The organism is Gemmiger formicilis (genome assembly GCF_900167555.1).
GTDB classification, from domain to species: Bacteria; Bacillota; Clostridia; order Oscillospirales; family Ruminococcaceae; genus Gemmiger; species Gemmiger formicilis.
This window is the reverse complement of the sequence record NZ_FUYF01000011.1, coordinates 16483-107832: the sequence shown is the minus strand read 5'-3', so window position 1 is coordinate 107832 and position 91350 is coordinate 16483. Positions and strand designations below refer to the sequence as shown.

At 62.6% G+C, this 91350-nt stretch carries 73 protein-coding genes and 1 tRNA gene; 20 read left to right on the top strand and 54 right to left on the bottom strand.

Features of this window, described 5'->3' with window-relative positions:
- The 4 genes from B5D32_RS15440 to B5D32_RS10005 all read left to right on the top strand — a co-directional run.
- On the top strand, window positions 1-331 hold a 331-nt coding region (locus B5D32_RS15440; RefSeq protein ID WP_207651131.1), incomplete at its 5' end, for a hypothetical protein.
- A gap of 388 nt (window positions 332-719) precedes the next feature.
- The gene (locus B5D32_RS10015) at window positions 720-1661 is read left to right on the top strand and encodes a magnesium transporter CorA family protein (RefSeq protein ID WP_078784913.1); all 942 of its coding nucleotides are present in this window, start codon (window positions 720-722) and stop codon (window positions 1659-1661) included.
- A 113-nt stretch (window positions 1662-1774) separates the two neighbouring features.
- A complete protein-coding gene (locus tag B5D32_RS10010; RefSeq protein WP_078784912.1) occupies window positions 1775-2335 on the top strand; it encodes an RNA polymerase sigma factor in 561 nt (186 codons plus the stop codon).
- Window positions 2332-2925, top strand: a complete 594-nt coding sequence (locus B5D32_RS10005; protein ID WP_078784911.1) for a hypothetical protein — start codon at window positions 2332-2334, stop codon at window positions 2923-2925. Before B5D32_RS10010 ends, B5D32_RS10005 begins: the two co-directional genes overlap by 4 nt.
- 210 nt (window positions 2926-3135) lie before the next feature.
- Here B5D32_RS10005 and B5D32_RS10000 read toward each other — a convergent pair whose 3' ends face one another.
- On the bottom strand, window positions 3136-4374 hold the full coding sequence (locus tag B5D32_RS10000; protein ID WP_078784910.1) for a DNA polymerase Y family protein: 1239 nt from the start codon (window positions 4372-4374) through the stop codon (window positions 3136-3138).
- Between the two features lie 342 nt (window positions 4375-4716).
- Here B5D32_RS10000 and argF (B5D32_RS09995) point away from each other — a divergent pair, with 342 nt between their 5' ends.
- Complete coding sequence (gene argF / locus B5D32_RS09995; protein WP_078784909.1) at window positions 4717-5703, top strand: ornithine carbamoyltransferase; 987 nt, start codon at window positions 4717-4719, stop codon at window positions 5701-5703.
- Between the two features lie 85 nt (window positions 5704-5788).
- Here the strand turns inward: argF (B5D32_RS09995) and B5D32_RS09990 are convergent, their stop codons facing one another.
- The 6 genes from B5D32_RS09990 to B5D32_RS09965 form a co-directional block, all read right to left on the bottom strand.
- Window positions 5789-7510 carry a peptide ABC transporter substrate-binding protein gene (locus B5D32_RS09990; RefSeq protein ID WP_078784908.1) on the bottom strand — a complete coding sequence of 574 codons (1722 nt, stop codon included), beginning with the start codon at window positions 7508-7510 and terminating at the stop codon, window positions 5789-5791.
- A 326-nt stretch (window positions 7511-7836) separates the two neighbouring features.
- Window positions 7837-9570: a peptide ABC transporter substrate-binding protein gene (locus B5D32_RS09985; RefSeq protein ID WP_078784907.1), complete on the bottom strand. Its 1734-nt coding sequence runs from the start codon at window positions 9568-9570 to the stop codon at window positions 7837-7839.
- Between the two features lie 327 nt (window positions 9571-9897).
- Entirely contained in the window at window positions 9898-10887 is a 990-nt protein-coding gene (locus tag B5D32_RS09980; RefSeq protein WP_078784906.1) for an ABC transporter ATP-binding protein, read from the bottom strand.
- Entirely contained in the window at window positions 10887-11885 is a 999-nt protein-coding gene (locus B5D32_RS09975; RefSeq protein WP_078784905.1) for an ABC transporter ATP-binding protein, read from the bottom strand. Before B5D32_RS09975 ends, B5D32_RS09980 begins: the two co-directional genes overlap by 1 nt.
- A gap of 19 nt (window positions 11886-11904) precedes the next feature.
- Window positions 11905-12954 (bottom strand): ABC transporter permease, encoded by a 1050-nt coding sequence (locus B5D32_RS09970; protein ID WP_078784904.1) that lies wholly within the window; start codon window positions 12952-12954, stop codon window positions 11905-11907.
- 14 nt (window positions 12955-12968) lie between these two features.
- On the bottom strand, window positions 12969-13886 hold the full coding sequence (locus B5D32_RS09965) for an ABC transporter permease (RefSeq protein ID WP_078784903.1): 918 nt from the start codon (window positions 13884-13886) through the stop codon (window positions 12969-12971).
- Between the two features lie 388 nt (window positions 13887-14274).
- Between B5D32_RS09965 and B5D32_RS09960 the strand changes: the two genes are divergently transcribed.
- Window positions 14275-14351 (top strand) — tRNA-Arg (locus B5D32_RS09960).
- 148 nt (window positions 14352-14499) lie between these two features.
- Here B5D32_RS09960 and B5D32_RS09955 read toward each other — a convergent pair.
- The 14 genes from B5D32_RS09955 to B5D32_RS09890 all read right to left on the bottom strand — a co-directional run bounded on the left by B5D32_RS09955 (window position 14500) and on the right by B5D32_RS09890 (window position 32627).
- Complete coding sequence (locus B5D32_RS09955; RefSeq protein ID WP_078784902.1) at window positions 14500-15609, bottom strand: aldo/keto reductase; 1110 nt, start codon at window positions 15607-15609, stop codon at window positions 14500-14502.
- A 260-nt stretch (window positions 15610-15869) separates the two neighbouring features.
- Entirely contained in the window at window positions 15870-17726 is a 1857-nt protein-coding gene (locus B5D32_RS09950; RefSeq protein ID WP_078784901.1) for an ABC transporter ATP-binding protein, read from the bottom strand.
- Window positions 17704-19455 (bottom strand): ABC transporter ATP-binding protein, encoded by a 1752-nt coding sequence (locus B5D32_RS09945; protein ID WP_078784900.1) that lies wholly within the window; start codon window positions 19453-19455, stop codon window positions 17704-17706. The genes B5D32_RS09950 and B5D32_RS09945 overlap by 23 nt, the downstream gene beginning before the upstream one ends.
- Before the next feature lie 544 nt (window positions 19456-19999).
- Window positions 20000-20905, bottom strand: coding sequence for a DMT family transporter (locus B5D32_RS09940; RefSeq protein ID WP_078784899.1), 906 nt, complete (start codon window positions 20903-20905; stop codon window positions 20000-20002).
- A gap of 91 nt (window positions 20906-20996) precedes the next feature.
- A complete protein-coding gene (locus B5D32_RS09935) occupies window positions 20997-21620 on the bottom strand; it encodes a hypothetical protein (protein WP_078784898.1) in 624 nt (207 codons plus the stop codon).
- Window positions 21621-21706: 86 nt separating this feature from the next.
- The gene (locus B5D32_RS09930) at window positions 21707-22348 is read right to left on the bottom strand and encodes a YitT family protein (protein WP_078784897.1); all 642 of its coding nucleotides are present in this window, start codon (window positions 22346-22348) and stop codon (window positions 21707-21709) included.
- Window positions 22349-22834: 486 nt separating this feature from the next.
- Window positions 22835-23746 carry an ornithine carbamoyltransferase gene (argF, locus tag B5D32_RS09925; RefSeq protein ID WP_078784896.1) on the bottom strand — a complete coding sequence of 304 codons (912 nt, stop codon included), beginning with the start codon at window positions 23744-23746 and terminating at the stop codon, window positions 22835-22837.
- Entirely contained in the window at window positions 23743-24924 is a 1182-nt protein-coding gene (locus tag B5D32_RS09920; RefSeq protein ID WP_078784895.1) for an aspartate aminotransferase family protein, read from the bottom strand. The genes argF (B5D32_RS09925) and B5D32_RS09920 overlap by 4 nt, the downstream gene beginning before the upstream one ends.
- Window positions 24925-25153: 229 nt before the next feature.
- A complete protein-coding gene (gene argB / locus B5D32_RS09915) occupies window positions 25154-26008 on the bottom strand; it encodes an acetylglutamate kinase (protein ID WP_078784894.1) in 855 nt (284 codons plus the stop codon).
- Window positions 26009-26066: 58 nt separating this feature from the next.
- Window positions 26067-27293, bottom strand: coding sequence for a bifunctional glutamate N-acetyltransferase/amino-acid acetyltransferase ArgJ (argJ, locus tag B5D32_RS09910; protein ID WP_078784893.1), 1227 nt, complete (start codon window positions 27291-27293; stop codon window positions 26067-26069).
- Window positions 27294-27478: 185 nt separating this feature from the next.
- Window positions 27479-28420 (bottom strand): N-acetyl-gamma-glutamyl-phosphate reductase, encoded by a 942-nt coding sequence (gene argC / locus B5D32_RS09905; RefSeq protein ID WP_078784892.1) that lies wholly within the window; start codon window positions 28418-28420, stop codon window positions 27479-27481.
- Window positions 28421-28680: 260 nt separating this feature from the next.
- Window positions 28681-30057: an argininosuccinate lyase gene (gene argH, locus B5D32_RS09900; protein ID WP_078784891.1), complete on the bottom strand. Its 1377-nt coding sequence runs from the start codon at window positions 30055-30057 to the stop codon at window positions 28681-28683.
- A 243-nt stretch (window positions 30058-30300) separates the two neighbouring features.
- Window positions 30301-31539, bottom strand: coding sequence for an argininosuccinate synthase (locus B5D32_RS09895; protein WP_078784890.1), 1239 nt, complete (start codon window positions 31537-31539; stop codon window positions 30301-30303).
- A gap of 521 nt (window positions 31540-32060) precedes the next feature.
- A complete protein-coding gene (locus B5D32_RS09890; RefSeq protein ID WP_078784889.1) occupies window positions 32061-32627 on the bottom strand; it encodes an NUDIX hydrolase in 567 nt (188 codons plus the stop codon).
- Between the two features lie 265 nt (window positions 32628-32892).
- Between B5D32_RS09890 and B5D32_RS09885 the strand changes: the two genes are divergently transcribed.
- Window positions 32893-33453, top strand: coding sequence for a TetR/AcrR family transcriptional regulator (locus tag B5D32_RS09885; protein WP_078784888.1), 561 nt, complete (start codon window positions 32893-32895; stop codon window positions 33451-33453).
- A gap of 383 nt (window positions 33454-33836) precedes the next feature.
- Window positions 33837-35612, top strand: a complete 1776-nt coding sequence (locus B5D32_RS09880; RefSeq protein WP_078784887.1) for an oleate hydratase — start codon at window positions 33837-33839, stop codon at window positions 35610-35612.
- A 237-nt stretch (window positions 35613-35849) separates the two neighbouring features.
- Here the strand turns inward: B5D32_RS09880 and B5D32_RS09875 are convergent, their stop codons facing one another.
- From B5D32_RS09875 to B5D32_RS09805, 15 genes are all read right to left on the bottom strand, one after another.
- The gene (locus B5D32_RS09875) at window positions 35850-36917 is read right to left on the bottom strand and encodes a type IV pilus twitching motility protein PilT (protein ID WP_078784886.1); all 1068 of its coding nucleotides are present in this window, start codon (window positions 36915-36917) and stop codon (window positions 35850-35852) included.
- Window positions 36918-37132: 215 nt separating this feature from the next.
- Window positions 37133-37528 (bottom strand): hypothetical protein, encoded by a 396-nt coding sequence (locus tag B5D32_RS09870; protein ID WP_143402732.1) that lies wholly within the window; start codon window positions 37526-37528, stop codon window positions 37133-37135.
- Window positions 37525-37950: a hypothetical protein gene (locus tag B5D32_RS09865; RefSeq protein WP_078784884.1), complete on the bottom strand. Its 426-nt coding sequence runs from the start codon at window positions 37948-37950 to the stop codon at window positions 37525-37527. The genes B5D32_RS09870 and B5D32_RS09865 overlap by 4 nt, the downstream gene beginning before the upstream one ends.
- Complete coding sequence (locus B5D32_RS09860; protein WP_078784883.1) at window positions 37947-38408, bottom strand: DUF4860 domain-containing protein; 462 nt, start codon at window positions 38406-38408, stop codon at window positions 37947-37949. Before B5D32_RS09860 ends, B5D32_RS09865 begins: the two co-directional genes overlap by 4 nt.
- A gap of 21 nt (window positions 38409-38429) precedes the next feature.
- Window positions 38430-38741, bottom strand: coding sequence for a hypothetical protein (locus B5D32_RS09855; RefSeq protein ID WP_143402731.1), 312 nt, complete (start codon window positions 38739-38741; stop codon window positions 38430-38432).
- A 189-nt stretch (window positions 38742-38930) separates the two neighbouring features.
- The gene (locus B5D32_RS09850; RefSeq protein ID WP_078784882.1) at window positions 38931-39974 is read right to left on the bottom strand and encodes a type II secretion system F family protein; all 1044 of its coding nucleotides are present in this window, start codon (window positions 39972-39974) and stop codon (window positions 38931-38933) included.
- 10 nt (window positions 39975-39984) lie between these two features.
- A complete protein-coding gene (locus B5D32_RS09845) occupies window positions 39985-40935 on the bottom strand; it encodes a transglutaminase-like domain-containing protein (RefSeq protein WP_078784881.1) in 951 nt (316 codons plus the stop codon).
- A gap of 492 nt (window positions 40936-41427) precedes the next feature.
- Entirely contained in the window at window positions 41428-42057 is a 630-nt protein-coding gene (locus B5D32_RS09840) for a Spy0128 family protein (RefSeq protein WP_078784880.1), read from the bottom strand.
- Window positions 42054-42815 carry a class B sortase gene (srtB, locus tag B5D32_RS09835; protein ID WP_078784879.1) on the bottom strand — a complete coding sequence of 254 codons (762 nt, stop codon included), beginning with the start codon at window positions 42813-42815 and terminating at the stop codon, window positions 42054-42056. The genes B5D32_RS09840 and srtB overlap by 4 nt, the downstream gene beginning before the upstream one ends.
- Entirely contained in the window at window positions 42815-43888 is a 1074-nt protein-coding gene (locus tag B5D32_RS09830; RefSeq protein WP_078784878.1) for a DUF7601 domain-containing protein, read from the bottom strand. Before B5D32_RS09830 ends, srtB begins: the two co-directional genes overlap by 1 nt.
- Window positions 43889-44088: 200 nt before the next feature.
- The gene (gene lepB, locus B5D32_RS09825; protein WP_242943435.1) at window positions 44089-44601 is read right to left on the bottom strand and encodes a signal peptidase I; all 513 of its coding nucleotides are present in this window, start codon (window positions 44599-44601) and stop codon (window positions 44089-44091) included.
- The gene (locus B5D32_RS09820; RefSeq protein WP_078784876.1) at window positions 44598-47174 is read right to left on the bottom strand and encodes a DUF7601 domain-containing protein; all 2577 of its coding nucleotides are present in this window, start codon (window positions 47172-47174) and stop codon (window positions 44598-44600) included. The genes lepB and B5D32_RS09820 overlap by 4 nt, the downstream gene beginning before the upstream one ends.
- 366 nt (window positions 47175-47540) lie before the next feature.
- On the bottom strand, window positions 47541-48446 hold the full coding sequence (locus B5D32_RS09815; RefSeq protein ID WP_078784875.1) for a type I phosphomannose isomerase catalytic subunit: 906 nt from the start codon (window positions 48444-48446) through the stop codon (window positions 47541-47543).
- 5 nt (window positions 48447-48451) lie between these two features.
- Window positions 48452-50137, bottom strand: a complete 1686-nt coding sequence (locus B5D32_RS09810; RefSeq protein ID WP_078784874.1) for a phospho-sugar mutase — start codon at window positions 50135-50137, stop codon at window positions 48452-48454.
- A gap of 306 nt (window positions 50138-50443) precedes the next feature.
- Window positions 50444-51646: a glycoside hydrolase family 10-like protein gene (locus B5D32_RS09805; RefSeq protein ID WP_078784873.1), complete on the bottom strand. Its 1203-nt coding sequence runs from the start codon at window positions 51644-51646 to the stop codon at window positions 50444-50446.
- A 195-nt stretch (window positions 51647-51841) separates the two neighbouring features.
- Here B5D32_RS09805 and B5D32_RS09800 point away from each other — a divergent pair, with 195 nt between their 5' ends.
- On the top strand, window positions 51842-53770 hold the full coding sequence (locus tag B5D32_RS09800) for a diguanylate cyclase (RefSeq protein WP_078784872.1): 1929 nt from the start codon (window positions 51842-51844) through the stop codon (window positions 53768-53770).
- Window positions 53771-54042: 272 nt separating this feature from the next.
- Window positions 54043-55494, top strand: coding sequence for a sugar transferase (locus B5D32_RS09795; RefSeq protein WP_078784871.1), 1452 nt, complete (start codon window positions 54043-54045; stop codon window positions 55492-55494).
- A 257-nt stretch (window positions 55495-55751) separates the two neighbouring features.
- Here B5D32_RS09795 and phoU read toward each other — a convergent pair whose 3' ends face one another.
- From phoU to B5D32_RS09770, 5 genes are all read right to left on the bottom strand, one after another.
- Window positions 55752-56426 (bottom strand): phosphate signaling complex protein PhoU, encoded by a 675-nt coding sequence (gene phoU / locus B5D32_RS09790; RefSeq protein ID WP_078784870.1) that lies wholly within the window; start codon window positions 56424-56426, stop codon window positions 55752-55754.
- A 13-nt stretch (window positions 56427-56439) separates the two neighbouring features.
- On the bottom strand, window positions 56440-57192 hold the full coding sequence (pstB, locus tag B5D32_RS09785; protein WP_078784869.1) for a phosphate ABC transporter ATP-binding protein PstB: 753 nt from the start codon (window positions 57190-57192) through the stop codon (window positions 56440-56442).
- Between the two features lie 655 nt (window positions 57193-57847).
- A complete protein-coding gene (pstA, locus tag B5D32_RS09780; RefSeq protein WP_143402733.1) occupies window positions 57848-58657 on the bottom strand; it encodes a phosphate ABC transporter permease PstA in 810 nt (269 codons plus the stop codon).
- 91 nt (window positions 58658-58748) lie between these two features.
- Window positions 58749-59642, bottom strand: coding sequence for a phosphate ABC transporter permease subunit PstC (pstC, locus tag B5D32_RS09775; RefSeq protein WP_078784868.1), 894 nt, complete (start codon window positions 59640-59642; stop codon window positions 58749-58751).
- 129 nt (window positions 59643-59771) lie between these two features.
- Window positions 59772-60707 (bottom strand): substrate-binding domain-containing protein, encoded by a 936-nt coding sequence (locus B5D32_RS09770; RefSeq protein WP_078784867.1) that lies wholly within the window; start codon window positions 60705-60707, stop codon window positions 59772-59774.
- Between the two features lie 870 nt (window positions 60708-61577).
- Here B5D32_RS09770 and B5D32_RS09760 point away from each other — a divergent pair.
- The 3 genes from B5D32_RS09760 to B5D32_RS09750 all read left to right on the top strand — a co-directional run bounded on the left by B5D32_RS09760 (window position 61578) and on the right by B5D32_RS09750 (window position 65671).
- A complete protein-coding gene (locus B5D32_RS09760) occupies window positions 61578-63371 on the top strand; it encodes a Na/Pi cotransporter family protein (protein ID WP_078784865.1) in 1794 nt (597 codons plus the stop codon).
- Between the two features lie 169 nt (window positions 63372-63540).
- Window positions 63541-64233, top strand: coding sequence for a response regulator transcription factor (locus B5D32_RS09755; RefSeq protein WP_078784864.1), 693 nt, complete (start codon window positions 63541-63543; stop codon window positions 64231-64233).
- Window positions 64226-65671 carry a sensor histidine kinase gene (locus B5D32_RS09750; RefSeq protein ID WP_078784863.1) on the top strand — a complete coding sequence of 482 codons (1446 nt, stop codon included), beginning with the start codon at window positions 64226-64228 and terminating at the stop codon, window positions 65669-65671. Before B5D32_RS09755 ends, B5D32_RS09750 begins: the two co-directional genes overlap by 8 nt.
- Before the next feature lie 361 nt (window positions 65672-66032).
- On the opposite strand, the gene B5D32_RS09745 is transcribed toward B5D32_RS09750, so the two are convergent.
- On the bottom strand, window positions 66033-66893 hold the full coding sequence (locus tag B5D32_RS09745; RefSeq protein ID WP_078784862.1) for an undecaprenyl-diphosphate phosphatase: 861 nt from the start codon (window positions 66891-66893) through the stop codon (window positions 66033-66035).
- 169 nt (window positions 66894-67062) lie between these two features.
- Here B5D32_RS09745 and B5D32_RS09740 point away from each other — a divergent pair, with 169 nt between their 5' ends.
- From B5D32_RS09740 to B5D32_RS09730, 3 genes are all read left to right on the top strand, one after another.
- Window positions 67063-67719, top strand: coding sequence for an HAD family hydrolase (locus tag B5D32_RS09740; RefSeq protein ID WP_078784861.1), 657 nt, complete (start codon window positions 67063-67065; stop codon window positions 67717-67719).
- A 707-nt stretch (window positions 67720-68426) separates the two neighbouring features.
- The gene (locus B5D32_RS09735) at window positions 68427-69626 is read left to right on the top strand and encodes a pyridoxal phosphate-dependent aminotransferase (protein WP_078784860.1); all 1200 of its coding nucleotides are present in this window, start codon (window positions 68427-68429) and stop codon (window positions 69624-69626) included.
- Window positions 69627-69635: 9 nt separating this feature from the next.
- Entirely contained in the window at window positions 69636-70610 is a 975-nt protein-coding gene (locus tag B5D32_RS09730) for a L,D-transpeptidase (RefSeq protein WP_078784859.1), read from the top strand.
- Between the two features lie 232 nt (window positions 70611-70842).
- Here the strand turns inward: B5D32_RS09730 and B5D32_RS09725 are convergent, their stop codons facing one another.
- Window positions 70843-71820 carry a TIGR03943 family putative permease subunit gene (locus tag B5D32_RS09725; RefSeq protein WP_078784858.1) on the bottom strand — a complete coding sequence of 326 codons (978 nt, stop codon included), beginning with the start codon at window positions 71818-71820 and terminating at the stop codon, window positions 70843-70845.
- A gap of 205 nt (window positions 71821-72025) precedes the next feature.
- Window positions 72026-73228, bottom strand: a complete 1203-nt coding sequence (locus B5D32_RS09720; protein WP_078784857.1) for a CobW family GTP-binding protein — start codon at window positions 73226-73228, stop codon at window positions 72026-72028.
- Between the two features lie 459 nt (window positions 73229-73687).
- Between B5D32_RS09720 and B5D32_RS09715 the strand changes: the two genes are divergently transcribed.
- Window positions 73688-75475: an aminopeptidase P family protein gene (locus tag B5D32_RS09715; RefSeq protein WP_242943434.1), complete on the top strand. Its 1788-nt coding sequence runs from the start codon at window positions 73688-73690 to the stop codon at window positions 75473-75475.
- 83 nt (window positions 75476-75558) lie between these two features.
- Here the strand turns inward: B5D32_RS09715 and scfB are convergent, their stop codons facing one another.
- From scfB to B5D32_RS09675, 8 genes are all read right to left on the bottom strand, one after another.
- Window positions 75559-77019, bottom strand: coding sequence for a thioether cross-link-forming SCIFF peptide maturase (scfB, locus tag B5D32_RS09710; protein WP_078784855.1), 1461 nt, complete (start codon window positions 77017-77019; stop codon window positions 75559-75561).
- A gap of 210 nt (window positions 77020-77229) precedes the next feature.
- Entirely contained in the window at window positions 77230-77376 is a 147-nt protein-coding gene (gene scfA / locus B5D32_RS09705; RefSeq protein ID WP_078784854.1) for a six-cysteine ranthipeptide SCIFF, read from the bottom strand.
- Between the two features lie 261 nt (window positions 77377-77637).
- Entirely contained in the window at window positions 77638-79047 is a 1410-nt protein-coding gene (locus B5D32_RS09700) for an aminotransferase class I/II-fold pyridoxal phosphate-dependent enzyme (RefSeq protein WP_078784853.1), read from the bottom strand.
- A 159-nt stretch (window positions 79048-79206) separates the two neighbouring features.
- Window positions 79207-81702 carry an AAA family ATPase gene (locus B5D32_RS09695; protein ID WP_078784852.1) on the bottom strand — a complete coding sequence of 832 codons (2496 nt, stop codon included), beginning with the start codon at window positions 81700-81702 and terminating at the stop codon, window positions 79207-79209.
- Window positions 81699-82832, bottom strand: a complete 1134-nt coding sequence (locus B5D32_RS09690; protein WP_078784851.1) for an exonuclease SbcCD subunit D — start codon at window positions 82830-82832, stop codon at window positions 81699-81701. The genes B5D32_RS09695 and B5D32_RS09690 overlap by 4 nt, the downstream gene beginning before the upstream one ends.
- Before the next feature lie 91 nt (window positions 82833-82923).
- Window positions 82924-83424, bottom strand: a complete 501-nt coding sequence (locus B5D32_RS09685; protein WP_078784850.1) for a GNAT family N-acetyltransferase — start codon at window positions 83422-83424, stop codon at window positions 82924-82926.
- A 181-nt stretch (window positions 83425-83605) separates the two neighbouring features.
- A complete protein-coding gene (locus tag B5D32_RS09680) occupies window positions 83606-83938 on the bottom strand; it encodes a NusG domain II-containing protein (protein ID WP_078784849.1) in 333 nt (110 codons plus the stop codon).
- Window positions 83935-84828 (bottom strand): ribonuclease Z, encoded by an 894-nt coding sequence (locus B5D32_RS09675; protein ID WP_078784848.1) that lies wholly within the window; start codon window positions 84826-84828, stop codon window positions 83935-83937. The genes B5D32_RS09680 and B5D32_RS09675 overlap by 4 nt, the downstream gene beginning before the upstream one ends.
- Window positions 84829-84996: 168 nt before the next feature.
- Here B5D32_RS09675 and B5D32_RS09670 point away from each other — a divergent pair, with 168 nt between their 5' ends.
- Window positions 84997-85485, top strand: coding sequence for an RNA polymerase sigma factor (locus tag B5D32_RS09670; RefSeq protein WP_078784847.1), 489 nt, complete (start codon window positions 84997-84999; stop codon window positions 85483-85485).
- Between the two features lie 3 nt (window positions 85486-85488).
- Window positions 85489-86547 carry a hypothetical protein gene (locus tag B5D32_RS09665; protein ID WP_078784846.1) on the top strand — a complete coding sequence of 353 codons (1059 nt, stop codon included), beginning with the start codon at window positions 85489-85491 and terminating at the stop codon, window positions 86545-86547.
- Between the two features lie 151 nt (window positions 86548-86698).
- Here B5D32_RS09665 and B5D32_RS09660 read toward each other — a convergent pair whose 3' ends face one another.
- Both B5D32_RS09660 and B5D32_RS09655 read right to left on the bottom strand, forming a co-directional pair.
- The gene (locus tag B5D32_RS09660) at window positions 86699-87889 is read right to left on the bottom strand and encodes a sodium ion-translocating decarboxylase subunit beta (protein WP_078784845.1); all 1191 of its coding nucleotides are present in this window, start codon (window positions 87887-87889) and stop codon (window positions 86699-86701) included.
- A 12-nt stretch (window positions 87890-87901) separates the two neighbouring features.
- A complete protein-coding gene (locus tag B5D32_RS09655; protein ID WP_078784844.1) occupies window positions 87902-88312 on the bottom strand; it encodes an OadG family transporter subunit in 411 nt (136 codons plus the stop codon).
- 777 nt (window positions 88313-89089) lie between these two features.
- On the opposite strand from B5D32_RS09655, the gene B5D32_RS09650 reads away from it, so the two are divergent.
- The gene (locus B5D32_RS09650) at window positions 89090-90805 is read left to right on the top strand and encodes an ammonium transporter (RefSeq protein ID WP_078784843.1); all 1716 of its coding nucleotides are present in this window, start codon (window positions 89090-89092) and stop codon (window positions 90803-90805) included.
- Window positions 90806-91350 lie beyond the last annotated feature (545 nt).

The following is a 91350-nucleotide window of genomic DNA, read 5'->3' as shown; positions in this document are numbered from 1 at the left end:
ACCCACGATCAAGGTTCCACAAGTTTCAGTTTTGTTCAATTTTCAAGGTCCTGCTGCGCTGTCGCGTTTCCGTGACAGCTTGTATATTATATATCAGATTCTCTCGTTTGTCAAGAGGTTTTCTGAAAGTTTTTTGAAGAAGTTTTCTTCAAAAAACGGCGTACAAGCTGTAGGTAAAGGCTCCAGCGGCTGCCGCCGCGGGCTGGGCTCGCGAGACAGCTTGATTATTATAGCAAGTAGTATGACCTTTGTCAACAGGTTTTTGCAAGTTTTTTTGATTTTTTCGACAAAGTTTGAGGGTGAAGTTTGGGCAAGGTGTATATTGGGGTGATGGCGGTTGGTGGGCACAAATTATGGGGGGGGTGGTGGGTGGTGGAAGATTGACGGCAGGCGATGGGAAGGTTGCGGGCCGGGCATGCCCGGCCCCTACGGGGTGGCGGAAGGGTGAGCGGGTGCCGGCCGGGAACGGGCAGGCGGAGAGGTCAAGACCCCTCCCTACGATGCGGAAGATTAGAGGGTGGTTATGGAAAAGCGCGCGGGCCGGGCATGCCCGGCCCCTACGGAGTGGTGGAGGGGTGAGCGGGTGCTGGTGGAGTGGGCAGTCGGAGAGGTGACGGGACATTGCTGCGTTTATTGCCGCATACGCAGTAAAATCTCCTTGCGTATCCTCTGCAAAAGCCGTATACTACTATTATAATAGTATATTAGGTGGAATAGCCATGATGAAGATTTACCGCACACAGGATAAGCATCTGACGCGCGTTGACGATATGAACGAGGGGGCCTGGATCTGCCTGACCAACCCCACCGACGATGAGGTCCGCCGGGTAGCGGCAACGCTGGACATCGAGCCCGCGGACATCGTGGCCGCGACGGACCCCGAGGAATCGGCGCGTATCAGCCTGGAGGACGGCTATACGGTCATCATCGTGGACATCCCCGTCAAGGTAGACGGTGCCGGCGAGGGCATCTATACGACTATCCCCCTGGGCATTCTGCTGACGCAGGAGCTGATCGTCACGGTCTGCTCCACCGATACCGCCGTTATCGGGGATTTTGCCGCCTGCCGGGTCAAAGGGTTCTCGACCCGCAAGAAAATGCGGTTCGTCTACCAGCTGCTCTACCGCGCGGCCACGATGTACCAGCAGGAGCTGCGCCTGATCGACCGCCGCCGCCAGGCCATTGAGAAAAATCTGGCCGGCGAGCTGAAGGACAGCGACCTGATGGAGCTGCACGGCCTGGAATCGACGCTGGTCTACTTTGCCACGAGTCTGCGCGCCAACGCTACGGTGCTGGACCGCCTGACCCGCTATAAGCGGCTGGAGCAGTACCCCGATGACCGCGAGCTGCTCGACGACGTCATCGTTGAGATCCGTCAGGCCATCGAGATGACCAGCATCTACCGCGACGATATAAAGGGCACGCGGGAGCTGTTCAGCTCGATTCTGGACAACCGCCTGAACAACGCCATGAAGTACCTGACCAGCATCACCCTGCTGATGGCCGTGCCCACCGTCATCAGCGGTCTGTACGGCATGAACGTGCAGTCCGACGGCATGCCCTTTGCCAACACCACCGCCGGGTTCGCCATTGTGCTGGGCCTGACGCTGGCGCTCTGTGTGTTTGCGGCGTGGGTGCTGCACAAGAAGCACATGTTGTGAGCTATACCGGGCGAGCAATGTTCACCCCTGCATGAAGTCTGCCCCGTCGGCAGACTTTTTCTGTAACATCCGCAAAAAAATCCCTACCTTATATAATAAAGGAGGCTGAAACCATGGAGGACGCCGCAATCGTGGCCCTGTACTGGGCGCGGGACGAGCAGGCGCTGGCCGAGACGGCGGCGAAATTCGGCGCGTACTGCCGCAAGATCGCTGACAACATTCTGCACAGCGCCCACGACGCCGAGGAATGCGAGAACGACACCTGGCTGGCCGCTTGGAACAGCATGCCCACCAACCGGCCTGCGCGGCTGGCTCCGTATCTGGGGCGCATCACGCGGAATCTCGCGCTGGACCGCTTTGACCGGGCGGCGGCGCAGAAGCGCGGCAGCGGGCAGACCTGTGCGCCGCTGGACGAGCTGGCCGAATGCGTCGCCGCGCCGGGCAGCGTGGAGGACAGCTTTGACGCTGCCGAGACCGGGCGGCTCATCAGCGCGTTTCTGCGCACGCTGCCGGAGGAAACGCGCAGCATATTTTTGCGTCGGTACTGGTACTGCGACGCGACGGCGGACATTGCCGCGCGGTACGGCCTGACCGAGAGCAAGGTGCGGGTGACGCTGCACCGCACGCGCGGCAAGCTGGCCGCCTACTTACAGGAAAGGGGTGCTGCACTGTGACAGAACGCGAATTATTTGAGGCCATCGGCCATGTGGACGACGACCTGATCCTGGCCGCCGACGCCCCGGTGAAAAAACGCCGCCGGGTGGTGCATCTGCACTGGCGGCAGGTCGTGTCTGTGGCCGCGTGCGCCTGTATAGTTTTGGGCGGCGCAGCCGTGTGGCGGAGCGGCGCACTGCGCAAGAGCAGCATAGCCAGTGAAGCCGCCATGGCCGCCGACGTCCCGGAGGCCGCTGCCGAGACCGCCCCCGCGCCGGACATGCCGATGTTGGATGCCGCCGCGCCCCAGGCCGCGGACGCCGACGAGGGAGCTGCTGTCGAAAAGGACAGCGCCGCTTCCGGCATCGCTCTGGGCTTGGCGCAGTGTGTACAGATCGACGGCGTGCTGTATTTTGATACGGGCAGCGCAGTGGACTGCCCCCCGGACCGCGGGGCTGACGGGGTCATTGAGACAAGCGTTGACCGGGACGCCTTCCCGGAGACGGACGGGTGCTCGAACTTTGGTACCGGGTATTCCTACTGGGTGACCGAGGACGGCGTTGCCATCGTGGAGATGGACGGGGCGTATTGGGAGTTTATGGCGAATTGAGGGTTCTACTCGCCTTCCCCTTTGGGGGAAGGTGGCCCCGCAGGGCCGGATGAGGGGCGTGTGTACCGTGGCGCCCCGATAGCGGACGGCAACGGCAAGGCAGCCCCTCATCAGTCAGCGGTCGGGGCCGCTGACAGCTTCCCCCTCGGGGGAAGCCATGCTCATACAAAGTACAAATGACCCATGAGAGGCAGCCACCGTCTCCATGGGTCATTTTTTATCCCGCTCTTTGGCGGTGCTCAACGCCTCGGGCTTGCGGGTATCGGGGCTTAGCAGCGTCGCCCGTGTCACCGCCGCGCCGCCGAATTTACGGCGCAGGGCATCGGCGGCGCGGTCCAGCTTCTCCTGCTTGTCGATGCGGGCGGCATCGGTGAAAAGGTCCATCTGCTCAAAGTTGTCCTCGCCGGTCTTTTCGGCGCTGACACCCACCAGCCGCACGGGGCGCTGCGGCCACATCTGGCGCATCAGCTCGATTGCCACATGGTAGAGGCGGTCCGTGGAGTTCGTCGGGTTGGGCAGCGTCGTCTGGTGGCTCGTGCGGCGGAAGGCGTTGTCCACCAGCTGTACCGTGACGACACGGGCCGTCTTGCCGTCGGCGCGCAGACGCCGCCCGACGGAATCGCAGAGTGCCAGCATCGTGGCGTCGGCGTCCGCGGGGCGGGCCAGGTCCCTGGGCATCGTTACGCTGTTGCCGTAGCTGTTGTCGCGGGTGCGCTGCTTGGTCACGGGGTCGGCCTCGCGGCCATTGGCGTAGTTCCACAGCGTATCGCCGCGGCTGCCGAACAGCTTGACCGCCGTGTCCCGCTCAAGCCGGGCCAAATCCCCTATGGTGTAGATGCCGCAGCTGTTCAGGCGCTTGGCCGCGCTGGGGCCGACGCCGAACAGGTCGCCCACCGGCAGCGGCCACATCTTGGTCTCGACCTCGTATTTATATAAGGTATGCACCCTGTCGGGCTTTTCAAAGTCGGAGGCCATCTTGGCCAGCAGGCGGTTGGGCGCAATGCCGACGTTGACCGTGAAGCCCAGCTCCCGGCGCACGCGGCGGCGGATCGTGTGCGCGGCGGTCAGCGGCGGGCCGAACAGTGCCTCGGTGCCGGTCATGTCGAGAAACGCCTCGTCGATGCTGTATTGTTCAACATCCGGGGTGTAATCGTTCAAAATTTGAATCAATGCCTTGCTGTTTTTTACATAAAAATCAAAGTCCGGCGGCACGACGGTCAGCCCCGGGCACTTGACGCGGGCGGCAAAGAGGCTCTCCCCCGTCTGGATGCCGAATTTTTTCGCCGGGGTGCTTTTTGCCAGCACAACGCCGTGGCGCTTGGCCTCATCCCCGCCGACGACGGCAGGGATCGTACGCAGATCGACAGTGCTGCCGCCTTGCAGCGCCTTGAGCGCCGACCAGGACAAAAACGCCGAGTTGACGTCCACATGGAAGTAGATTTTTGGCATGGGGACCTCCTTTCCGCCCTTGCCTTCCCCGTCGGGGGAAGGTGGCCCCGCAGGGCCGGATGAGGGCAAAGCCCGCCATAGATGCCCGGCCGGGGATTTCCGGCCTGTAGGGGCCGGACATGTCCGGCCCGCGGCTTTTCCATGGACTACCGCCCGCCCTGCACCTCCGGGCCGGGCATGCCCGGCCCCTACAAAGCCGTTCAACGGCAAATGGACACTCGCGGCAAGCCCCTGTTTTTTTAATTATACCACAAAAACCCGCACTTGCATATCATCCCCAAACGTGCTATAATGTATGTATATTTATACAAATAAACCGTATATTTAAAAAGGAGCTTTACTATGGACCTCATAGGGCATGATTTTTTGACGCTGTTGGACTTTACCCCCGCGGAAATCGGTTATCTGCTGGATCTGGCAGCCGAGCTGAAGGCCAAGAAAAGGGCGGGCATTCCGCACGACACGCTGCGCGGCAAGAATGTGGCGCTGATCTTTGAGAAAACATCCACCCGCACCCGCTGCTCGTTCGAGGTCGCCGCGCACGACCTTGGCATGGGCACGACCTACCTGGACCCCACAAGCAGCCAGATCGGCAAGAAAGAGTCCATCGCCGACACCGCGCAGGTGCTGTCCGGCATGTTTGAGGGCATCGAGTACCGCGGCTACGGCCAGGCCATCGTTGAGGAGCTGGCCAAATACGCCAGCGTGCCCGTCTGGAACGGCCTGACGAACGAGTACCATCCCACCCAGATCCTGGCCGATTTTTTGACGCTGCGTGAGCATTTCGGCAAGCTGCAGGGGCTGAAATTCGCCTACATGGGCGACGCCCGCTACAACATGGGCAACAGCCTGATGATCGGCTGCGCCAAGATGGGCCTGCATTTTGTGGCCTGTGCCCCCAAAGCCTACTGGCCGGACCCCGCGCTGGTGGAAAAGTGCAAAGAGTTCGCCCGCGTCAGCGGCGGCAGCATCACGCTGAGCGAGGACACCGACGCCGTGGCCGGTGCGGATGTCGTCTACACCGACGTCTGGGTCAGCATGGGTGAGCCTGTCGAGGTCTGGGAGGAGCGCATCAACGCCCTGTCCCCCTATCAGGTCAACGCCGAGCTGATGGCGAAGGCCAAGGGCACTGCCGTGTTCATGCACTGCCTGCCCGCCTACCACGACCACAAGACCGCCGTCGGCAGGGAGATGGGCGAAAAGTTTGACCGCGACGCCATGGAAGTGACCGACGAGGTCTTTAACGGCCCGCAGTCCATCGTGTTCCAGGAGGCCGAGAACCGCATGCACACGATCAAGGCGGTCATGGCGGCAACGCTGGGGGCGTGAGTCCCAAGCCTTCCCCCAAGGGGGAAGCCAGACACAGAAAAAGGCACGTCCAACGTAGGACGTGCCTTTTCATTTATAAAGGAAATTACTCCTCAATATAACCGTACTGCAGGTACCAGTAGCCGTAGGGGCTGTGCCAGGTGCCCTTCAGAGAGGGGCTCTGCAGCCAGAAGTCGTTGTAATACGCAACGGGGATGCAGGCGGCGTCGGCCATCAGCATGTCCTCGGCCTCGTGCAGCTTCTCAAAGTGGGTAGCCTTGTCGGCAACGCGGGACTCCTCGATGAGCTTGTCAAACGCGGGGTTGGCGTACTTGCCGTCGTTGTTGCCGTTGTTGGTGGTGAACAGCTCCAGCATGTTGGAGGGGTCGTTGTAGTCCATGGACCAGCCGTTGCGGCTGATGTCATAGTCACCGGCGCGGCGCATCGGCAGGAAGCTGGCCCACTCGACCTTGTTGATGTTGACGGTGATGCCCAGCTCGCCCCAGGCCTGCTGGACGTACTCAGCAACGGGGATGTGGTAGCCGGCGTCGTTGGCGCTGTACTCAACAACCGGGAAGCCCTCGCCGTCCGGGTAGCCGGCCTCGGTCATCAGCTGCTTGGCCTCCTCGAGGTTGGCCTCGTAGTCGTCGCTGATGTAGGGCTTGCCGCCGTTGGCATTGTCCTTGAAGTAGCCCTCGTTGTCCACGATGCCGGGGCCAACCAGCGCAGTGGCGGGGGTGTAGATGCCCTGCATGATGGTGTTGGCAACGTAGTCGCGGTCAATGGCCAGAGACAGAGCCTTGCGGACATTGGGGTCGGTGAACGGCTCCTTCTGATCGTTCAGGGAGATGTAGTAGGTGCCCATGATCTCATCGAGATAGAAGTCGCCGCCGTCCTCGGCCCTGGTCAGGCTGGGGATCTCATCGGTGGGGACGTCCTTGACGAGCTGTGCCTCACCGCTGTTGTAGGCGGCGTAGGCAGCGCTGGAATCCTCGAGCAGAAGCAGGGTGATGGTGTCGGAAACGATCTTGGAGGAATCCCAGCCGCCGACGTAGTTCGGGTTCTTGGACAGAACAATACGCTCGGAGGGGATCCAATCGGTGATCATGTAGGGGCCGTTGCAGACGTAGGTGTCGGGCTCGGTGCACCAGGCGTCGCCGTTGGCCTCCACAGTGGCCTGCTGCACGGGTGAAGTGGCGACAAAAGCGGCCAGCTTGTCAAAGTAGGAGCAGGGATAGCTCAGGGTGATGGTCAGGTCCTTACCGTCCTCGCTGGCAACGACGTTCAGAGCGTCCCAGTCGGGATCGGTGGTGGTGTTGCCGTCCGCATCGGGGTTGCCGATGGCATCCTGATAGCCGTCGATCATGCCGACAACCGTCTCGGCGTAGGGGGCGGCGGTGTCGGGGCAGGCCAGACGCTTGAAGGAGTACTCAAAGTCCTTCGCAGTCAGGTCGGAACCGTCGCTCCACTTCAGGCCGTCGCGCAGATGGAAGGTCCAGACCAAGCCGTCATCGCTGACTTCGTAGCTCTCGGCCTGACCGGGCTGGATTTCGTTGTTCTCGTCGATGATGAGCAGGGGCTCCTCGATGGTGATGAGGGTGTTGCCGCCGTCGACGGCAGCGTTCAGGGCCGGGTCCAGGGTCTCGGGGTTGGGGCCGAGCTGGACGGTGAAGCCGGTGCCCTCGCCGGTGGCGGCGTCAGCAGCCTCGGTGGTGGCAGCATCGGCAGTACCGGTGGTGTCGGTCGTGCTTGCGGAACCGCCGCAGGCAGCCAGAGAAACTGCCATACCGGTAGCCATCGCCGCGGCGATGATTCTCTTGTTCTTCATGTTGCTTGTATCCTCCTGATGGATCTTTCTTACACTCGTTTCCTGTCCGCGACAGGCGAACATCGAATATTATAGTACGCGCAACACAGGATTGCAAGTTCGGCAACGATATGTTACCGTTTTGTAACAAATTGGCCTTCCCCCGCGGGGCCGGATGAGGGCCGAGTCTGCCGCCGCTGCCCGCTTACGCGCAGCGGCGGCAAGGTTTCCCCTCATCAGTCAGCGGGCGGGGCCGCTGACAGCTTCCCCCAAGGGGGAAGCCGCACAACCAAAAAAGGCACGGCCTTTTTACAGGTCGTGCCTTGCGCTTATTCAGTTATAAGGGATTACTCCTCAACATAACCGTACTGCAGGTACCAGTAGCCGTAGGGGCTGTGCCAGGTGCCCTTCAGAGAGGGGCTCTGCAGCCAGAAGTCGTTGTAATACGCAACGGGGATGCAGGCGGCGTCGGCCATCAGGATGTCCTCGGCCTCGTGCAGCTTCTGGAAGTGGACGCTCTTATCGGCGACCTTGGAGGCTTCGACGGCGGCATCGAACTCGGGGTTGCTGTACTTACCATCGTTGTTGCCGTTGGTGGTGGTGAACAGCTCGATCATGTTGGAAGGATCGTTGTAGTCCATGACCCAGCCGTTACGGCTGACGTCGTAGTCGCCGGCGCGGCGCATCGGGGTGAAGCTGGCCCACTCGACCTTGTTGATGTTGACGGTGATGCCCAGCTCGCCCCAGGCCTGCTGGACGTACTCAGCAACGGGGGTGTGGTAACCGGCGTCGTTGGTGCTGTACTCGATGGTGGGGAAGCCCTCGCCGTTCGGGTAACCGGCATCGGCCAGCAGCTGCTTGGCCTCCTCGAGGTTGGCGTCGTAGTCGTCGCTGATGTAGGTCTTGCCGCCGTTGGCGTTGTCGTAGAACATGCCGCTCTCATCGACGATGCCGGGGCCGACCAGGTTGTAAGCGGGGGTGTAGGTGCCCTGCATGATGGTGTTGGCAACGTAGTCACGGTCAATGGCCAGAGACAGAGCCTTGCGGACATTGGGGTCGGTGAACGGCTCCTTCTGGTCGTTCAGGGAGATGTAGTAGGTGCCCAGGATGGTGTCAACGTAGAAGTCGCCGCCGTCCTCAGCCTTGGTCAGGCTGGGGATCTCATCGGTGGGGACATCCTTGATGAGCTGTGCCTCACCGCTGTTGTAGGCGGCGTAAGAAGCGCTGGAGTCCTCGAGCAGGAGCAGGGTGATGGTGTCGGAAACGATCTTGGAGGTATCCCAGCCGCCGACGTAGTTCGGGTTCTTGGACAGAACAATACGCTCGGAGGGGACCCAATTGGTGATCATGTAGGGGCCGTTGCAGACGAAGGTGTCAGGCTGCGTGCACCAGGCATCGCCGTTGGCCTCAACAGTGGCCTGCTGCACGGGGCTCATAGCCGCGAAGGCGCAGAGCTTATCGAAGTAGGAGCAGGGATAGGCCAGCTGGATGGTCAGGGTCTTGCCGTCCTCGCTGGCGTGGACGTTCAGGGCATCCCAGTCGGGATCGGTGGTGGTGTTGCCGTCTGCATCGGGGTTGCCGATGGCATCCTTGTAGCCGTCGATCATGCCGACAACGGTCTCGCCGTAGGGGGCTGCGGTGTCGGGGCAGGCCAGACGCTTGAAGGAGTACTCAAAGTCCTTCGCAGTCAGGTCGGAGCCGTCGCTCCACTTCAGGCCGTCCTTCATGGTGAAGGTCCAGGTCAGGCCGTCCTCAGAGACCTCGGGCAGATCTGCCTGGCCGGGGATGACCTCGTTGTTCTCATCGATGAGCAGCAGCGGCTCAAAGACAGTGATCAACGTGTTGGAAGCGTCGATTGCGCTGTTCAGCGCGGGGTCCAGGGTCTCGGGGTTGGAACCGAGCTGGACGGTGAAACCGTTGGCGGAAGTGCCGGTAGCCTCGGTGGCTTCGCTGGTCGCAGCCTCAGTGGATGCAGCGCTGCTGGCATCGGTGGCAGCGGAGCTTGCAGAGCCGCCGCACGCAGCCAGAGAAGCAGCCATGCAGCCGGCCATAGCCACGGCAGCAATGTTCTTCATCTTCATGAATGTACCCTCCAAATATAATGTACTTTATACCCAATCCCCCCGGGAGACAAGCCCCCAACGGAATGAATATTTATACTTTACCACTCTGAATCCGCAATTTCAAGTGGTCTGTAACTTTTGTAACTGTTTTGATAGAAAGTCCCTTTGTATTTCTACCGCGTACAGTTCTATGCCCCGCGGATGGATGTTCGCCCTACGCGCACATTTTAGGGTCAAGCACAAGGCGGCTGCGGTGAGCCGCCCTGTATAAGTATGAGTTTTTATGTCGGGTGGAGTCGAGGGGCGGACAAACGGCGTCCGCCACGCCCGGCAGCGCCCCCTACATTACTTTACTTTGTCCAGATGGTGGCACGCTGCCCAGTGGCCGCTGCTCACTTCCTTGAACTCCGGCACCTCGGCGGCGCAGCGCTCGTCGGCGTAGGGGCAGCGGGTGCGGAAGCGGCAGCCGCTCGGCGGATTCAGCGGGCTGGGCACATCGCCCTGCAGCACGATACGGTGGCTCTGGCGGGCCGTGACGGGGTCCGCCACGGGAATGGCCGAGATCAGGCTGCGGGTGTAGGGGTGGACACTGTGGGCGATCAGCTCAAAGCTGTCGGCCAGCTCCACCATCTTGCCCAGATACATAACGCCGATGCGGTTGGAAATGTGCTTGACAACGCTCAGGTCGTGGGCGATGAACAGGTAGGTCAGCCCCATCTCCTGCTGCAGGTCCTCAAACATGTTGACGACCTGCGCCTGGATCGAAACGTCCAGCGCGGAGACCGGCTCGTCGCAGACGATGAACTCGGGGTCCACAGCCAGGGCGCGGGCGATGCCGACGCGCTGGCGCTGACCGCCGGAGAACTCGTGCGGGTAGCGGTTGGCGTGCTCACTGTTCAGGCCGACGCGCTCGAGCAGGGAGATGATCTTGTCATGGCGCTCCTTGGCGTTGGCGCACAGGTGGTGGATGTCGATGCCCTCGCCGACGATGTCGCCGATGGTCATGCGGGGGTCCAGGCTCGCGTAGGGGTCCTGGAACACGATCTGCATACGGCGGCGGTAGGGCAGCATATCAACGGCGATCTTTTCCTTTTTGTCAAACAGGACCTTGCCGTCGTAGATGATGGTGCCGTCGGTAGGCTCATACAGGCGCAGCAGGGTGCGGCCCGTCGTGGTCTTGCCGCAGCCGGACTCACCGACCAGGCCCAGCGTCTCGCCCTTGCGGATGGCAAAGCTCACGTCGTCCACGGCCTGAACGTACTGCTTGTTCTTGCCCATGCCGCCGGCGGGGAAATACTGCTGCAGATGCTTTACTTCAACGAGATTCTCGCTCATCAGGCTTTGCCCCCCTTCTCAAATTCTTCCTTCTGGCGCAGCCAGCAATAGGTGTAGTGGGTGTCGCTCAATTCGGTTCTGGGCGGCATCTTGTTCAGGCAGACCTTCATGCAGCTCTTGCAGCGCGGCGCAAACGGGCAGCCTGCGGGCGGGTTCAGCAGGTCAACGGGCTGACCCTCGATGGGCACCAGACGCTCCTTCTCCTCGGCGTTCAGCTTCGGGATGGAGTTGATCAGGCCCTTCGTGTACTCATGCTGGGGGTTGTAGAAAATTTCGTCCGTCGTGCCGTACTCGACGATGTGACCGGCGTACATGACGGCGATCTTCTCGCACATCTGGGCCACAACGCCCAGGTCATGGGTGATCATAATGATGGACATGCCCAGCTTGTGGCGCAGGTCGTTCATCAGCTCCAGGATCTGTGCCTGGATCGTCACGTCCAGCGCGGTGGTCGGCTCGTCGGCGATCAGCAGCTTCGGCTCACAGGCCAGCGCAATGGCGATCATGACGCGCTGGCGCATACCACCGGACAGCTCATGCGGGTACTGCTTCAGGCGGCGGTCCGGCTCGTTGATGCCGACCAGCTCCAGCAGCTCCCTAGCGCGGGCCCAGGCTTCCTGCTTGGTCTTTTTGGTGTGCAGCAGGATGACCTCGACGATCTGGTTGCCGATGGTGTACACCGGGTTCAGGCTCGTCATGGGGTCCTGGAAGATGATGGAGACCTCGTTGCCGCGAATTTTGCGGAACTCCTTCTCGGTCATTTTGTCGATCTGGTGGCCGTTGAACCACACCGTGCCGCCGACCAGACGTCCGGGGTAGGCAGTCAGGCCCATGATGGAGTAGGCCGTGACAGACTTGCCGGAGCCGGACTCGCCGACGATGCCCAGCACGTCGCCCTGGTTCATGCTGAAGGACACGCCGTTCAGCGCCTTGACCTCGCCCGCGGGGGTGAAGAAGGACAGGCGTTCGTCCTTGATTTCAAGAATTTTTTCGCTCATGTTGCTCCTCCTTCCCTCTTTAGCTCTTGAGCTTCGGGTCAAACGCATCGCGCAGACCGTCGCCGAACAGGTTGAAAACCAAGATCATGATGCTGATCATCAGCGCGGGGGCGATCAGCAGCACCGGGTAGGTGTTCATGCCCTTGACGGCGTCAGTCGCCAGCGAGCCGAGGGACGGCATGGGGGCTGCAACGCCGAGGCCGAGGAAGCTCAGGTAGCTCTCGGTGAAGATGGAGGACGGGATCTGCAGGGTGGTGGTGACGATCAGGGTGCCCATGCAGTTGGTCAGCAGGTGCTTCTTGATGATGCGCCCGCCGGAGGCACCCAGCGCGCGGGCAGCGGTGACGTACTCGCTCTCCTTCAGCGTCAGGACCTGGGAGCGGACGATACGCGCCATGCCGACCCAGTACAGCAGGGCGAAGATGATGAAGATGGACACCATGTTGGGGCCGAGCTTCTGCATCCAGCCGAAGCCGGGCTTGGTGGCCAGGCTCTCCAGCGGTTCCTTGATGGCCATGGCCAGCAGGATGATGAGCAGGATGTCGGGGATGGTGTAGAGAATATCGGTAATACGCATCATGATGTTATCGATCCAGCCGCCCGCAAATGCGGAGATGGCGCCGTAGGTCGCGCCGATGAGCAGGACCAGCACAGAGGCCAGCAGGCCGACGGACAGGGAGACGCGGGTGCCCATCATGACACGCACGGCAAAGTCACGACCCATACGGTCGGTGCCCAGAATGTGGGGGAATACGCTCTCGCCCTGGTCGATGAGCTTCTGCTCCGCGGCAGAATACTCAAACGGGGCCAGGTTGTTGCTGCCCTTGATCTGCTGCTCATAGCTGTAGGGCCAGAGGCTGGGCAGAACATAGGCCATGAAGGCGATCAGCAGGATGACGACCAGGCTGACCATGGCGATCTTGTTTTTGCGCAGACGGCGCATGCCGTCCTTCCAGAAGTTGACGCTCTCGCGCATGACGACAAGGCTTTTCTTCTCGTCGTTGGACGCGGGGGCAAAGTCCTCAACGTTGAGTTGCAGGCTCAACGGATTCTTTTTCAGATTTTCCATGTGTCTGCTCCTCCTTACTTCAGCTTGATGCGCGGGTCGATGATCTTATACAGGATGTCAACAACGACGTTCGCAACGATGACGAGGGTCGCCAGCAGGATTGTGGTGCCCATGATCATCATGTAGTCACGGTTCGTGATGGCGGACACGAAGTCGCGGCCCAGACCCGGGATGGAGAAGATCTTCTCCACGACGAAGGAGCCGGTCATCAGGCCTGCCAGCATGGGGCCGACATAAGTGATGACAGGCAGGATCGCGTTGCGCAGCGCGTGCTTGAAGAGGATCTTCACACTGGAAACACCCTTGGCGCGGGCGGTGCGCATGTAGTCCTGACCCATGACGTCCAGCAGGCTGGAGCGCATCAGGCGGGTGATGTAGGCGGTGGGATAAATCGCCAGCGCCGTCACGGGCATGATGTAGGCCGCCGGTTCATTCAGGCCGACGGTGGGCAGGAGCTTCAGGTTCATGCCGAAGGTGTACAAAAGCACGACGCTTGAGATAAAGCTCGGGATGGCGATGCCGCAGGTGGCAAACACGATGATCAGATTATCGGCCCACTTCCCTCGGTTATACGCGGACAGACAGCCCAGCGGAATGCCGACGCAGAGCGCGACGACCACAGCCAGACCGGCGGTACGGGCCGAGACCGGCAGCTTGGAGAAGATGATCTGGTTGACGGTACGGCCTCGCTGTTTCAGGCTCAGGCCCATATCGCCATGGATCAGGCTGTTCATATAATTAAGGTACTGCACGCCGAGGGGCTTATCGAGGCCGTATTTTTCGGCCAGGGCCTGCTGGGCTGCTTTGCTGATGGACTTTTCCGCCACGAACGGGCCGCCGGGGACCAGGTTCATGATGAAAAAGGTAAGGGTCGCGACGATGAACACGCTGAAAATGCCCATTGCCACGCGCTTGACGATGTACTTCGCCATGGTTTTGTGCCACTCCGTTTCTTAATGGAATACAAATTGGGGTCGATTTCGGTTTATTCGTTTAACGCTCTGTACCGTGCGTACACGCTTGTGCGCAACAGGCGGACAGACTGGAGAATAAAAAAGCCGATGGCGGCTGCGATTGCAAACGCCATCGTTCGTAATCCGAAATCTACTCTATATTATAAAATGTTGCAAAGTATTTGTCAATTCGATGTTCGTTTTCAGACAACGGCAAAGAGCTGAAAACCCGCCCCGCAGGCTGCTGATTTTCGTGAAAGATGCCCATTTGCAGAATTTTTTGAGTTTTTTGAAAAAAACGCTTGACTTTCCGGGCGGCGGGCGCTATAATAAAACACGTTCTCCGGCGAGAACGCCAAGAGAATATGCGCCGGTAGCTCAGCTGGATAGAGTGTCTGACTACGAATCAGAAGGTCGGGGGTTCGAGTCCCTTCCGGCGCACCAAGGTCACTTGCGATTGCAAGTGACCTTTTTTGTTTATATGTTGCAGTCTTATGATACTGTTGTGCAACATACATTTGCCATATTAACAAACGCCGCCTTCATTCGGGAGAATTCCGAATGAAGACGGCGTTGTTTCTGATATGTTGTTTTACCCCTTCTCAAACTCCTTCGCCACATCCTGCAGCAGCTGCCTGATGGGCAGGTGCTGGGGGCAGACGCGCTCGCACTGGCCGCAGCGGATGCAGTCCGAGGCGCGGGAGCCGGGCCCGGTGTGGACATCCTCATAGTAGTAGTCCGCGTTCCAGTCGTGGTGGGTGTGCTTCGCGTTCATGATGGCGAACAGGTCGGGGATGGAGATATGCTTCGGGCAGCCGTCGGTGCAGTAGCGGCAGGACGTGCAGGGGATCAGATCCTGCTTGCGGAAGATCTCCACCACCTTGGAAACGGCGGTACGCTCGGCATCGTTCAGCGGCGTAAAGTCCTTCATGTAGCTCAGGTTGTCCTGCATCTGCTCCATGCTGCTCATGCCGGACAGCACCATCAGCATACCGGGGAAGCCCGCGGCAAACCGGATGGCATAGCTGGCGGGGCTGCCGCCGTGCAGGGCGTCCAGCACGGCTTTTGCGTCGTCGGGCAGGTTGACAAGGCTGCCGCCCTTGACCGGCTCCATGACCAGCACGGGCTTGCCATGCCTGCGGCAGACCTCATAGCACTTGCGGCTCTGGACGGCCACGTCGTCATAGTCCAGATAATTGAACTGGATCTGCACGACCTCGATGGCCGGATAGTCGGTCAGAATCTGCTCCAGCACGGCGGCGCGGTCATGGAACGAGATGCCCACATGGCGGACCTTGCCCTCGGCCTTGAGGGCGAAGGCCGTCTCATAGGCGCGGCAGTCCCTGTAGTGCTGGTAGTTTGTCGTGCTCTGGGAATGCATTAAATAAAAGTCAAAGTAGTCCACGCCGCAGGCTGCAAGCTGGCTCTCAAAGAACGGGCGGATGTCCTCTTCCTTTTTAAAATAGGACCCGCTCAGCTTGTTGGTCAGGACATAGTCCTCCCGCGGGTAACGGCTGGTCAGGCACTCCTTCAGGGCCAGCTCGCTCTTGCCCTGAAGGTAGCCGTGGGCCGTGTCAAAATAATTGAAGCCCTGCTCCAAAAAGCAGTCCACCATCTGTTTCGTCTGCTCCATATCGACGTCCTCGCCGATCATGGGCAGGCGCATACAGCCGAAGCCGAAATTTTTCCTGATCTTTTCCATTTGTAAATGCTCCTCTCGCAAGGTTTACCCTCCCACGGATCTCTCCGGGGGAGGTTTTTCTCTTGGCCCCCTCTGCGAGGGTGACTCCCCACGGTGTGGGGAGATGTCGCGAAGCGACAGAGGGGCCCGGGCCCGAAGGGCTCCGCCCGCAGGCGGTGGGGGAGAGAACCTTGCGGCAATCCGAAGCATTTCGGGCTATTGCAAGGTTCTCTCCCTCCGCCCCTTCGGGGCACCTCCCTCGCAGAGGGAGGCATGAATCTTTACGCCAGCTCAAACATCCCGTGATACAGCTGGTAATACTCGCCCTTTTTGGCCAGCAGCTCGTCGTGGGTGCCGCGCTCGATGATATGGCCATGCTCCAGCACGATGATGGCGTCCGCGTTGCGCACCGTGGAAAGCCGGTGCGCGATGACAAACACCGTGCGGCCCTCCATCAGGCCGTCCATGCCCTTCTGGATCAGCGCCTCGGTGCGGGTGTCGATGCTCGACGTGGCCTCGTCCAGAATCAGCACCGGCGGGTCGGCGACGGCGGCGCGGGCGATGGCCAGCAGCTGGCGCTGTCCCTGGCTCAGGTTTGCGCCGTCGCTCGTCACCATCGTGTTGTAGCCCTGCGGCAGGCGGCGGATGAAGGAGTCGGCGTTCGCAATTTTGGCCGCCTTTTCAATTTCCGCCTGCGTCGCGTCCAGCTTGCCGAAGCGGATGTTGTCCGCCACCGTGCCGGTGAACAGGTGGGTGTCCTGCAAGACGACGCCCAGCGAGCGGCGCAGGTCGTTTTTCTTGATGAGCCGCACATCCATGCCGTCGTAGGTGATGGACCCGCCCGACACCTCATAAAAGCGGTTGATGAGGTTGGTAATCGTGGTCTTGCCCGCGCCCGTGGAGCCGACAAAGGCAATTTTTTGCCCCGGCTTGGCGTAGAGCGAGAGGTTCTGCAGAATCATCCGGTCCGGCGTATAGCCAAAGCTGACGTCGTGGAACCGCACGTCGCCGTGCAGCGGCTCGAGCGGGACGTCGGGACGGCGGCGGTCACACCAGGCCCAGCGGCCCGTGTTCCCGGCGCACTCGGTCAGCGTACCGTCGCTGTTTTCCCGCACGCTGACCAGCTCCACCGTGCCCTCGTCGATCTCCGGCTTTTCCTCCATGACCGTGAAGATACGCTCCGCACCCGCCAGCGCCGCCAGCAGGAAGTTGCCCTGCTGGGTCAGCTGGTTGATGGGCAGCGTCGTCTGGCGCACAAAGACCAGATAGCTGGCCAGGCTGCCGAGGTCGGACCAGCCCCACATGACCATGAGGCCGCCGACCACCGCAATGACCGCGTAGTTCAGGTAGCCGATGCTGACGACGGCGGGAATCATCGTGGCGGCGTAGCTCTGCGCGCCGGTGCCTGCCTCGCGCAGCTTTTCGTTGCGGGCGGCAAAGGCGGCCATGTCGGCCTGCTGGTGGTTGAACACCTTGACGACCTTCTGCCCGGCGATCATCTCCTCCATGTAGGCGTCCAGCTCACCGAGGCTGGCCTGCTGGCGCGCATAAAAGGCGCGGCTGCGCTGTGTCGAGTAGTTGATATACCAGAACATGGCAATATAGCCAACGACCACCAGCAGCGAGAGCCGCCAGTTGAGGACGAACAGCAAAAGCAGCGTGCCTGCGACCTGAATAAAGGTCTGGATGACCACCGCAAAGCTGTTGTTCAGCGCGTCCGAGATCGTGTCCACGTCGTTCGTGAACAGGCTCATCAGATCGCCCTTGCGGTTCGTGTCAAAGTAGTGCAGCGGCAGCGTCTGCAGATGTGCGAACAGGTCGCGGCGGATGTCCTGCAAAATCTTCTGCGCGGCACGGACCATGAGCTGGGTGTAGCCCAAGGTAGACAGTGCGCCGACGATGTAGATGCCCGCGGTCAGCGCCACAACGCCGGCCAGATAGGCGGCGCTGCCGTTTTCCAGCACGCCGTTGACGATGGGGCGGATCATGTAGGTGCCCAGCAGCGCGGCCAGCGCACTGACCGCCGCCAGCAGGCCGACGACGCCGAGCATGATTTTGTGGCGGCCCAGATAGTCCATGAAGCGGCGCAGCGTGTGCCGCAGGTCCTGCGGGCGCTTACCGCCGAATGGCTTCGCCATCTGCGTCGCCCCCTTTCATCTGGGAATGGTAAATTTCCTGATAGATCGTATCTTTTGCCAGCAGCTCGTCATGCGTGCCCACGGCATGCAGCCGCCCGTCGTCCAGAATGACGATGAGGTCGGCACTCTGCACCGACGTGATGCGCTGGGCAATGATGAGCTTGGTCACGCTGCCCAGTCCGGCCAGCGCATGGCGGATGCCCGACTCTGTCGCCGTGTCCACGGCGCTGGTGGAGTCGTCGAAAATCAGCACCTTCGGGTGCTTGAGCAGCGTCCGCGCGATGCAGAGGCGCTGCTTCTGCCCGCCCGAGACGTTGCACCCGCCCTGGCCCAGGTCGGTGTCAAGGCCGTCGGGCATCCGGGACAAAAATTCGTCCGCACGGGCGGCGCGGCAGGCGGCCCAGAGGTCGTCGTCCGTCGCGTCGGGATCGCCCCATTTCAGGTTGTCGCGGATCGTGCCGGAGAACAGCAGGTTCTTTTGCAGCACGATGCCGACGGCGTCCCGCAGGGCGTTCACGTCGTAGCCGCGGACGTCGCGCCCGCCGACCCGGACCGTGCCCTCGGTGGCGTCGTACAGGCGCGGAATGAGCTGGACGAGCGTCGTTTTGGCCGCGCCCGTGCCGCCGATGATGCCCACCGTCGCACCTGCCGGAATGTGGAGCGTGATGTCGGAGAGGGCATTTTTCTCCGCTTTGGCGTTGTATTTGAAGCTGACGTGGTCAAAGTCGATTTGGCCGTCGGGGATGGTGTCCACCGGCGCGGCGGCATTCGCAAGGTCGGGCGTCTCGGTCAGGACCTCACGGATGCGGCGGGCGCTGGCCAGCGAGCGGGACATCTGCAGAAAGACGCCGGAGAACATCATGACCGAGTTGAGCACCTGCAAAACATAGCTCAAAAACGCCGTCAGCTGGCCGACGGACATCGTGCCGACGAGGATATACTTGCCGCCGAACCAAAGGATGCAGACGATGGCCGTATACATGACGGTCTGGAACGCTGGCAGGTTGAGGACAGCATAGCGGAAGGTTTCCGTCGAAGCATCGCTTAATTCCGTGTTGACGGTGTCGAACTGGGCGTTCTCGTAGTCGCCGCGGACGAACGCCTTGATGGCGCGGATGGCGGTCAGGGACTCTTGGATGCGGCCATTCAGGTGATCCACGGCGCTCTGCTGGCGGCCATAGAGCGGGCCGACCTTTGTGACGATCCAGGCGAGGACGGCGGCCAGGATCGGCGTTGTGACGAGGAATACAATCGTCAGCCGCGGGCTGAGCACGCAGGCCATCGCCAGCCCCATGCAGAGCATGACCGGGCTGCGCACCAGCGGACGCAGACCGGCGTTGACGGCGTTGAGCATGACCGTGACGTCGGTGGTCATGCGGGTGACGAGGGACGCATCGGAGAAGTGGTCGAGGTTGGCGAAGTCGAATTTCTGCACGGCGGCATACTCCGCCATGCGCAGCTCCGCCGCGAACCCGTTTGCGAACCGCGCCGCGAACCGCGCATACAGCAGCCCCGTGATGAGCGCGAGCACCGCGCACAAAATCATCAGCCCGCCCTGCCGGAAGATGACGGCCATATTATGGGCGGGCACGCCGTCATCCACGAGGGTGGACATCAGGACGGGGATGACCATTTCAAAGATACATTCAATAAAGATCAGCCCCACCGCCGCGAACAGATCGCGCCGGTACGGGCGGGCATAACGGAAGATTTTGCGCAGATCTTGCATGGGTGGCTCCTTGCGGTGGGGGTAGGATGGTTGTTAAGGAAGGGTTGCGGTGAATGTTGTGGGGGGCGGCGTCCCCGACGCCCCGCGGAGGGGTCAAGACCCCTCCCTACGATGCAAAAGACACATGGGCGGTAATGGCAAGGTGGCGGGCCGGGCATGCCCGGCCCCTACGGACTGCTGTGAATGGGTTGCGAACGAGAGGGGCGAGGGAGGGCAGCAGCCCGCCCCCCCTTTCCCGTTGACGGGTTGCCGCGGTAGGTTGCGGGCGGCATATATGCCGCCCCTACAGAGCTGCCGTTCATCCCTGCGGGGGTTCGGGGGAACTCCCGAGTTTAAGGTGGAGGAAGGGGCGGGGGCGTTAAGAACGAAAAGTAATACTGCTTTCGTTTAGCCCCCGCCCCTTCCGACCTCCGCTTTGGGGTTCTTAGGGGCGTGCAGCCCCTAAGTCGCGGGTCCGCTGCGTCGAAACAGCGGCAGTTTTCTTTGCCAAGCTTTCTTTTGCTGCCAAAAGAAAGCGAGTTCCCGGGAGGCTGCCGTTCCCGGGTCAGCCTCTCTTTTTCTCCGGCAGCTGACTCACCACAATCGCGCCGAACATCAGCGCGCAGCCGCACAGCTCGGTGGCAGAGAGCGTCTCGCCCAGGATCAGCCAACCGGCCAGGGCGCTGAACACACTCTCGAGACACATCGCCAGACTGGCAATCGTCGGGTCCAGCTCCTTCTGGCCGACGATCTGCAGCGTGTAGGCCACGCCGCTGGACATGATGCCGCAATAGGCAATCGAGACCGCCGCGGCGCGGAACTGGTCGGGCGACGGGGCCTCAAAGACAAACGCGAAGATCGTGGACAAAACCGAGACCACAAAGAACTGCACAAAGCTCAGCTGGATGCCGTCGAGCTGCGGGCTGAAATGGTTGACCAGCATGATCTGCGCCGTGAACAGGATCGCGCAGACCAAAAGCTGCCACTCGCCGCCGGTCAGGCTCAGCGTGTCGCGCCCGGCCAGACAGAGCAGATACAGCCCCACGACGCTGGCCGCGACACAGCCCCACAGCTTGACGCCGGGGCGGCTGCCCAGAAAAACCCCCGCCACCGGCACCAGCACAACGTAGAGCGCCGTCATAAAGCCCGCCTTGGCCGTGCTGGTCGTGCCAATGCCCATCTGCTGCGCTGCGGACGCCGCAAACAGCGCCACACCGCAGAAAATACCGCCGCGCAGCAGCACTTTTTTGTTCTGCCAGAAGCCCGGCTCCGCGGCGGGGTTCGTTTTGCCCATCTTGCGCAGCACGGCCATCAGGCCCAGCAGAAACGCACAGGCCAGCCAGCTGCGGCTGGCCAGAAACGTGTACGGGCCCATATAATCGCTGCCGACGCTCTGCGCCACAAAGGCCGTGCCCCAGATGAATGCGCAGGCCATAAGCATCAGCGTGTTGCGCAGCTGTTTTTTATCCATGTTCCAATTCCTCTCTGTGTTGTGCGGTCCCTGCAATACAAACCAAAAAGCCGCCCTGCCGCAAGCGGCACGGGCGGCATTGCTGCCGTTATCAGCCGGTCGTCGTATCGTCGCCGTAGGTGTTCAGCTCGGTGCTGCCCAGACCCTCGACCTTCAGGCCGCCGGTGACATAATACTTGTTGCCGTTGTCATAGCTGATCGTGATTTTGTACTGCTTGCCCGCAGTCAGGCCGGTCACGTTGTACTGGTAATCGGCACCGTCGGCGCAGTAGTAGATCGTCGAGTCCGGCACGTAGCTGGTCATCGTCTTGTCGTCAGACAGCTCCCAGAACGCGATCTTGAAGTACATATATTTCTCGTTGCTGGCCTCGGTGGTGGCGTAGCCGGTCACGGTCATGCTGTCGCCGCCCGCCACGAAATACTCGGTGGAGCGGTTGGCAATGCCGTTAAAAGAGACATACAGCGTGTCCTCTACCGGGTAGGTCACAACGCGGGCCGCGGTGGTGTCCATCTCGGCAGGGAACTCCACGCTGCCGCCGGCGGGCGCCTTTGTGGTGGTGTCGGTGTCATCCTCGTCGGATTCCTCGACCAGGCCCAGCTTGTGGACCAGATGCACGACCATATCCTGGGCGACCTGCTTCGGGGAGCAGGCCGTCAGACTGACTGCCAGCAGCACGGCCATCGCCAGTGCCGCGAGCTTGCGGGAAAGTTTCATATCGCAGACCTCCGTGGGTGTCATTGCAAAAATACACAGCCTATTATACCGCAATTTTTCGCTATGTACAAGCGTTCCGCGCGTTTTTACACATTTGTTTTCGGCTGCCATTCCTTAATAAAATCGATGAGCAGCGACGACACCGTGACCGTAACAAGGGAAAACGCGATGCGCCGGAACGGGATGTAGGACAGCGACGCGAACAGGACGGTCAGATCGGTGAACAGGTAGGCGCGGGAGAGCCGCCACCCGGTCAGCTTATGGATGACAAGGGCGAGGGCGTCGTCGCCGCCGCTGGACCCACCCTGCCGCACGATGAGCCCCACGCCGACGCCGACGAACACGCCGCCCAGCAGTGCCGCCGCCAGCGGCCAGGGCGTCAGGTCGGGCAGCATCGGGGGCAGGCATTCCCAGATTCTATAGAACCCGGCCAGGCTCACGCTGGCCACCCCTGCCGAGAGCAAAAAGTCCCACCCGAGAAATTTGAACGCCAGCGCGTAGCTGGCCGCGTCGAGCAGGGGTGACGCCACCGACGCGGGCACGCCGAGCCAATGGTTGATGAGCAGCACCAAGCCGATGACGCCGCCCTCGGTGATGGCGGTGCGCTGGTGGATATTATGGATGCCGAACGACAGGATGGCTGCGCCCAGCAGGATCATAGCGATCCGTTTGGCGGTGAACCGGCCCAGCGCGCGGCGGATTTTTTGTTGGAGCGTTTGTTTTGGCATAGTGTACCTCTTGACAGTGATATACCCAGTATACCACATGGCGTCAAGTGGCCGGAAACAGTCCCCGTAGGGGCCGGGCATGCCCGGCCCGCGGCCTTGCCATTGCCGCCCCTTTATCTTTTGCATCGTAGGGAGGGGTCTTGACCCCTCCGCCGCCTCCCGGCCAACTACAGCTAAAAGGTAACCCGTAGGGGAGGGATTCATCCCTCCCGCGCGCCTTCCGCCGCCGCTCACTCCCGCGGGGCGTCGGGGACGCCGCCCCCTACAATGATCCGCAAGGCTGATCCGCAAGGCTTCTCCTTACCGCAAAAGGGCACGGCGGCCTGGGGGCAGGCCGCCCTACATCCTCCTTTTCCACAGTCCGTAGGGGCCGGGCATGCCCGGCCCGCGGCCTTGCCATTGCCGCCCGTTTTCGGGTTATTCCGCACAAAAAACGGCAGGTTCGCACGCTCGCACTCCCCTGCCGTTCCTCTTACTGCAATACTCTTATTTCCCCGCCAGCAGCACCGCCAGCACGGCCTTTTCCACGTAGATGCGGTTCTCCGCTTCGTCGAAAATTTCGTCGGCGTGGGCTTCCAGCACATCGGGGGCGATCTCCTCGCCGCGGTGGGCGGGCAGCGGGTGCTGCACCATGCAGTCCGGCTTTGCCAGCGCCATGCGGGCGGCGTCCAGCGTAAAGCCGGTAAAGTCGCGGCGGCGCTGCTCGGCCTCGCGCTCCATACCCATGCTGACCCACACGTCGGTGAACAGCACATCCGCGTCCCGCGCGGCCTCGTCCGGGTCGTTCGTCAGCGTGAACTTATCCCCGTACTGCTTCGCCAGCATCAGCACGTCGGCGGCGGGGCGGTAGCCCTTCGGGCAGGCAATCGTCACCGTCATGCCCACGGCCAGACAGCCCACAATGACGCTGTTTGCCATGTTGTAGCCGTCACCGACAAACCCGGCCTTCAGCCCGGCCAGCGTGCCCTTGCGCTCGCGCACGGTCATCAGGTCTGTCAGCACCTGCAGGGGGTGCGCATAGTCGGTCATACCGGAAACCACCGGTATACCGCTGTATTTTGCCAGCATGTCCAGCGTCGTCTGCTTGTAGGTGCGGCAGACGATGGCGTCATAGTACCGCCCCAGCACGCGGGCCGTGTCCTGCACAGGCTCACCGCGGGCGGTCTGCAGGTCGCTGGCGCTCAGGTAGGTGCCCAAGCCGCCCATCTGGTAGATGCCGACCTCCAGGCTTGTGCGGGTGCGGGTGGAGTTTTTGGCAAAAACCAGCGCCACCGCCTTACCCTGCAGATCCTTCGGGTCCACGCCGTCCTTGTGCAGCCGCTTGTACTCGTCGGCCACATCCAGAATGTGCAGAATTTCCTCGGGCGTCATGCCGCCCAGCTTCAGCAGATGTTTCATACGCATTTCTCCAGTACGCTGCGCAAAATCGCCAGCGCGTCGTCCACGTCGTCCGCCGTCAGGATCAGCGGCGGCAGCAGACGCAGGCGGGTCTTGGCGGTCAGCACCAGCAGGCCCGCCTTCTCGCAGGCGGCGCGGACGTCGGCGGCCTTGATGCCGTCGTCAAACGCGATGCCCACCATCAGGCCGAGGCCACTGACCTCCCTGACATGGGGCAGCTTTGCCAGCCCGGCGCGCAGCTGGGCCGCGCGCTCGTTGACGTTGGCGAGGAAATCGTCGTCCATCTCGTCCAGCACGGCCAGCGCACCGGCGCAGCAGACCGGGTTGCCGCCGAACGTCGAGCCGTGGGAGCCGGGCTTCATGTGGTCGGCGACCTTTTTGTTCATCAGCACCGCGCCGATGGGCAGGCCGCCGCCGAGCCCCTTCGCCAGCGTGACGATGTCGGGATGCAGATCAAAATGCTCGCACGCCAGGAACTTGCCGGTGCGGCCCACGCCGGTCTGCACCTCGTCCACAATGACGAGGATGTCTTTTTCCCTGCAGAACGCCGCGACCCTGGCGACGTAGTCCGCGTCCAGCGCGACGACGCCGCCCTCGCCCTGCACCAGCTCCATCATGACGGCGCAGGTGTTCTTGTCGGCAGCCTTTTCCAGCGCGGCAAAGTCGCCCGCGGGCACGTAGTCAAAATTTCCCGGGAAGGGGCCGAAGTCGTGATGGAACACGTCCTGGCCGGTGGCGGTCAGGGTCGCCAGTGTGCGGCCATGGAAGGAGTTGACCAGCGTGATGACCTTATTCCGGCTCTCTCCATACGTATCTACGCTGTATTTGCGGGCGCACTTGATCGCGCCCTCGTTGGCCTCGGCGCCCGAGTTGCCGAAGAACACGGCGTCCAGCCCGGTGCGGCGGCAGAGCTTTTTCGCCAGCTTGCCGTCGGGGGCGGTGTAATACAGGTTCGACGTGTGCTGCAGCGTTGCGGCCTGGTCGGCCACAGCCCTGACCCACGCGGGGTGGCAGTAGCCCAGCGAGTTGACGCCGATGCCCGACGTGAAGTCAAGGTAGCTCTTGCCGTCGGCGTCCCTGGCCGTCATGCCCTCGCCCTCCGCCAGCACGACCTGGCTGCGGCCATAGGTGTGGAGGATGTAGTCGTTATCACGGGAAATAACTTTTTCGGTATTCAATTGGGTGACCCCCTTTTTTAGAAATAATAAAGAATAAATAATAAATAATAAATTTGGTGGATCGCGTCGCTGCGCTCCGCTCAAAAAAAGCGCCCGGCCATCGGCAGTCGCCCTGCGGGCGGATATGGAATCCGCCCCTACGTTTTTGTTTGCGCCTTCGGGCGCAAACTCCACCTTCTTTATTATTTATTATTTTTTATTTCTTATTTGTCTGCCGCCCGTTCCCGGTTCAGCGGTTGCCCCTTCTATAAAACATCGTGCCTGCGCCTCTGTCGCTGAACATCTCGAGCAGGATCGAGTGCGGGACGCGGCCATCGATGATGACGGCCTCGTGGACGCCCTGATAGATGGCGTCGGCCATGCCCTCGATCTTGGGCAGCATACCGCCCGCAATGACGCCCGCAGCCTTGTAACCCTCGATCTCGGAGACCTCGACCTCGGGGATGAGCGTAGACTCGTCGTTCTTATCGTAGAGCAGGCCGACAATATCCGTCATGCTGACGAGCTTTTCGGCGTGCAGGGCAATGGCGATCTCCGCTGCGGCAGTGTCGGCGTTGATGTTGTAGGGGACGCCGTTGTCGTCCATGCCGACGGTGGCAATGACCGGGATAAAGCTGTCGGCCAGCAGGTGGTCGATCAGCGTCGTGTTGACCTTCTCGATCTCACCGACGTAGCCGAGGTCAACGTCCGACTTGCGCTTGCACATGATCATGTGGCCGTCCATGCCGCACAGGCCGACGCCGCGGCCCTTGAGCAGCGCGACCAGATCCTTGTTGACCTGCCCGGCCAGCACCTGCTGGACGATGCCCATGGTCTCCTCATCGGTGTAGCGCAGGCCGCCCACAAATTTGGACTCCTTGCCCACCTTTTTTAGCATACTGTTAATAGCCGGGCCGCCGCCGTGCACCAGCACGACACGCACGCCGAGCAGCGTCAGCGTGACCAGGTCGTTCATGACGGCCAGCTTGAGGTCATCGTTGACCATCGCGTTGCCGCCGTACTTTATAACAAGCGTTTTACCGTGGTATTTTTGGATATAAGGTGTAGCCTCGCTGAACAGCAGGGCCATTTGTTCGTTTTTCATTGTGCTCCTCCGCATCCCCTACTCCTAAAGCCTTCCCCTTGGGGGGAAGTCTTTTGCGTTAGGTGCGATAATCCCCATTGATCTTCACATAATCATACGTCAGATCGCAGCCCCAGGCCTTGGCGGTGGCGTCACCGCTGCCAAGGTCCACGAGGATGTCGATCTCGTCCTCCTTGAGCACCACGGCGGCCTCGTCCTCGCTGTAGGGGTGGTAGGCGGCGTTCTCGCAGACAAAGACCTCACCGGCCTTGCTCTTGAGGCGCACCGATGTCTTGCTGATGTCGAAATCGCCCGGCGTGTAGCCGATGGCGCAGAGCACGCGGCCCCAGTTGGCGTCCGCGCCGAACATGGCGGCCTTGAACAGGGTGGAGTGGATGACGCTCTTGGACACCGCGCGGGCCGTCGCCAGGTCGGGCGCACCGGTCACGGTGCATTCCAGCAGCTTCGTTGCGCCCTCGCCGTCACCGGCCAGCTCGCGGCTCAGATGCTCGGCGACCTCGGTCAGCGCGGCGACAAACGTATCGTAATCGGGCGTGCCCTCGGCAATTTCTGCGCCGGACAGGCCGCTGGCCAGCAGCAGCACGGTGTCGTTCGTGGAGGTATCGCCGTCAACCGAAATCTGGTTGAAGGTGGCGGGCACGACGGTGGACAGCGCCTTTTGCAGCGCGGCGGGCGCGACCTTGGCGTCGGTGGTCATAAAAAGCAGCATCGTGGCCATGTTCGGGTGGATCATGCCGCTGCCCTTGGCGATAGCGCCGATGCGCACGGCCTTGCCGCCGACGGCAAATTCCAGCGCAATTTCCTTCGGGTGGGTGTCGGTGGTCATGATCGCGGTAGCCGCGTCGTGGCTGCCGGCCTCGTCGGCGGCCAGCTTGGCGGCGGCCTCCGGGATGCCCTTGGCGAACGGCTCGATGCTCATGGCCTGGCCGATGACGCCGGTGGAGGACGGCAGCACGTCGTCCGCGCGGATGCCCAGTTCCTTGGCGACGATGTCGCAGGTGTCCTTAGCCAGCTGCACGCCGTTGGGCGCGCAGGTGTTGGCGTTGCCGCTGTTCACAACGATGGCCTGTGCATAGCCGTCCTTCAGGTGCTCGCGGTCCACCGTGATGGGTGCGCCGTAGACCTTGTTGGTGGTATAGCAGCCCGCACCCGCGCAGCGGACGTCCGCCTTGATCAGCGCCAGGTCGAGCTTGGAATGGTTATGGCGGATGCCGCAATGCACGCCCGCCGCGGAAAAGCCCTTCGGCGCACAGATGCCTCCGGGAATTGATTTGAAATCAGACATTGTATGTACCCCTCTTGCTATTTTATATTGAACTTCAAAAGCCTTCCCCTTCGGGGGAAGGTGGCCGCAGGCCGGATGAGGGCAAAGTCCGCCATTACCGCCCGTAAACGGGTTGTTCCGGCAAGGCCGCCCCTCATCAGTCAGCGGTCGGGGCCGCTGACAGCTTCCCCCAAGGGGGAAGCCATTCACCGCGCTAAGCCCTTGGTCTCCTCCAGCCCCAGCATCAGATTCATGCACTGCACTGCCGCGCCCGAGCTGCCCTTGCCGAGGTTGTCAAACAGGCTGATAAGCTGCATCCGGGTGCCGTCCGGGTTGGCCAGGCAGTAAATTTCCAGCGTGTCCTTACCCGCCAGCTTGTTGGCGGCCAAAAAGCCGCCGTCCGTGCCCTCGCACAGGGGATGCACCTTCACCATCGGCTGACCGTCGTAATATTCCGCCAGCGCGGACGCGACCTGCGGCGCGGAAACACCCAGCGCCGTTACATCCAGCGGGATCATCGTCTCCATGCCCGCGTAGTAGTCGGCCACAACGGGGACGAAATTCGGTGCGGTGTCCAGCCCCGTGACGGCGGCCATCTCGGGCAGATGCTTGTGGTGCAGCGCCAGGCCGTAGGGGCGCGGGGCGTTCAGCGCCTTGTTGGTGCGCTCGGCCTCGTACTCGGCGATCATCTTTTTGCCGCCGCCGCTGTAGCCGGTCAGGCTCGTCACGTTCAGGTGCGCGGCCTTAGGGATGATCCCCAGCTCCACCAGCGGCGCGACGGGCGCGATAAAGCCGGTGGCGTGGCAGCCCGGCACGGCGACGCGGGTCGCGGTTTTCAGCGCCTCGCGGGTGCCGTGCAGCTCGGGCAGGCCGTAGACCCAGCCGGGCGCGGTGCGGTGCGCCGTGCTCGTGTCGAGAATGCGCACATCATCCCGCAGCAGCGGCACGACCTCACGCGCGGCGTCGTCCGGCAGGCAGAGGAACGAGAGGTCGCTCTCATTGATGACCGCCGCCCGGGCGCGGACATCCTTGCGGTCCGCCTCGGAGATTTTCAGAATTTCAAATTCGTCCCGTTCCGCCAGCCGGTCCGCAATGCGCAGACCGGTGGTCCCGGAGGAACCGTCCACGAAGATTTTGTATTTTCCCATTGTTACACCCCTTACTTCCAAAGGCTTCCCCCGTGGGGCTGCCGCCAGTTCTAAAGGCTTCCCCGAGGGGCTGCGCCCGCAGGCGCGTGTCGGAGCGCAACCGCCGAAGGCGGCTCTTAGCGCGTAGACTGAAGCTGCCGCCCGCAGGCGGCTGATGAGGGCAAAGTTTCCGCCGCCGCCCTGTAAACGGGCAGCCGCAGCAGGTTCGGCCCTCATCCGGCCTCGCAGGTTCGGCCACCTTCCCCCGATGGGGAAGGCTTTTATGCCAGCTTCCCCTTCACATCCGCAACCTGCTTCATCACGCTTGCCTTCGTCGGGCCGCCGTAGCTGGTGCGGCCCTCGCAGCAGGTCGTCAGGTCGATGGCCGTATAAACGTCATCCTCAAACAGGTCGCTGTACTGCTTGAATTCGTCCAGCGTCAGCTCCTCCAGCGTCTTGCCCTCGCGGATGCAGGCGGCCACCATCGTGCCGGTACACTTGTAGGCATCGCGGAAGGGCATCCCCTTCTTCGTCAGGTAGTCGGCGCAGTCCGTCGCGTTGATAAAGCCCTTCGCGGCGGCGCGGCGCATGTTGGCGGGCAGCGGGGTCATCGTGGCCAGCATCGGCGTGACGGTGCGCAGGCAGAGCTCCAGCGTGTCCACGGCGTCAAAAATAGCCTCCTTGTCCTCCTGCATATCCTTGTCATAGGCGAGCGGGATGCCCTTCATCATGACGAGCAGCGTGTTCAAATCGCCGTAGACGCGGCCTGTTTTGCCGCGGATCAGCTCCGTTACATCGGGGTTTTTCTTCTGCGGCATGATGGACGAGCCCGTCGTAAAGGCGTCGTCCAGCTCGATGAACTTGAACTCCCAGCTGCACCACAAAATAATTTCCTCGCTCAAGCGGGAAAGGTGCATCATGCAGGTCGCCATGGCACTGCACAGCTCAATGCAGAAGTCGCGGTCCGACACGCCGTCGATGGAGTTGCCGCACGGCGCGGCAAAGCCGAGCTGTTCGGCGGTGTAGAAGCGGTCCAGCGGGTAGGTCGTGCCCGCCAGTGCGCCGCTGCCCAGCGGGCATTCGGCGTCCATGCGGCGGGTCGCGTCCTGCAATCTCCCCAAGTCGCGCAGCAGCATCCAGGCGTAGGCCATCAGCTGGTGGCCGAAGGTCACGGGCTGGGCACGCTGCAGGTGGGTGTAGCCGGGCATGACGTACCCTGCGCCCTTCTCGGCCTGGTCGCAAAGCACGGTGATAAGTTCTTTTATCTGGCCCTGAATATGCTCGCTGGCGGCGCGCAGGTTCAGGCGGATGTCCAGCGCGACCTGATCGTTGCGGCTGCGCCCGGTGTGCAGGCGCTTACCGGCGTCACCGACGCGGGCGGTCAGCGTCTGCTCGACGAAGGTGTGGACGTCCTCGGCGTTGGGGTCGATTTCCAATGCGCCGCTGTGCAAATCGTCCAAAATGGAGTGCAGACCCTTGTGAATATCGTCCACATCCTGCCGGGAGATGATGCCCTGTCTGCCCAGCATGGCCGAGTGGACAAGGCTGCCCTGAATATCTTGCTCGATCATCCGCGCGTCGAAGCGGATGGAGGAGTTAAAATCGTTTACGCGGCTGTCAACGGCCTTGCTGGCCCGGCCCTGCCAAAGTTGGGGCATAGGTTTTACCTCCGCTTTCTAAAGGCTTCCCCCTTGGGGGAAGCTGTCCGCGAAGCGGACTGATGAGGGGCAGACCTGCCGACACGACCCATTCATGGGCAATCGCGGGCGCGCCGTCCCTCATCCGGCCTCACTTCGCTCGGCCACCTTCCCCCTCAGGGGAAGGCTTTTTTGTAGAATGCCAAAACCGCCAAAGGGTTTCCACGCCCCTTGGCGGTTGCTTATTCGGCGTTCGTTCGCTTATTAGTCCTGTGCGGGCCAGTTCTTGGCCAGCTTGGCGCGCTCGGCAATGGGCAGGCCGAACAGGTTGATAAAGCCGTTGGCGTCTGCCTGATTGTAGTCCTCATCCTCACCGAAGGACGCGGTCTGCTCATCGTACAGGGTGTACGGGCTGGTGACACCGGCGTTGATCATGTTGCCCTTGTAGAGCTTCAGCTTGACGTCGCCGGTGACGGTTTTCTGCAGGTCGTCGGTGAAGGCGCTGATGGCCTCACGCAGCGGGGTGAACCACTGGCCGTTGTAGACCAGCTCGCCCATCTTCTGGGCCAGCTGTGCCTTGAAGTGCATAGACTCCTTGTCCAGCGTGATGGTTTCCAGAACATCGTGCGCCTTGTACAGGATGGCACCGCCGGGGGTCTCATAGACGCCGCGGCTCTTCATGCCGACGAGACGGTTCTCGACGATGTCCAGCAGGCCGATGCCGTTGGCACCGCCCAGCTTGTTCAGGTACTCGACCAGCTCGACGCTCTCCATCTCCTTGCCGTCCACAGCGGTGGGGATGCCCTTCTCAAAGTGGATGGTGACGTAGGTCGGGGTGTCGGGGGCCTGCTCGGGGGAAACGCCCAGCTCCAGGAAGCCCGGCTTATTGTACTGCGGCTCCAGGGACGGCTTCTCGAGGTCGAGGCCCTCATGGCTCAGGTGCCACAGGTTCTTGTCCTTGGAGTAGTTGGTCTCACGGTTGATCTTCAGGGGGATGTTGTGGGCCTCGGCGTAGTCGATCTCCTCGTCACGGCTCTTGATGCTCCACTCACGCCACGGGGCGATGATGGCTATATCGGGGGCCAGCGCTTTCAGGGTCAGCTCAAAGCGGACCTGGTCGTTGCCCTTGCCGGTGCAGCCGTGGCAGATAGCGTCGGCGTTCTCCTTCTTGGCGATCTCGGCCAGCGCGGCGGCGATGCAGGGACGCGCGTGGGAGGTGCCCAGCAGGTAGTCCTCATACTTGGCGTCGGCCTTCAGGCAGGGCCAGATGTAGTTTTCGACGTAGTCCTTCTTCAGGTCGAGGACGTACAGCTTGGACGCGCCGGTCTTGATGGCCTTCTCCTCCAGGCCGTCCAGCTCGGTGCCCTGGCCGACATCACCGGAGACTGCGACGACCTCGCAGTTGTTGTAGTTTTCCTTCAGCCAGGGAATGATGATGGAGGTGTCCAGACCGCCGGAGTACGCCAGAACTACCTTTTTGATGTCTTTCTTATCCTTTTTCATGATGAAATCCCCTCTCTGTTTCTTCATCAAGACGCGCGGGGTATGTTGCTTGCCGTTTGCCTTGAATATTTATTCATTCATTGCTGTATATTATACACTCTTTTATACATTTTGCAAGCGGTAAAACTGCCAAAGGATTCTCCATTTTCGCGGTTGTTTTAGGCAGGTTGACGAATAGTTATACATTTATGCTGCCCGTGCCTGCAAAAATATGCAATCCCTCGTGTATATCCAGCGTTGACGTATGTATTATAGCACGGTTTTCAGCATTAGGCAACACAAAATTGCGGATTTGGCAACACCGGAGGAAAGCCTTTGCCTTTCCCCAAGGGGGAAGGTGGCCCCGCAGGGCCGGATGAGGGGGTAAGTTTCCGGGCGGCAGACCATAAACGGGCAGCAGAGACAAGCCTCGCCCTCATCAGTCAGCGGGCGGGGCCGCTGACAGCTTCCCCCGAGGGGGAAGCCGCTTCACCCAGGCTGTTCATTCTTTTGCACACGCCCTCACCCCGCCGCAGTCAGCGTCAGCAGCCGCCCCCGGTCTGCCCCACAAACTTCTTCACCATCCCCAGCTCCTCCGGGAAGATGCAGTTGGGGATTGTGCCCTGCTCCACGGCGGCAACGGCCTCGTCCAGGTCGAACCATTTTACATAGTCGATCTCCGACTTCTGCACGGCAAAGTCCTCGGCCTCGCGGTCCAGCCAGAGGCAGAACACCTTGCTGACCTGATTGTCTTTGAACGGTTTACCGTGGAATTCAGCCTCAAAGCGGAACCGCCGCAGGCCGCATTCGTGCAGGTCGGCGGGGGCGGCGGTCACGCCCAGCTCCTCGCGCAGCTCCCGCAGAGCCGAGCCGACGAACTCCGCGCCCGCCGGGATGTGCCCGGCAGAGGAAATATCGTAGCAGCCGGGGTAGGAATCCTTGGCGGCACAGCGCATCTGCAAAAGCACCTGCACCCTGCCGTTTTTGCGCCGCACGATCCAGACATGGCTGGTGCGGTGGCGCAGCCCCTCGGCATGGGCCGTCGTGCGCGGCACGCTCTGACCGGTGGGAACGCCGTTTTCATCGACAATATCAAGCATTTCAGGCATGGGGAACACTTCCTTAACAGATTTATTATCCTTTTTATACCACAGTTTCGCCCTTTCCGCAATTTTTTCTTGCATGGCCCGCAAGCGGGTCGTGACGCTATGGGAGCGGGTGCAGGGGTTTAAAAATTCATAATCTTCTTTTATAATAATGATATTGCCGCAAACGGCCGCGGGCGGATATGGAATCCGCCCCTACGGTTGCAGGGGGGCGGCGTACCCGACGCCCCGCATCCGCCGTAACGCTTATAATAAGGAGAACGCACCCATGTCCCAAATGACAAAGCGCGCGCTGGTCGCATCCTTAAAGGACCTGCTGGCCGAAAAGCCGCTGGACAAAATCACCGTGACCGACCTGACCGAACACTGCGGCGTGAACCGCATGACGTTCTACTACCATTTCAAGGACATCTACGATCTGGTCGAGTGGGCCTGCATCGAGAGCGCGACCCGTGCGCTGGCCGGGCAAAAGACCTACGACACCTGGCAGCAGGGCTTTTTGCAGATCCTGCAGGCCGTGCAGAAGGACAAGGTCTTTGTCACCAAAGTGTATCATTCCATCAGCCGCGAGCATATCGAGAACTACCTCTACCGCCTGACCTACGATTTGATGATCGGCGTCGTCGAGGAGAAGGCGGCCGGGATGACCGTGCGCCCTGAGGACAAGGAGTTCATCGCGAATTTTTACAAGTACGCCTTCGTCGGCCTGACGCTGGAATGGGTGCGCACCGGCATGAAGGACGACCCCGCCGCCCTCATCGAGCGGGTATCGACCCTTATCCACGGGGATATTACAAAGGCTCTGGAGGCGTGCCGGATCGATAAGTAACGGTAAAAGTCTCCCTTGTCAAAGACAGACTCCCCCGCGCCGGGGGAGGTGGCGCGTAGCGCCAGAGGGGGAACAGGTGGCCGAGCCTGCGAGGCCGGAGGGATTCCGGGCCGCATTCGGGCAGCGCCATCCTCCCGGGCGGCCCGTCGGAATCCCCCAGTCCGCTCACGCGGACAGCCCCCCTTTGACAAGGGGGCCTTTTCCTCTCCCATTCACAAAATCGCCATACTCTATACAATCCGTCCTCTTTGATAAAATTCTTATCAAAGGGGATTTTTTGCTGATTGTAACCGTTCCGCCCGCCGGGTATACTACAGACATACCAAGTAAATCACAGGCCGCCCCCAACAAGCACGCGGCCTTATCATCACAGGAGGTACACTATGTATTATTCCGCCGGTAACTATGAAGCCTTTGCAACCCCCAAAAAGCCCGCCAACGTGGACGGCAAGTCCGCCTACATCGTCGGCTCCGGCCTGGCGGCGCTGTCTGCGGCGTGCTATCTCGTCCGCGATGCCCAGATGAAGGGCGAGCACGTCCACATTCTCGAGAAAGACCCCATCCCGGGCGGTGCCTGCGACGGCTACCACTACGAGAACCTCGGCTACGTCATGCGCGGCGGGCGCGAGATGGACAACCACTTTGAGTGTATGTGGGATCTGTTCCGCTCCATCCCGTCCATCGAGGACGAGAACCACACCGTTCTGGATGAGTACTACTGGCTGAACAAGGCCGACCCCAACTACAGCCTCTGCCGCGCCACCCGCAACCGCGGCGAGGACGCCCACACCGACGGCAAGTTCGGCCTGTCCGACAAGGCCGCCATGGAGATCATGAACCTGTTCATGTCCCCCGATGAGAAGCTGTACGACAAGAAGATCACCGACTTCTTTGACGATGAGGTGCTGAACTCCAACTTCTGGATGTACTGGCGCACGATGTTCGCTTTTGAGAACTGGCACAGCGCACTGGAGATGAAGCGCTATCTGCAGCGCTACATCCACCACATCGGCGGTCTGCCCGACTTTACGGCGCTGCGCTTCACCCGCTACAACCAGTACGAGTCGATGATCCTGCCCATGGTCAAGTACCTCGAGGGCTTCGGCGTGCAGTTCCACTACGATACAAAGGTCACGAACATTGCGTTCGACTGCGCGGGCAGCAAGAAGCAGGCGACCCGCATCGACATCCTGCACGACGGTCAGGAGAGCTCCATCGACCTGACCGAGAACGACCTCGTCTTTATCACGAACGGCGGCTGCGTCGAGAACTCCACCCTGGGCAGCCAGGACACCCCCGCCGAGTTCAAGCCCGAAATCAAGGAGGGCGGCGGCTGGGACCTGTGGCGCAAGATTGCCGCGCAGGACCCGAGCTTCGGCCACCCCGACAAGTTCTGCTATGACCCCGAGCTGTCCAACTGGATGAGCGCCACCGTCACGACGCTGGACCAGCGCATCGTGCCCTATATCAAGAAGATCTGCAAGCGCGACCCGTTCAGCGGCAAGGTCGTCACCGGCGGCATTGTCACGGTCACCGACTCCAACTGGCTGCTGAGCTGGACGCTGAACCGTCAGCAGCAGTTCCGCGACCAGCCCAAGGATCAGCTCTGCGTCTGGGTCTACAGCCTGTTCACCGACAAGCCCGGCAACTATATCAAGAAGCCCATGCGCGACTGCACCGGCAAGGAGATCTGCATGGAGTGGCTGTACCACCTGGGCGTGCCCGAGGATCAGATCGAGGACATGGCCGCGAACAGCGCCAACACCGTGCCCTGCATGATGCCGTATATTGATGCGTTCTTTATGCCGCGCGCTGCGGGTGACCGCCCCGACATCGTGCCTGAAGGCGCTGTCAACTTCGCGTTCCTGGGCCAGTTTGCCGAGACCGCCCGCGACACGATCTTCACCACCGAGTATTCCATCCGCACCGGCATGGAGGCCGTCTACACCCTGCTGAACGTGGACCGCGGCGTGCCCGAGGTCTGGGGCAGCGTCTACGACATCCGCTGCCTGCTGGATGCCACGGTCAAGCTCCGCGACGGACGCAAGATCACCGATATGGAGATGCCTCTCGTCGGCAAGCTCGCCATGAAGGAGGCCCTCAAGAAGATCGAGGGCACCGAGGTGGAGAAGCTGCTGAAGGAGTATAACGTTATCTGAATGTAGGCCAAACGGGCAGTCACTCAAAATGGGTGACTGCCCGTTTTTGGGGTATTGCGTAGGGAGGGGTCTTGACCCCTCCGCAGGAGGTTGGCGGTATTTGCAAGCTGCCCGGAGCGGTCAAGACCGCTCCCTACAAACCGCCCGGGAACTGCGCGGCAGCCTGGGGTCAGGCCTACATTCAACCGTATATACGTAGGGCGGGGTGCCCTCACCCCGCCGCGGGCCAGCAGCCGTTTATCTCACCGCCGCCAGCTTCCTTTGCATCGTTTCCAAATGCAAACAATAGGTCAGCGCGGTTTCTTTCGTAATTCTCCCCGCCCGGCACAGGGCGGCCAGGCTGTCGTCCATCGTACACATGCCCAGCGCGGCACCGGCCTGGATCGACGCATCGATCTGGTGGGTGCGGCCCTCGCGGATGAGGGTCCTGATGGCGGGGGTCGAGTCCATGATCTCGAACGCCACGGTCTGCCCGCCGTCGGTGGTGGGGACGAGCTGCTGGCTGATGACGCCCTGCAAAATCATGGCAAGCTGCACCCGCACCTGCCCCTGCCGCGCGGCGGGGAAGGCGTCGATGATGCGGTCCATCGTGTTGGCCGCGCCGGTGGTGTGCAGCGTTGAGAACAGCAGCTGCCCGGTCTCGGCGGCCTGCATGGCGACCTCCATCGTCTCGTCGTCGCGCATCTCGCCCAGCAAGATCACGTCGGGGCTTTCGCGCAGGGCACCGCGTAGCGCCTGCACGTAGGTGCGCGTGTCGGTGCCGATCTCACGCTGGGTCACGATGCAGCGGTTGTGGTGGTGGATGAACTCGATGGGGTCCTCCATCGTGATGATGTGGCCCTCGCGTTCGCGGTTGATGGCGTCGATCATACAGGCCAGCGTCGTGGATTTGCCGCTGCCCGCAGGCCCCGTGACCAGCACAAGCCCCTGACGGCGGCGGGCAAAGCTCAGCACCTGCGGCGGGATGCCCAGCGCTGCCGGGTCGGGCAGGCCGAACCGGATGACGCGCAGCACCGCGGCCAGACTGCCGCGCTGGCGCAGCACATTGGCGCGGAAGCGGCCCAAGTCGCGCATGGAAAACGAAAAATCGTCGTCCACGGACGGGCTGTTCAAACGCTGCTCCGGGTCGCGCCGTGCCTGCTGGTACAGTGCGCGGATGACCACCTCGGTGTCATCGGGCATCAGCACCGCGCCGCGGCGGTCCTGATGGCCGTTGATCTTGAACGTCAGCGGCAGGCCCGCCACGACGAACACATCCGACGCGCCCTCGTTGACTGCAATACGTAAAATTTCGGTGAGTTCCATAAAATTGCCTTTCTTGGCCCCCGGACCGCCGCGCTGTAGGGGCCGCACATGTGCGGCCCGCGGCCTTCCCATAAGCGCCCGTCTGCCTTTCACCGCAGGGCCGGGCATGCCCGGCCCCTACAGGGCTGCCCATTTCCCACGTCAGGTAGGGTGGGGGGACCTCACCCCGCCGCGGCGGCCTGTGGGCAGGCCGCCCTACGTCCCACTTGGAGAAGCTATTGCCCATCCCACAGCTTCGTGCCCTCATCGGGGTTCCAGTCGCGCTGCAAATACCATTGGGTAATCTCCACGCCGTTTTCTGTGCCGCGGGCCTCGATGTGCAGGGTCAGGTCACCCTTCACACCCGCGTCCAAATCGGCGGTCAGGGTGGTGCCCTCGTCATAGCTGCGCTGGTCGGCCTCGCGGTACCACTGCGCGCCGACCAGCTCGGCGGCGGCAGTGTCATAGGCGCTGTTCAGCTGGCGCTCGGCCAGGGCCAAATCGGCCCGCGCCGTGGCCAGGCAGAGTACGCCCAGCAGCGCCAGGCAGACGACAACTGCCGCCAGCAGCAGGGTCAGCGTCGCGGCCCGCAGCGGCGGCGGGTCAGCCTGTTGATTCCTGCGCCGCATCATGCCGCCCCCTTTTTGTAATAGCAGGCTGTGTTGGCAACGGTGTAGCGGGTCGTCCGGTCCGCGTCGGATATGACGATCTCCGCGGTCCAGTAGCGCCCGTTTTTGCCCGCGGACGCAGGCTCTGCCCGCACCTGCACCCGGTACGCGCCGTCCGCGTCCTGCTCACCCTCGGCGTTATAGCAGATGGTAAAGCTCTGCGCGGCGGCGGACGGCTCCGTCAGGGCAGCAAACACCCCGGCCCCGGCCTGAAGATCCGCGTCCACGTTCTGCAAGATCAGCGCGGCGGCGCTGGTGTGCGCGGCCTGCTCGCCCAGCTGGCGCGCCTTGCCGAACACCTGCACCAGCACGGTCAGCGCCAGCAGCACAAAGAGCGTTAAGAACGCTGTCTCGATGAAAAATACGCGGGTATGGTTCTGCTTCATTCGTCGGCCCTCCCTGCGCTGTGCAAGGTCACATGGACCTCGCCGTCGTCGGTGGTGATGATGTACCGCGCCCCGTCCTGCACAACGGTAAAGGTGCGCGTGTCGGCCACCTTCTCCGCCGCAGCGGGCCTATAGTCGGTGTCGGCGGCGGCGTACTCCTCGACCAGCGCACCGTTATAAAGGTAGAGGCGCGTTTCGTAGCCGCTGCCGTCGTCCAGCACCAGCGCATCGCCCTCGGGGCGGCCTTTCACCCGCACGGCCCCTGCGGCGTCGGCGGCACGCAGACGGGCCGCGACGTAGGTCAGGCTGGCGCGGCGGGCATCGTTGGCGGCGCGGCTGTCCGACAGCGCACCGTAGAGCCGCCCGCCAACACCGGCCAGCACCAGCACAGTGCCCAGCAGCACCAGATACAGCGCCAGCGCAGCGGCGGGCGCGAATTTTTCAGCGCGCTCCTGCATGGGCCGCACCCCCTTTCTCACTCACTTTTCCAGTACCTGCACGTCGGGCATGACGTTGGACGCGAAGGCCGAATAACTGACGATGTAGCGTTTATGATTGATATGCAGGCCATAGTTTTGCTCCAGATAGTCCACGCTCTCGGGGTAAGCCCCCTCGACGGCGTAGCACTGCACAGCGGCCTGCACAACGCTGTCCTTGAGCGCCGCGGCGGCCTGCGCATCCATATCGCGGCTGACCTGCCCGGCAGCGGCAGCCACCGCCACCACCGGCACCGCCAGCAAAAGCGACGCCAGCGGCACCTTGCGCTGCCTGGGTTTTTCGTGATACATCATAAGCGTATACCTTGTAATTTGTGGTTCGTAGGGAAACATGCAATGTAGTTTGTAGGGGGCGGCGTCCCCGACGCCCCGCGGAGGGGTCAAGACCCCTCCCTACAAAGCAAACCGTTAAACGGGTAATACACGAAGGGCTGCGGGCCGGGCATGCCCGGCCCCTGCCACGCGGCTTTCCACTGAGAAAGCTTACCCGATTGCCCCGAGCATGCCCACCAGCGGGAGCATGGCGGCGATGAGGGTCACGCCGACGGCCAGCGTCAATAACCCGGACAATACCGGCTCGACCAGCCCGGTCAGGTGTTCGGTGGCCTCGGCGGCGTCCTCGCTGAACAGCTCGCTCAAGCGGGTGACGACCTGGTCCATCGTGCCGCTCTTGGCGCCTGTGACCAGCATCCGCGCATAGAGCGGCTCAAACAGCTGCTGCTCCAGCACGGCCTCCTCCAGCGGCTTGCCGGCGGCGACGGCATCGGCGCAGCCCCGGGCAGCCTTTTTCAGCTGCCCGCAGGTCACGACCTCGGCGGCAGCACGCAGCGAGTCCTCGGCGGGCATACCGCTGGCAAGGTACAGATCCAGCACCCAGACATACCGCGCCAGCGCCTGCTTGCGGACGACACCGCGCAGCGCGGGGATCTTCTCCGCCGCGGCCTCCAGCTTAACGCAGCCCCGGGCCGTGCGGGCCTGCAGCAGCGTGACCGCCAGCACCGCCGCGATGACCGCCGTGACGGCCAGCGCCACGCCGCCCACGACATAGCCCACCTGCAGATAGCGGTAGCCCGCCGCCGCGGTGCCGCCCGCCATGGCGGCGTAAACGCGGCTGAACACCGGCAGCACCTGCACCAGCAGCACAACCAGGATCACGGCCATCAGGCAGAGCAATACCGCCGGGTAGGCCACGGCGCTGCGCAGCTGTTTATTGAACCGGGCCCGATCCGCGTAGTAGCGCGCAAGGCCCCGGAGCACCTGCTCGGTGCGGCCCGTCAGCTCGCCCGCAGCCAGCATCCGGCAGGCATAACCGGGGAAATACCCGGTGGCCGCGCAGGCGTCGGCCAGCGTGCCGCCGTTTGCGGTCAGGTGGTCGTGCACGGCCTTCGCGGCGTCGTGGAACTCACTCTCGACGCCGGTGTCGCTCAGGAGGGCCGTGCCCTCCTCGGGGCCGATGCCCGCGGCGAGCAGCATGGCCATATTTTCACAAAATGCGCTCACGGCCATGCTCTGCAATTCCTGTGCCATGATAGCCTCCTTAATATGTATAGCGGTCTGTGTAGCTTGTGCCGTCGCCGGTAAAATCGGCACCTGCTCCGGCGGCAAACGTGGTGTCGATGCGCTGCCAGCTGTGGGCCGGAGCCTCAAAGTCGACGGTGATCCAGCCGGTGTTTTCCAGCCAGATCATATTCCAGGCGTGGTAGATCTCGCCCGGCTCCACATAGCCCGTGATGAGCTTGGCGGGGATGCCCTGACTGCGCAGCATGGCGGCGGTCAGGGCGGCGTAGTCGTAGCAGATGCCGGTGCCCGCGGCCAGCGTCGCGTCGGGGTCGGGCAGATAGCCGTCCTCCACCGACGCAGCCTTGGCGGAATCGTAGGTGATGTTTTGCGTCACATAGGCAAACACCTGCGCCGCAACGCCCGCATCGTCCCCGGCCATTTGGGCCAGCTCGGCGGCCTTCGCCACACAGGCGGAGTCGGCGGTATAATTGACCATCTCGCTGGGGCGGATGTAGGGCTGGAATTCATCGTCCAGCGTAACGCTGGCGGACGTTTCGTATATTGCCGCGTATTTTGTACCGGATGTATTTTCCAGCACGCGGAAGCTGTAGGTCCCGTCGCCCATCTGCAGCGGGAAGCTCTCGGGCGTGCCGTCGCCGGGCAGGTCGTAGTTGTACTTTGTGCCGCCGCACTCGACCTGAAATTTCAGGCGGGCATCGTCGGTGGCACTGACGGCGACATAGCCCTGATTGACACAGGACACATCAATGCCCACCGCCGCCGTGCCGATGGCCGCGTCCTGATGGAACTCGCTCAGCGCCGGCGCCGGGGCCCGGTAGGGGTCGGCGGGGGGCGTAGGCTCGGGTTGTTCGTCTGCCGCCGACTGTGCCGCCGGGGGCGTGGAGGCCGCCGCGGTATTCCCGCAGGCCGTGAGCAGCGCCAGGCACAGCGCCAGACACACAGCCCGCCGCCGGGTAGAAATACGCATGGCCGCAGCCCCTTTCCGTAAGAATACAGGGTAATTATACCGCGAACCGGCATTGCAATACAAGTAAAACCGCAAAAAAAGGCGCAGCCGGGGCGTTGGGCCCGGCTGCGCGGTAATTTACAAATTGTTCATAGGAAAAACATAGTTTTTTAGCAGTTATCCGGTAGTATATAGGCACAGGGTTACGGAGCCGCAACCGTAATTCTGGAACATGATTCCTCCTCACACAAACCGATACCCCAAGCCCCCATCCGGAGCCGCAACCGGATGGGGGCGATTTTTTTGTTGGGGCGAGAGAGCGGCGGCGGGAGGCTGCGGAGGGGTCAAGACCCCCTCCCTACGGGGCAAAAGATACATGGGCGGTAATGGCAAGGTGGAGGGCCGGGCATGCCCGGCCCCTACGGGGTGCCCCAAATGGGTTGTGGACGAGAGGGGCAAGGGAGGGCGGCAGCCCACCCCCTTTGCAGTGGGCGGAGGCAGCCGTTAATGGGTTCACCTCCTTTTCCACGCCGTGCCAAACCCGATGACGCTTGCGCAAAACGCGGCGGCCAGCGCCTCGACGGGGAAGCCGTCCCCGGTTTGCGGCAGCGCCGCCGGGGCGGCAGCCTTCACGGTCCGTGTGCCAGCTGCCGCGGCTGACGCAGTCACCGCTGCCGCGGCGGTCTCCGGCGGGTCATACCGGTTCACAAACAGCACGCCGTCGGCCTTCGCGGTCTCCCCGCTGCGCACGGCCCAGAGCCCGGCGGCAAGACCGCCGTCCGGGCGGCCCGTCACCCGGACCGTGACCGTGTAGCTGTGCGCATCGTAGGTCGTGTGGGCAGCGCCGCCGCTGCGCTCGGCAATCAGATACCGGTAATCCCCCGGCTCGTCAAAGGCGAAGCCCGTAAAATACACGGTGCCGCCGTTTTTTACGGTCAGGGCACGCTGCACAGGCACGGGGGCCGCGTCCAGCGGCGTCAGCTCCACCGTATAGACGGCGTCCGCCGCCGCGCCGTCGGTGCGGACACTGACGGGGATCGCCGTGCCCGCCCGCGCAGCCGCCACGGGCAGCGGGCAGAGCAGCGCCAGCAGCAGGGCCGCTGCGGGCAGCCAGCACCGCAGGGCCGTTTTGCCAAAGGTCATTGCATTTCATCTCCTTCTTTCAGGGGGCAGAGCCGCCCCAGCACGACGACCCGCCCGTTTGTCTCGCTTCCGGCGCAGGTCGAAAGCGCCACCAGCCGGTCCTGCGCCGTCACACCGATGTCCCGCTGCTGCACGGCCTGCGCCGCCGCATAGTCCAGCAGCGCCCCCACGTCGTCGGGGTAACGCTCCGGCGTGTAAATGGCGGTGTCGTAGGCATCTGTCACCACACAGGCGAACAGCTCGATCGTATAGGCGGCGTTGGGCAGACTTATGCTGCCCGCGGGGTGCGCGGCAAAATAGTCTGCCTCCGCAAACCGCGCCACATCGCCGAACATCGCGCTGTTGTCCATGTGGTGGCCGTAAATCACCGTGTACGGGTCGGTCAGGTCGGCGGCACAGCGACTGTCGAGAAAAATCGCGCCCGACAGGGAAAAATCACCGTAGACGTCGCGGTTGACGTAGTCCATGTTCGTCGCGCCCTGCACAACGGGGTAGTCGATGCCCGTGCCGTCCACCGTCAGCCAGCCGCAGACATCGGGGTTGACGGTTTGCAGCCCGGCCAGCGTCGGGTTGTCGGCAGCCGGTGCGGCGGGCTTATACTGCAAAAGCTCCGCGCCCACAAACGCCCCGCGGCGCAGCGCGGCGTCCTGCCAGAGCGCGAACCCGCCGAAAGCCAGCAGCGCCAGCATCAGCAGCCCGGCCAGCGCACTGACCAGCCGTGTGCCCAGGCGTGCCAGCCGCGCCGCGCGGTCCGGCATCAGTCCTCACGGCGGCGCTTGCGGAAGAACACCAGCCCGCTGCCCGCGGCCAGCGCCAGCATCGCGCCGTAGGGGGCGGCGTCCAGCAGCAGGCCGGTGGGGGCAATCGAGCTGCGGGTATTCGTGACGGTCAGGGCCGTGTCGGCGGCACCCACCGTCTGCGTGGGCAGGGCCCTTTCGGTGCTCAGCGTTTCGCCGTCCAGCGTCCAGGCCGTCGTATACTTCTCAGCGTCCAGGCCGCTCTCGGTGATCGTGTAGGCCGCGCCGGTGGGCAGGCCGGTCACCTGGATCATATCGCCGCCCCGGATCGTCTCCGAGAAGCTGACCTTGCCGTTTGTAAAGGGCTTCACCTCGGCGTTGCTCCTCACGCCCGCCGCGCTTGTGGTTTGGACCGTGACCGACGCCATGCGGCTCGGGTCTGCGTCCGGGTCGGTGATCTCCAGCGTGAAGATAAAGTGGTCGGTGTAGTCGGCCCAGTCGCCCGCCAGCGCCTTGGTCACGGTCAGGCCGTGGGTCGTGTAGGTATTGGTGATGAGGTCGCTCTTGGTATTGTCATCGAGCGAGGTCAGCGTAGCGTAGTCGATTTTGAACGTTGCACCGTCCGGGTCGGACGTATTGTCGTTGACAACGCGCACCTTTAGCAGGTAGGTCGCCGTCGTGGCGGTCAGGCCGTGGATGCCGGGGTCGCGCTCGGTCAGGTGGTAGTAGTAGACGCCGGGGGCCTCGAACTTCGAGGTGTCAAAGCCGACGCTTACATCGCTCTCCTTGTTGGCAATGCCGCTGTCATCCGCCGCAAACGTGGCGATGATGTCGCTGCCGTCCAGCTGATCCACGCTGCCGACATAGTTTTTCTCTCCGTCGTCGGGCAGGTCGCTCTCGTCGGCGGCGGTGACGTCAAAGGCAATCGTGCCCGTGATGCCGCCCGCGCCCTCGGCGTTCGTCACGTCGATGGCCTTGCGGAAGGTGATGCTGCCGGTGGTCGTGGTCAGGGTCTCTGCCGCAAACGCCGTGGCGGAGAGTGCACCCGTGAGCAAAGCAGCGGTCAGAACGGCGGAAAGCTTGATGGTGTTCATAAGTATGTGCTCCTTTCGGGGTGGTGTATGGTTATGTGGGTGGTTTCCGGTAGGTCGGCCCTCATCCGGCCTCGGGCGGGGCCTCGGCCACCTTCCCCCGCAGGGGAAGGCATCCCGCCCCAAGCCTTCCCCCTCGGGGGAAGGTGCCGCCGCAGCGGCGGATGAGGGCAAAGTTCACCTGTATCTCCTTCTTGCCCTTATCAAATCTCATTCCTCCTCACAATCGCAATGACCCGCCCGGCGATATTTTCTGCCGTCACAGGGCCGTACCGGCGGCTGTCGGGCGCACCCTCGCGGGCGTCGCAGAGGATAAAATACTCGCCGTCGGCCAGGGTCAGGGGGTAGGTCACGTCACTGTCGTAGCGGGGGGTCGTCTCGTAAATGTCCGGCTCGGCCACAAGGCTGCCGTTGATGCGCAGCAGCGCGTTTTCTGTCACCTCCACGGTGTCGCCGCCGCGGGCCGCAACACGCCCCGTGCAGCGCCGGTCATCCTGTGTAAAGACGACCACCTCCCCCGCTGCAAAGCTGCGCGGCAGCCGGTAGTAGAGCAGCAGGTCGCCGGGCTTGAAGTGCGGGTACATCGTGTCGTCCGGCTGGATCGCCAGCCCGAACACGACGCCGAACAGCACCAGCAGCAGTGCGGCCAGCGCCCCGGCGCGCAGAAAAAACTCCTTCACGTCCGCCAGCGCACGGCGGCGCTGTGTCTCGTTCACGGTGCAGCCTCCCTTCGGCGGCGGCAGACCACGGCCAGCGCCGCGCCCGCCGCCAGCAGCCAGACTGCCGGGGCCGCGTCCTGCGCAAGACCCGTGGGCGGCACGCCGTCCTTATTGTTGACGCAGGTCAGCGCCGCGTCGCCGGTCAGGGTCGCGGTATAGCTGCTGCCCAGCGTGACGCTGCTGCCGTCGTCCATTGTCGTTTCGTAGTCGGTCAGCGTCTCCTCGGTGACGGTCACGGTCTGGCCGGGCTTCAGATGCCCGATGACGATGCTGCCCTTGTGCGGGATCGTGAAGCCGTCCGCGGTCAGTGCCGCGCCGCCGTAGGGCTGTACATAGGGGGTATCCGCGGTGACCGCCGCGCCGTCAATGGCCGCCGTAAACGCAAAGCCGCGGCGCGTGTCGCCCATGCCGCCCGTGACCTGCTTGGTCACAGTGACGCGCAGGAACGGCGCGTAGGTGTTGGTGATGACAGCCTCCCCCACGCCGCCGGACGGCACCTGCACCGTCCCGGCCGCCGCGGCGGCGGTGGTCGTGCAGTACCAGCCGGCTAAGTCGGGGTGGTCGGTCTCGGTCACGGTGTAGCTGCCCACGGGCACATCCTCCACCGTTACGCTGTGCAGCCCCTTGAGCGGCACGGTCAGTGCGCCGGGCGCGTCCAGCGTGACGGTGCGGGCCGTGCCGTCGTCATAGACCAGCGTATAGCTGCCGATGGGCAGGCTGCCGACGGTGAAAGTGTTCGTCACGGCCTCGGCCTCATCGCGCAGGGCCGTGTCGTCCACGGCCTTCGTCAGCCGCAGGCTGCCGGTCTGCCGGGCGTAGGTGTTCTCAAAATCGGCGTAGGTCGTGCCGTTTTGCAGCAGCGTTATGTTGGCCAGCGTCGGTGGGTCACCCGCGGGCTGCAGCGCGTCGCCGTTGACGGCGGCGCGGCTCGCCAAATAGAGCACCGCCGCCGGGGCGGCGTGGGCGGTCTCGGTCACGGTGTAGGTGTAGGGTGTGCCGCTCTCCGACGCCACAGGCAGATCCTGTATAGTATAGCTGCACTGGGCCGGGTCGGTGCCGACGGTCATATCCGCGCCGCTTATGACGGCCACAGCCGTGCCGTCGGAGCGGGTCACAGTGAAGGTCAGCCCCGCGCGCACGGCGGTCAGCTCGTCGGCGGTCAGGCTGCCCGCCAGCGTCTTGCGCAGCGTCAGGTTGGCATGCCCGGCCACGGGCGGCGCAGGCTCGGTGCTGAACCAGACCTTGTCCAGCAGGTTGCCCTCGCGCCGGTCCCCCTTGCCGCTGGACAGCGCCAGGAAGAAGAACCGGCTGACATACTGCCCCGCCCGGACCGTGTAGTCGCCGCTGTGGACGCCCCACTGGTCGCTGCCGTCGGTGATCTCACCGCCGACCATGAAGCTGCGGATGGGGACCTCCTCGCCGTTGTATTGCACGGTCCGGTCCAGCGCCGCGCGCACCAGAAGTCCCCTGTTGTCGTCCTCGCTGGAAACGCCCGCCAGAATGTCGGTGATCTGCGCTGCCACATCCACCGGCGCGATGAGCAGCGCCATTGAGTCCTGCATCCCCCTGCCGCGGGCGCGGTGGGCCAGCGACCAGTGCAGCGTGGTGCCGGGCGCGGTCAGCACATCCTGATACAGTGCGCCGTAGGCCTCGCAGTTCAGCTCGGCAAACTGCCGGCCGTCGTAAGCGCCGTCGATGCTGTAGCTGGCCTCGGGGTAGTTCCGCGTGCCGTTATAGCTGCGGTTGGAGCCGTCCGCCAGCTCAATGTACAGGCCGGCGCTTCCGGTTTGCCAGTGCCTGGCCACGCCGGTGGTCTGCCAGACGATGCCCCCTTCCCCCGACGGGTACTGGGTAAAGAAGCTGCCGGTCTCACCGTCCGGGGAATAATACAGCCGGGATGCGGGCGTATTGTTGTTTTTGTTGTGATACGCCTTCAGCCCGGCAATATCCGGCGTTTCAAAGCTGCCGTTCTGCAGCTGGATGCAGTAGGGCACCTGCATGGCCGCGGCGGTGAGTTTTGCGCCGTCGGTGCCGGTGACCTCGACCTTATAGTACAGCCGTTCCGCATCCCTGACACCGGCAATGCAGGCATCCAGCGCAGCGTTCAGCCGGTGCTCGCTGCCCGGCGTGATGTTCCACGCATCGCCGGAGCAGAGCTGCTGCGGGACCTCCTCCCAGTTGGTGCCGTCCTTGCTGCGGTACCAGGTGTACACAGCGCCGTCGAGTCTGTCCGTGCTGCCGTTGACCTTCGCTGTAAAGCAGCCGTCGGTCCGAATGCTGTCCACCAGCTCTGCGCTTGTGACAACGGCAGTCTGCGCCGCGGTGTCGGGCGCGGCGAGCAGCGTCTCCATCACGAGGGTGCGTGCGGTCTCGGGCGTTGCCGCGGGGGCAGCTGCCGGGGTCGGCTCCGCCTCTATTTCGGGTTCCGGGGCAGGCGGGTCCGGGTCGGCGGGCGCAATCGCCGCCGCAGATTCCGCCGTGGCGGGCAGCTCATCCGCCGCAAACACAGCGTTGGCCATGCCTGCCGCCATACAGCAGGCCAGCAGCACAGCCAACAGACGTTTTTTCATGTACGGTTCCTCCTTTGCTGGTTTCCCGCGCGGGGCTTGTCTCCCCGCCGGGTCAATTGGGAGTATACCGTCCGCTGCCCGCGGAACACGTCGAGGGCTGCTTTCTGCTAAAAGGTTACAAAAAAGACGCACCACGGAAGTTTTTCCGTAGTGCGTCTTTTCTGTATTCACTTCTGCCCTGTAGGGGCCGGGCATGCCCGGCCCTGCACCTTTCCGCAAGCGCCCGCCTATGGGACACCTGCGGGCCGGGCATGCCCGGCCCCTACTGTCTCTGCAATGGGGAAATGCGCTGTAAGGGCACACTGGCGGGCCGGGCATGCCCGGCCCCTACCGCTCGGCTGGGGGATACAGCACCGCTCCCCCGCTTTACACCACCGTCACCAGCGTCTCACAGTCGCCGGTCACGGCGTACTTGCCGCTGCCCGCGGGGATAAAATAGCTTTCGCCCTTTTTGACCTTCACGGTCTCGCCGCCGCAGGTCAGCGTGCCTGCGCCGTCGGTGATGAGCAGCGAGACAAAGCTCTTTTCGTCAGCCGCACCGTCAAACGCGCCTTTTTTCACGTCCACCGTGAAATACTCGCACTGCGCGAGATGGCTGCCGAAGTCGTGCTTTTGCGGCGGCGTGCGGCGGGTCACGTCCAGCGCCTTTTCAATGTGCAGGGCGCGGGGCTTGCCGTCCGCACCGACGCGCCCGTAGTCGTAGACGCGGTAGGTCACGTTGGAGTTCTGCTGCACCTCGACCACGACGATGCCCTGGCCGATGGCGTGCAGCGTGCCGGACGGGATAAAAAAGCAGTCGCCCTTGTGTACGGGCACGGCGTTCAGGACCTCGGTCAGGGTGTTATTTTTGATGCGCTCCGCAAACTCCTCTTTGGAGATTTCGTGCGTAAAGCCGTAGTAGAGATACGCCCCCGGCACGCAGTCCAGCACATACCACATCTCGCTTTTGCCGTACTGGTGTTCGTTTTTCAGCGCGTAGTCGTTGGACGGGTGTACCTGAATGGACAGGTTCTTGCTGGCGTCGATGAACTTTGTCAGGATCGGGAACTGCTCAAATTTTGCGCAGTCCGTGCCCAGAGCTTCGGGGTGCGCGGCCACGTAGTCCGCCAGCGTCGTGCCGTCGGGCAGGTAGCTCGGGCCGTCCGGGTGGCAGGACAGCACCCACGCTTCGGCCAGCGGTTCAAGGTCGCTCTTGATGCCGAAATCGGTGCGCAGGCGGCTGCCGCCCCACAGATAATCCTGGCAGCTCGGGGTCAATTTCAGAATTGCCATACCGTTCACGCTCTCATCATGTCTGCGGCGGCTTTGGCCAGCGCGGCGTTCACGGCATCGGCGGCTGCTTCACTGTCGCCAACGGCGGAAAGATAAACTTTAATTTTCGGCTCGGTGCCGGAGGGGCGGACCATCAGCTTATGCCCGCCGTCCAGATGGTATTCCAGCACGTTGGCGCGGGGCAGCCCGGTGCCGTCGGTGTCGTAGTCCACGACGGACTCCACCTTGTACCCGGCAATGTCCTCCGGGGCGTTGGCGCGCAGCTTCTTCATCAGCTCCTGCATCGTGCGCATGCCGCTCTCGCCCTCAAAGGCAAAGCTGCACAGCGCATTGCGGTAGTAACCGAACTCCCTGTACAACGCCTCGATGGCGTCCAGCAGCGTCTTGCCCTGCTGGGCGTACCAGGCCGCGGCCTCGCAGACCAGCAGCGTCGCGTTGACAGCGTCCTTGTCGCGGACGTGGCCGCCGGACAGGTAGCCGTAGCTCTCCTCAAAGCCGAAGATATAGCGTTCGGGACGCCCCTCGGCCTCCAGCTTGCCGATCTGCTCGCCGATGAACTTAAAGCCGGTCAGGGTGCGGCGCAGCTCAACGCCGTATTTTTTTGCCACCGGCGCTGCCATATCGGTGGAGACGATCGTCGTTACCGCCACGGGGTCGGCGGGCATCGTGCCCTGTGCCAGACGGGTGCGGCAGATATAGTCCAGCAGGATGATGCCCATCTCATTGCCGGTAATCAGCCGGTAGCCGCCCTTGCCGTCGGGCACGGCGGTGCCGCAGCGGTCACAGTCGGGGTCGGTGCCCAGCAGCAGATCGGGGCGGACCTTGTCGCACAGCTCCAAGCCTTTTTGCATAGCTTCGCGGATCTCGGGGTTCGGGTAGGGGCAGGTCGGGAAGTCGCCGTCGGGCTTTTCCTGCTCGGGCACAACGGTCACATGGGTCACGCCGAGCTTTTTCAGCAGCTTTTTCACACATTCCAGACCCGTGCCGTTCAGCGGGGTGTAGACGAGCTTGAGCGCGTCGATGCCCGCGCCGTCGCCGACGCGCTGGTCATAGACAGCCTGCACAAAATCATCGAGGCATTTTTCGTCAATTGTCACAATGCGGCCCGCGGCGGCGGCGGCGTCAAAATCTGCCAGCCGGACATCGTCAAAGCAATCAATTTTTTCGATAGCTGCCAGAATTTTCTCGGCAGCCTCCAGCGTGATCTGGCAGCCGTCCGCGCCGTAGACCTTGTAGCCGTTGTACTTAGCGGGGTTGTGGCTGGCCGTCACGCAGACGCCCGCACCGCAGCCGAGGTACCGCACCGCCCACGAAAGCGCCGGGGTCGGCTCAAGCCGGGGGTACATGCAGGCGGTAATGCCGTTCGCGGCCAGCACGCGGGCGGTCTCGCGGGCGAACAGCGCACCGTTATGGCGGCTGTCGTGGGCGATGGCTACCTTTTTGGGCAGGCCGGACGCATTGAGGTAGTCCGCCAGCCCCTGCGTTGCCTTGCGCACGGTGTAGAGGTTCATCCGGTTCGTGCCCGCGCCGATCACGCCGCGCAGGCCGCCGGTGCCGAATTCCAGATCGCGGTAAAAGCGGTCCGTGACGGCGTCGCTGTCGCCCGCGATGGAGACGAGCTCGGCTTTGACGGCGTCGTCCAGATCCGGCTGGGCTAGCCAGCGGTTATAGAGGTCGTTTGTATTGTTCATGGAGTTTCTCCTTTATCTTCCCTTGGGTCCTGCGGGCAGCCGCAAGCCGCCCGCCTCTCTATTATCTTGCATTTTTACCGCTTTTGCAAGTACCAAATCTTTGTCGGCACCGCCGGATTTTCCGGTCAAGACTGTCAAAAAATTGCATTCCTGCCTTATTGCGTATGTAGGGGCGACCATTGGTCGCCCGCCAACTTACCGCAGCAACGCATTTTTCCGGGTGGTTTGCTTACAAGGCAAACGGGCACGGGCGAGCAATGCTCGCCCCTACAAGAGTTTTTCGACAGTCTGCACCGGATTTTCCGGTCAGCCCTGCCAGACACCTTTTATTGCCTCCGCTTCACTTTCCGCCAGCGCCGGGGCGTCGGAATTGGCAAACAGGCTGCCGTAGCGGTAGAGCCCCGCGCCCTGCACCCCTATGCGGGCAAGCAAAGCAAGCTGGTCGGCCAGCGCATGGCCGGAAAACCACTCGGAGCCGGCATCGGACCCATCCCCTGCGCCGACGCGGTAGGCTCCCAGCCCGGCGTACAGCTTCACGCCCGCCGCGCGGGGCAGTGCGGCCCACGCGGCGGCCAGCTGCGCAAAGCTGTGCGACGCATCGCCGTTTTTTATATATTCCTGCCCCCAATAAAGCTGGGGCATCAGGTAATCCACAGTCCCCTGCCGCAGCCAGCGGGCCGCGTCGCTGTATTGCAGGGTGTAGTTCTGCTCCGGGTCGCCCGCCGGGGCTGCGCCGAACCGCACGCCGTACCGCCGGGCCGCGGCGTGGCAAAGCTCCATCAGGGCGTTCACGTTCTCCCGCCGCCAGTCGTCCTGCGTCCGTGTGCTGCCGCTGGCCGCGTAGTCCGCCGCGTCAAAGGCCGGGTCGGTGGTGGGGTAAAAATAGTCGTCAAAGTGGATGCCGTCCACAGCGTACCTTGCGCACAGCTCCCCCACCCCGTCGGCAATGTACTGCCGCACGTCCGCGCTGGCGGGGTCGAGATACGCGCCGGTGTCGGTGTACCTGACCCAGTCCGGGTGCAGCCGCGCCGGGCTTGCGCCGCACAGAGCCGGGGTCTGCCCGGCCTGGATACGGTAAGGGTTGACCCAGGCTTCCAGCTGTAAGTCCCGCGCGTGGGCGGCGTCCACCAGCAGTGCCAGCGGGTCAAACCCGGGGTCCTGCCCCTGCGTGCCGGTGCAGAGGTGGCTGAACGGAAAGTAGTCGCTGGGGTAGAGCGCATCGCCGAAGGGCCGCACCTGCGCCAGCACGACGGTTGCGCCAATCGACTGTATATTGTCCAGCATTGTGCCGATTGCCTGCGTGAACGCCTCCGCCGACGAGAAATCGACCCGCTCCCATTCCAGATAGCTGACCCACACAGCGCGGTAGGGCGCGGCGGCCCGGGCGACGGCGGTTGGGGTGGGGGTCGGCGCCGCAGCGGGGGCCGGGACAGCCTTTTGCGGCAGTGCAAGCAGCGGCGCAAGCAGAAAGACGGCCATTATAAATAAGTAGAATCCGATCCGACGCATGGCATGTACCTCCTGCGGTATGTATATGCGGGGCGGGCAGCGGGTAGGACAGGGCCGTCGGGGGGCTGCCCGTTGCCGGGCGGTCATGGGGTTCCCCCTTACCACATTGACAAAAAACGCCCTGCAATGCTATAATGTTCTTATATGTAACACAATTTTTATCTACCCATTCCTTCACACAAAGGCGGAAGCACTATGACCAGAGAACAGGTCGAAACGGAAATGGCCCAATACCGCACCATCTTTACTGTGGTGCGGCTGCTGGATGCTGCGCAGGTCGGCGGCGAGGAGTCCATCAACAGCTTTTGCAGCTGCTACAGCTATTGGGGCAAAAACACCCCCTGCCGGAACTGCATCTCCCGGCAGGTGCTGGAGGATCACCGCCAACGCACCAAGCTGGAATACATGGGCAGCGAGGTCTTTCAGGTCACCGCCGTCTACCGCGAGGTCGACGGCGTTCCCTGTGTCATGGAGCTGGTCCAGAAGCTGGACGGCGAGACCCTCATTGACCCCGAAAACGGGGACCGCCTGATAGACAGCATCACGCGCTACCACACCAAGCTCTACCACGATGCACTGACCGACAGCTACAACCGCCTCTACTTTGAGGACGAGCTCAAGGACAAGACCGACCCCGCCGGTGTGGCCGTGATGGATCTGGACGACTTTAAATTGATCAACGACACCTACGGCCATCAGGCCGGCGACATGGCGCTGCGCACCTGCGTTGACGTGGTGCGCACCAGCATCCGCAAATCGGACGTGCTCATCCGCTACGGCGGCGACGAATTCCTGCTGGTGCTGCCGGGCATTGAGCGCGCGGCGTTCCTGGCCAAGCTGGACCGCATCCGGGAGCAGCTGCACGCCGCCAGCGTGCCGGGGTATTCCCGTCTGCAGCTGTCCGCCAGCATCGGCGGCGTGATAACGCAGCCCGGCGAGACCGTGGAGCAGGCAGTCTCCCGCGCCGACAAGCTGATGTACCAGGCCAAGAACCGCAAAAACATGGTCGTGACCGAGGACAACGCCCGAGACGGCGCTTTGAGCGCTGCCGGGCGCGAAAGCCATTCCCGCCAGAGCATTTTAATTGTGGACGACTCCGAGATGAACCGCGCCATTCTGGCGGAAATTCTGGGCAGCGACTACAACATTCTGGAGGCGACGAACGGCAGGGAATGCCTGGCCATGCTGGAGCAGTACGGCACCGGCATTGCGCTGATCCTGCTGGACATCGTCATGCCGGTCATGGACGGCTTTGCGGTGCTGAGCGAGATGAACCGCAGCCACTGGATCGAGGACATCCCCGTCATCATGATCTCGAGTGAGGACGCCGACACCGTTGTGCGCCGCGCCTACGAGCTGGGCGTCTCGGACTATGTCAGCCGCCCGTTCGATGCGGGCGTCGTCTACCGCCGCGTTTTCAACACGATCAAGCTCTACGCCAAGCAGCGGCGGCTCGCCTCGCTGGTGACGAGCCAGATCAAGGAAAAAGAGAAAAACACCAAGATGATGATCTCGATCCTGAGCGAGGTCGTCGAGTTCCGCAACGGTGAGAGCGGCCAGCACGTGCTGCACATCGGCACGCTGACCCAGCGCCTTCTGGAGCGGCTGACGCAGAAAACCGACAAGTATGACCTGCCGCCCGAAACGCAGGAGCTGATCGTCATGGCATCGGCGCTGCACGACATCGGAAAGGTTGCGATAGACGATAAGATCCTGAACAAGCCCGGGCGGCTTACCCCGGAGGAGTTCGATCTTATGAAAACCCACACCGTTGTGGGCGCAAACATGCTGGACCATCTGGGCCGCTATAAAAACGAAGCGCTTGTCAAGACCGCCCACGACATCTGCCGCTGGCACCACGAGCGCTGGGACGGCCGCGGTTACCCCGACGGCCTGGCCGGGGACGACATCCCGATTTCGGCGCAGATCGTCTCGATAGCGGACGTCTACGACGCGCTGGTCAGCAAGCGCGTCTACAAGGCCGCCTACTCACCGGACACCGCGGTGCAGATGATCCTGCACGGCGACTGCGGGCAGTTCAACCCCCTGCTGCTGGAATGCCTGGTGGATATTCAGGACGTCTTAAAGGCCGAGATTGTTGGGCGGGGGAACGAATCGGAGTAACGGTATATTTTTAGCTCGCGGCGGCGGAAACCTCTGCGGAGGGGTCAAGACCCCTCCCTACGATGCCACGATAACGAGCGGTTTGTAGGGAGCGGTCTTGACCGCTCCGTGCCCGTGCGCGGCGGCAGAAACCTCCCCGGGAGGGATGAAGCCCTCCCCTACCGCGCCCTTATAAATTGTGTAATTGTTATGATATTGCGGATTTTGTTGAAAATATCCTCTGTCTATGGTAAAATAAGAAGATAACTATTAGAGAGGACTTCTCCTTCTTCATGACAAGTAAACGCGAAAAGCTGCAATACGCTTATGTATTTTTCGCCGACCTGCTCACGATGGCCGTCAGCGTTCTGCTGGCGTGGCTCATCACCGACGGGCTGTTCGGCGTGCTGATCCCCTACACCAGCACCGATTGGCTCCAGACCTTGTGCCTGCTGTTTGTGGCGTTCGTCGTCACCTTCTTCTTCTTCGACCAGGACAAAAACATCGTAACACGGTCTGAAAACGAGGAAATCAGCCTTTCCCTCCGGTTCAACATCGCGCTCGGCCTTGTTTATGCAGGCTGCATGCTGCTGGCCAAGGCCACGATGCTGGACTCCCGTTATTTTGCGGTCACAGTGCCCGCGGTCAACGCGGTGCTGCTGCCGTTCTCCCATGCGATTTTAAAGCGACTGCTCATCCGGTTCCAGCGCAGCTGGGGCATGGAGACGCTCGTCGGCGTCGTCACAACGTCGGACCGGGCCGAGCGGCTGATCTCCGAGATCCGAAAGGACTGGTCCCGCCGGGTCGTGGGCGTCTCGCTGCTGGAGGCCACACCCGCCGCGATCTCCACCAAAGTCTGCGGCGTCGAGGTCAAGGCGACGTTCGACGACTTCATGGACTGGATCCGGCGCGAGGCGCTCGACGAGGTCTATGTCGATGTGCCGATGGACAGCGGCGAGAGCTTCATCCCCTATCTGGACGAGATGGAGAGCATGGGCTTGACCGTGCACTTCCGTCTGCCGCTGCTGGACCGCATTGAGGAAGCCTGCTGCGACGAGACGAGCGCCGCGCGGCTGAGCCGGTCCCTGGGGCGCTGCGCCGGGGGCAACATCGTCACGATGGGCACCGTTGAATTGCAGCTGCGCGACCAGATCGCCAAGCGCTGCATGGACGTGGTGGGCGCTGTCATCGGCTGTATCATCAGCATCCCGATCATCGCGGTGGTCGCCATCCCGCTCAAGCTCGAAAGCCCCGGCCCGCTGTTTTTTAAACAAAAGCGTGTGGGCCGCAACGGGCGGTATTTTTACATCCACAAGCTGCGCAGCATGTACGTGGACGCCGAGGCCCGCAAGAAGGAGCTGATGGCCCAGAATGAAATGAACGGCCTGATGTTCAAAATGGAGGATGACCCCCGCGTGACCAAGGTGGGTAAATTCATCCGCCGCACCAGCATTGACGAGCTGCCGCAGTTTTTTGACGTGCTGCGGGGCGATATGAGCCTGGTGGGCACCCGCCCGCCGACGGTGGACGAGTACAAGCAGTACGAGAGCCACCACAAGCGCCGCCTGTCGATGAAGCCGGGCATCACCGGCCTGTGGCAGGTCAGCGGGCGCAGCGACATCGAGGATTTTGAGGAGGTCGTCAAGCTCGACGTAGCCTATATCGACAACTGGTCCCTCTGGGGCGACGTAAAGATTTTGTTCAAAACGATTTACGTTGTGTTCGCAGGGAAAGGGGCGAAATGATAGCAAGCAGCCGTTCCGGAAAGGGACGGCTGCTTTTTTGCCGCCGCGCGGCCCCTACAGGGAGCTGACGTTGCCGCAAAGCACCCGGAGCGGTCAAGACCGCTCCCTACGAACTGCCGCTCACGGGTGCCTTGTAGGGAGGGGTCTTGACCCCTCCGGGCAGCCTCCCTCCACGCCAAAACGGGGCCCGCTTTTCGGCAGGTCCCGTTTTGGTTGGTATAGGAAAATAATAAGATAATGGCTTGTTTATCCCCGCATTACACGATCTTGCGGGATTTGTGGACGCCGGTCTTGAGGAACTCGACCCATTCCGCAATGTTCACGGCGTGGTCGCCCAGGCGCTCAAGGTACTTATCGATCATAAATAAGTCCAGCGCCGTCTCGGCATCGCTGGGGTGGGCGGCGATGTAGGCCGCAATTTCCTTGGAAATGCGGCTGAACATCGCGTCGCAGTCGTCGTCGCGGGCAATGACCTGCGCGGCGGTGGACAGATCCACCTGCACGTAGGCGGCAATGGCGTCCTTGACCATGTGCAGGGCAATGTCGCCCATCGCGTACAGGTCGTCCAGCACGCCGACGGTGCGCGCGCCGTCCGGGTGGAGATGGAGCGTTATCTCGGCAATGTCGCTGGCCTGGTCGGCGATGCGCTCAATGTCGGTGACCATCTTCAGCGCCGTGGAGACCTTGCGCAGGTCGCCCGCCACGGGCTGCTGGCGCAGAAACAGCGTTAAGCAGCGGTGCTCGATCTCATGCTCGGCGGAGTCGATTTCGCTGTCCCGGGCAATAACGCTGCGGGCCAGCTCGGTGTCGCCGGTGCGCAGGGCGGTCATGGCGCTCTCGATCGCGCCGCCGGCGGCGTGGCCCATGCGGGCCAGCATCGTGTCAAGCTGCAGCAGCTCGGCGTCGTACATTTTTCGTACACTCGTACCCATTTGTCGTACCTCCTTAGCCGAAGCGGCCCGAGATGTAATCCTCGGTGCGCTTATCCACGGGCGTGGCGAACACACGCTCCGTCGGGCCCATCTCCACCAGCTCGCCCAGCAGGAAAAATGCCGTCTTATCGCTGATACGCGCGGCCTGCTGCATGTTGTGGGTGACCATGACGATGGTGTAATTCTCTTTCAGCTCCGTGGCCAGCTCCTCGACCTTGGATGTCGAGATGGGGTCCAGAGCGCTCGTCGGCTCATCCATCAGCAGGACCTCGGGCTCAACGGCCAGGGCGCGCGCAATGCAGAGGCGCTGCTGCTGGCCGCCCGACATGCCCAGGGCGCTCTTGTTCAGGCGGTCCTTGACCTCGTCCCAGATGGCCGCGCCGCGCAGGGATCTTTCCACGATCTCATCCAGCTGCGCTTTATTATGGATGCCGTGGGTGCGCGGGCCGTAGGCGATGTTGTCATAGATGGACATCGGGAAGGGGTTCGGCTTCTGGAACACCATGCCGACGCGCTTGCGCAGGACGTTGACGTCCATCTTGTCCTTGTAGATGTCCACGCCGTCGAGCTTGATGCCGCCGGAGATGCGGCAGCCCTCGACGAGGTCGTTCATGCGGTTCAGGCTTTTCAAAAACGTGGATTTGCCGCAGCCGGACGGACCGATGAACGCGGTGATCTCCTTTTCCGGGATGTCGATATTGATATTTTTCAGCGCATGGAAGCTGCCATAGTACAGGTCCATATTGCGCACTTCAAATTTGTTCATGAAATGACCTCACATTTTTATCTCTGCTCTGTTCCATGTGTCGGTAGGGGCCGGGCATGCCCGGCCCGCGGCCCGGACCGCGAGCACCCGTTTTCCGTACACCTGCGGGCCGCATATATGCGGCCCCTACATGCGCGGCGCCGGGGAAGGGGCTGCCGGACGGAAGGTTCCCGGAGCGGTCAAGACCGCTCCCTACATGGCACCCGTGAACGGCGAATCGTAGGGAGGTGCGGGGTTGTAAGCGTGGGACCACGGTTGAGCGTAGCGAAACCGGGGAGCGAACAATGTTTGCCCCTGCGGGGCAAACAACCGCATGAGCGGGCCAGCTTTGCTGGCTGGCGGCGCTCGTTGTGCGCCGCCAAGCGGTCTTGACCCCTCCGCGGGGTTTGCGCTGCCGCATACTCCCACGGGCGGATATGGAATCCGCCCCTACGGTATAGGGGTCGATGCTCCTCATCGACCCGGAAAGCTGTTTCCTGTATCGGCAGGGGCCGGGCATGCCCGGCGCCGGGGAAGGGGCTGCCGGACGGAAGGTTCCCGGAGCGGTCAAGACCGCTCCCTACATAGCACCCGTGAACGGCGAATCGTAGGGAGGGGTCTTGACCCCTCCGGGCAGCCGGTGTCTGCCGCCCGGCCCCTACCGGTGCAATGTCCTTTACCGTTTTGCCAGTTTCCCGGCTACCAGCCCGGACAGGCCGTTGATGACCAGCACCAGCACCAGCAGGACCACTGCCGTGCCGTAGGTCTGGCCGATGTACAGGCCCTCGTTGGAGAGCAGGTACATGTGTACGGCCAGGGTGCGGGTGGAGCTGAACACGCTGGACGGGATCTTTGCCACAGAGCTTGCGGTATAGATCAGCGCGGCGGTCTCGCCGACGATGCGGCCCGTGGCCAGAATGACGCCGGACAAAATGCCGGGCATGGCGGACGGCAGCACGATCGTGAACACCGTGCGCAGCTTGCCCGCGCCCAGACCAAAGCTGCCCTCGCGGTAGGAGTCGGGCACTGCGATCAGCGCCTCCTCCGTCGTGCGCATGATGACGGGCAGAACCATGATGGCCAGCGTGAACGCACCGGCGATCATCGAATAGCCCCAGTGCAGCTTGGTAACGAAGAACAGCATACCGAACAGGCCGTAGACGATGGACGGGATGCCCTGCAGCGTCTCGGTGGTGACGCGCACGACCTTGACCAGCTTGCTGCCGCGGTGTGCGTACTCGACCAGCCAGATGGCCGCAAAGATGCCCAGCGGCGTCGAGATCGCCAGCGAGAAGGCCGTCATCAGCACCGTGTTGATGAGCGCGGGCGTCAGCGAGACGTTCTCGGAGTTATACTCCCAGGCGAACAGCTCGGGCTTCAAATTGGGGATGCCCATGACCAGAATGTAGCCGATGAGGAAGACCAGCACCGCGGCGGTCAGCAGGGCGGCCATGCGCACAAGCCAGCGCAGCGCGGCGGCCTGCATACGGGCGGCGCGGCGGTTGCTGCCGCCGGTGGGCAGGAACGCATGCGGTTTTGCGTAGGTCATATCGGCGGCTGTTTGCGTTGCGGCGATCTCAGGCATAGTCCTTACCCCCTTTCACAAGGCTGAAGCAGAGGTTGATAAGCAGGATGAATACGAACAGCACAACGCCGGTGGCGATCAGCGCCTCGCGGTGGAGGTCGGCGGCGTAGCCCATCTCGATGACGATGTTCGAGGTCATCGTGCGCAGGCCCTGGAACAGACCCTTGGGCATCCAGGTCTGGTTGCCCGCGACCATGACGACAGCCATCGTCTCACCGATGGCGCGGCCAATGCCGAGGATGACTGCCGACAGCACGCCGGATTTTGCGGCGGGCAACACGGCGTAGAACACGCTGCGCTCATGCGTCGCGCCAAGGGCAAGGCTGCCCTCGTAGTAGCTGTCGGGCACGGCGTCGAGGCTCGTCTTGCTGACCGTGATGATGGTGGGCAGGATCATGATGCCCAGCAGCACGGCAGCGGTAAACAGGCTCATGCCCTTGCCGCTCTTGACGTGGAGCACGGTTTTGAAGAACGGCGACTTGACCATGGCCTGCACGGCGGGCACAAGCACGATCATGCCGAAGAAGCCGTAGACGACGGACGGGATGCCGGCCAGCAGCTGCACCGCCGGGAGCATGACCTTATTGATGCGGGGCGACGCGAACTTGGACATGTAGATGGCCGTCAGCAGGCCGATGGGCACGCCGACGAGGATAGCCCCCGCCGTGACGTAGATGCTGCCCAGGATCATCGGCAGGATGCCGAAGATGTCGTTGCCGGGCTTCCATGTCGTGCCCAGCAGGAACTTGAGCGGGCCGATCTTGAACAGGGTGGGCACGCCGTTGGCAAACAGGAAGATGCAGATCAGTGCCACCGCCAGGATGGACACACAGGCGCAGAGAGTGAACACGCCCTGCATAACGCCTTCTTTTAGCTTGGAGGTCATTTTCCTATACTCCTTTGGTTACATGCCATGTAGGGGCCGGACATGTCCGGCCCGCAGCCTTCCCATAACCGCGCGGTCACGGGTACGCTGCGGGCGGGGCATGCCCCGCCCCTACGATGCCGCTATACTTTACTGCACATCCGCCCAGGTGGTCAGCTCGCCGGTGTAGATGCCCTTGATCTGGTCAACGGTCAGGTCGTCGGTGGTGTTGCCGGGGTTGACGACGACGGCGATGCCATCCAGTGCCAGGACGGTAGCCTTGGCACCGCCCTCGACCTCGGAGTCCTTCAGCTCACGGCTGGCCATGCCGATGGTGTAGGTGCCCTCCAGCGCACCGGAGACGCCGGTGGTGGAATCGGTGGTCTGGAGCTCCAGCTCGGCGTTGGGGTTGACGGTCTTGTAAGCCTCGATCAGCTTCTCCATCAGCGGAGAGACGGAGGAAGAACCGCCGACGACGATCTTGCCCTCGGGCTGGGCGGAGGTAAAGTCCGCGCCGTCCTCACCGATGTAGCCGTTGTCGGTAGCGATGGCCTGGCCGTCCTTGCTCAAGACATAGGCGATGAAATCGACGGCCACGGGGTCCGTCGCGTCGCCGTTGGTGACGATGTTGAACGGACGGGACAGAACGTAGCTGCCGTCCTTGACGGTCTCAGCGGAGGCCTCGACGCCGCCGACGGTGACAGCCTTGACGTCATTGCTCAGAGAGCCGAGGCTGATGTAACCGATAGCGGTCTCATCGTTGGCGACGGCGGTCATGACGCCGTTGGTGCTGGACTGGATGGCGGCGGCCTCGGTGGTGTTATCGACCTTCTTGCCGTCGGCGTTCTTCTCCTCGACACCGGTCAGCTCGATGAAGGCGCCGCGGGTGCCGGAGCCGTCCTCACGGGAGATGACCGTGATGTCCTGGTCGGCGTCGAAGTCACCGGCAGGGGCAGCCTCGGTGGAAGCGGCGGTGCCCTCTGCAGGGGCAGAGGAAGCAGCGGCGGAATCGGCAGAGCCGCAGGCAGCCAGGCTCAGAGCCAGCGCAGCAGCGGTAACGGCAGCGATAGCAGAAGTACGTTTCATGTGTGTATTCTCCCTTTTTCCCAAATTTATGTGGTATAGTTTGGATGTTTTGCCAGTGCTTCACCGGAAGCAAGCTAATTGTACCGCGGTTTTGCGCCGGTTTCGACCATAGTACTGTACAATCGCGGTAAAGGTTTTGCAAAGAGGGGGCAGGTTTTGTGTAGCGCGTGTAAAGTTTGTAAAGTTTTGGGAAAGGGAGAGGGGTGGAGTTAGGAGAGAGGAGTTAGGAGTGGATTGGGCGGCAAAGGGGTGACGGGCGGCGGCGGAAAACCCGACAAAGCCCCTCAGGCCGGCTGGCGCGGCCAGCTCCCCACGCAGTGGGGAGCCTTTTGCGCGGGCGGAGCCCGCGAGGAGAGCCTCCCTTGTCAAAGGGAGGTGCCGAGCGCAAGCGAGGCGGAGGGATTCCTGGCCGTCTGCGGGTGTAACGGGCGGCCACGCAAGGCCCGCCGGAATCCCCCAGTCACCTAACGGTGACAGCCCCCTTTGACAAGGGGGCCTTCCTCTCCCCCCTGCGGGGGTTCGGGGGAACACCCGACTCAAAGGTGGAGGAAGGGGCGGGGGCGTTAAGAACGAAAAGTAATACTGCTTTCGTTTAGCCCCCGCCCCTTCCGACTTCCTTATTGGGGTTCTTAGGGGCGTGCAGCCCCTAAGGCGCGGGTCCGCTGCGTCGCAACAGCGGCAATTTTCTTTGGTTCTTTCTTTTGTTGGCAAAAGAAAGAACAACCTCCCGGGAGACTGCCGTTAATAGCCCGTTTTACACAAATTTTACACAACATTTACCTTCCCGTGGTGGTGTACCTGCGGCGCATACATTATAATAGAAGGCGGTATAGTGTAAAACTCAATAAGAGAATGGATGTGTAACACCGGATGACCATTTTTAATGTGTTCACCTTGATGGGCGGCATTGCCATGTTCCTGTATGGCATGGACCTGATGGGGAAAGCTCTGGAACAGACCGCCGGCAGTAAGCTGCAGGGCATTCTGTCCACCATGACCAGCAGCCCCATCCGCGGTTTGCTGCTCGGCATGGCCGTCACTGCCGTCATTCAGTCCAGCGGTGCCACCACCGTTATGGCCGTCGGCTTCGTCAACTCCGGCCTGATGGAGCTGCATCAGGCCATCAGCGTCATTATGGGCGCAAACGTCGGTACAACTGTCACCGGCTGGCTGCTCTCGCTGTCCGGTCTGGAAGGCGACAGCTTCCTCACCCAAATGATGAACCCTACCGCGTGGAGCCCGATCCTCGGCTTTATCGGCATCTGGATGTATATGATCGGCAAGGACCGCAAGCGCGGCGTCGGTAAAATCCTGCTGGGCTTCTCTATTTTGATGGCCGGCATGAACACGATGTCCCATGCCATGTCCCCGCTGGCCGACGAGCCGTGGTTCATGGATCTGTTCCTCAGCTTCAAAAACCCGATCCTCGGCGTCATCGCGGGCGCGGTGCTGACGGCGGTTTTGCAGTCCTCGTCGGCGTCCGTCGGTATCCTGCAGGCCCTGACCAGCACCGGCGCGGTCACCTACTCCGCTGCCGTGCCCATCATCATGGGCCAGAACATCGGCACCACCGTCACGGCGCTGATCTCCTCGGCGGGTGCAAACAAGAACGCAAAGCGCACCGCCTTCGTCCATCTCTATTTTAACGTTATCGGCACGATCCTCTTCCTGTGCGGGTTCTACGGACTGAACGCGCTGATCAGTTTTGCCTTCTTCAACGAGACGGCCAACACCTTCGGCATCGCCATCGTACACACAATTTTTAACATAGTAACGACAGCTATTCTGCTGCCGTTCAACCGCCTGCTGGAAAAACTGGCCATTTTGACCGTGCCAGACTCCCCGTCCGACACGAAGCAGGAGAACACCCTGCTGGACGAGCGTCTGCTGACTACGCCGTCCGTGGCCGTGGGCCGCGCCATGCTGACCGGCGGCGATATGGCCGAGATCTGCCGCACCGCGCTCTTGCAGGCCATGTCCACCACCCGCGTCTGGAATGACGCCATCGCCGACGAGGTCATCCGCAAGGAGGACGCCGTTGACCACTATGAGGACGTGCTGGGCACCTACCTTGTCAAATTGAGCGCCAAGCATCTGTCCGTGGAGGATAACCGCTCCGTCAACACGCTGCTGCACACCATCGGCGACTTTGAGCGCGTCTCCGACCACGCCGTGAACATTATCAAAACGGCGCAGGAGATCCGCGACAAGGACATCAAATTCAGCGAAGAAGCGCTCAACGATCTGTCGGTTCTGGAGGCCGCCGTGCAGGACATCGTCAACCGCACGGTGGATGCGTTCCAGAAGTGCGACACCTACGCCGCCGGCAAGATCGAGCCGCTGGAGCAGGTCGTGGACGGCCTGGTGCGCGAGGTCAAGACCCGCCACATCGCACGTCTGCAGGCCGGTGTCTGCACGATCGAGTACGGCTTTGTGCTGGACGATTTGCTGACAAACTACGAGCGCATCGCCGACCATTGCTCGAACATTGCGGTGGCCATGATCGAGGTCGCGGCGGACAAGTTCGACACCCACGAGTACCTGAACAACGTCAAGCACGGCGGCAGCGTGAAGTTTGAGCGCCGCTACGAGAAATACCGTGGCCGCTACACCTTCCCGCCGGAGGCGTACACCGAATCTGCTCCCGCAGATTCGAAAGAATAAATAAGAAATAATAAATAATAAATATTTTGCGGCGCTGCGCACCGCTCGGAACGGTGTGTTTCGGGAAGTTCGCAGCGCTTTTTCAATTTGCGCGCGCGGCGCGCATCCTTCTTTATTATTTTTTATTTATTATTTATTATTTGCAAACCACACACATGAGGTATTTTCTATGATCTACATCGTTGAGGACGACTCCAGCATCCGTGAGCTGGAGCAATACGCTTTGCAATCCAACGGGTACGAGACCACGGGCTGCGAGGACGCAGCCAGCTTCTGGGCGGCGCTGCGCAGCGGGCGGCCCGACCTCGTCATTCTGGACGTCATGCTGCCCGACGAGGACGGCTACCAGATTTTGGCCAAGCTGCGCGCCGACCCGGCCTGCGCCGCAACGCCGGTCATCATGGTCACGGCCAAAACCAGCGAGATCGACGTCGTCAAGGGGCTGGACCACGGCGCGGACGACTACCTGTGCAAGCCGTTCGGCATCATGGAGTTCATCTCCCGCGTGCGGGCCGTGCTGCGCCGCGCCGCCGCTGCCGTCCCCGCGCCCGCCGCGTCCACGCTGCGCTTCGGGGACATCGTGCTGGACGACGTGTCCCGCACCGTCCGGGTGGGCGGCGTGCCCGTGGAGCTGACCTTCAAGGAATACGCGCTGCTGCATCTGTTTTTGGAGCACCCGGAGGAGGTCCTGGCCCGCGAGCGCATCATGAAGGACGTCTGGGACACCGACGATTTACTGGAATCCCGCACCATCGACATGCACGTCCGCACGCTGCGCCAGAAGCTCGGCGCGGCGGGCGAGGCCATCCGCACCGTGCGCAAGGTGGGCTACAAGCTGAGCACGGAGGGCAGCGATGACTGACGACGAACGCCGCACGCGCCAGCCCCTCAGCATGACCCGCCGCTACCGGCGCGGCCTGATCCTGACCGGGCTGCTCTGCGCGCTGGCCGTGCTGGCGGCGGCGACGGTGCTTTTTCAGCGCAGCTACGCAGAACGCATTGACAATTACCTGATGCAGATCTGCCATGGCTACGCCGCTGCCTACGAGGCGCAGGACACCCACAACGCTACCACGCTGCTGAACCTGCTGCCTGAGGACCGCCCCCTGCGCATCACCCTCATCGACACAGACGGCACGGTGCTGTACGACACGAAGCTCGGTTCCTACATCGTGGACGTAAACGGCGACATCTACGCGGCCCAGACCGACCTGCCCAATCACGCCGACCGCCCGGAATTTCAACAGGCAATGGCGAACGGTTCCGCGTGCATCACCCGCGAGAGCGAGACGCTGCAGCTGGAGACGCACTACTATGCCGTGCGCATCGACCTGCCGGAGGGCGCACAGGTGCTGCGCGTGGGCGAGGACGTCGCGAACATCTGGGGCCTGAGCACCGACACCCTGCCGCTGCTGTGCGGCGCAGTCGTGCTGATTTTGCTCGCTGCCACGCTGTTCAGCTGGTGGCTGACCCGCCGCATGGTGCAGCCCATCAACCATCTGGCCGAGCATCTGGACACGATCGAGGCCGATGTGCCCTATGAAGAATTGATCCCGCTGGCGCGGACGATCCAGACGGACCGCAAGCTGCGCGAGGACAACGAGACGATGCGCCGCGAGTTCACGGCCAACGTCAGCCACGAGCTGAAAACCCCGCTGACGAGCATTTCCGGCTATGCCGAGCTGATCGAGACCGGCATGGCAAAGCCCGCCGACGTGCCGACCTTCGCCACGCGCATCCACAAGGAGGCTCAGCGGATGATCGCGCTGGTCAGCGACATTCTGCAATTGAGTGAGCTGGACAGCACCCAGGCCAGCCACAGCCGCGAGCCTGTGACCGAGATGGCCCCTGTGGATCTGGCCGCGCTGGTCAAGGAGACGGCCCAGAACATGACGGTCAACGCCCGCCGGGCCTACGTGACGCTGCAATACGATGCCAGACCCGCCACCGTGCGCGGCAGCCGCGACCAATTGAGCGAACTGACGCAGAATTTGTGCGACAATGCCATCCGCTACAACCGCCCGGGCGGCCATGTGGAGCTGCGCTGCGGTGTAGGCGGCGACGGCTGCCCGTATTTTGAGGTCGAGGACAACGGCATCGGCATCCCGCAGGACAGCCAGACCCGCGTGTTTGAGCGGTTCTACCGCGTGGACAAGAGCCGCTCCAAGGCCACGGGCGGCACGGGCTTAGGGCTTGCCATCGTCAAGCACATTGCCCTGCTGCACGACGCAAAAATTGACCTGCAAAGCCAGGTCGGCACCGGGACGACCATACGGGTGACGTTCCCGAAAAATTCGTAACTTCGCAACGCGGTAGGGGCCGGGCATGCCCGGCCCGCGCGTTCCCGGAGGCATCCGCTGCACCCGTGCAGTGCCAAAGCCCCTCAGGCCTCGCGGGCTTGGCCAGCTTCCCTGTAAGGGGAGCCTTTCGCGGACGGCGAAGCCGCCCGAAGCAAGCCTCCCCACACGGTGGGGAGGTGGCCGCGAAGCAGGCCGGAGGGGCTCTGCCCGCTTGCCCGGGCAAGCAGCCCCCGTAAAGCCCGACGGAATCCCTCCGCCGCCCTTGGCGGCACCTCCCTTTGACAAGGGAGGCTTTGTACCCACCAAACAAAAAAGCTGCTGTCCCCCCATGCCGGGAGACAGCAGCTTTTTATTTACAATGTTACGCCAGCACGAATGTCTGCAGGGCCCAGACACCCAGGACGACGATGCCCAGGGCGATGCGGTACCAGCCGAAGGCCGTGAAGGTGTGCTTCTTGACGTAGTCCATCAGGAAGCGGATGGCCAGAATGGAGACGACAAACGCCACGATGCAGCCGACCAGCAGCGCGCCGATCTCGCCAACCGTAAAGACGCCGCCGCCCGCCAGGAACTTGACGAGCTTGAGGCCCGACGCGCCCGCCATGACCGGGATGGCCAGGAAGAAGGTGAACTGGGACGCGCAGGCGCGGCTCATGCCGCAGAGCAGGCCGCCGATGATGGTGGAGCCGCTGCGGGACGTGCCGGGGATGAGCGCCAGCACCTGCCACGCACCGACGATAATCGCCTGCCTGTAGGTGATGCGGCTCAGCTTGGTGGTGGTGGGCACACGGGGGCGGCGCTCGATGAGGATGAACGCGATGCCGTAGACGATCAGCATGACCGCGACGACGACGCTGTTATAAAAATGTGCGTCGATCCAGTCGTCCAGCGCCAGACCCAGCACGGCGGCGGGCAGGCAGGCGACGATGATTTTGAACCACAGCCGCATGACCGGCCAGCGGACGTGCTTCGCCAGGCCGGAGTCGCGGCCATTGTCAACGCAGAAGGGCCACAGCTTTTTGAAATACATGACCACAACAGCCAGGATCGCGCCCAGCTGAATGACGACGCGGAACATCTCCATAAATTCGGCGCTGAAGCTGAATTTAAGTACCTGCTCGGCCAGGATCATGTGGCCGGTGCTGGAGATGGGCAGCCACTCGGTAATGCCTTCGATCACACCGTAGATGACCGAACGCAGCAAATCAAAAAACAAATCCATTCGAGAAACCTCCTTACGTGCTACCTTATATAATACCATAAATCGTGCAAATGGGAACAGCTTTTTGAGAATTTACATCTTTTTTACGGTAAATGGGCGCGGCGGCTTGCTGTTTTCGTCAAATGCAACTATAATAAGAGTGATTTCTTGTGCAAAGAGGTTTTGAGAAATGTATAAAACCGTACTGTTTGATTTGGATGGGACCCTGCTGAACACGATTGACGACCTGGCCGACTCCGCGAACCGCGTCTGCGCCGCCCACGGCTGGCCGCAGTATGAAACTGCGCAGTACCGCTATTTTGTGGGCAACGGCATCCCGAAGCTGGTGGAGCGGTTCAGCCCCGCAAGCTGCCGCAGCCCGGAGCAGCTGGCCGCGACGCTGGCCGAGTTTGATAAGGTCTACGGCGCGCACATGCACGACAAGACTGCGCCGTACCCCGGCATGCCGGCGCTGCTGGCCCGGCTGAAGGCCGCCGGGGTGCGGATGGCGGTGTTCTCCAACAAGGCGGACGAGTTTGCCCGCGCCGTGGTCGCGCGGTACTTTGACGCCGACCTGTTTGAAGTCGTCCGCGGCGCATTGCCCGACGTACCCACGAAGCCCGCCCCCGAAGGGACGCGCGCCCTGATGGCGCACCTTGGCGTCGAGGCCGACGGCAGTGTGCTGTACGTCGGTGACAGCAATGTGGACGTGGAGACCGCCCACAACGCGGGCCTGCCCTGCTGCGGGGTCTTGTGGGGGTTCCGGACCCGCGAGGAGCTGACCGAAGCCGGGGCAGAATATTTGGCCGAGGATACCCAGGGGTTGGAAAAGGTTGTTTTGGGGTGACGTGAGTGACCAGGGCACCCGAAACGCCTGGAATGCCGGGAGATTGCCCGGAGACGGGATTTGACCGGACCGTTCCGGGGCAGAAGTTTACGGACCATGCGTAGGGCGGCCTGCCCACAGGCCGCCGTGCCCGTTTGCGATAAGGAGAAGCCTTGCGGATCGTTGTAGGGGGCGGCGTCCCCGACGCCCCGCGGAGGGGTCAAGACCCCTCCCTACGATGCAAACCAGTAAAGGGGATACAATGGCAAGGCTGCGGGCCGGGCATGCCCGGCCCCTACGGACTGCTGTTTCCGGCAGCGGGGGTTCGGGGGCGCTTGGCGGCGCACAACGAGCGCCGCCAGTTTGCTACGCAAACCCGCTCGTGCGGTTGTTTGCCCCGCAGGGGCAAACATTGCTCGCTCCCCAGTTTCGCTGCGCTCAACTGTGGCCCCACGCTCGCAACCCCGCAACTCCCGAATTTAAGGTGGAGGAAGGCTCGGCGGCGTTAAGAACGGACAGTAATACTGCGTCCGTTTAGCCGCCGAGACTTCCGACCTCCTCTTTGGGGTTCTTAGGGGCGTGCAGCCCCTAAGTCGCGGGTCCGCTGCGTCGAAACAGCGGCAGTTTTCTTTGCGAGCTTTCTTTTGCTGCCAAAAGAAAGCGAGTTCCCGGGAGGCTGCCGTTTCCGGGTCAAATTACAACATTTTTCACAAAAAGGAGCTGTTATTATGATTGCACAGCACTATAAAGATATGCTGGGCGCCAAGTCGGTTATCCGTCAGATTTCTGAATGGAGCACCGCCCGCGGCGCGGAGATCGGCTATGAGAACGTGTTCGATTACTCGCTGGGCAACCCGTCTGTCCCCTGCCCGCCGCAGTTCACCGCGGCTTGCGAGGACCTGCTGGCCCACACAGACCCCGTCAAGCTGCATGGCTATACGCCGACGCTGACGCTGCCGTCCGCCCGCAAGGCCGTGGCCGAAAGCCTGAACCGCCGGTTCGGCATGGACTATACCGCCGACCATATCTTTATGACGACGGGCGCGGCGGGTGCGCTGGCCCATGCTGTGCGCTGCGTCGGCGTGCCCGGGCAGAACATCGTAACGTTTGCGCCGTTCTTCCCCGAGTACAAGCCGTACATCGAGGGCGCGGGGCTTACCCTGCGCGTGACGCCGCCGCGGTGCGCGGACTTTCAGATCGACTTTGAGGCGTTCGCGCAGCTCGTGGACGAGAACACCGCCGCCGTGCTCATCAACAGCCCCAACAACCCCAGCGGCACCGCCTACAGCGAGGAGACCCTGCAGCAGCTGGCCGACTTTTTGACCGCGACAAGCACCAAATACGGCCACCACATCTTCCTGATTTCCGACGAGCCGTACCGCGAGATTTCGTTCGGCGGCAGGGTCACGCCCTACCCCGCAAAATTCTACGATGATACGCTCACCTGCTACTCCTTCTCCAAGAGTCTGAGCGTGCCGGGCGAGCGTATCGGCTATGTGGCCGCCAAACCGCGGTGCGAGGACGCCGCGTACATCGTGCCGATGTGCGGCCAGATCTCCCGCGGGACCGGCCACAACTGCCCGTCGTCCCTCATCCAGATGGCCGTCGAGCGCTGCCTCGACATGACCAGCGACCTGTCCGTCTACGAGACGAACATGAACCTGATCTACGACGAGCTGATCGCGCTGGGCTTCACCGTCGTCAAGCCGGACGGCACGTTCTACATCTTCCCGAAGGCGCTGGAGGACGACGCAAAGGCGTTCTGCCAAAAGGCGCTGAAATATGACCTGGCGCTGGTCCCCGGTGACAGCTTCGGCTGCCCCGGCTACTTCCGCATGGCATACTGCATCGAGACCGAAAAAGTCCGCCGCAGCTTTGCCGCGCTGGAGAAATTCGTGGCCGAGGAGTACGGCGTCACCAAACACTAAGGAGATTTTATGTCGATTCTACGCCGCATTTTTCCGCTTCTGCTGACGGCTGCGCTGCTGTGTGCCTGCGTGCAGATGCCCAACACCCCACAGGACGTGCTGCCCGCCACGACGCCGCAGACCACGGCGGCCCCCGCCGCCACGCCGGAGACAAGCCCCACGCCGACGCCCGAGCCGACGGTGGCCCCCGCGATGGCGACGGCCACGAGCAACGCCACCAAGGACGCGCCGCAGATCAAGGACCCGACGACCTGGGACGATAACGCCGCCGAGACGCTGGCCGGGCTGGAAACGCAGTTTGCCGCCTACGGCCTGACGCTGGACGCGAAGGAGGGCTTCCCCTACCTGCTGGCGGTCAACAACGCAGGCGGCGTGGTCACGGTCTACGCCGTGGATTCTGCCGCAAAAAAGTACGCTGTGCCGTTCATGGCGATGGTGTGCAGCGGCGGCATGGATACCCCCACCGGGTATTTTTCGACCCCTGTGGACTACAGTTGGCGGCTGTTGATGGGCCCGAGCTACGGCCAGTACGCGACCCGCATCTATGACAGCTACCTGTTCCACAGCGTGCCCTATTACAGCCAGCACAAGGACGATGTGGAGTACGACGAGTTCAACCTGCTGGGCACCCGCGCCAGCTTGGGCTGCATCCGGCTGGCCGTGGTGGACGTGAAGTGGATCTACGACAACTGCCCGCTGGGCACGCCGGTCATCATCTACAACGACGCCGACGACCCCGGCCCGATGGGAAAGCCCGGCACGATCTACACCGACCCCGCCGACACCGAGAAACGCGGCTGGGACCCCACCGACCCCGACCCGGCCAACCCGTGGGACGATGCCTTTGAGAGCGGCACCGCCATCCGCAGCCAGGCAGCCTGGGACCAGTGGGAGACCGAGCGCGAAAATTGGATGAGCAGCCTGACGCCCACCGATTTGCAGGGGTGGAGCACCGATTCCAAGATCGCGGGGACGCGCGGTTGATTTTTGCGCCGTAGGGGCCGGGCATGCCCGGCCCGGAGGTTTTCCGTTAGCAGACGCCACATCAGTGCCCTGTCTACCCGACGGAGGGGTCAAGACCCCTCCCTACAAAGCACCCGTGAACGTCAGCCCGTAGGGAGCGGTCTTGACCGCTCCGCGGCACGTTTCGGAAAATGCCTGTCAATCAAAAAGCACCTGCCTTTTTATCGAAGGCAGGTGCTTTTCTATTGCATTATCAGCTGAACATCACCACGTCCTGCGCGGGCTTTTCGCCCGGCTCGACGGAGATGGCGGTCAGGACAGGGCCGGTGGAATCGGGGGTCTGGCCCTTGTAGATGGGGTGGTACTTGACGTTGACCTTGGCCGTAATGTTGATCCAGCTGCGCTGCTCCAGCGACTTGTAATCGTCGTACTTGCAGGGCATGCCCACAAACTGGATGTCCTGCACGCAGCAGGTCATGGCAAAGCGTCCGGGCACAAACGCGCCCTTGCCGGCCTGGGGGGTCTGGCAGACCTGAGCCAGATATTTGACCGTCTTGCCGTCATATTTCTTCGGGTCGTCCATGCAGTCCATGTACCATATACCGAAGAACTCCTCGGGGATCTCAATGACCGGCGCGTCCACGTCGAAGGGCAGCGGGTCGGGGATGTCGTCATAGGCGACGCTGCCGTCCTTGAACTCGTAGGCGATGTCGCAGCGGCGGCTGGCCTGGCGCACCAGCTTGTGGATGAGTTGGCGGCTCTCGTCGTCGTTGACAGCCTCGGCGCGGTTGACGACCAGCAGCTCACTGCCGCGCAGCTTGTCCAGCAGCAGGCTGCGCATGGCGCTGTCGCCCGCGTAGGTCTTGATGGTCGTACCGTCGGCGGTGGCCAGGCACTGGTAGACGAGCCAGTTGTCGGGCAGGGCGTCGTACAGCTCCTGAATGAGCCACATACCGTTGTACTCGATGATGACGCGGCCACAGCCGGACTTCTTTTCGAGCGCGGTCAGGTTCTCGGCGGTCAGCTCGCTCTTATCCTCGATCTGGGCAACGTGCACGCCGCCGAAGGCGAACTTGGACGGGTCGTACTCGATCTCGCCCTCCTCGCAGACCAGCAGCAGGGTCTTGTCGCCGGAGTCGAAGTTGGGGTCCTCCATCGTTTCCTGAATGAATTTCGTCTTGCCGCTCTCCAGCTGGCCGACGAAGAGATATACGGGGATTTGTTTAGGCATAGGGGACGTCCTTTCGGTTAGTAGCAGTCAAAGGCTTCTCCCCCGGGGGAGAAGCTGTCCGCGAAGCGGACTGATGAGGGGAGAGCGAATCGCGGCCTGCCATTCGTGGGCTGCTGCGGCAGGCTCGCCCCTCATCCGCCCTCGGGCGGGGCCTCGGGCACCTTCCCCCAAGGGGGAAGGCATTCTTACCGGGCAGCGGTTTACATCAAACGTGGAACAATTCCGCGATCTCATGCTCCTTCAGCTGGGAGCCGATGACGCAGAGCTTGCCGGTGACGTCGGGGCCGCAGGGGCGGATCTCGTGCTCGCCGGGGACCATGTCGAACTCGTACCAGGTGTCGCCGCCGTCCACAATGCCCTTGGCGCGCAGGATCATGCCGTAAGCGCCCTCGTCCAGCGCGTGCAGGGCCTTGTCCAGATCCTCACGGCTGTATTTGTGGGCCGTCTCCTTGCCCCAGCTCGTGAACACCTCGTCGGCGTCGTGGTCGTGGTGGTGATGATGCCCGCAGGAGCAGACGCCGTGCTCGTCGTAGTGGTGCTCATGGTGATGCTCGTGCTCGTCCTCGTCCTCGTCGTCGTGGTGATGGCAGCAGTCGTGGTCATCGTCATCATGGTCGTGATGGTGGTGATGCTCATGCTCGTCCTCATCGTCGTCCTCGTCGTGATGATGATGGCAGCAGCAGTCGTGGTCGTCCTCATCGTGGTCGTGATGGTGATGATGGTGGTGCTCGTGCTCATCCTCGTCGGCATGGGCCACGTTGGCAGCGCGGGCCTCGGTCAGCAGCTCGGCGACGAGGTCGCGCTTGCCGTCCATGACGGAGACGATCTGTGCGCCGGTCAGGACGGTCCAGTCGGTGGTGACGATGGTGGCGGTGGGGTTCTTCTCGGCCAGCAGGGCGACGGCGGCAGCGACCTTCTCCTCACTGGCGTTGCCGGTGCGGCTCAGGATGATGCAGGACGCATGGCTGACCTGGTCATCATAGAACTCACCGAAGTTCTTCATATACATCTTGACCTTGTTCACGTCGGCGACGGTGACAAAGCTGTTCAGGATGACGGGCAGATCCTCGGCGACGCCCTCGACGGCGCGGGTCACGTCGGACAGCTTGCCGACGCCCGACGGCTCAATGAGGATGCGGTCCGGGTGGTAGGTCTCGACGACCTTCTTCAGTGCCTCGCGGAAATCACCGACCAGGCTGCAGCAGATGCAGCCGGAGTTCAGCTCATTGACCTGAATGCCGGCCTCGCGCATGAAGCCGCCGTCGATGCCGATCTCGCCGAATTCGTTCTCGATCAGGACGATCTGCTCACCGGCGAAGGCCTCCTTGATGAGCTTTTTGATAAGGGTGGTCTTGCCGGCGCCGAGGAAGCCGGAGAAAATGTCGATTTTGGTTTTCTTTTCAGCCATAGTTGGGTACCTCTATTCAAGATGTGTTCAGATGTTCAGTTGGTTGGCAATCTATTACACTAACTGCTAATACTATTATAACAAACACGTCAAGGGGTTTTGCGCCATTTTGCGCGGGAAATTTTGAATTTTTTGCAAAATTTGTGGGATTTGCAGGGGGCTGGCGCTAATGGGACACTGCCTCGGAGGGGTCAAGACCCCTCCCTACGGGCTATCGTTCACGGGTGCTTTGTAGGGAGCGGTCTTGACCGCTCCGCCGGGTAGGCAGACGTTAGCGGGTTGGCCCGTAGGGGCGGCATACCTGCCGCCATGCCCGGTCCCTGCAAAGCGCCGCATTTTTGTTTGTGCCCCCGGGCGCAAACTCTACCTGTTTATTATCTATTATCTATTTATTATTTGCAGCATTCGTGGTATGATATACCTAACCCCAATATCTATCACAAAAAGGAGCGATCCATTTTGACTACCAATGAAAAAATCGCCGCGCTGCGTGCCGCTGCCAAAGCGGCGGGCGCGGACGGCGTGCTCATCATGACCAGCGACCCCCATTGCAGCGAGTACCTGCCCGGCTATTATAACGCTCTGCCGTGGTTCTCCGGCTTCATCGGCGAGAACTCGACCCTCGTTGTGACTCAAGACCGCAGCGCCCTGTGGTGCGATGGCCGCTTCTACGTGCAGGCCGACAAGCAGCTGGCCGGCAGCGAGATCGAGTGCATGCACGCGGGCTCCGCGGGCGTGCCCACCGTGGCCGAGTACCTCGGGAGCCACTTTGCGGACGGCCAGACCCTGCTGCTGGACGGCAGCTGCGTGCCCGCCACGATTGCCAAGGAGTACATCGACGCATTGGCCAAGAAGGGTGCCGCCCTCAAGAGCCAGGACGTGGCCAGCCCGATCTGGGACGCCACCGGCGAGCGTCCGGCCCTGCCCGACACCCCCTGTGAACTGCTGACCCCGGCCCAGACCGGCGCGACTGCCGCGGACCGCATCGCCATGGTGCGTGCCGAGCTGCAGAAGGCCGGTGCCACCGCGCTGGCCGTGACCGGTCTGGACTGCGTGGGCTGGCTGCTGAACCTGCGCGCCCGCGACCTGCCCTGCACCCCGCTGGCCGTCGCCTACGCGCTGGTCACGATGGACGCCTGCACGCTGTTTATCGCGCCGGGCCGCCTGTCCGACGCTGACACCGCCACGCTGGCCGAGAGCGGCGTGACGCTGCGCGGCTACGAGGAAATTATCGACGCCGTCCACGCCCTGCCCGCCGACGAGGTGTTCCTGGTGGACGAGAAGGCCACCAACTACGCCCTGTACGAGGCCCTGACTGCCCACAAGACCGTGGCCGGTGCCGACCCGATTTTTGCCCTGAAGGGCATCAAGAACGAGACCGAGCTGAAGAACCTCCGCGAGTGCCATATCCGCGACGGCATCGCCGTGGTGCGGTTCCAGATGGATCTGGAAAAGGCGCTGGCCGAGGGTAAGCAGCTGACCGAGATCGACATCGACACGATGCTGCAGAAGCGCCGCGCCGAGATGCCCGGCTACTTTGAGGACAGCTTCTCCACGATTGCGGCCTACGGCGCCAACGCCGCCATGATGCACTACCACGCCGAGGGCGACGTGAACAGCGCCATCGAGCCGCGCGGCTTCCTGCTGGTGGACAACGGCGGCCAGTACGACTGCGGCACCACCGACATCACCCGCACCTACCCCGTCGGCCCGCTGACCGACAACGAGCGCCGCTATTACACCTGGGTGCTGCAGAGCCACATCGACATGGCCCGCGCGGTGTTCCTGGACTACTGCACCGGCTTTGCACTGGATACCTTTGCCCGCGGCCCGGTCTGGGCGCACAAGGTCAACTACCGCTGCGGCACCGGCCACGGCGTCGGCTTTATCTCCGGCGTGCACGAGGGCCCGCAGAGCCTGCGCCCGAACAACCCCGTGATTTTTAAGCCCGGCATGACCATCACCGACGAGCCGGGCATCTACGAGACCGACGAGGTCGGCATCCGCATTGAGAACGAGCTGGAGTGCGTCGACCTGGGCGAGAACCAGTACGGCCACTGGCTGGGCTTTGCGCCTTTGACGCTGGTGCCCATCTCCACCGAGCCGGTCCTTGTGGACGAGCTGAGCCGCGACCAGATCAACTGGCTGAACGACTACCACGCCCACGTCTACGAGATGCTCAGCCCCCGCCTGAACGAGGACGAGAAGGTCTGGCTGAAGGAGAAGTGCGCGGCGATTGGCAGATAAACAGCTGACAGGTGTTTATCTTTTATATTCCTGTAGGGGCCGGGCATGCCCGGCCCCTACAGAGCGGCATACTCAATGGCTATTTACTTCTCGCACGCGCCGTCGTTGCCCTCACCACACCCGTCGCAGTCACTCTCAAACCGGACGGCGTTCTTCGCCAGCTCGGGGTCAAGGCGCTGGGCGACCTGCATCATCAGGGCGCACTCCATCCGCTTGCGGAACACCTTGCAGCCGTACTCATAAGTGCCGTGGATGTCGCCGGTAGCGTGCAGGGCGTTGGCCGCGCAGCCGCCCGCGCAGTACAGGCGTGCCCAGCAGTCCTTGCAGTCGGGGCGGGCATAGACGTTGCACAGCTTGAACTCGTCACGCAGGGCGGTGTTGGTCACGCCGTCCCAGACGTTGCCCAGCTTGTACGCCGGGTCGCCGACAAACTGGTGGCAGGGGTACAGGTCGCCCCAGGGGGTCACGGCCATGTACTCGGTGCCGGAGCCGCAGCCCGAAATGCGCTTGTAGATGCAGGGGCCGTGCTTGAGGTCCAAAATATAATGATAGAACGTGATCGGCTTGCCGGCCTTCTGGCGGCGCAGCATGTCGTTGGCCAGCAGCTCATACTGGTCGAACAGCTTGGGCAGGTCCTCCTCGGTCAGGGCCTCGGGGGAGTCCGGCGGGGCGACAACCGGCTCCATGGACAGCTCAGTAAAGCCGAGGTCGTCGGCCATGTGGAACAGGTCCTTCGTAAAATCAACGTTGTGATGCGTAAACGTGCCGCGCATATAGTAGCCCTGGCCGCCGCGCGCCTTGACGAGCTTCTGGAACTTGGGCACGATGCGGTCATAGCTGCCGTTGCCAGCGAGGTCGACGCGGAAGCGGTCATTGACCTCCTTGCGGCCATCCAGCGACAAAACAACGTTGTGGCATTCTTTATTGCACCAGTCGATGACCTCGTCCGTGATGCCGATGCCGTTGGTCGTCATCGTGAAGCGGAAGTTTTTGTTGTACTTTTTCTCGATGCTGCGTGCATAGGCGACCAGCTGCTTGCAGACCTCAAAGTTCATCAGCGGTTCGCCGCCGAAGAAATCGACCTCGAGGTTGCGGCGGGTGCCGGAGTTTTCGATGAGGAAATCCAGCGCGCGCTTGCCGGTCTCGAAGCTCATGAGACCGGCCTCGCCGTGGAACTTGCCCTGCGCGGCGAAGCAGTAGCTGCAATTCAGGTTGCAGGTGTGGGCGACGTGCAGGCAGAGCGCCTTGACAACGTTGGAGCGGTTTTTGAAGTCAAAGGCGTGGTCGGCGTAGGCGTCGGGCGCAAACAGCTGGCCCGCGGCGGTCAGCTCGTCGATGTCGTCGAGCACGTCGCTGATGTCGGCGGCGGTCACATCGGCGCGGTCCGCGTACTTTTTGGCAAGGGCTGCAGCAGCCTGCTCCCGGCTGCTGCCTTGGTCGATCAGGGCGATGGCGTCATAGGCGACGTCATCCACCGCATGCACGCTGCCGCTGTAGACATCCAGCACAATGTTGTAACCGCTTAATTTGTATTGATGGATCATGATTTTCTCCGTTTTGTTATGTCTTGGAAAGGGAGTGGCAATGGCGGGGTTCTCTCCCTCAGTCGCCTGCGGGCGACAGCTCCCTCGCAGAGGGGGCTCCCGCCGCAGCGGGTGGGGGAGAGAACCTTGCCTTTACCGCCCTTTTCCCTTTTTGTATCATAGAAAATGCCGGGCTGCCACACGGCATCCCGGCATCAAAGCCAGCAAAAATTACTTGTCGGTCTTCTCGCAAGGCTGGTTGGCAATGCCGCAGCTGGTCTTGCAGGCGCTCTGGCAGGAAGTCTGGCACTCGCCGCAGCCGCCGTTCAGCAGGCTCTTAGCCATGTCGCGGGTCTCGAGAGTCTGGATGTGCTTCATAAAACAGTCACCCCTTTATACATTTTAGAATTATTATTATTGTACACGGAAATCCGGGGTTTGTCAATAGGGGCGGAAGGAAAACAACAGACAGCGGGAGGCCCGTCGGAACCCCTCAGGCCAGCTTCGCGGCCAGCTCCCCTGATGGGGAGCCTTTCGCGGGCGCATGCCCGAATAAAGCCTCCCCATCAGGGGAGGTGGCCGCGCGCAGCGCAGGCCGGAAGGGTTCCGACGGGCCTTGCCGCTGCCTCCCTTTACAAATTACAAAACCGCAATCTCCTCCGCCCCGCTGCCGCCCGTATGCTTCAGCGCGGTCCCGGCCTGCTCCAATGCACGGCAGGCCGTCACCAGCTCTGCCGTCACTTCCTCGCCCGGTGCCACCAGCGGCACGCCGGGGGGATAGGCCCAGAGATACTCCGCGGCGGTCTCCCCCACCGCGTCCCGCATCCTTACGGCCCGCGCGGGGCGCAGCAGCGCCGCGGCAATCGTGCAGCGGGCTGCGCCGGGGGCGGGCAGAATATGCCGCGGGGCCGCGGGCGGGGCCGCCGTTTTGTCCCAGGCGTGCAGCACATCGGCCAGCCGTTCCAGCGCGTCGGCGTCGTCGCAGGGGCTGGTCATGGCCAGCACGTTCGGGCCGCAGACCATCTCGGGCTCAAAGCCGTCGGCTCGCAGGTACGCCGCCCCCGCCGCGCCGATTTGCAGCAAAATTTTGCCGCTGTCATGCGCAAAAAAGTCAGGATGCGCCGTCAGTGCGTCCGCGCCGCAGCACAGTATTTTGGTATTTTTCAGATCCCGCACCGCCGCGTCAAAGGCATCCAGCCGGGCGCGCCACGCGGCAAAGGCGGCCTCCCCCTCGTCGGCCAGCCAGCGGGTGCAGCCGTCCAGACTGACCATGAGCGGGTAGCTCGGTGAACTCGTTTCGAACACGTCCAGCTGGCGCTCGACCTCGGCAGGGTCGGCCAGATCGCCGTTCAGCTGCAAAAACGCGGTCTGGGTCAGGCTGGGCAGCGTCTTGTGGGCGCTCTGCACGACCAGATCGGCCCCTGCGGCTACGGCCCCGCCGCGCCAGCCGTACCGGGCGGCAAAGGGCAGGTAGTGCGCACCGTGGGCCTCGTCCACCAGCAGCGGCACGCCGCGGGCGTGGCAGATTTCCGCGATAGCACGTATGTCGCTCAAAACGCCCTCATAAGTCGGGCTGGTCAGGATCACGCAGCGGGCATCGGGCGCAGCGTCCAGTGCGGCGGCCACATCGGCGGGGCGCACACTGCCGTAGATGCCAAACTGCGGGTCCACGGGCGGCGTGAGCCAGCGGGCCGTCAGCTGCCCCAGCTCAATCGCGTGGTAGACGGCCTTGTGGCAGTTGCGCGCCGCAATGACCGTGCTGCCGAACGGTGCCAGTGCGCGGATGCCCGCCAGCAGGCCGACGGTGGACCCGCCGACGAGGTACCAGCACCGCCGCGCGCCGTACAGCGCCGCCGTGCGAGCCATGGCGTCGGCCAGAATGCCGTCCGCGTCGTGCAGGTCGTCCGCGCCGTCGATCTCGGTCAGGTCCCAGGCATAGCAGCCCAGTCCCGGTGCGGGCGGCAGCCGCCGCTTATGCCCGGGCATGTGCAGCGGGTAACGCGCCGCGGAGAGGGTTTCCAATTGTTGTTGCAGCGTTGATTTTGTCATATTTTTATACTTTTTATAAATAAGTGCAAGCTAAAAAGCCTCCCCTTTGAGGGGAGGTGCCCGCGGGGCGGAGGGGTGGGCGGGAGACACACACTTTACAGGTCTACACCCGGCCACCCCTCACCGCCTGCGGGCGGAGCTCCCCTCAAAGGGGAGCCTTTACGAAATCTCAATTTCCGCCTTACTGCCAGCCCGCGTTTTGGTCACGTGGATCTGTCTCGTCAGGCGGTCCTGCAGCGCCTCGACGTGGGAGATGACGCCGATGAGCTTATCGCCCCCGGCCAGCCCGGCCAGCGTGTCCACGGCCTTTTCCAGACTGTCGGAGTCCAGCGAACCGAAGCCCTCGTCGATGAACAGCGTCTCAATGACGACGCCGCCCGCGTTCTGTTGGATCGTGTCGCTGATGCCCAGTGCCAGGCTCAGCGCGGCCATGAAGCTCTCGCCGCCGGACAGGCTGCCCACGGGGCGGGTCTTGCCGGTGTAGGCGTCGAACACGTCGAGGTCCAGCGCGGTCTTGCCGCCGACGGCCTCACTCTTGCGGCGCAGCAATCGGTACTGGCCGTCGGTCATGCGGGTGAAGCGCAGGTTTGCGGCCTCGACCACGCCGTCAAAATAGAACGCCTGTACGTACTGTTCAAACGGAAGTTTGATTTTTCCGGTCAAATTACCATTGATCGTTTTGGACAGATTGTCCCACATGGCGCGCTTCTCGCGGGCGGCGGCGCTCTCCCGCATCGTTTTTTGCAGCGCGTCGATGGCGGCGCGGTTCGTGTGCAGACGGTGCACGGCAGCGTCCCGGGCGGCCATGGCGGCAGCGCGGTCCCGGCGCAGGCGGGCCAGCGCGTCCTGCAGCTGGGTCAGTGCGTCGGGGTTGTCGCGCTTGGGCATCGTCTCGCGCATCTGCTGCACGCGGGCGCTGGCGGCAGCGTGCCCGGCCTTGGCGTTGGCGGCGCGGCGGGTGGCCGCAAAGCGCTGCTTTTCCAGGTCTGTCAGCTGGCCGTTCAAAAGGTCGGCCTGCTTGGCCAGGCTGCGGGCGCGGTCCGTCTTTTGCTTCAGCTTCAGGTGGTCGGCCTGCAGGCCGCGCAGACCCTCGGTCAGGCTGGTCTGTTGGGCGGTCAGCGCGATTTTCAGCTCGTCGGGCGTCAGCTCGGCGGCGGGCTTGCCGGTGTAGCGGTCCCCGCGGCGCGCGAAAAATCCATCCGCGTCCCGCTGCAAAGCCGCCCGCAGCTCATGCGCGTGGGCGGCGGCGTCACCGGCGGTGCGGCTGGCCGCGGCAGTGCTGCGGCGCTGGGCCGTCAGCGCCTTCTCCCGCTCCTCCAGCTGCTTTTCGGTGATGTGGTCCTTGGGCAGCGCGGCGATCTTCGGGTGCTTGGTGGAGCCGCAGACCGGGCACGGCTTGCCCTTTTGCAGGTCCTTGGCCAGCAGGCCCGCGCGGTTGGCGTTTAATTGGCGCTGCATCGTGCTGTATTCTTCCTCGGCGCTGTCCAGTGCAGCCTGTGCGGCCACATACTCTGCCTGACGCGCGGCGGCGTCCTCGTCGGCCTTGTCGGCGTCCGCCAGATTTTGCAAGAGCTGCCTGCAGTCGGCGGAAAGCCCCTCGGCCAGCTCAATGCGGTGGTCGGTCTTGAGCAGGTCGGCCTCGGCCTGGCTCAGCGCGGCGCGGTCCGCCTCGTTTTTGGCAATATTCTCCTTCACGTTCGCCGTGCGCTTTTCCAGATCGGTCATAATGAGGTCGGTCTGGTGCTCCACATCGGCGGCGCGTTGCTCCTCGGCCACCAGCCCGGCCAGCTGGCGGCGGCGGGCGGCGCGTTCCTCGGCAATTTTCAGGCCGGCGTCACCGCGGGCGATCTTCTCGTCCAGCTCGTTCATAACGTTGGTCTGTCGTTTTTCGTTGGCGTCGTCGGCCTCCAGCAGCAGCCTGCCCAGCTCGGCGGCAGCCCCTGCGGCAAACGGGTCGCGCTCAGCCTGCATTTCGGCCAGGTCGGCGGCGGTTTCCTCATCGGCGCCGTCGCCGATTAGTGTGCCGACGTGCATCAAAAGTACATCGTCCAGACGCTTGCATTCCTCGTCAGCCTTGCGGGCGTGCTCGACGGCGGCCTGCCCCAGGCGCTGGTGGTCGGCAGTGTCAAAAATGCGGCGCAGGATGGCCGCGCGGTCCGCGGACGGCGCGTTGAGCAGCCGGGTAAAGTCGTTCTGCGCCAGCATCGACACCTGGGCAAACTGTTTGGCGTCGATGCCCAGCAGCTTGACCACGGCGTCGGTCACGGCTGACGCACCGCTGACCGGCTCGTCCGGCTCACGGTTCAGCTCGGCCTTGGCGGGCACCTTGACCATGCCGGTGCCGCGCTTGGCGGCGCGCTGCTGGTCGGGCCAGCGGCGCACGGTGTAGCTGCGCCCGCGGTGGGTAAAGGCCAGCTCGACGCTCGTCTCGGCGTCGGGGGCGGCAAAATCACTGCGCAGCATCGTTGTTTTTCGGTTCTCACCGGAGGTCTCGCCGTAGAGCGCAAACGTGATGGCGTCAAACAGGGCGGTCTTGCCCGCGCCGGTGTCGCCGCCGATCAGAAACAGTCCGCTGCCGCCGAACGCCGAGAAGTCCAGCTCGGTGCGGCCCGCGTAGGGGCCGAAGGCGGTCAGGATCAGCTTTTGGGGTTTCATTCGCTTTTTGACGCCTCCTCGCGCAATCTTTTCACAGCCACGGTCTCCTCCACTGTCAGGGGGCGTCCGTTCATCTTGGTGAAAAAGTCCTGGAACAGCTCGACAAAGGGCTTGCCGCGCACAGCCTGGGTCATGTCCAGCGGGTGCGCGACCTCACCTTGGGGCAGGTAGTCGAGCCGCATGGCGTTGGGATAGGCGGCGCGCAGCTGCGCCATGGCGTCGGGCAGCGGCGTCGGGTCGGTCAGGGTCGCCCAGATGTAGTCCTCGGTGTCGGTTGGCCGGGCGGTCAGCCGGGCCAGCGGGCCGGTCAGGTGGCGCATGGCGCGGCGGGGCGTCAGCGGCAGCTGCTCGATTTTTTCCACGCCGCGCTTGCCGACCCGCACGAGGGTGACGGATTTCTGCATCCCGCACTCGTCCAGATGGTAGCAGAGCGGCGCACCCGCATAGCGCACGGCGTCGATGCCGACGCGCTGGGCGCGGTGGATATGGCCGAGCGCCGCATAGCAGAAGCCCGCAAACCGCGCTGCATCGATGGAATCCACCGTGCCGACGGTCAGGGGCGCAGTCTCGCTGCCGGAGAGCTGCGGCGGGCAGACGCCGGAGACCACCATCTGGTGGGCGACGAGCACCCGGCGCGGGGCGGCGGGCTCACAGACGGCCAGCGCCGCGCCGACGGCGGAGTCGTAGTCGGTGATGTCGGCGTCGGGCAGGTAGTGGCGCACCGTGGCCGCCCGCACAAAGGGCAGCAGCGTGAACTCGATGGGGCCGTGGCGGTCATTGAGTACGACCTGCTTGGGGCAGCCGGTGAAACGCCCGGCAATGTGTACGTTTTGTTCGGCCAGCAGACTGCTGGCAAAGTCGAGCCGCTCGGCGCTATCATGGTTGCCGGAGACGGCCAGCACCGGAATACGGCGTGCGGCCAGCTGGGTCAGGAACCAGTCCAGCAGCGTGCAGGCCGCGGCGGGCGGCACCGGCGTGTCGTAGATGTCGCCTGCGATGACGACGGCCTCGACGCCGTGTTTTTCACAGAGGGTCAGAATTTGTTCAAGGATGAACCGCTGATCCTCCAGCATATCAAACCCGTTGACCCGTTTGCCCAGGTGCAGGTCTGCAAGGTGCAGAAATTTCATGGTGTATCTCCAGATTTTGCTTTTACCGCGCTGTAGGGAGGCGGCGTCCTCGACGCCCCGCGGGCCGATGCAAGCATCGGCCCCTACAGCTTTACCGCCACAGCTTCTCCCAGGTCGTGATGTCCAGCGTGGTGCCGGGCAGGACCTCCACGGGGGCTGTCTCGGCCTTGCGGAAGCGGCACTTTTTGGCAAAGCCCTCGGCCTTCAGGTCGCGTGCCCACACCCGCATATACAGGCGGCTGCGGCCATCGCCCTCGGCCAGCTTCTGCGCATAAGCCACGATGCTGCGGCCAATGCCCTGCCCGCGGGCCTTTTCCTTTAAGAAAAGGCGGCTCAGGCACATGGCACCCGCGGGGCCGAGGTCGAGCGCGAAATAGCCCACCGGCTCGGTGCCGAGGTAAATTAAGAAGTAGTTGATGACGCCGCTGTGGATCTCGTCGTCGGTCAGGATGTCGCTCTGGTACTTATCGGCCAGTGCAGCGGCGACCTTGGGCGTCAGCTTGGTGTAATGCTGGACGAAAATTTCCTGCGCCAGCTCGGAAACCAGCTGGACGTAGCGGGTCTTGGTTACTTGCTTGAAGGTTGGATTCATGGGAACTCCTTTTTATAAATAAGAAAGAATAAATAATAAATAATAAATTTGGTGGAGTTTTCTCCCTCTGGTCGAAAACAAAATTTTGTAGAGGATTTTTTGAGCGGTGCACAGCGCCGCGTTCCACAACATTTATTATTTATTATTTTTTATTTATTATTTGCCCGGCAGCGCGTTTGTTCTATTCCACCGTTATACTTGCCTTCGCCGGCATGCACGCGGCCCAGTCGCCCTCGTTTTTCAGGGTGCCGAAGCCCTCGCACAGGTGGTCGGGGCAGGGGCTGTCTACAAAGGCGATGCCGCCGTTTTCCACCCGCAGGTGGATCGTGTACAGGCCGGTGTCAATGTCATATTCGGCGTTTTTACGCAGATCAATGCGCTGCTCGACCTGCGGGTCGCCGTAGCGCAGCACCGCCGTGCGACCCGTGCCGCCGTGGTGGGCGGCCAGCCACAGCACCGCGGCCAGCGCCAGAATTACAGCGATAAACAGCAGATTTTTTCGTTTCTCGGTCATGGCTCTCTGTCAAATTCCAGTTCTTCGGTCAGGCCGTCATACCCGGCCACGGCGGTGGGGTACGCGGTGCGCGCGGCGGCCAGGCCCGGCGCGGGGTCGGTCACGGCGGCGCTGTAGTGGGTCAGCCAGAGGCGGCGCACGTTGGCCGCGGCGGCCAGTGCGCCGGTCTCCCGGCAGGTGGCGTGGCCGTACAGCTCCGCCTTGGGCAGGTCGGCGTCGTCGGCGTAGGTCGCGTCCATGCAGAGCAGGTCGGCGTCCCGGGCGGCGGCCTCTAGCGCGGCGCAGGGGCGGGTGTCGGTGGCGTAGACCACCTTCAGCCCGCGGCGCGGCGCACCCAGCACCTGCTCCGGCGTGCAGCCGCCGACGGGCTCGCCCCTTTGCAGCGTTTTCCAGTAGGGCATCGGGATACCCGCAGCCCGTGCCCTTGCGGGGTCGAACCGCCCGGCGCGGGGCAGCGCAAGCACATAGCCGCAGCAGGGTACGCGGTGGGTCAGCGGGAACGGGGTGATTTTCAGCGTGTCTATGTGGAATGGTTCGTCTGCGACCTGCCAGCGCACCGGGTACACCTGCGGCCCGGCCAGTGCCGTGACGGCCTGCGCCACAGGCTCGATGCCCTTGGGGCCGTAGATCGTCAGCGGCTCGGTGCGGTTCAGGCTGCTCAAGGTCTGCAAAAGACCGGGCAGGCCCAGAATATGGTCGCCGTGGTAGTGGGTCAGCAGCACCGCCGAAAGCCGATACGCGCTGACGCCGTACCGCCGCAGGCCGACCTGCGTGCCCTCGCCGCAGTCCAGCAGCACGCTGCGCCCGCCCACCGTGACCGCGGCGGCGGCCAGTGCGCGGTCCGGCAGCGGCTGCGTGCCGCCCGTGCCCAGCAGGGTTACTTTCAGCATGTATGCACCTCTTTTCCAATACTTCCCCATTATCAAGCGTATTATAGCACAAATCGGGCGGGCGGTAAAGGGGCGGTGCGGAAGCCTTCCCCCTTGGGGGAAACCGAAAAAAGTTGAAACACCCCGCCCGTTTTTGTCGTATAATCTTTATGAAAGGGGGCGACGCCCATGACAGAGCACGAGTTGGACACCCTGCTGCGGGACTACGGCGGCGCAGTGCGGTCCGTCTGCCGGGCCATTCTGCCCGGCCACCCGCAGGACGCCGAGGAGGCCGAGGCCGACACATTTTACAAGCTCTGGCGCGGGGCACACCTGCCCGCAGACGAGACCCATCGGCGGCGGCTGGTGGTACGGACGGCGCGGCAGTGCGCCATTGACCGCTACCGTGCGCTGCTGCGCCGGGGCGAGACGCTGCCGCTGGATGACCGTGACGACGCCGAGCTGGCCGTTGCGCTGGAAAGCGAGCTGGAAACCCGCGAGCTGATGGCGCAGGTCATGGCGCTGCCGCCGCCCGACGGGGAGCTTTTTCTGCGCAGGTACGTGTATGGCGAGACCGCGGCCCAGCTGGGCGTACATTTCAACATGCCTGCCGCCACGGTGCGTACCCGGCTGCACCGCGCACGGCTGGCACTGCAAAAGCTATTGAAGGAGGGCTGACCTATGACCGAACTGGAACGCTGGATGAACGACCACCCGCCGCTGGCAGACGCCCTGACGGCGGAGGAAACCGCGGCACTGCGGGCAAAAGTGCTGGCGCGCCGCCCCAAGCTGCACGCTTTGCGCGGCTGGCGGGTGATGGCCGCCGCAGCAGCGCTGTGTTTGGTGGCCGCAGGGGCCGTAGTGCTGGGGCTTTTCCACCCCATGAGCGCCGCCAACGAGACGAACGCACTGGTGCAGAAATACGGCGAGGTGCTGGACGAACCGCTGACCGCCGAAATCAACGGCCACACGGTCACCGTGCGGGCGCTGCTGCGCGGGCAGTACACATTACGGATATTGTACGATGTGGATAATGCGCGCGGAATGGAAGGCGATGATTTGGTGTGGGACACCGCGAATTTTACGCTGTACAAGCCCAAAGGCGCCAGCGAGCGGAAGTGGGACTACGGCGCAAGCAACGTCGATGTCGGGCCGATCAGCGGCTATGCCGTCGGCCCGTGGGATGGCCGTTATGAAGCAAGCGAGAACGACACTCTATCCTGCTTTGTGGATATACCTCTTTTGTACGAGAAAGGCAACAATCGAACACTGTATATCGGCGACCTGACAAACTATAGCGCCAAGGCAAGCGTAAAAATCACGCTGCCGGATGCGCCCCCAACACTGACAGTGGATGTGAAGAAAACCATCGCGCTGAAGGGTGGACACTGGTTCCATTATGATATGACCGACGAAGAAGCCGAGCAATATCCCGACGCAACGTTTGACATTCAAGAGGTTCGTATTGAACCGCTGGCGGTCAGCGTCATCGGCATGAATCACGGCAGTCTGCCGCTGGGCGGGACCTCGCGATACGATGTGCAGTCCCGCGTAAAGCTGTTCCGCGCCGACGGCACCGAGTTGACCTACGGCTGGGACGGGGAATTTTACAAGGGTTCCTATGGCCGCGGGGACAAAAATTCCGGACAGATGACCTTGCGTGTTGACAGCTACGACATCCTCGACCCCGAGGCCGTGGCATGGGTCGAGATCGACGGGGAGAGGTTTGAGGTGGAGTGAACGCGGTAAAGCCCCTCCGGCCATCGCTGACGCTCGGCCACCTCCCCTGTAAGGGGCGGCTTGCTGCGCGGGCGCAGTCCCGAGGGAGAAGCCAAAGAGAAAAGCACCCGCATGGCGCGAACCATGCGGGTGCTTACTTTTTATGTCAGTATCAGCCGAACATATTGATCAGGATACCAGCGGCAACGGCGGAGCCGATAACACCGGCAACGTTGGGGCCCATGGCGTGCATGAGCAGGTAGTTGCGGGGGTTGTACTCCTGGCCGACCTTCTGGGAAACGCGGGCGGCCATGGGAACGGCAGAAACACCGGCGGAGCCGATGAGCGGGTTGATCTTGCCGTGGGTGACAACGCACATGACCTTGCCCAGGAGAACACCGCCGGCGGTGCCGACACCGAAGGCGACGATGCCCAGAACGATGATCTCAACGGTCTGGATGTTCAGGAAGGTGGCGGCGTTGGTGGTGCAGCCGACGGAGAAGCCGAGGAAGATCGTGATGATGTTCATCAGCTCATTGCCGGCGGTCTTGGTGATACGCTCAACAACGCCGGACTCCTTCATCAGGTTGCCCATCATCAGGCAGCCGACCAGAATGGCGGCGTCAGGCAGGGTCAGGGCAACGATGATGGTGACGATGATGGGGAACAGGATCTTCTCGGTCTTGGAGACACGGCGGGGGGCCGTCATGACGATCTGACGCTCTTTTTCAGTGGTCAGAGCCTTCATGATGGGCGGCTGGATAACCGGCACCAGCGCCATGTAGCAGTACGCGGCAACCGCGATGGAGCCCAGCAGGTGCGGGGCCAACTTGGTGGTGACGTAGATAGCGGTGGGGCCGTCCGCGCCGCCGATGATGCCGATAGCACCGGCCTCCTGGTTCGTAAAGCCCAGGATCTTAGCGCCGACGAAGGTGAAGAAGATGCCCAGCTGCGCGGCAGCGCCCAGCAGCAGGCTGGACGGGCGGGCGATCAGCGGCTCAAAGTCGGTCATCGTGCCGATGCCGAGGAAAATCAGCGGCGGGTAGATGCCCAGCTTAACGCCTAAGTAGATATAGTCGACCATGCCGCCGGACGAGCCGAGCAGCGCCCAGTCGATGTGGTTGGTGGAGTTGATGAAGATGTCCATGTGGAAGATGCCGTCGAGGGGCAGGTTGGTCATCAGCATACCGAAGCCGATGGGCAGCAGCAGCAGAGGCTCAAACTGCTTGACGATGGCCAGATACAGCAGCACGCAGGCCACAGCCAGCATGACAGCGTACTTCCAGCCGCCCTCGGTGAAGAAGATCTGTGCCCAGCCGGACTTGGCAAAAATCTCTGCAATATTGGTAAAAATAGCACCCATTTCCGTACCTCCTTACATAAAGGGCGTCGTGTGCTCACGCACACCGGCGTCGCCCCAGGCACCGCGGCGGGAACCGGCGGCAGGCTTGGAAACGCGCTTGATGCCGCGAATGACGGCATTGCCGCCGCAGACCGTGGCCACGGCAGCGGAGATCGCGGCGATGATCTCGCCGGGAATGGAGCCGTTGTCAGCCTTGGCCGCAGGGGCGGCGGGCTTGGCAGCGGGGGCAGGAGCAGCCTTGGCCGCGGGGGCCTTCGGCGCGGCAGGCTTGCCGTTCTTCTTATTGTTGATGTTGTCGAAGATCTTGCCTTCCAGCGTGATGATGAGGCACAGGGCCACCAGCATCGCGAAAACCAGTGTGATGCTGGTCAGCACAACGGTACCGTCACTGGCTTCAAGGGCAAGAAGAGCTAGGTTGGGCATGGATGATCCTCCTTTGAATGGTAGCAGCCCCCGATAAAGGGCTATTTGATGATATTATAGCACAAAGAAAATTTTTTGGGTAGATTTTTTTACAAAAAAATGAATAAATTTAGGGAAATGTACAGATGGTGCATGTAGGGGAAAAGATATGGCGGAAGGTTTCGGCGGGGTGAGGGCACCCCGCCCTACGCACGGGTTTGATGTGGGGGTGTAGGGCGGCCAGCCCTCTGGCCGCCGTGGCCGTCTGCGGCGGCGGGAAGGTGCCCGGGAGGGATGAATCCCTCCCCTACGGATTGAATCGTAAAAAGGATATGGCGGTAAGCTGCGGGCCGGGCATGCCCGGCCCCTACAGGGCGGCGATGGGGAAATGGGATATGGCGGTAAGTTTCGGCGGGGTGAGGGCACCCCGCCCTACGCACGGGTTTGATGTGGGGGTGTAGGGCGGCCAGCCCTCTGGCCGCCGTGGCCGCCTGCGGTGGCGGGAGGGTGTGCGGGAGGGATAAATCCCTCCCCTACGAATTGAACCGTAAAAGGGATATGGCGGTAAGCTGCGGGCCGGGCATGCCCGGCCCCTACAGGATGCACAATTTTTCAGCGGTATTTTCGGCTGGTTGTACAGCATTTTCCACAAATATGAACAGAATATGTCCCTGCCCTCTTGACTAGGCCGCAACTCTGTGATAGCATAAGCGCAACGAAAGAACGGCAAAGGCGCCGGACAGTGTGATTCTGTCCGGCGCCTTTCTGTTTTGCAAAGTAAGAGAGGGGTTCTGTTCTATGTACAATTCCGCAGACGTTACATGGACACTGGTTGCAGCGTTTCTGGTGTTCTTCATGCAAGCGGGCTTTGCCTTGTGCGAGGCTGGTCTGACCCGTGCAAAAAATACCGGCAATATTCTGATGAAGAATATGATGGACTTTTGTATCGGTACGCCGTGCTACTGGCTCGTCGGTTTCGGCATCATGTTTGCCGGTTCCGGTGCGCTCATCGGCGGGTTTGATCCGTTCATCCGCGGCAGCTATGACTTCGGCACGCTGCCGGTCTGGGTCTACGCGGTGTTCCAGACTGTGTTCTGCGCCACTGCCGCGACCATCGTCTCCGGCTCGATGGCCGAGCGCACGAAGTTCAGCGCCTACTGCTGCTACTCCGCCGCCATCAGCCTGATCGTCTACCCCATCTCCGGCCACTGGATCTGGGGCGGCGGCTGGCTGGCACAGCTCGGCTTCCATGATTTTGCCGGCTCCGCCGCAGTTCACTTCGTCGGCGGCGTCACGGCCTGCCTGGGCGCCTGGATGCTCGGCCCCCGCATCGGCAAGTACAACAAGGCCGGCAAGGCCCGCGCTATCCCCGGCCACAACCTGACCGCGATGGCTCTGGGCGTTTTCATCCTGTGGTTCTGCTGGTTCGGCTTCAACGGCGGCTCCACCGTCAGCATGACCGGCGATGACACGATGGTTTCCGCAGGTCTGATCTGCTTCAACACCAACCTGGCCGCCGCGCTGGCTACCGTTGCGGCGCTGATCGTCTCCTGGGTGCGCTACGGCAAGCCCGATGTCTCCCTGACCTTCAACGGTGCGCTGGCCGGTCTGGTCGCCACCACCGCGGGCTGCGACGTCGTTGACCCGTTCGGCGCGGCCATCATCGGCATCGTCGCCGGTGTGCTCTGCATCTTCTCGGTTGAGTTCTTCGACAACGTTGCCAAGATCGATGACCCCGTCGGCGCTGTCTCGGTGCACTGCATGAACGGTGCGTGGGGCACCATCGCCGTCGGCCTGTTTGCCACCGAGGGCGGCCTGTTCTACGGCGGCGGCTTTGCCAAGCTGGGCATCCAGCTGCTGGGCATTGTCAGCGTGGCGGTCTGGGTGCTGGCCACGATGTTCATCATCTTCACGGTCATCAAAAAGACCATCGGCCTGCGCGTCTCCGAGAAGGAGGAGATCGACGGCCTGGATTACCACGAGCACGGCCTGGCCAGCGCCTATGCAGGCTTCGCCATCAATGATCCGACCTACGCCGAGCTGGACGTGAACGAGAACACCGATCTGGGCGAGGACGACATCACCAAGGCCAGCCCCGAGAAGATCTCCGCTGCGGTCAAGGTCGTCAAGGACGCCCCGCTGCCCGCCGGGCTGGATTCCGGTATGCACAAGGTTTCCATCATCGTGCAGCTGGCCAAGTTTGAGACCCTGAAGAAGGCGCTGAACGACATTGGCGTTACCGGCATGACCGTGACCCAGGTCATGGGCTGCGGCCTGCAGAAGGGCAGCGGCGAGAAGTATCGCGGCGCCGAGGTTGACGCCACGCTCCTGCCGAAGGTCAAGGTCGAGGTCGTCGTGAGCAAGATTCCCGTGGATAAGATCATCGACACGGCCACGAAGGCCCTGTACACCGGCCACATCGGCGACGGCAAGATCTTTGTCTACAATGTAGCAAAGGTCGTGAAGGTCCGCACCGGCGAACAGGATTACGCCGCGCTGCAGGACGTAGAGTAAACGTCTCCCTATTATAATAAGGTATAAAGGTCAGTAAGCCAGCCCCTTCCGAAGTGGGATTCGGAAGGGGCTGGCTGTTTTGTGGGTAGGATCGCGGCGGCGGGAGGTGGACGGCGGGGGATGAATTTTCTCTCTGCGGGCGGAACATTGACGGGATTTGGCGTGAAGCGGCGGAGGGGTCAACGCTTGGCGGCGCACAACGAGCGCCGCCAGTTTGCTTCGCAAACACGCTCGTGCGGTTGTTTGCCCCGCAGGGGCAAACATTGCTCACACCCCGGTTTCGCTCCGCTCAACCGTGGCCCCTGTTCGCAACCCCGCAACCCCTCCCTACGATGCAAAAGATAAAGGGGATGCAAAACGAAACCGGGAGCTGACGCAAGGCTGCGGGCCGGGCATGCCCGGCCCCTACGGGGTGGCGTGGACGGGTGGCGGAAGGTTCGCGGCCAAGGATGTAGGGGGCGGCGTCCTCGACGCCCCGCGGAGGGGTCAAGACCCCTCCCTACGATGCAAAAGATAAAGGGGCGGCAATGGCAAGGCTGCGGGCC

Bases quoted from the DNA above. Each gene is read 5' to 3' on its own strand.
- B5D32_RS09955 (WP_078784902.1), bottom strand. From the start codon at position 15,609: ATGGAAAAGATCAGGAAAAATTTCGGCTTCGGCTGTATGCGCCTGCCC.
- B5D32_RS09670 (WP_078784847.1), top strand. From the start codon at position 84,997: ATGACAGAGCACGAGTTGGACACCCTGCTGCGGGACTACGGCGGCGCA.
- B5D32_RS09840 (WP_078784880.1), bottom strand. From the start codon at position 42,057: ATGACCTTTGGCAAAACGGCCCTGCGGTGCTGGCTGCCCGCAGCGGCC.
- B5D32_RS09950 (WP_078784901.1), bottom strand. From the start codon at position 17,726: ATGGCGAAGCCATTCGGCGGTAAGCGCCCGCAGGACCTGCGGCACACG.
- B5D32_RS09810 (WP_078784874.1), bottom strand. From the start codon at position 50,137: ATGAACAATACAAACGACCTCTATAACCGCTGGCTAGCCCAGCCGGAT.
- B5D32_RS09720 (WP_078784857.1), bottom strand. From the start codon at position 73,228: ATGGCTGAAAAGAAAACCAAAATCGACATTTTCTCCGGCTTCCTCGGC.
- B5D32_RS09695 (WP_078784852.1), bottom strand. From the start codon at position 81,702: ATGAAACCCCAAAAGCTGATCCTGACCGCCTTCGGCCCCTACGCGGGC.
- B5D32_RS09965 (WP_078784903.1), bottom strand. From the start codon at position 13,886: ATGGCGAAGTACATCGTCAAGCGCGTGGCAATGGGCATTTTCAGCGTG.
- B5D32_RS09795 (WP_078784871.1), top strand. From the start codon at position 54,043: ATGACAAGTAAACGCGAAAAGCTGCAATACGCTTATGTATTTTTCGCC.
- B5D32_RS09760 (WP_078784865.1), top strand. From the start codon at position 61,578: ATGACCATTTTTAATGTGTTCACCTTGATGGGCGGCATTGCCATGTTC.
- B5D32_RS09945 (WP_078784900.1), bottom strand. From the start codon at position 19,455: ATGCAAGATCTGCGCAAAATCTTCCGTTATGCCCGCCCGTACCGGCGC.
- B5D32_RS09975 (WP_078784905.1), bottom strand. From the start codon at position 11,885: ATGAGCGAAAAAATTCTTGAAATCAAGGACGAACGCCTGTCCTTCTTC.
- B5D32_RS09870 (WP_143402732.1), bottom strand. From the start codon at position 37,528: ATGATGCGGCGCAGGAATCAACAGGCTGACCCGCCGCCGCTGCGGGCC.
- B5D32_RS09820 (WP_078784876.1), bottom strand. From the start codon at position 47,174: ATGAAAAAACGTCTGTTGGCTGTGCTGCTGGCCTGCTGTATGGCGGCA.
- B5D32_RS09990 (WP_078784908.1), bottom strand. From the start codon at position 7,510: ATGAAGAACAAGAGAATCATCGCCGCGGCGATGGCTACCGGTATGGCA.
- B5D32_RS09880 (WP_078784887.1), top strand. From the start codon at position 33,837: ATGTATTATTCCGCCGGTAACTATGAAGCCTTTGCAACCCCCAAAAAG.
- B5D32_RS09890 (WP_078784889.1), bottom strand. From the start codon at position 32,627: ATGCCTGAAATGCTTGATATTGTCGATGAAAACGGCGTTCCCACCGGT.
- argF (WP_078784896.1), bottom strand. From the start codon at position 23,746: ATGAAACATCTGCTGAAGCTGGGCGGCATGACGCCCGAGGAAATTCTG.
- B5D32_RS09875 (WP_078784886.1), bottom strand. From the start codon at position 36,917: ATGGAACTCACCGAAATTTTACGTATTGCAGTCAACGAGGGCGCGTCG.
- scfB (WP_078784855.1), bottom strand. From the start codon at position 77,019: ATGATCCATCAATACAAATTAAGCGGTTACAACATTGTGCTGGATGTC.
- pstC (WP_078784868.1), bottom strand. From the start codon at position 59,642: ATGACCTCCAAGCTAAAAGAAGGCGTTATGCAGGGCGTGTTCACTCTC.
- argB (WP_078784894.1), bottom strand. From the start codon at position 26,008: ATGAAAAACGAACAAATGGCCCTGCTGTTCAGCGAGGCTACACCTTAT.
- B5D32_RS09895 (WP_078784890.1), bottom strand. From the start codon at position 31,539: ATGAAAAAGGATAAGAAAGACATCAAAAAGGTAGTTCTGGCGTACTCC.
- B5D32_RS09980 (WP_078784906.1), bottom strand. From the start codon at position 10,887: ATGAGCGAGAATCTCGTTGAAGTAAAGCATCTGCAGCAGTATTTCCCC.
- B5D32_RS09865 (WP_078784884.1), bottom strand. From the start codon at position 37,950: ATGAAGCAGAACCATACCCGCGTATTTTTCATCGAGACAGCGTTCTTA.
- B5D32_RS09660 (WP_078784845.1), bottom strand. From the start codon at position 87,889: ATGGGTGCTATTTTTACCAATATTGCAGAGATTTTTGCCAAGTCCGGC.
- B5D32_RS09940 (WP_078784899.1), bottom strand. From the start codon at position 20,905: ATGGATAAAAAACAGCTGCGCAACACGCTGATGCTTATGGCCTGCGCA.
- B5D32_RS09800 (WP_078784872.1), top strand. From the start codon at position 51,842: ATGACCAGAGAACAGGTCGAAACGGAAATGGCCCAATACCGCACCATC.
- B5D32_RS09665 (WP_078784846.1), top strand. From the start codon at position 85,489: ATGACCGAACTGGAACGCTGGATGAACGACCACCCGCCGCTGGCAGAC.
- B5D32_RS09850 (WP_078784882.1), bottom strand. From the start codon at position 39,974: ATGGCACAGGAATTGCAGAGCATGGCCGTGAGCGCATTTTGTGAAAAT.
- phoU (WP_078784870.1), bottom strand. From the start codon at position 56,426: ATGGGTACGAGTGTACGAAAAATGTACGACGCCGAGCTGCTGCAGCTT.
- argJ (WP_078784893.1), bottom strand. From the start codon at position 27,293: ATGTCTGATTTCAAATCAATTCCCGGAGGCATCTGTGCGCCGAAGGGC.
- B5D32_RS10010 (WP_078784912.1), top strand. From the start codon at position 1,775: ATGGAGGACGCCGCAATCGTGGCCCTGTACTGGGCGCGGGACGAGCAG.
- B5D32_RS09830 (WP_078784878.1), bottom strand. From the start codon at position 43,888: ATGAACACCATCAAGCTTTCCGCCGTTCTGACCGCTGCTTTGCTCACG.
- B5D32_RS09750 (WP_078784863.1), top strand. From the start codon at position 64,226: ATGACTGACGACGAACGCCGCACGCGCCAGCCCCTCAGCATGACCCGC.
- B5D32_RS09675 (WP_078784848.1), bottom strand. From the start codon at position 84,828: ATGCTGAAAGTAACCCTGCTGGGCACGGGCGGCACGCAGCCGCTGCCG.
- B5D32_RS09740 (WP_078784861.1), top strand. From the start codon at position 67,063: ATGTATAAAACCGTACTGTTTGATTTGGATGGGACCCTGCTGAACACG.
- B5D32_RS09885 (WP_078784888.1), top strand. From the start codon at position 32,893: ATGTCCCAAATGACAAAGCGCGCGCTGGTCGCATCCTTAAAGGACCTG.
- B5D32_RS09985 (WP_078784907.1), bottom strand. From the start codon at position 9,570: ATGAAGATGAAGAACATTGCTGCCGTGGCTATGGCCGGCTGCATGGCT.
- argC (WP_078784892.1), bottom strand. From the start codon at position 28,420: ATGGGAAAATACAAAATCTTCGTGGACGGTTCCTCCGGGACCACCGGT.
- B5D32_RS09930 (WP_078784897.1), bottom strand. From the start codon at position 22,348: ATGCCAAAACAAACGCTCCAACAAAAAATCCGCCGCGCGCTGGGCCGG.
- B5D32_RS09935 (WP_078784898.1), bottom strand. From the start codon at position 21,620: ATGAAACTTTCCCGCAAGCTCGCGGCACTGGCGATGGCCGTGCTGCTG.
- B5D32_RS09690 (WP_078784851.1), bottom strand. From the start codon at position 82,832: ATGAAATTTCTGCACCTTGCAGACCTGCACCTGGGCAAACGGGTCAAC.
- B5D32_RS09655 (WP_078784844.1), bottom strand. From the start codon at position 88,312: ATGCCCAACCTAGCTCTTCTTGCCCTTGAAGCCAGTGACGGTACCGTT.
- B5D32_RS10015 (WP_078784913.1), top strand. From the start codon at position 720: ATGATGAAGATTTACCGCACACAGGATAAGCATCTGACGCGCGTTGAC.
- B5D32_RS09700 (WP_078784853.1), bottom strand. From the start codon at position 79,047: ATGACAAAATCAACGCTGCAACAACAATTGGAAACCCTCTCCGCGGCG.
- B5D32_RS10000 (WP_078784910.1), bottom strand. From the start codon at position 4,374: ATGCCAAAAATCTACTTCCATGTGGACGTCAACTCGGCGTTTTTGTCC.
- B5D32_RS09755 (WP_078784864.1), top strand. From the start codon at position 63,541: ATGATCTACATCGTTGAGGACGACTCCAGCATCCGTGAGCTGGAGCAA.
- scfA (WP_078784854.1), bottom strand. From the start codon at position 77,376: ATGAAGCACATCCAGACTCTCGAGACCCGCGACATGGCTAAGAGCCTG.
- B5D32_RS09855 (WP_143402731.1), bottom strand. From the start codon at position 38,741: ATGATGTATCACGAAAAACCCAGGCAGCGCAAGGTGCCGCTGGCGTCG.
- B5D32_RS09805 (WP_078784873.1), bottom strand. From the start codon at position 51,646: ATGCGTCGGATCGGATTCTACTTATTTATAATGGCCGTCTTTCTGCTT.
- srtB (WP_078784879.1), bottom strand. From the start codon at position 42,815: ATGCCGGACCGCGCGGCGCGGCTGGCACGCCTGGGCACACGGCTGGTC.
- B5D32_RS09970 (WP_078784904.1), bottom strand. From the start codon at position 12,954: ATGGAAAATCTGAAAAAGAATCCGTTGAGCCTGCAACTCAACGTTGAG.
- B5D32_RS09745 (WP_078784862.1), bottom strand. From the start codon at position 66,893: ATGGATTTGTTTTTTGATTTGCTGCGTTCGGTCATCTACGGTGTGATC.
- B5D32_RS09730 (WP_078784859.1), top strand. From the start codon at position 69,636: ATGTCGATTCTACGCCGCATTTTTCCGCTTCTGCTGACGGCTGCGCTG.
- B5D32_RS09770 (WP_078784867.1), bottom strand. From the start codon at position 60,707: ATGAAACGTACTTCTGCTATCGCTGCCGTTACCGCTGCTGCGCTGGCT.
- B5D32_RS09845 (WP_078784881.1), bottom strand. From the start codon at position 40,935: ATGCGTATTTCTACCCGGCGGCGGGCTGTGTGTCTGGCGCTGTGCCTG.
- pstB (WP_078784869.1), bottom strand. From the start codon at position 57,192: ATGAACAAATTTGAAGTGCGCAATATGGACCTGTACTATGGCAGCTTC.
- pstA (WP_143402733.1), bottom strand. From the start codon at position 58,657: ATGCAGGCCGCCGCGCTGCGCTGGCTTGTGCGCATGGCCGCCCTGCTG.
- B5D32_RS09735 (WP_078784860.1), top strand. From the start codon at position 68,427: ATGATTGCACAGCACTATAAAGATATGCTGGGCGCCAAGTCGGTTATC.
- B5D32_RS09725 (WP_078784858.1), bottom strand. From the start codon at position 71,820: ATGCCTAAACAAATCCCCGTATATCTCTTCGTCGGCCAGCTGGAGAGC.
- B5D32_RS09860 (WP_078784883.1), bottom strand. From the start codon at position 38,408: ATGCAGGAGCGCGCTGAAAAATTCGCGCCCGCCGCTGCGCTGGCGCTG.
- B5D32_RS09650 (WP_078784843.1), top strand. From the start codon at position 89,090: ATGTACAATTCCGCAGACGTTACATGGACACTGGTTGCAGCGTTTCTG.
- B5D32_RS09680 (WP_078784849.1), bottom strand. From the start codon at position 83,938: ATGACCGAGAAACGAAAAAATCTGCTGTTTATCGCTGTAATTCTGGCG.
- B5D32_RS09815 (WP_078784875.1), bottom strand. From the start codon at position 48,446: ATGGCAATTCTGAAATTGACCCCGAGCTGCCAGGATTATCTGTGGGGC.
- argF (WP_078784909.1), top strand. From the start codon at position 4,717: ATGGACCTCATAGGGCATGATTTTTTGACGCTGTTGGACTTTACCCCC.
- argH (WP_078784891.1), bottom strand. From the start codon at position 30,057: ATGCCCCAACTTTGGCAGGGCCGGGCCAGCAAGGCCGTTGACAGCCGC.
- B5D32_RS09685 (WP_078784850.1), bottom strand. From the start codon at position 83,424: ATGAATCCAACCTTCAAGCAAGTAACCAAGACCCGCTACGTCCAGCTG.